This is a genomic window from Ralstonia sp. 22111 (assembly GCF_052045895.1).
Classification (GTDB): domain Bacteria; phylum Pseudomonadota; class Gammaproteobacteria; order Burkholderiales; family Burkholderiaceae; genus Ralstonia; species Ralstonia wenshanensis.
On sequence record NZ_JBQEPR010000005.1, the window covers coordinates 278,594 to 391,940 of the forward strand.

Here is a 113,347-nt window from a genome sequence, read left to right on the forward strand (position 1 = left end):
TTCTTTGCTTACTTTCTTTGGCAAGACAAAGAAAGTGAGTCAGCCCCGGCAGGGGATGAAACAAGGGATGCACCACCAACAAAAAACCGCCGCCAGGCAAGGCTCCCCACACACGCCACCACAAAACCCAACCCCGAAATCCCTGACAGCCCCAAACCGCGCCACGACTCCAAAACGCTCAAGTCCCACCCGAAAACCCTCAAGCTCCACCGTCCAAGACTCGAACTTCACCCGAAAACCCTCAAGCTCCACCGTCCAAGACTCGAACTTCACCCGAAAACTCTCAAGCTCCACCGTCCAAGGCTTGAATTCCACCCAAAACCCCCGGAGTCCCGCTGTCCAAGGCCCAAGCTCGGCTCTCCAACACCCAAAGCCCAGGGTTTGACCCTCAAGCACCACGCTCACCCGCCCAAAGCCCTTTGCCCCGCATCCGCGCAGCCCCAATCCGCGCCTTTATGCAAAAACCAATGAACATTCCCTGAAACCATTCGTTCCCCGTACAAGACCCGCTCGGTAGTCTTGCTCCTATTCCAAATCCATCAGAGATCAGAAACGGAGCTGCAAGATGATTCGCAAGTTTGTTTTCAACACGCTTGTACGTGCTACGGCGGCTGCCATCGTGGCGGGGGGAACCGTGGGTGCGCATGCGGCAACGACACTGCTGAATGTGTCGTACGACCCGACGCGCGAGCTGTACAAGGAAATCAACACCGAATTCGCCAAGAAGTGGAAGGCCGAAACGGGTGAGGACATCACCCTGCGCGCTTCGCATGGCGGTTCGGGCAAGCAGGCCCGCTCCGTGATCGACGGGCTGGATGCCGATGTGGTGACGCTGGCGCTGGGCTATGACATCGACGCGATCGCCGAGCGCGGCCTGACGGCCAAGGACTGGCAGAAGCGCCTGCCGCACAACGCCTCGCCGTACACGTCGACCATCGTTTTCCTTGTTCGCAAGGGCAACCCGAAGGGCATCAAGGACTGGAATGACCTGGTCAAGCCCGGCATCGCCGTCATCACGCCGAACCCGAAGACCTCCGGCGGCGCACGCTGGAATTACCTGGCCGCCTGGGCCTACGCACTGAAGCAGCCGGGCGGTTCGGACGCCACCGCCAAAGACTTCGTGCAGAAGCTCTACAAGAACGTGCCGGTGCTCGATTCGGGCGCGCGCGGTGCGACCACCACCTTTACCGAGCGCGGTATCGGCGATGTGCTGATCGCGTGGGAAGACGAGGCGCTGCTGGCCTCGCGCGTGGAAGGCAAGGACAAGTTTGATGTGGTGGTGCCGTCGATTTCCATCCTGGCTGAGCCGCCGGTGGCGGTGGTGGACAAGGTGGCCGACAAGAAGGGCACGCGCAAGGCCGCGGAGGCGTATCTCAAGTTCCTGTACACGCCGCAAGGGCAGGAGATCGGTGCGAAGAACTTCTATCGCCCGACCGACCCGGCCGTGGCCAAGAAGCACGAGAGCGAATTCCCGAAGGTGAAGCTCGTGACCATCGACGACACGTTCGGCGGCTGGCAGAAGGCGCAGAAGACGCACTTTGCCGATGGCGGGCAGTTTGATCAGCTCTATCAACCGGGCAAGTAAGCCCACACGACGTAACGACATCGGGTGATCCGCATCATGCAAATCCTGACGATTTCCGGCAGCCCTTCGGCGCAATCGCGATCTGCGCGCCTGCTGGGCCATGTGCGTGCGCAGCTCCAACGCGCCGGCGAGCAGGCGGACCACCTGGACCTGCGCAGCCTGCCGGCCGATGCGCTGCTCGGTGCGCAGGTGTCCGACCCCGCCATCGCCGATGCGGTGGCGCGGGTGGAAGCGGCGGGCGTGGTGATTCTTGCCACGCCGGTCTACAAGGCGGCCTACAGCGGGCTGCTCAAGACGTTTCTCGATCTGCTGCCGCAGAGCGGGCTGCGCGACAAGGTCGTGCTGCCGATTGCCACCGGCGGCAGCCTCGCCCACACGCTGGCGATCGACTACGCGCTGCGCCCGGTGCTGACGGCGCTGGCGGCGCGCTCGATCCTGCCGGGCATCTTTGCAGTCGACTCGCAGATCGTCGTGGCCGATGACGGCGTGAGCGTCGACCCATCGCTGCAGCAGCGCCTGGATGACGGCGTGGAGCGCGTGCATCAGGCGCTGGCGCTCGCAAGGCATCCGGCCGTGGCGCAGGTCATCGTTTCAAGCCGCAGCGCGGTGCGTGCCGCAACGCTCGCGCATACGCAGGCCAACACGCAGGCCATCACGCAGGCCATCACGCAGGCCAACACGCAGGCCAACACGCACGCCGACATCGAGCGAATGCGATGTCTGGCGTGATGCGCTGACTGCGCCGCCTTACACACAGGCTCACTGCTTTCCCGTTGTTGTCACGTCGCGCAGCCGCTGCGCGCGGATCGTGCCGTCCCTACACCCCGCATCGACCGAACTTGCCATGAAAACCCACTCGCCCCTGCGCAGGACTTTGACCATTGCCGCCACGCTGCTTGCCACGCTCGGCGCCCCCGCCGCATTTGCCAACAGCGATGCGCCGCCCCCGACCGCTGCCAAGCAACTGCGCATCGGCTATCAGAAATACGGCACGCTGACGGTGCTCAAAGCACGCGGCACGCTGGAAAAGCGCCTTGCCGCGCAGGGCATCGAAGTGAAGTGGACGGAGTTTCCGGCGGGCCCGCAGCTGCTGGAAGGCCTGAACGTGGGCGCCATCGATTTCGGCACCACGGGTGAAGCGCCAACGATCTTCGCGTTGGCTGCTGGCGCGCACCTCGTCTATGTCGGCAACCAGCCGCCCGCGCCGGGCGGCGAGGCGATCATCGTGCCGAAAGCTTCGCCGCTCAAGAGCGTGGCCGATCTCAAAGGCAAGCGCGTCGCCTTCAACAAGGGCTCGAACGTGCATTACTTGCTGGTGAAGCTGCTGGAAAAAGCCAACGTGCCTTACAGCGATATCCAGCCTGTGTACCTCACGCCTGCCGACGCACGTGCCGCCTTTGAACGCGGCGCCATCGACGCCTGGGTGATCTGGGATCCGTTCTTTGCCGCAGCCGAACAACAACTGGGCGCGCGCGTGCTGGCCGACGGCACCGGCGTGGTCAATAACTCGCAGTACTTCCTGGCGTCGAAGGGCTATGCGGGCGCGCGGCCCGATGTGCTGAACATCGTGCTGGATGAACTGAAGAAGACCGACACCTGGGCCGCGGCCAATCCGAGGGACGTGACGAACATCCTCGGCCCGCAGCTCGGCCTGGAGCCGGCGGTGGTGGCGCGTTCGGTGTCGCGCATTGCCTATGGCATCCAGCCCGTCGGCGCAGAAGCCCTGGCGGACCAGCAGCGCATTGCCGACACGTTCCACGCACTGAAGCTGATTCCGCGTCCGGTGAAGGTGGCCGACGCTGCGTGGCAGCCGACGACGCAACAGGCTGCGCGCTGATTGCCATGACGATCGATACCCAAGCCGCACGGCCCGCGACGCCCGCGGAACCGGCAATCGCCTAACGCTGAATACGATTCGAGGAGCTGTCATGCAAGTTTTCTGGTTCATCCCGACGCACGGCGACAGCCGTTATCTCGGCACTGCCGAGGGCGCGCGCCAGGTCGATCACACCTATCTGCAGCAGGTGGCCGTGGCCGCCGATACGCTCGGTTACGAGGGCGTGCTGATTCCCACCGGCCGCTCGTGCGAAGACCCGTGGATCGTGGCCGCGAGCCTCATTCCGGTGACGAAGCGCCTGCGCTTCCTGGTGGCGGTGCGCCCGGGGCTGATGGCACCGACGCTGGCCGCCCGCATGGCCGCCACGTACGACCGTTTGTCGAATGGCCGCTTGCTGGTGAACCTCGTCACGGGAGGTGACCCGTCGGAGCTGGCAGGCGATGGTCTGTTCCTGGACCACGCGCAACGCTACGAAGCCTCGGAAGAATTCATCCGCATCTGGCGTGAAACGCTGGCCGCGAGCCATGAAGGCGCTGCGCTGGATTACACCGGCAAGCACCTCAGCGTGAAGGGCGCGAAGGTGCTGTATCCGCCCGTGCAGCGGCCGCATCCGCCGGTGTATTTCGGTGGGTCGTCGGAAGCGGCGCATGAGCTGGCGGCCGAGCAGGTCGACACGTATCTCACCTGGGGCGAACCGCCTGCCGCCGTGGCCGAGAAGCTGGCCGACGTGCGGGCGCGTGCTGCCAAGCATGGCCGCACCGTGCGCTTCGGTATCCGCCTGCACGTGATCGTGCGCGAGACGGACGATGAAGCCTGGGCTGCCGCAGACAAGCTCATCAGCAAGCTCGACGACGATACCGTTGCGCGCGCGCAAGAGGCCTTCCGCAAGATGGATTCGGCCGGCCAGCAACGCATGGCTGCGCTGCATGCCGGCGGCGTCAAACGCACGCGCGCCGATCTGGAGATCAGCCCGAACCTGTGGGCGGGTGTGGGGCTGGTGCGCGGTGGTGCCGGCACGGCGCTGGTGGGCGATCCGCAAACCGTGGCCGCGCGCATGAAGGAATACGCCGAGTTGGGCATCGATACGTTCGTGCTGTCCGGTTATCCGCATCTGGAAGAGGCCTACCGCTTTGCCGAACTGGTGTTCCCGCTGTTGCCGCGCTCGGTGCGCGACAAGCTGCCGGGCAACGTGCTGAACGGGCCGTTTGGCGAAGTGATTGCCACCGGCATCGTGCCGCGCGTGGCGGCAAGCTGAGCCGAGAGGAGCAGGGCAATGGCATCCAAGTCGAAACCGAAGGCAAACACCTTCCTGCGTTCCGCCCAGCAACGACTGGCGCCGTGGATCGTGCCGCTTGTGCTGCTGGTGCTGTGGCAGGCATCGGCCCAATGGGGCTGGTTGTCGAACCGCATCCTGCCGGCACCGCTGGACGTGGCGAAATCCGCCGTCGCGCTGGCACGCTCCGGCGAGCTGTGGACGCACGTGGCTGTGAGCACGTGGCGCGCGCTGCTGGGCTTTGCGATCGGTGGTTCGCTGGGGCTGGCGCTGGGCTTGCTGACTGGCACCTTCCGCACCGCCGAGACGCTGCTCGACACCACGCTGCAGATGGTCCGCAACATCCCGGTGCTGGCGCTGATTCCGCTGGTGATCCTGTGGTTCGGCATCGACGAATGGGCCAAGCTGTTTCTTGTCTCGCTGGGCGTGTTCTTCCCGATCTACCTGAACACGTATCACGGCATCCGCTCGGTCGATCCGGCCCTGGTGGAGATGGCCCGCAGCTACGGCCTGTCGCGTGCGCAGTTGTATCGCGAGGTGATCCTGCCAGGCGCGCTGCCGCAGATCCTGGTGGGCGTGCGCTTCTCGCTCGGCCTGATGTGGGTGACGCTGATCGTGGCGGAGACGGTGTCTGCGCAGGCCGGCATCGGCTACATGACGATGAATGCGCGCGAGTTCCTGCAGACCGACGTGGTGCTGCTGGGCATCCTGCTGTACGCGCTGCTCGGCAAGCTGGCGGATTGGCTATCGCGTGGGCTGGAGCGGTACTGGCTGCGCTGGCACCCCGGTTATCAAGCCGCGGCCTGAGGCTGAATTGGAGAGACGCATGCAAAGCAACGCTACCGAACACGCCGCGCTGGCCGGCACCGCCCTGCACATCGAGCACGTCGTCAAACGCTATGGCGACCGTGAAGTGCTGCACGGTATCGATCTGGACATCACCCCGGGCGAGTTTGTCGTCATCGTCGGGCGCAGCGGCTGCGGCAAGAGCACGCTGCTGCGGTTGATTGCCGGGTTGGAAGGCATCGACGATGGCCACCTGCGTCGCGATGGCGACGCCGAAGACGGCCTGCACGACGATGCCCGCGTGATGTTCCAGGATGCCCGCCTGCTGCCGTGGAAGAAGGTGCTCGACAACGTCGCGCTCGGCCTGCCGAAAACACGACGCGCGCAGGCCGCTGAAGTGCTCGCGCAAGTCGGTCTGGCCGAGCGGGCAGGGGAATGGCCGGCTCGCCTGTCGGGCGGGCAGCGCCAGCGCGTGGCATTGGCGCGGGCGCTGGTGCATCGGCCGCGCCTGCTGCTGCTGGACGAGCCGCTGGGCGCGCTCGACGCGCTCACCCGCATCGACATGCAGAACCTCATTGAAGGCCTGTGGCAACGGCTTGGCTTTACGGCCGTGCTGGTCACGCACGATGTGGCCGAAGCGGTGGCGCTGGCCGACCGCGTGGTGCTGATCGAAGACGGCCGCATCGCGCTGGATGAACGCATCGACCTGCCGCGTCCGCGCCATCGTGGTTCGCCCGCGTTTGCTCGGCTGGAAGAAGCGATCCTCAATCGCGTGATGCAGCGCAAGATCGATCCGAACGAAGTGACCGATGTGCACCCGCACACGGCGTGGGCATCACCCTTTGACGTGTCCGCCACCGCCGTACGCTGGGCCGTGTAAGGCGCTGCAAACCTTCCTCCTGAAAACATTCATTGGCACGTAGTGCCGTTGTCACCTAAGAAGGAACATCATGAGCATTCAAGCGATTAACGTACGCAACCAGTTTCGCGGGCAGATCAAGGAGATCATCCGGGGCGACGTGCTCTCGGAGATCGACGTGGAGACCCCGGCCGGCATCGTGACCTCGGTCATCACCACGCGCTCGGTCGACAGCCTTGGCCTGAAGATCGGCAGCGAAGTCGTTGCGCTGGTGAAGGCGACTGAAGTCTCGATCGCCAAACTGTAAGGACGGGGAGGAGACGGCGACCCAACAAGGAGCCTCACCCATGAGCCTGATGCACACCACCGCACTCGCACAATTTCTCGGCACGCTGCCCAGCGCCCCGACGCCGGACCGCCACTTGTGGCGCGACGCCGCCGGCCGCGTGCAGGGCCAGTTCTTCCACTGCGCGCTGACCAGCCTGTTTGAACCGGTCTGGCAGCTGGCTGCGGACGGCTCAATGGCCCCCGCCGGCCACGAAGCGCTGATGCGCACATGGACCCGCGACGGCGAGCTGGGCCTGAACCCGTGGAAGGTGTTCTCGCTGGCGTCGGATGACGGCACGCTGGTCGAGCTGGACCGCCTGTGCCGGCTGGTGCACACGCTCAACTATTTTTCGCGCACCGATGCGCGGCGGCTGGTCGTCAATGTGCATGGCCGGTTGCTGGCGGCGGTGGCGGCCGACCATGGCAAGGCGTTCCATCGCGCGGTGACGGCGCTGGGGCTGCATCCGGAGCAATTCGTCATCCAGGTGCCGTCTACGGCCAATGACGATCTGGGGCTGCTGCTGTTCGTGGTGGACAACTACCGGCGCAACGGTTTTGCCGTGGCCGTGCAGGCATCGGACCCGGCGGAAGCTGGCGCGCTGCTCGTGCATGCCAAGCCGGCGTACCTGAAGCTCGATGCGCGGCGCGATTGGCGTACGCGGAACGTGGTGTCGCTGGCCGATTCCGCGCGTGAGTTGGGCGTGACGCTGGCATTGCGGCGTTGCGAACGCCCGAGCGATCTGGAGCTGGCACGGGCGGCCGGTATCGCCTATGTGCAGGGCAGCATCCTGCCCGGCGCGGAACCTGAGCCGGACGCTGTACCCACGCCACTGGTGATACCGATGGCGCAGGCGCCGCTGGTGCAACAGCAGCAGTGCGCGGCGGGCATTTCTCTGACGCAATGAGCACGATATGGCACGCAGCGCACTCGCAACCGCATCGGACGCATCCGCCTGGCAGTGGCCGGCAGACGCCGTCATCCTGACCGTTCCCGGCTTGCATGGCAGCGGCCCCGGCCACTGGCAGACGCGCTGGGAGCAGCGGTTTCCAAACTGGCGCCGCGTGGAGCAGACCGACTGGTCAACGCCTGACCTGCCGCGCTGGTCTGCCCGCGTGGGCGAAGCGGTACATGCGGCACTGGCCGAGCGTCCGCCGATACGCGCGCGGCGCCCCGTGATCTTGGTGGCGCATAGCTTCGGCTGCCTGGCGGCGCTGCACTGGGCGGTTCAGACAAAAGAGGCCGTGGCCGCGGCGCTGCTGGTTGCGCCGGCCGATCCGGACAAATTCGGTGTGCGCGATCTGCTTCCGGACCACGCGTTGCCGTTTCCCATCACGCTTGTTGCCAGCCGCAATGACCCGTGGATGCGGCAAGGCAGTGCCATCGACTGGGGCGCGCGTTGGGGCGCCGAGTTTATTGACGCCGGCGAGGCTGGCCATATCAACGCTGACTCCAACCTTGGCGACTGGGACGCTGGCTTGACGGTGCTTGATCGCCTGATCGGTCGCGCAAGTGCAGAAGACACCACCCGCGATGGCGCCGACTGGCAAGCCCAGTGGGATGTCTTACCGAGCACTCCTTATATCTAAAACGATGATGCACATGCGCAAATATTCGTTTTCGTCATAAGAACGTTTCGCCACAATCGGTTCATCTGCATATCGGCCGCAGTGTTTTTTGCCCTGCGGCCATCTTTATCGGTGCGCTGATGAGCCTGTTTTCTGCGTTTTCTTTGTCCAAGCGGCGTAAGCCCGCCAATGTGCTGCCCGGTTTCGGGCTGGCGCTGGGCTTTTCGCTTCTGTACCTCGCGCTGATCGTCCTGATTCCGCTGTCGGCGACCGTCCTCAAGACGTTCACCATGACGTGGGATGCGTTCTGGACAACCGTCACCGCACCGCGCGTGGTGGCGTCGTACAAGCTGACGTTCGGCGCCTCGCTAATCGCGGCAGTGATCAACCTCGTGTTCGGGCTGATCGTGGCGTGGGTGCTGGTGCGCTATCGCTTTCCGGGCAAGCGGTTGATCGATGCGCTGGTGGATCTGCCATTTGCGCTGCCGACTGCGGTGGCCGGCATTGCGCTCACCGCGTTGTACGCGCCGAATGGCTGGATCGGCTCGCGGCTGGAACCGCTGGGGCTGAAGGTCGCATTCACGCCGCTGGGCATCGTGGTGGCGCTGACGTTCATCGGCCTGCCGTTTGTCGTGCGCACGGTGCAGCCGGTGCTCGAAGACCTGGAGGCCGAACTGGAAGAAGCGGCCGCCAGCCTGGGCGCCACGCGCTGGCAGACCTTCGCTCGCGTGATCCTGCCGACCTTGCTGCCCGCATTGCTGACCGGTTTTGCGCTGGCATTTGCGCGTGCCACCGGCGAGTACGGCTCGGTCATCTTCATCGCCGGCAACATGCCGATGGTTTCCGAGATCACGCCGCTGATGATTTATTCCAAGCTGGAGCAATTCGATTACGCGGGCGCCACGGCCATTGCCGTTGTCATGCTCGGCATCTCGTTCACGCTGCTGCTGGTGATCAACCTGCTGCAAGCCTGGACGCGCCGCCGTGGCAATCGCAATGACGTCATCGAGCGTGCCCCTGAACCCCCGACCGCCCATGCGGCAGCAGGAGCCTGACATGGCCGGTACTGTCTCCCGTCAACTCGGTCAGGCGCCCGCTGTGGGCCGCCGTGGCGCCACCGCAGAATCTGCGTGGGTGCGCGCAACGCTGATCCTCGTGTCGTTCGTGTTCCTGGCGCTGTTCCTGTTCGTGCCGCTGGCGAGCGTGTTTGTCGAGGCATCCAAGAAGGGCGTCGACGTGTATCTCGAAGCGCTCGTGGAGCCGGATGCGCTCTCGGCAATCGGCCTCACGCTCGCGATTGCGGCGATTGCCGTGCCGCTGAACGTGGTGTTTGGCGTGGCGGCGGCGTGGGCAATCGCCAAGTTCGAGTTTCGCGGCAAGAACCCGCTGCTGACGTTGATCGACTTGCCGTTCTCGGTGTCGCCCGTCATTGCTGGGTTGATCTACGTGCTGCTGTTTGGCGCGCAGGGCTGGTTCGGGCCGTATCTGTCGGAGCACGATTTCAAGGTCATCTTTGCTGTACCGGGCATTGTGCTCGCGACCGTGTTCGTCACGTTTCCGTTTGTGGCCCGCGAGCTGATTCCGCTCATGCAGGCGCAGGGCAGCGAAGAGGAAGAGGCCGCCATCGTGCTCGGCGCATCGGGCTGGCAGACGTTCTTTCGCGTGACGCTGCCGAACATCAAGTGGGGCCTGCTGTACGGCGTGATCCTCTGCAACGCGCGGGCGATGGGCGAATTTGGCGCAGTGTCGGTGGTGTCGGGCCACATTCGCGGGCTGACCAACACGATGCCGCTGCACGTGGAAATTCTCTACAACGAATACAACTTTGCGGCCGCATTTGCCGTGGCGTCGCTGCTGACATTGCTGGCGCTCGTCACGCTGGCGCTGAAGACGCTGGTCGAATGGCGCAGCCGCCGCGAGCTGGCTGATGCAGATGCCGGCGTGGGCGAAGGCCCTGGGCAGCGCGTAGCACAACAGGCATCCAAGTCGAATTCGCACGTCTCCGTGCAATCTCCGCTCGAAGGGGCAGCATGAACAGTAAGCAGGGGCCCCGCGCAGCGGGGGATGCGCACGACCGTGAATGTTGCCGGTCACCGACACCGCGACGGGCGAGTTATCGATATGTGTAAGGAGGTGAACGCAGCATGAGCATCCAGGTTCAACACATCACCAAGCGCTTTGGCAACTTCGTGGCCCTCAACGACGTCTCGCTCGACTTCAAGCAGGGCGAACTGACTGCGCTGCTGGGCCCGTCAGGCTGCGGCAAGACCACGCTGCTGCGCATCATCGCGGGGCTGGAGCATGCGGATTCGGGCAGCATCCATCTGAACGGCGAAGACGCATCGGACCAGCATGTGCGCGAGCGCCAGGTCGGCTTCGTATTCCAGCATTACGCGCTGTTCAAGCACATGACGGTGTTCGAGAACGTGGCCTTTGGCCTCCGTGTGAAACCGCGTGCGCAGCGGCCGAGTGAAGCGCAGATCCGCGCCAAGGTGAAGGAACTGCTGGAACTCGTGCAGCTGGATTGGCTGGCCGATCGTTACCCGCCGCAGTTGTCTGGCGGACAGCGCCAGCGGATTGCCCTGGCACGCGCGCTGGCGGTGGAGCCGCGCGTGCTGCTGCTCGACGAGCCTTTCGGCGCGCTCGACGCCAAGGTGCGCAAGGAACTGCGCCGCTGGCTGCGCCGCCTGCATGACGATCTGCATGTCACGAGCCTGTTCGTGACGCACGACCAGGAAGAGGCGCTGGAAGTGGCCGACAACGTGGTGCTGATGAACCGCGGCCAGGTGGAGCAGGTCGGCAGCCCTGATGCGGTCTACAACACGCCGGCCACGCCGTTTGTCTACGGCTTCCTCGGCAACGTGAACCTGTTCCACGGCCGCCTGGAAGAAGGCGAGGGCGGCAGCGTGCTGCACGTGGGTGATTCGGCCATCGCCGTGCCGTCGGGCGGCGTGGATTCGTCCCGCGCCGATCAGGCCGTGGCGTTTGTACGCCCGCACGAGATCGACCTGGAGCGCTATGCGCCGGGCGCCGAGGGCATTCCCGTGACGCTGCGCCGCGTGCTGACGCTGGGCGCCATCGCGCAGCTGGAGCTGGAGCGCGAAGACACCGACGACATCATCGAAGTCTCCCTGCCCATCGAGCGCTTCCGCATCGAGGGCTTCCGTGAAGGCGAAACGCTGGTGGTGCGCCCGCGCGCGATCCGTGTGTTCGCGCAAGGCAATGCACGGCCCGTCGCGCAGGCCGCCGCGTAACACGACGCTCCGACGACAACCCATACGAGAGGACACGAGCCATGAACTTCCAGCAACTGCGTTCCATCCGCGAGGCGGTGCGCCGCCAGTTCAACCTGACCGAAGTCGCCAACGCGCTGTACACGTCGCAGCCCGGTGTGTCGCGGCAGATTCGCGAGCTGGAGGATGAGCTTGGCGTGGAGATTTTCGAGCGCTACGGCAAGCGGCTGACGGGCCTGACAGAGCCGGGCCGCGAGATCGTCCGCATTGTCGAGCGCCTGCTGCTCGAAGCCGAAAACCTGCGCCAGGCCGGCGAGGAATTCTCCGGCCGACAATCCGGCCGCCTGACCGTGGCGACCACGCACACGCAGGCCCGCTATGCGCTGCCGAAGGTGGTGCAGTCGTTCCGCAAGGAATACCCGCACGTCACGCTGGCGCTGCAGGAGGCATCGCCCTCGCACATCGTCGAGCTGCTGCTGACGGGGCAGGCCGATATCGGTATCGCCACCGAGGCCGTGGCCAACGAGCCGGGGCTGACGTCGTTCGAGGCGTACCGTTGGCGTCACGTGCTGGTGGTCAGCCCGGACCATCCGCTGACGAAGAACCCGCTCCCAACGTTGGAAGACGTGGCGCAATACCCGCTCATCACGTACGACGCGGGTTTCACGGGCCGACGCAACATCGACGCGGCATTTGCCGGCGCCGGCCTGCACCCCGAGATCGTGCTGACCGCCATGGACGCCGACGTGATCAAGACCTACGTGGCGCTGGATGTGGGTGTGGGCATCATCGCGTCGATGGCGTATGACGGGCGCAAGGACGACAACCTCGTCTGCATCGGGGCAGATCACTTGTTCGAGCCGAACACGACGCGTGTGGCGGTGCGCCGCGGGGCGTATCTGCGGGGCTACGCGCACGACTTCATCGGCATGTTCGCGCCACACCTCTCCCGCGAGACAGTGGCGGAGGCAGTGGCTTCCACGGTGGTGGCGCAATCCGCGCGGGAGGCACTGGCGGCGTAAACGTCCCGCGGGCGGCGGGCTGCGAACCGTTCATCCGTCCAATCCCGCCGTTCGTCGCATCCGCATGGCGCCTGCCCAGGCGCCATTCCTATACTGCGGGCATCCTCGGTTCCACCAGAGACCGCCATGTCCGCCGTGCCTTACACCCCAAATTCCCCGTCCGTTGAATCCGACGACGCGCTGCTGCGCCGCGCTCGCCACCGCGCCGGTGCTCGCCTGGGGTTCCGCATTCACCTGCTGTCGTTCCTGGCCGTGAACGCCGGGTTGGCGGCGATCGCGCTATCGCACGGGCAGTTCTGGTTTGTGTGGCCGCTGCTGGGCTGGGGGTTGGGCCTGGCTGCGCACGGCCTGAGCTTGGCCTGGAGCCAGGGCAACGGCTACCAGCGCATGGTCGATCAGGAACTCGCCCGGTTGCGCGAGCAGGCCGGCCGCCGGTAATGCGGGAAACCCCAAGCTTCAACCCCGGAGAACCGTCCGGTAAGATCGCCCGCATGTTCGCCAATGTGTCGCTCCCTTCCCTTGCAGACTGCCTGCACCTTGCCCGGCGCTGGGTGATCCGCTATGCGGTCATCATCGTCATCAATACGCTGATTGCGGCCGTGCTTGCGTTCGGTATCCGGCCAGAAGAGACCTTCTGGAAAGACTTCGTATTCAGCCAGGCGATCGGGTTATCGATGTTCTCGTTGATCGGCATACCGCGCCACGTGCTCTGGGGCGACGGGCCGCCCAACAAGAAGGTGTTCCCGTGGATCATCTTGGGCGCGGTGCTGATCGGCGTGCCGTTTGGCCAGTGGATCGCGCGGACGATCCTGTGCCTGCACAACCCGAACCCGGAACCCTGGCGCGCCGACAGCCTGCGCATGAGCTTCATCATCGCCATGCTGGCTGCGCTTGGCGCCACGTATTACTACTGGTCGCGCGGCAAGCTGGCCGCATTGCAGCGCCAGGCCGCGCTGGATGCGCTGGAGCGTGAAGAGGCCGAGAAGCAGGTCGTGCGCGCACAGTTGATGGCGCTGCAGGCGCAGATCGAGCCGCACTTCCTGTTCAATTCACTCGCCCACGTCGATGTGCTGATCGCACGGGACCCGGCCGCTGCGCGGCGTCTGCTGCAGCACCTGATCGGCTTTCTGCGCAGCTCGCTCTCGCACGCACGCGCCGAGCAGTGCACGCTGGCGCAAGAGTTTGCGCTGCTGCGCGCGTATCTCGACATCCAGGCGTTGCGCTTTGGCAATCGCCTGCGATTCTCCTTGGCGCTGGACGATGCCATCGCCAACATCGTCATCCCGCCGATGCTGATCCAGCCGCTGGTGGAAAACGCCGTGGTGCACGGCATCGAACCTGCGCGCGAGGGCGGGGAGATCGCCCTGTCTGCTCGCCTGGCTGCAGGCAGCGAGGGCGAGCGACTCGTGCTGGAAGTGCGCGACACGGGCGTCGGTTTCGGCAACGACGGCGCCACGGGCTCGGGGCTGGGCCTTACGCACGTGCGCGAACGCCTGTCGCGCCTGTTTGACGGCGATGCGCGCCTGACCATCACCGAGACCGTGCCGCACGGCGTGACGATCATCGTCGAGCTACCGCTGGCGCACGAAACGTCGCCTGCACCGTCTCAACCCGACGCGCCGGAATGGCGCTGCCGCTTCTCTCGCTCAACCGCCAACGCCACCGGCGCGCTCTCATCGCGCGCATCCGCCGGAACCTGATCGATGCCTGCTTCCCCACGCGTGCTCATTGCCGACGACGAACCGGCACTGGCTGAAAACCTCGTCGCAGAACTGGCGGCGCTCTGGCCCGATGCCACGCTGCTGCCGGCCGTGCACGACGGCCAATCCGTGCTCGATGTAATTGACGATGCGGCCGACGGGCAGGCGCCCGATGTGGTCTTTCTCGACATCCGCATGCCGGGGTTGTCGGGCATTGACGTAGCGCGCGAGCTGTCGCAGCGGGAAATGCGTCCGCTGGTGGCGTTCGTGACCGCATATGACCAGTTCGCGCTCGACGCCTTTGAGCAAGCCGCGGTCGACTACGTGCTCAAGCCCGTTCAGACCGAGCGCCTGGCCGAGACCCTCAAGCGGCTGAAGGACCGGCTCGGCGCGCGCCCGAACGGCAACGCCGGCGCCACTGCCGCCACGGACCCAGCGCAGACGCTGGCTGAACTCGTCGAGCGCCTTGCCGGGCTGCAGGGCGCTGCCCAAACGCGTGCCACCCCGCAGGGCGGCTATCTGCGCTTCATCAAGGCGCTCGTCGGCCAGGAAGTGCGCTTCATCCCCGTGGATGACGTGATCTACTTGGAAGCGACCGACAAGTACGTCAACGTGGTGGCCGGCAGTGGCGAATCCCTTATTCGTACCAGCCTGCGCGATTTGCTGACCCAGCTGGACCCCGAGCACTTCTGGCAGGTGCATCGCGGCACGGTGGTGAACGTGGCGCATGTGTCGAGTGCCGTGCATCTGTCGCTGGGCCGCCTGGGGCTGAAGATACGCGGGCGCGCGGAGACGCTGCCGGTGGCGCGGCAATACGCGCATTTGTTCCGGCAGATGTAGTCGCCGCAGGGGCGGGTCCGCTATGATCCTTCGTGTCGTCAACGGATCGAGAGAGCGAGAGCACCCGCCATGGAGACACCAGCCGCACGCCCCGCCAGCCACGTTGCCGAGCCACGCCACGGCGGCCAGATTCTTGTTGATGCACTGGTGGCCCACGGCGTCGATGTGGCCTTCGGCGTGCCCGGCGAGAGCTACCTCTCGGTGCTCGAAGGCTTCTACCAGCGCCGCGACCGCACGCGCTTCATCGTCTGCCGGCAAGAGGGCGGCGCCGCCAACATGGCGGATGCCTACGGCAAGCTCACCGGCCGGCCCGGCATTGTCTTCTGCACACGCGGGCCGGGCGCCGCCAACGCCAGCATTGGCGTCCACACAGCGTTTCAAGACTCCACGCCGCTGATCCTATTCATCGGACAGGTCGGCCGCGATTTCGTCGATCGCGAAGCGTTCCAGGAAATCGACTACCGCCGGATGTTCGGGCAGATGACCAAGTGGGTCGCGCAGATCGATAGCGTCGAGCGCATCCCCGAATACATCGCACGCGCCTTCCAGACTGCCACCGCCGGCCGCCCCGGCCCTGTGGTGCTGGCGCTGCCGGAAGACATGCTGACCGAAGTTGCCACCGTGGCCGATGTGCCGCCAATGCCCCGCGCGATGGCGTGGCCCGGCCCGCATGACCTTGCCCAACTGAAGACGCTGTTGCAGAACGCCGAGCGGCCGATGCTGCTGCTGGGCGGTTCCGGCTGGACGCCGCAAGCAGCCGCGCGCATGCAAGCCTTTGCCGAGCGCTGGAATCTGCCCGCAGGCTGCGTGTTCCGCCGGCAAGACCTGTTCGACAACCGCCACCCGAATTACGCCGGCGATGTCGGTATCGCCATCAACCCGAAGCTCGCAGCGCGTGTGAAAGACGCCGATGTGGTGCTCGCCATCGGCCCGCGCCTGGGCGAGATGACGACCTCGGGCTACACGCTCTTCGATGTGCCGCGCCCAAAGCAGACCTTGGTGCATGTGCATGCCGGCGCAGAAGAGTTGGGGCGCGTCTACCAGGCCGACCTGATGATTCACGCGTCGATGCCCGCGATCGCCGAAGCGCTGGATAGTATGTCGCCTGATGCGCCGCCGCGGTGGTCCGACTGGACAGAAGCCGCCAACGCCGACTACCGCGCCAACATCGCGCCGCCGCCGTTCGGTGGCAAGGGCATCGATATGGCCCGTGCCATGCAATGGCTGCGCGAGCGCCTTCCGCACAACAGCATCCTGACCAACGGCGCCGGCAACTACGCCACGTGGCTGCATCGCTTCTATCAGTATGGTGCGCTGGCGTCGGGCTCGCGCACGCAGCTCGCACCGACCAGCGGGGCGATGGGCTATGGAGCGCCCGCCGCAGTGGCGGCCAAGATCATCTGCCCTGAAACGCCCGTCATCTGCATGGCTGGCGACGGTTGCTTCCTGATGAACGGCCAGGAGCTGGCGACCGCCATGCAGTACAACGCGCCGGTGATCTTTATCGTGGTCAACAACGGCATGTACGGGACGATCCGCATGCATCAGGAGCGCGAGTACCCCGAGCACGTGAGCGGGACCGAGCTGCGCAACCCCGACTTTGCCGCGCTCGCCAGAGCCTACGGCGCCGAGGGGCATACGGTACGTTCGCTCGAAGGGTTTCAGTCGGCGGTGGAAACTGCGCTGGCGGCAAGCGTTGCGTCCGTCATTGAGGTGCAGACCGATCCGAACATCATCAGCCCGCGCGCGACGATCGATTCGTTGCGTGCACAGTCGCGCAGTTGATTCCGCTTTCGCTTTTCGTTTTTCTGTTTTTGCTAACGCCAAACCATCCATTGCCATGACGATGATTCCCGTGACTGATTTGTGCGACATGCACGAAGACAAGCTGGTGTACGGCAGCCTGCGTGTGCTTACGCCGGTGTTCCGCAGCTTTGGCAAGCGCGCCGCGTTTGCCGGCCCGGCTTCCACGCTCAAGGTGTTTGAAGACAACGGTCTGGTACGCGCCGCGTTGGAAGAGCAGGGCGCAGGCCGCGTGCTGGTGATTGATGGCGGCGGCTCGCTGCGCTGCGCGCTGGTGGGCGGCAACCTCGGCAAGCTGGCCGAAGAGAACGGCTGGGAGGGCATTCTGCTCAACGGCTGCGTGCGGGACACGCGCGAGCTGGCCGAATGCAACGTCGGCATCCACGCACTGGCGGTGCACCCACGCAAGAGCATCAAAAAGAACGCCGGGCAGCGCGAAGTGGGCGTGCAGATGCCGGGCGCGTACATCCAGTCTGGCGAGTGGGTCTATGCCGACGAAGACGGCGTGCTGGTCTCGCAGGACATGCTGGAATGATCCGCGCCAACGCCATCCACGTGTTCGTCTACGGCACGCTGCGTGCCGGCGAGGCGAACGATCTGCGGGTTGCCGCGGCCAAGCGCGGCATTCCTGAGCCGGAGCTGCTCGGTACTGCCATGTTGCATGGCCGACTGTATGACTTTGGTGCGTACCCCGGACTCGTGCTCGATCCGACTGGCACCGCCGTGCGCGGCGATGTGTATCGCATCGATGCGGCGCTCGTCCCCGTGCTGGACGAGATCGAAGAGGTCTACCCCGGCGGCGATGCGCTGTTCCTGCGCGAGAACCACGCCGTCATGCTGGGTAGCGAACCGGTCGATTGCATTGTCTATCCGGTTAGCCCACAGCACATTGCCGGGCGGCCCGCCATCACCGGTGGAGACTGGGTGGCACATCGCCTGTCTCGAGGCTGATTCCGATTTGGAGGGGGAGGGGCGCACGATATAATCCGCGCGCTGTTCGTTCGAGCAGCCGGGTTTAGCAGCCCACATGATGTGCCATCTAGACGGACAATGTCCGGTGCTTGTGCACGCCTATCCTTTATGGCGGGCCGGGCGGTGAGACCTTCGGGTCTGCCGGTTTCTAGATGGCCGGTCTGCTAACGCCGTCGTCAGGCCCGCCACCCTCGTTTAGCAGCGAGCGTCTGGCCTCTTCATCTAGGAGACGTCATGTCTTTCGCAGCAAGCGGGCATCGCCCCGCGTCTTACCCCTCGCCACCGCCCTGCATCTCCCGGCATCCGTTTTCCGGAGGTGCACATTGAGCGCGCTACGCCATTACCAATCGGGTGCACTGGCAGCCAAGGATTTCCTCTGTCGCACGCACATCGAAGCGCGTGCCGGCAGGCCCTTCGTGGCCATGCGGTTGCGCTCGAAGATCGACGGCATCACGCACGCGCTGCCCCGCGAGTTCCGCGCCGGTTTCATCGATGCGATCTATCTGTTCGTAGCCGCGGCCCTGCAGGGCAAGGCGCCAGATGTTCTGCAGTGGGACGTTTTGGCCGAAATAGAGCGGGCGTCCTGAGTCCACACACCTAATCATCGCCATTCTGAACGCCGCATCTGCGGCGTTTTTTGTGCCCCGGTGATGTGACGGACAGATGCCCCCGATTTTTCACAATGCGGAAAGGGGTTTTGGTCCGCAAAAATTCTGCATCGCACAGCACCATCACGTTCTTTCATGATAGAAAAAATCTTTCCGCATCATGAAACACGGTGAGTAAGTCATTGAAAGATATGAGGTAAAAACTTCAATTCCTGCGCATGTTCTCCTTGTTGCGCTGCACCGGCCATTTCTACACTCTTATATAAGACATATGACATGAGCCACCTGGCTGCGCCCCAAGAAGGTGCGAGCGGCTCAAGGCGCAGAGTGAGTTACCCGGTTTTTATTTGATGGATGCGATCAAACAGGAGAGTGCGATGTCACGCGAACTCGAAGTGCAAAAGCTGCAGAAGGAATGGGATACCAACCCGCGTTGGAAGGGCATCAAGCGTGGTTACACCGCTGAAGATGTCGTGCGCCTGCGCGGTTCGCTGCAGATCGAACACACGCTGGCCAAGCGTGGTGCCGAAAAGCTGTGGAACCTGATCAACAATGAGCCCTTCGTCAACGCGCTGGGCGCGCTCACGGGCAACCAGGCCATGCAGCAGGTCAAGGCTGGCCTGAAGGCGATCTATCTGTCGGGCTGGCAGGTGGCGGGCGATGCCAACAGCAACGGCGAGATGTATCCGGACCAGTCGCTGTACTCGGTGGATTCGGTGCCCAAGGTCGTCAAAAAGATCAACAACACGTTCCAGCGCGCTGACCAGATCCAGTGGTCCGAAGGCAAGGACGACATCGACTTCTTCGCCCCGATCGTGGCGGATGCGGAAGCTGGTTTCGGCGGCGTGCTGAACGCGTTCGAACTGATGAAGGCCATGATCGAGGCCGGTGCCGCAGGCGTGCACTTTGAGGACCAACTGGCCGCCGTGAAGAAGTGCGGCCACATGGGCGGCAAGGTGCTGGTGCCGACGCGTGAGGCCGTGAGCAAGCTCGTGGCCGCGCGTCTGGCTGCCGACGTGATGGGCGTGCCGACTGTGCTGATCGCCCGCACCGACGCAGAAGCTGCCGACCTGCTGACCACCGATGTGGACGAGAACGACAAGCCGTTCTGCACCGGCGAGCGCACCGTCGAAGGTTTCTACCGCACCAAGCCGGGTCTGCAGCAGGCCATTTCGCGCGGTCTGGCGTATGCGGAAGTGGCCGACCTCGTGTGGTGCGAAACCGGTAAGCCCGATCTGGAATACGCCAAGAAGTTTGCCGAGGCCATCCACGCCAAGTTCCCTGGCAAGATGCTGGCCTACAACTGCTCGCCGTCGTTCAACTGGAAGAAGAACCTGGACGACGTGACGATCGCCCGATTCCAGAAGGAACTCGGCGCAATGGGCTACAAGTTCCAGTTCATCACGCTGGCGGGTTTCCATGCCCTGAACTACTCGATGTTCAACCTGGCCTACGGCTATGCCCGCAACCAGATGAGCGCGTTCGTGGAGCTGCAAGAGGCCGAGTTCAAGGCGGCGGAAAAGGGCTTCACGGCGGTGAAGCACCAGCGCGAAGTCGGCACGGGCTACTTCGATGCCGTGACGCAGACCATCGAGCGCGAGGCGTCGACCACGGCGCTGAAGGGCTCGACGGAAGACGAACAATTCTTCGAAGAAACGGCGCAAGCCAAGAAGGTGGCCTGAGGTTGCCGACGCATCCGGCATCCAGGCTCCCGGGCCGGCCGTGCTGACCACACACCGGCCTCTCGAACCGCGCTTCCTCGACGGCGCGGTTTTTTTTCGTCTGTGCGATTGCGGCTTAGTGCGGTGCGGTGCGGTGCGGTGCGTTGCGGCGTGGCCGATCAGGCGCGCTTGAAAATCGATTCCAGATCCAGCGCCGATGTGGGAGTCGCGTGCAGGTCGAGCGAGTGCTCGATGTGCTCCAGATGCTCGCGCATCAGGTCGTGCGCGCGCGCGGCATCGCCGGTGGCAATCGCTTCGGTCAGGGTGTCGTGCTCGTGCTCGGGGCAGGCGGGCAGGCCGGGGCGGTCATAGAGCGTGATGATCAGGCACGTGCGCGACACCGCTTCGCGCGTCAGCCGTTCCAGCACATGGTTGCCGGCCATCTCGGCAATCAGGACGTGATATTCGCCGGATAGACGGATGGTGGCCGCGCGGTCGCCGCGTTCGCGTGCCGCGTGTTCCGCCGCAATGTGTTCGCGTAGGCGTTTGGCTTTTGCCGGCGTGCATGCGTTTGCGAGCATGCTGGCCAGTTCGGGTTCGATGATGCGGCGGGTCTGGAAAACGTCTCGCGCCTCTTTTACGGAAGGCTGCGCGACGAACGCGCCCTTGTTGGGCACGAGGGTCACCAGATGCTCATGCGCCAGCCGGGCCAGCACCTGGCGGATGCGCGGCCGGCCCGCGCCGGTGGCTTCGCACAGCCGCTCTTCGACCAGCTTGGTGCCGGCCGGCAGTCGGTGCTCCATGATGGCCGTCAGCAGGCCCTGGTAGATCGGTTCGGCAGCCGGTTGGCTGTCGGCAGGTTCCCGTGCGGGTGCGGGCATGGCAGGTGGCGGTGCAGAAGAAAAAGCGGAATGGTGCATGGTAGCAAATGCGCCACCCCGCTTTGCACTACGCCAGTGCAAACGGAGCAAGCATTCCGGTATAGGGCTTCGGAAGCGGCCGCGCCCAGTCGCCGCGCTTGCTGGTGGAAAGCCGCATGCCGACCAGCGCCTCGACCAGCTTTACCGCAGCCACCACGCCGTCGATGACAGGCACGCGCAGCTCGGCGCTCAGGTCTTCGCAGAGGTCGGCCATGCCGGCACAGCCGAGAACGATGCAGTCGCTGCGGTCTTGCGCAAGCGCGCTGCGGCAGGCGTCGAGGATGATCTGGCGTGCGTTGGAGCCGGGCTTCTCCAGGTCCAGCACGGGCAGGTCGCTTGCGTGGACGTTGCGGCACGCATGCCGCATGCCGTAGCGCTCGGCCAGGTGCCACGCCATGCCGACGGTGCGCTCCAGCGTCGTCACGACGCTGAAGCTGTTGCCGATCAGGCTGGCCATGTGCATGGCGGCTTCAGCAATGCCGATCACGGGGCCGTGTGCGAGTTCACGTGCGGCGTAGAGGCCCGGGTCGCCGAAGCAGGCGATGACGTAGGCGTCGGCGCCATCGCATTCGCCGTGGCGGATTTCCTCCAGGATGCCGGGCACCGAGAGCGCCTCGTCGTAATGGCTTTCAATGGAAGCCGGGCCCATCTTCGGGCTCACCGCCGTGATGCGCGTGCCCGATGCGGCCGCGGCTTGCGCGCAGCGGCCGATGAGCGCGGTCATGCTCGTCGTGGTGTTGGGGTTGATGATGCGGATGTCCATGTTCTTGACGCGTGGATGATTCGGATTAGCGGGTGAGGGTGCCTTGCTTGCGGCTGAGCACGGTGTAGAGCACCAGCGCGATGCCCACGCCGATGAACCAGCTGTAGTTGGCCAGCGCGTGCAGCCGTTCGAAGACCACGCAGGCCATCGGGATCAGCGCGGACGGGATCAGCGTCAAAACGGCAGCCGGGTTGTAGCCGTTGCGGTACCAGTAGCGGCCGGTGGGGCGCAGCGTGTAGAGATCGTCGACATGCACCTGCTGCCGGTGCACGAAGTAGTAGTCCGCGATCAGGATGCCGAACAGCGGGCCGATGAACGCGCCCAGCACGTCGATCGTGTAGTGGATCACCTCGGGGTTGTTGTAGAGGTTCCAGGGCGTGATGAAGATCGACGCGACCGCCGCAATCATGCCGCCCGTGCGCCAGCTGATGTGTTGCGGCGCCACGTTGGAAAAGTCGAATGCCGGCGACACGAAGTTGGCGACGATGTTGATGCCGATGGTCGCGATCATGAACGTGAGCGCACCGAGCACCACGGCCGTGATGTTGTCGATGCGGGCAACGACGGCGACCGGGTCGGAGATCATCTCGCCAAACACCGGCAGCGTGGCCGACGTGGTGATGACAGTCAGCAGCGCGAAGCCGAGGAAGTTGACCGGCAGCCCCCAGAAGTTGCCGCGTTTGACGGAGGTGAAATCCTTGCCGTAGCGTGAGAAGTCACCGAAGTTCAGCATCGGGCCAGAGAAGTACGACACCACCAGCGCGATCCCGCCCAGCACCACTGGCACCGCATCCCAGCCCTCGTATTTGAGGAAGGAAAGCGTGAGGTTGATGTTGTTCCAGCCGGCCTTGTGCACGAGCCATGCGGCCAGCGCGATCATCACCACGTACACCGCCGGGCCCGCCCAGTCGATGAACTTGCGGATCGATTCCATGCCGTGCCAGAACACGAACGCCTGCAGTACCCACAGCAGCATGAACGCCGCCCAACCGAGCGTCGACAGGCCCACAAAGCCATGCTGCGCCACGTCGGCATACGGTGCGAGTTGCGGCATGAACTTCAGCGCCAGCACCAGGAACGCGCTCGATGCCAGATAGGTCTGGATGCCGTACCACGCCACCGCGATCAACCCGCGGATGATGGCCGGAATGTTTGCGCCCAGCACCCCGAACGACGCGCGGCAGATCACCGGATACGGCGTGCCGGTCGCCTGGCTGGGTTTGGCGACGAGGTTGCAGAACACCTGCACGATCACGATGCCCACCAGCAGCGCGAACAGCACCTGCAGGCTCGACAGGCCCAGCGAGAACAGGCTCGCTGCCGTCAGATACCCGCCCACGCTGTGCACGTCGGACATCCAGAACGCGAAGATGTTGTAGGTGCCCCAGGTCTGCTTGCGTAGCGGGGCGAGGTCTTCGTTGGTAAGCCGCGGGTCGTAATGCGGTTTGATGACGACGTTGGGATGCGCGTGTGGCGAATCAACCGCCTGCGCCGCCGAAGCGGTGGTGCTGGTCATGCTGTCTCCTTTGGTTTTTGCCGGTTTCCAAGCCGTGCAGGCGTTGTGCGCAAAAATGTACACAACATGTTTTTGTTTTGTGTACAAATTTGTATGCGTCAGCAAGACAAGAGTCAAGGAGAAAAAAAGCCGCCTCAAAAGGCGGCTATTTATCGTGCGGGCAGGGTGAGACTTCAGCGATAGACGATCACTGGAATCTCGGTGTGCGTGAGCACCTTCTGCGTTTCGCTGCCGAGCAGCAGCCCGGCCAGCCCGCGCCGGCCGTGGGATGCCATGAAGATGACGTCGCAGCCATGGCGCTCGGCCGCGTCGATGATGCCCATGTAAGGCACGGCAAAGCAGCTCATGTCGGTGTCGCAGTTGATGCCGGCGCTGCGGGCGGCATCTTCAACGTCCTTGAGCACCACGCGCGCCTGTGCTTCGACGCGCTCCTTGAACGCCTGGGGCGTCTCCACGACGATCTCGGAGAACGGTGTGTATGGATATTCCTCAAGGCAGGTGTAGGCCGTCAGACGCGCGCCCAGCGTCTTGGCAAAGTCGAGCGCGCCCGCCACCGCCTTGCGCGACAGCTCGGAACCATCGGTGGGGATGAGGATGTGCTGGAACATGCGGCCTCCTGAGTGGGATGCGGAAGACGTTCTTGTCTTGATTGTAGGCCGCACGCGGTGTTTCACCCACTCGGGGTGATTGCTAATCCATTCCGATGATGGCGTCTGCCCGGCGCCAATAGGCCGGGTTGCCATACGTGTTCTTGAGGAAATCGATAAAGAGGCGCACGCGCAGCGGCAGATGCTTGCGCTGCGGAAACACCGCGTGGATGCCGATCGGCGGCGCTTCAAAGGCATCGAGCACCGTCACCAGCTTGCCCGTGGCAATGTCGTGCCCGACCTCCCACCAGGAGCGCCACGCCAGGCCATAGCCTTGCAGGCACCACTCGCGCAGCACGGCGCCGTCCGTGCATTCCATCGTGCCGGACACCTTGACGGTGACGGCCTTGCCGCCTTGCTGGAAGACCCAGCCGCGCTGCACGTTGGCGCTGGCGCCGAAGGCCAGGCAGTTGTGCGTCGAAAGCTGCTCAACCTGCGTCGGAACGCCGCGGCGCTCCAGATATGACGGTGCGGCCACCACCACGCGGCGGTTTTCCCACAGGCGGATCGACACGAGGCTCGAATCGGGCAGATCGCCCAGGCGGATCGCGCAATCGAAGCCTTCGTTGACGAGGTCGACCACCCGGTCGCCCAGGTCCAGCGTCATCGAGACATCCGGGTGGGCCTCGATAAAGTCCGGCACCATGGGCGCGACATGGCGGCGGCCAAAACCGGCGGGGGCGGTCACACGCAGGTGCCCGCTGGCTTTTACGCCACCGGCCGAGACGCTTGCCTCGGCGTTGTGCAGGTCGTTGAGAATCCGCTGGCAATCCTCCAGGAACGCCGAACCCTCGAACGTGAGGGTGATGCGTCGCGTGGTGCGCACCAGGAGCTTGACGCCCAGGCGTTCTTCCAGCGCGTCGATGCGGCGCCCGATGATGGCAGGCGCCACGCCCTCAGCGGCGGCGGCGGCGGATAGGCTGCCGCGTGTTGCGACGGCGACAAAGGTTTCGAGCTGCTTGAAATGATCCATGCCTGATGTATACCGTGGCAACCGAGGTCTGCGGGATTGTGACGAATATAAAGGTTATCACTCGTCATTCCATCAGTAAAAGTCAAAGATCAAGTGACCATTGGCGTCTTTGTGCGGTGCGTCAGCTTTTCTACAATGGCCCTCGTTGCGAAGGTCGGCAAGGCGTTCTGCGTGATGGAACGCCCAATTGCGGGGCCTTCGGGTCCGTGGAGCTTCAGATGCGTTCGATTCGCGCGGTGGTCTTCGATGCCTATGGCACGTTGTTTGACGTGTACTCCGTGGCCGCGCGTGCCGAGCAACTGTTTGCCGGCAAGGGCGAGGCGCTGTCGGTGCTCTGGCGCGACAAGCAGATCGATTACACGCGCATCCGCTCGCTGGCCGGCCCCTCGGGCGAACACTACAAGCCGTTCTGGGACATCACCGTCGATGCGCTGCGCTATGCCGCGGCACGCCTGGGCGTCGAGCTTTCCGCCCACGACGAGGCCACGCTGATGCGCGAATATGCGTGCCTGTCTGCGTTTCCCGAGAACGTGCCCGCGCTGCGCCGCCTGCGTGAGATGGGCTTGCCGCTGGGCATCCTCTCCAACGGCAACCCGCAGATGCTCGACATTGCCGTGAAGAGTGCGGGGATGTCCGGGCTGTTCGATCACGTGCTGTCGGTCGATGCGGTCAAGCTCTACAAGACTGCGCCCCAAGCCTATGCGCTGGCGCCACAAGCGTTTGGCGTGCCGGCGGAACAGATTCTGTTTGTCTCGTCCAATGGCTGGGATGCCTGCGGCGCGACGTGGTACGGCTTCACAACGTTCTGGATCAACCGCCTGGGGCATCCGCCCGAGGCACTCGACGTGGCGCCCACCGCGGCCGGCCACGACATGCGCGATCTGCTGCAGTTCGTGCAGGCAACACAAGCGACTTAAGGCATTGCATTCAATCGGTCCAGCCATAGGACCAAATTAAGACCAAAACGCGTTCAACCCTCACATCATCTTCTGGAGAACAACCATGGCGCTCACGCTGCCCCAAGGCATGGAGATCAAGGCCGAGATTCTGCCGGCCTACGAAGACATTCTGACCCCCGAAGCGCTGGCGCTGGTTGCCAAGCTGCATCGTGCCTTCCAGCCGCGTCGTAAAGAGCTGCTGGCTGCCCGTGTCGAGCGCGCCAAGCGCCTGGACGCCGGCGAGCGCCCGGATTTCCTGCCGGAAACGAAGGCCGTGCGTGAAGGCGACTGGAAGGTCGCCCCGATCCCGCCAGCACTGCACTGCCGCCGTGTGGAAATCACTGGCCCGGTCGATGCCAAGATGGTCATCAACGCGTTCAATTCGGGCGCGGACAGCTACATGACCGACTTCGAAGATTCGAATTCGCCGAGCTGGCATAACCAGATCCAGGGCCAGGTCAACCTGAAGGCCGCCATCCGCCGCACGCTCACGCTGGAGCAGAACGGCAAGACCTACAAGCTCAACGACAAGATCGCCACGCTGCAAGTGCGTCCGCGCGGCTGGCACCTGGACGAGAAGCATGTGCTGATCGATGGCGAGCGCGTGTCCGGCGGCATCTTCGACTTTGCGCTGTTCCTGTTCCATAACGCCAAGGAACAGATCGCTCGTGGCGCCGGCCCGTTCTTCTATCTGCCGAAGATGGAAAGCCATCTGGAAGCGCGCCTGTGGAACGACATCTTCGTGATGGCGCAGAACGAGATCGGTCTGCCGCAAGGCACGATCAAGGCCACCGTGCTGATCGAAACCATCCTCGCCGCGTTCGAGATGGAAGAAATCCTGTACGAACTGCGCGAGCACAGCGCTGGCCTGAACGCTGGCCGTTGGGACTACATCTTCTCGTGCATCAAGAAGTTCAAGGTCGACAAGAACTTCTGCCTGGCCGACCGCGCCAAGGTGACGATGACCTCGCCGTTCATGCGCGCCTACGCGCTGCTGCTGCTCAAGACCTGCCACAAGCGTGGTGCGCCCGCCATCGGCGGCATGAGCGCGCTGATCCCGATCAAGAACGATCCGGAGAAGAACGCCATCGCTATGGCCGGCATCATCGGCGACAAGAAGCGCGACGCGACCGACGGCTACGACGGTGGCTGGGTGGCGCACCCGGGCCTGGTCGAGCCGGCCATGAAGGAATTCGTGGCAGTGCTGGGCGACAAGCTGAACCAGTTCGAGAAGCAACGCCCGGACGTGGAAGTGAAGGCTGCCGACCTGCTGGACTTCCAGCCGGAAACGCCGATCACCGAAGGCGGCCTGCGCATGAACATCAACGTTGGCATCCACTACCTGGGCGCCTGGCTGGCCGGCAACGGTTGCGTGCCGATCCACAACCTGATGGAAGATGCCGCCACGGCCGAGATCTCGCGCTCGCAGGTGTGGCAATGGATCCGCTCGCCGAAGGGCAAGCTGGAAGACGGCACCAAGGTCACGGCTGAACTGGTGCGCAAGCTGATCCCGGAAGAATTGGCCAAGGTGAAGGAGACGGGCGCGGTGGGCCACTTTGACCGCGCTGCAGAAATCTTCGAACAGATGTCGACGTCGGAAGACTTTGCAGAATTCCTGACGCTGCCGTTGTACGAAGAAATCTGAAGGTAAGCGACGCTTAAAGCGCGCAGAGGAAACGCCGGCCGGGGCAACCCGCCGGCGTTTTTCTTTTGCCGCAAGGCCGGTCAAGCCGCGCGATAATGTCACGAAATCTTTCGGAGGCCGCTTTGCGCTTTGAACACCTGGTGGAAGTCAATGATCCACTGAACCCCCTCATCGACACGCTGACCCTGAACCAGATCTGGCAAGGCCTGGTATTGCGCGTGCGCGAGCAAACCGAATTTGTTGAAAGCCTGGACGAATGCATCATCACCGCTGAGGGCGACGGCTGGGTCGAACGCGAGCTCGTTTTCGGCAAGGCGCGCATCCAGGATCGCGTGACGCTCGAGCCGCACAAGCGCGTGACCTACACCACCGCGGCCACCGGCGAACACGCCGGCGGGTCGCTGACCATGACGATCGAGAGCAACGAGGCCAACGCCGCGTTCATCCGTTTCGTCTACGACACCACGCTGCCCAACGCCGACGAAACTGGCGACACGCGCTACGCCGAGATCGTCAAATCCGCCTATCGCGAATCCGACATCGACACCGTGCGCCGTATCCGCGAGATTGCCGCCACCGGCCGCCTCGGCTGACGTGTCCCGCCCAGCCGGCGCTGGAGGAGGCGCTGGCCGGGTTGCTTTGCTTGCCTTTGGTCGTCTCACACATCACAACAACGAGACCATGACGACATTCACGCCCACCCTGGAGGCCCTGCGCGCGCGTTACGGCGAGCGCTTCAAGTGGCTCGTTCTCTTCACGCTGATGGTGGGGGCGGTGTCCTCCGTCATCTCGGCCACCATCGTCAACGTGGCGATTCCCGATCTGAGCCGGCATTTCGTGCTCGGGCAGGAACGCGCGCAATGGGTGTCGGCCAGCTTCATGGTGGCGATGACCTTGTCGATGCTGCTGACGCCCTGGCTGCTGCTGCGCTTCGGGCTGCGTCGCACGTTCATCGGTGCGTTGCTGCTGCTGGGTGTGGGCGGGCTGGCGGGCGGTCTGTCGCCGAATTACGAAGTGATGATCGCCATGCGTGTCGTGGAAGGCATTGCGGCAGGCATCATGCAGCCGCTGCCCAACATCCTGATCCTGCGCGTGTTTCCCGAACGGGAGCAAGGCAAGGCGTTCGGCCTGTTCGGTTTTGGCGTCGTGCTGGCCCCTGCCGTGGGCCCGAGCGTAGGCGGTTTCCTGGTTGAGTTGTTCGGCTGGCGCTCGATCTTCTTCGTGGTGATGCCGTTTACGTTGATTGGGTGGGCGATGGCGCGGCGCTTCATGGCCGTCAACTCGTCGATGGCCGGTGAGCCCAAACCGCTTGATTGGCGCGGCCTGCTGCTCATCGGCGGCGCGACGGTCACGCTGCTCAATGGGCTCGTCGCCCTGCATGGCGATGCCGCGCACGGCATCGTGCTGATGCTCGTGTCGGCCGTGTGTGTGGCGGGCTTCGTATTCTGGCAGCGGCGGGTGGAGTCGCCGTTGTTGAACCTGCGGCTCTTCAGCTATCGGCAGTTTGCGATGGGGGCGGTGGTGGCCTTCATCTACGGGGCGGGGCTGTACGGTTCGACGTACCTGGTGCCGGTGTATATGCAGGTGGCGCTGGCCTATGCGCCGTCGCGCGCCGGGTTGGTGCTGCTGCCCGCAGGCCTGGTGTTGGCCGTGACGATCATGCTGGCCGGACGGCTGACCAATCGAATCGAGCCATTCCGGCTGGTGTCGTTTGGGCTGGCAGCGCTGGCGCTTTCGTTCTTCCTGATGGCAACCAACACGCGGGCAACAAGCTATCTGCTGCTGATCGCCATCGCCATCATTGGGCGGATCGGGCTTGGCTTCGTGCTGCCATCGCTGAGCCTTGGCGCCATGCGTGGTGTCGATTTCACGTTGATTGCGCAAGGCTCCAGCGCTGTCAATTTCCTGCGCCAGTTGGGTGGGGCGATCGGCGTGTCGGCCACGGGGATTTTTCTGCAATGGCGGCTCGCCGTGCGCGGCATCGAAACCGTGCACGGTGCAGCGGTCGACCCCGAGGCGCGCATCCTGGCCTTCGACGAGACATTCATCTTTCTCGGCACGCTGTGCGCACTTGCCGTGCTGGCCGCGTGGCGCATGCGCCGCCGAGAGCTGCCATCCGCCATTCCTGCGGCGCAATAAAAAACCGGGCGCGGGCCCGGTTCTTCGTTTGGCGATTCGACGCTCAGGTCGTTGCGCCACTCTTCAGTTCTTCGACAAGGTCGATGTACTTTTGCTTGGCTTCGTCCTGCGACGTGCCCTTCAGGCCTTCCCAGGCCTCGAACTTGTAGCGGCCGACGATGTCGGTAAAGCCCGGCTTGTCGCCGTGTGCGTCACCTTCGGCGCCTTGCTTGTACAGCGCATACAGGCGCAGCAGCGTCATGTTGGCGGGGCGTTCGGAGAGGCCCTTGACGTCGATTTGGGCTTGGTCGAAACGGGCTTGCAAGTCGCTCATGATGATTCCCGGCTGAAAACAATGGTCTGGCGATGATAGCGCCGGGGTTGTATGGCTGGGCCGTTTGAATTCGAGGACGGCTTCGGTTTTTTGCGCAACTTTTGGCCCGGTTTCCCGAGGCGCAGCCACGGGTTTGCGCATTCAGGCGCCACACCAGCCGGTACAATGCCGCCATGCCCTGGATTCTTGCTTTCGATACCTCCACCGAGTTCTGTTCCGTCGCCCTTGGTGACGGCACGCGCACGCTGTTCCGTCATGAACACACCGGTCCGCGCTCCAGTAGCCGGGTGCTGCCGGCGGCATCCGAGTTGCTGGCCGAGGCGGGCATCGCCCTGGCCGATTGTGCGGCGATTGCCTTTGGCGCCGGCCCTGGTTCGTTCACCGGTTTGCGCACGGCATGCGGCGTCGCGCAGGGTTTGGCGTTTGGTGCGGACTTGCCCGTCGTGCCGGTCAATTCCCTCGTCGCTTGCGCAGAACAGACGCGCGCAACGCTGCCGGCCGGCACGGCCGTGACCATCGCCCTCGATGCGCGCATGGAAGAGTGCTACTGGGCCAGCTTCGTACCCGCCGATGCGGCCCAGGACGCCTCGGGCTGGCATGCACTTTCGCCCATCCAGGTAAGCGGGCCGCACAGCGTTGCCGCGCCGCCGCAAGCGTACTGGCTGGCGGGCAATGCCGCAGCAGTGTTCGGCGAACAGTTGAGCATTGCGGCAGGCGCTGCCGCTGTGTTGCCGGAAGTCGCGCCGCACGCCCGCGAGATCATCGCCGTGGGTCTGCGCCTTTTGGCTGCCGGCCATACGGTGCGGCCCGAAGATGCGGCGCCGCTGTATGTGCGTGACAAGGTCGCGCTCACCATTGAAGAGCGGCAGGCTGTGCAACAGGCTAAGGCTGCCGCAGCGGGTGCACAGCCATGAGCCTGATCGAGAACGCGCTGGCCGGCGTTATCGCGCAAGCGCCGTTGCCTGCGGGCTGGCGTGCGGAGCGCATGACCGCACGCGATCTGGCTGGCGTCGCTGCGGTCGAGCAGGCGGCGTTCACGTTTCCCTGGTCCCGCGGCAACTTTGAGGATTCGCTCAAGTCCGGTCACCTCGGCATTGTCCTGCGGGATGGCGGCAACGAGGTCGCGGGCTATTTGATTCTCATGCCGGTGGTCGACGAGATGCACCTGCTCAACGTGACCGTGGCGCCGGCGTGGCAGCGGCAAGGGCTGGGCCGTTGGCTGCTGCGTCTGGCAACGGCGCTCACGTTGGTGCATGGTTTCGGCAGCTTGCTGCTGGAGGTACGCCCCTCCAACATCGGCGCGATTGCGCTGTATCACCGTGTCGGGTTTGCCGAGATCGGTCGGCGCAAGCGCTATTACCCGGCTGAAAACAACACGCGCGAAGATGCGCTCGTCATGCGCATGGTGTGTGAAGCGAGCGGGGTGGAGGCTGCATGAATCGTCGATCCCGAATGCTGGAAGCGCTGGGCGTTTCGACCGAATGGACATTGCGCGGGGCTGAGCCGGCTGCGGACGAGGCCGTCGAGGTGGCCGTTGCAGAGCCGGTTGCCGCGGAGGCTGAAGCCCCCGTGTTTGCGGCTGCAGAGCCTGCGGCTGCGCGAGTCGAGCCGCCTGTCATCGAGGCGCCGCCGGATTCGGCTGCCCCGCGCGCTCAGCGCATCGCCGCATTCGATTGGGCGCAGCTCGAAGCCGCCGTTTCCAACTGCACGTCGTGCAAGCTATGCGAGCGCCGCACAAACACCGTATTCGGCGTTGGTGACCGTCAGGCCGAATGGATGCTGATCGGTGAAGCGCCGGGCGAGCAGGAAGACAAGCAGGGCGAACCGTTCGTCGGCCAGGCCGGCAAGCTGCTCGACAGCATGCTGCGATCGATCGGCCTGTCGCGCGAAAAAGGCGTGTTCATCGCCAACGTGCTCAAGTGCCGCCCACCCGGCAATCGGGATCCGGAGCCGGACGAAGCAGCGATGTGCGATCCGTATCTCAAACGTCAGATTGCGCTGGTCAAGCCGCGCATCATCGTCGTGCTGGGTCGCATTGCTGCGCAGAACCTGCTGCAGACGCAAACGCCTGTCGGCAAACTGCGCGGCAAGGTGCACGAAGTGGAAGGCGTGCCCGTGGTGGTGACCTATCACCCGGCCTATCTGCTGCGGACGCTGACAGACAAGGCGCGTGCATGGGAAGACCTGTGTCTGGCGCGCAAGATCTACGCGGAGCGCGGGGGCCAGTAAGCCCCGTCCGGCGGGGCGGGCACTGCGTCAGTGGTGCTTGTCTTCGCCGATGAGCGCGGCGGTGTGGAACAGCTTCTCGTTGACGCGATGCCGGCGCATGACTAGCGCCATCGTCAGGCAGACGAAGATGCCGAACGATACGATCACCACGCCCACCGACACGTTCAGCTTGATGAGCAGCGCGTACAGGCACAGCATCAGCAGCACAGACACGTTCTCGTTGAAGTTCTGCACCGCGATCGAGTGCCCGGCAGAGAGCAACACATGCCCGCGATGCTGCAGCAGCGCGTTCATCGGCACCACGAAAAAGCCAGACATGGCGCCCACCAGCATCAGGAACAGGTAGGCAATCATCATGTACAACGGCAGCTTCATCCCGCCGATGTGGAACGTGATCTCGGGAATCGTGTGCTTGGTGTAGAACGCCATCAGCATGACCACCGCGCCCATCGCCACACCCACCGGCAGCACGTCAAGCGAGCGGCGCAGCGGGATTTTGACGGCGGCAGCCATCGCCCCCGCGGCCACGCCCACAGCCACCACGGCCTGGAGGATGGCGCCCTGCGAGAGGTTCAGTTCCAGCGATTGCTCGGCCCACTTCAGCACGATGAACTGCAGCGTGGCGCCTGCGCCCCAGAACAGCGTCGTCACGGCCAGGGATATCTGGCCCAGCTTGTCGTGCCACAGGGCGTTGAAGCAGTCGGCAAACTCTGAAACCAGGCGTACCGGGTTCTTTTCCTGCTGCGGATAGCGTGCGCCGGTATCGGGAATGCGCGTGTTGAACAGTGCCGCGATCAGGTAGATCACCATGATCACCAGCATGGCCGCTTCGGCCGGGGTGTTGATGCGCTCCAGCCCAGGAATGTCGAACGACAGCAGCCACGCCGATACATGGTTCGAGATCAGCGCCCCGCCTAGCACGGTGCCCAGGATGATCGAGCCGACGGTCAGGCCTTCGATCCACCCATTGGCGGCAACAAGTTTTTCAGGGGGGAGCAGTTCGGTCAGGATGCCGTACTTGGCCGGCGAATACGCCGCCGCACCGAAGCCGACCACACCGTAGGCGAGCAACGGGTGCAGGCCGGAAAGCATCACGCCACAACCAATCAGCTTGATGGCATTGGTGATGAGCATCACCTTGCCCTTGGGCCGGGAATCTGCAAACGCGCCCACGAAAGCGGCAAGTAGAACGTAAGAGAGCACGAAGAACAACTTGAGCAGCGGGGTCATCCACTGCGGCGCATGCATCTCGGTCAGAAGGGCGATGGCGGCAATCAGCAGCGCATTGTCGGCGAGCGACGAAAAAAATTGCGCCGCCATGATGGTGTAAAAACCCTTCTTCATACCTTCGAATTTGTCCCCGTAGACCGCGGTGCCATGTTCGTCTTCACGTCGTGCCGGCAGCGTGCCGGTACTCGGAAGCGCCCCCTCGAGGTGCCGGCCAGGCGATGCATCGGCTGACCCGCCGCGCAGCGCACAGGTGCGCGGTGGAGGCCTTGAAGCCAGCGCCCGCGCGGGCTCCCCGGATTGTGGTTCCCTTGGGCGGGGCCCGTCCGGTGCTGCAAGACATGCATCGCCGGGCAACCGCGGGAATCTTCACTGACAGGCGTTGGGGCCATGCGTTCCGCCCGCAGCTTGTTTTGGTCTCGCCTGTTTGCATGGTCAAATCGGATGTGACGCCATCGCGCAAAAAGAAGTGGCTGGTGCCCAACTTTCTCCATGCCGGCAGCGCATCTCGACGGTTTTCCCATGCCTGAATTGAACGGCTTTATATCACGAAACTTGTGCGCTCCCGGTGACGGCGGCGCACTTTCTTTTTTGGCAGGCTCATGACAGGCGCGAACCAGTTGGCGTCCTGTGGTCAAATAGAACGCTCAGCGCGTGAGGCCGGGCGCACGGCCCGCTCACAGCCTATTTGCCCGTTGCATTGCAGCACCGACGCCGCGCCACGAGCGCGCCATCGCATTCACGTTTTGCAGGTTTGCCGTCATGCCAAGACCCATCCAGGCCGTCATCCACGGCCCAGCACTTGCCAATAATCTCCAGGTTGCCCGCCGCCATGCGCCCAATTCGCGCGTGTGGGCTGTCGTTAAAGCCAACGCGTACGGCCACGGCATCGAACGCGCGTATGAAGGTCTGCGCCAGACCGATGGTTTCGGTCTGCTCGATCTGGACGAGGCCGTCCGCCTGCGCCAGCTCGGGTGGCAGGGTCCGGTTCTCTTGCTCGAAGGTTTTTTCAAGCCGGAAGATCTGGCCATCGTCGAGCAATACCGCCTGACCACCACCGTTCACTGCGAAGAGCAACTGCGCATGCTGGAACTGGCGCGCCTGAAGGGCCCCATCAGCGTGCAACTCAAGATCAATACGGGCATGAGCCGCCTGGGCTTCGCGCCCGCCGCCTACCGCGCTGCATGGGAACGCGCCCGCGCCATTTCGGGCGTTGGCACGATCGTCCACATGACGCATTTTTCCGATGCCGACGGCCCGCGAGGCATCGAGCATCAACTTGTCGCGTTTGAGCAGGCTACGCAAGGTTTGCCGGGCGAGGCGTCGCTTTCCAACTCCGCGGCCACGCTGTGGCATCCGAAGGCGCATCGCGACTGGGTGCGCCCGGGCGTGATCATGTACGGCGCATCGCCGACGGGCGTGGCGGCGGACATTGACGGCACGGGCCTGATGCCCGCCATGTCGCTCAAGAGCGAACTGATCGCCATTCAGGATCTGCAGCCGGGTGCGACGATTGGTTACGGCTCGCGCTTTACCGTGGAGCACCCGATGCGCATCGGCATTGTTGCGTGCGGTTATGCCGACGGCTACCCGCGCCATGCGCCGGGCTGGGACGGCAACCATACGCCGGTGCTGGTCGATGGCGTGCGCACGCACATCGTCGGCCGCGTGTCGATGGACATGATTACCGTTGACCTGGCCGGCGTGCCCGAGGCGCGTGTCGGCACACCCGTCACGCTGTGGGGCGAAGGCTTGCCGATCGACGACGTCGCACACGCTTCCGGCACGGTCGGTTATGAGCTGATGTGCGCACTGGCGCCGCGCGTGCCCGTGTCGGTCGAACCGGTCAGCACGGCAGACGCCGGCGACCTGGGTAAGGCTGCCTGAGCGCGGCACCACCAATACAAAGACAAAGATCAAGCGGCCGCCGCCCAGGCGCGGTGCCGCAAGCAGGGGGTTGTTTGGCCAAGAGCAAGACGGTCTATACGTGCACTGAATGTGGCGGTACGGCGCCGAAATGGGCGGGGCAGTGCCCGAATTGCCAGCAGTGGAACACGCTGGTGGAAACCGTCGCGCAGCCGACGTCCGGTGCCGGTGCGCGCTTCCAGTCGCTCGCATCCAGCGCGACGGTGCGCAAGCTGTCGGACATCGACGCGGTGGATGTGCCGCGCTTCTCCAGCGGCATCGACGAATTTGACCGCGTACTGGGCGGTGGCCTGGTCAGCGGCGGCGTGGTGCTGATCGGCGGCGATCCGGGGATCGGCAAATCGACGCTGTTGCTGCAGGCGTTGTCCAACCTGTCGGCCGATCGGCGGGTGCTGTATGTGAGCGGCGAAGAGTCCGGCTCGCAGATCGCGCTGCGTGCGCGCCGCCTGGGCATCGAAAGCCCGAACCTTGCGCTGCTGGCGGAGATCCAGCTTGAGCGCATCCAGGCGACCATCGAGGTGGAAAAGCCCGAGGTTGTCGTCATCGATTCGATCCAGACGCTGTATTCGGAGGCGCTGACCTCGGCGCCGGGCTCCGTGGCCCAGGTGCGCGAGTGCGCGGCGCAACTGACGCGCATTGCCAAGCGGCTGGATGTGACCACCATTCTGGTCGGCCATGTAACCAAGGAGGGCGCGCTGGCGGGCCCGCGAGTCCTCGAACACATCGTCGATACGGTGTTGTATTTCGAGGGCGACACGCATTCCGCCTACCGGCTGGTGCGGGCGTTCAAGAACCGTTTCGGCGCCGTCAACGAGCTGGGCGTGTTTGCGATGACGGAGCGCGGCCTGCGCGGCGTGGCCAATCCGTCGGCGCTGTTCCTCTCGCAGCACGAGCAGGTGGTGCCGGGTTCATGCGTGCTCGTCACGCAGGAAGGCACGCGGCCGCTGCTGGTGGAAATCCAGGCGCTGGTGGATACGGCCAACGTGCCGAACCCGCGCCGCTTGGCGGTGGGCCTGGAGCAGAACCGCTTGGCGATGTTGCTGGCGGTGTTGCACCGTCATGCCGGCATTGCGTGCTTTGACCAAGACGTGTTCCTGAACGCGGTGGGCGGCGTGAAGATTACCGAACCGGCGGCGGACTTGGCGGTGCTGCTGGCGATTCATTCGTCGATGCGCAACAAGGCGCTGCCGCGTGGGCTGGTGGTGTTTGGCGAGATCGGCCTGGCCGGGGAAATCCGCCCGACGCCGCGCGGTCAGGAGCGGTTGAAGGAAGCGGCCAAGCTGGGCTTCTCAATTGCCGTGATCCCGAAATCCAACGCCCCGAAGCAGGCGATCGACGGGCTGGAGGTCATTGCCGTTGAACGTATCGAGCAGGCCATCGACCGCGTGCGGGCGCTGGAGGCTTGATCGTTCAAAATTTCGCAACGGTATCGCTGATGCCATTTGAAAATGCGCGTGCCGTTGCGGTGCGATAATCCGCCAACTTTTCTCCACGACTCCCTCTGAACTGACGCCGCCATGCAAGCCAACTCGCGCGCCTTTTTCCTGCTGATTGCCGTGATCTCCTTCGGGTTGGTCGGCTATGCGCTGTACCTGCAGCACGTTGAGGGGCTGCAGCCGTGCCCGCTGTGCATCCTCCAGCGGTTTGCGTTCCTGGGCATTGGCGTGTTCTCGCTGCTGGCGGCGCTGTCGTCGGCCACGCGGCTGTTGTGGCACGGGCTCGGGATGCTCTCGGGCTTGGCGGGACTGTGCGTGGCGGGGTACCACGTCTCGCTGCTGCTGAATCCGAAGGCAACGTGCGGGATCGACCCGATCGAAAACTGGGTCAACGCGCTGCCGACTGCCAAATGGTTGCCGCAGGTGTTCGAAGCCGATGGCTTGTGCGTCGGGCCGATGCCGCCGGTGCTGGGCCTGTCGGTGCCGGTGTGGTCGTTGATCTGGCTGGTGATTCTGTCGCTGACGCTGGTGGTGGGGATGATCCGCCGCGAGCGCCGCTGAGCCGGGGCCGCCGATCATGCAACGCGTGCTGGTGAGTGCCTGCCTGCTGGGCCAGCCGGTGCGCTATGACGGCGGCACGGTCGTCACCGAGGGCGGCATCCTGGCGCGCTGGCAGATGGAAGGGCGCATCGTGTCGATGTGCCCCGAGATGGCCGGCGGTTTGCCGGTGCCGCGTCTGCCCGCGGAAATTCACGGCGAAGGCGGTGGTGCGGCGGTGCTGCGCGGCGCAGCCCGTGTCGTCGAACACCACGGTCATGACGTCACCGAAGCGTTTGTACGGGGCGCGCAACGCGCCCTGGAGGCGGCGCAGGCTGCCGGCGTGCAAGTCGCCGTGCTCACCGAGCGCAGCCCGTCTTGCGGTTCTGCATTCCTCTACGACGGCACGTTTTCCAGCCAGTTGCAGCATGGCGAGGGCGTCACCGCTGCGCTGCTCCGCCAGCACGGCATCCGCGTGTTCAGCCAGCACCAGCTGGAAGACGCCGCTCGCCTGCTCGATACGCTGGATCGCGCGGATTCGTCAGTCCGCAAACCGTAGCGGCAGGGCGAGCTGCACGGGCTCGCCGTTCTCCTTCACGACGCTGTTGCGCTCGGCAAAGAGCGGATGCTGCAGTGCTTCTTCCATGCGCAGCACGGGCGTGACACAGCAATCGGCATCGGCAAAACGTTCGGTCCATTCGGCTTGCGTGGCGGTTAGGAACAGCGCAGCAAGTTCGTCGCGAACGGCCCGTGCCTCGTCGCCGCCGACGCGCTGGCCGAGCGCCCAGTGCTTGTCTTTCCATGCAGGCTTGCCGATGACGTCGCACATCACCTGCCAGAACTTCAATTCGAGTGCGCCGACGGCCATGAAGCGATCGTCCGCCGTGCGATACACGCCGTAGCACGGCACGCCGCCGTTGAGCAGATCGCTGCCGGCGGGGCTGGCCTTGCCGCGCGTGCCGACAGCAAAGAACGCCATCAGGTTATGCGCGAATACCGAGTCCGTCATGGAAACGTCGACATAGCGGCCGCGGCCGGTGGCGCGCGCGTCGACCAGCGCGGCCAGGATGCCGACCACCGCCGTGAGCGCACCGCCCAGCAGGTCGCCGATCTGCACGTTGGGGACGATGGGCGTGCCGTCCGCGCTGGCGAGCTGGTCGAGCATGCCCGCATAGCCGACGTAGTTGATGTCGTGGCCGGCGGCTTGTGCGAGCGGTCCGTCCTGGCCGTAGCCGCTGATGGAACACATGACGAGCGCCGGGTTGGCCGCACGCAGGGTGTCCCAGCCGACACCGAGGCGCGCCATGACGCCAGGGCGGAAGCTTTCGATCAGCACATCGGCGTGGCGTACGAGTTCGATGAGCGCGTCGCGGTCTTCGGCGCGTTTCAGGTCGAGCCGCATTTCGGTCTTGCCGCGATTGAGCGAGCGGAAGAACAGGCTCGGGCGTTCAGCCGTGCGGTCAGCGGAGGTGCGCATCATGTCGCGCGCGTAGTCGCCGGGGCTGGGGTCTTCGATCTTGATGACTTCTGCGCCAAGGTCAACCAAGTGGCGCGTGGCGGCCGGGCCAGGCAGCAAGCGCGTAAGGTCGAGCACGCGCACGCCGGCCAGTGGCTGGTGCGTGGCGGTGTCCGGCGAGGGCGATGTCATCAACAGGTCTCCTTGGCCGGGCACGCCAGCCTTAATTGATTTGTTCGAGTTGTTCGTGCAGTTCGAGCCAGCGCTCTTCCAGCTCGTCGAGTTCGGCGTTCAGCTCGGCCTGCCGGCGCAGGCTTTCCATCATGCGCGCCTTGTTGGCCTCTTCATACGCAGCGCCGTCGGCGAGGAAGGCTTCGAGTTCGGCCTTTTCCTTCTGCAGCGGCGCCATGCGCTTTTCGATGGTGTCGACGTTCTTTTGCAGCGGCTTGCGTAGCGCATTCAGGCGCTGACGTTCAGCGGCTTCTTCGCGCTTCTGATCGCGGCGGTTTGTGGCCGGTGCGCCATCTGCATCGGCCGGAGCAGCCTGTGCGCTGGCCGCTGCGCGCTTGGCCGCGGCCTGCTTGAGCAGCCAGTCACGGTAGTCGTCCAGATCGCCATCGAACGGGGCGACGGTGCCCTGGCCAACGAGCAGGAACTGGTCGGTCGTGGCGCGCAGCAGATGCCGGTCGTGCGAGACGAGGATCAGCGTGCCGTCGAACTGGGCGAGTGCCATCGTCAACGCTTCGCGCGTGTCGAGATCCAGGTGGTTGGTCGGTTCATCGAGCAGCAGCAGGTTGGGGCGCTGCCAGACGATCAGGGCGAGTGCCAGGCGCGCCTTCTCGCCGCCAGAAAACGGCTCGATGGGCGAGGTCGCCATATCGCCGCGAAAGTTGAAGCTGCCGAGAAAGTCACGCAGTTCCTGCTCGCGCACGTCGGGCGCCAGGCGCGCCAGATGCAGCAGCGGCGAGGCATGGTCGTCCAGCGTTTCGAGCTGGTGCTGGGCGAAGTAGCCGATCTGCAGGCCCTTTCCGCGCCGGATCGTGCCGGACAGCGGCGCCAGCGTCTCGGCCAGCGTTTTCACCAGCGTCGACTTGCCCTGGCCGTTGGCACCCAGCAGGCCAATGCGCTGGCCCGTCTGGATCGAGAACGTCAGGTGTTTGAGGATGGTGATGGGCTCATCAGCGCTCGGGCCCGGATAGCCGCAATCGACGCCTTCAAATGTGAGCATCGGGTTGGGGGCCGCCTCAGGCTCGCGAAATTCGAACGAGAAGCCCGCCGCCGCATGCACGGGCGCGAGACGCTCCATGCGCTCCAGCGCCTTGACGCGGCTCTGCGCCTGCTTGGCCTTGCTGGCCTTGGCCTTGAAGCGCGTGATGAACGATTCGAGATGCGCAATCTGCTTCTGCTGCCGCGCGTACGACGCTTCCTGCAGCGCCATCTGCTGCAGGCGTTGCGTCTCGAACTGCGTGTAGTTGCCGCCGTAGCGTTTGAGCTTCTGGTTTTCGATATGCAGCGTGACGTTGCACACGCCGTCGAGGAATTCGCGGTCGTGCGAAATCATGACCAGCGTGCCGGCGTAGCGCGACAGCCAGTCTTCCAGCCAGACCACGGCGTCCAAATCCAGGTGGTTGGTCGGCTCATCGAGCAGCAGCAGGTCGGACGGGCACATCAGTGCCTGGGCCAGATTCAGACGCATGCGCCAGCCGCCCGAGAAGCTCGCCACGGGTTGCGTGGTCTGCGCCATCGTGAAACCGAGGCCGAGCAGCAACGCCTGGGCGCGTGCCGGGGCGGTGTAGCCATCGGCATCGGCGAAAGCGGTGTGGGCTTCAGCTTGCGCGTGGCCGTCGTGCGCAGCTTCTGCTGCGGCGAGACGGCGTTCGATGTCACGCAGGCGGGTATCGCCGTCGAGCGTGTAGTCGAGCGCGCTGCGGTCGACTGCGGGGGTTTCCTGCGCCACGTGGGCGACCTGCCAGGTGGGCGGGATGGCGACTTCGCCGCCGTCGGCGTGCAGCTCGCCGCGCAGCATGGAAAACAGCGTGGATTTGCCGCTGCCGTTCACGCCGACAAGGCCGACCCGTTCACCGGGGTTGAGGGTGGCGGTGGCGTGGTCGAACAGCACCTTGGTGCCGCGCTGGAGGACGAGGTCGTCGAATCGGATCACGAAAAACTGCGCTTGAAGGCAAATCGGAGAAGGGTGCGATTGTAGCGTGCTGCGTCGCACGATCCTGGCGCACCGCCGGCGTTTGGACTGGTGCATTGCACCGTGGCGAGGCCGCGCTCGCCCGCAATCTGTGCGGCGGTATTGGACCTAGGGAAAACCATAGGCCTTCATGAAAGTTTTTTTCTTTACACGGTTGATTCGTGAAAATACATTTACACAAAATTTTTACGGCCCAGGAACATGGCGAAATCCACCAGCAAGCGCACGGATGTGTCGAAAGGCGCATTCGCTGCCGATGCGACGGTCTCCGAGCGCATTGGGGCGGCCCTGGCCACGCTCACGCCGGCGCACCAGCGCATGGCGGAATACGTGCTGGCGAACCCGTTCCGCGCGGCCACCATGCGCATCGACGAGTTTGCCGCCGCGGTGGACATGTCGATTGCCACGGCCAACCGCTTTGCGCTGGCGCTGGGCTTTGATGGCTATCCGCAGTTCCGTGCCGGGCTGCTGCGCGGCTTCGAGGCGACGCTCGCGCCGGTGGAAAAACTGCGCCACGAGCTGGCACGCCCGGCCACCAGCGCGGAGATCTTCGCCGCCTCACTCAACGAAGATATCGCCAACCTCGACGCTACGCGCCGCATGCTCGACCCCGCAGCGTGCGAACGCGCGGTCGATGCCATCCTGGGCGCGCAACGCATCTACGTGATGGGCTTTGGCGCCAGCGGCTATCTGGCGGGTCTGCTGCGCCATGGGCTCGATCTGTACTGCGACACGGTGATCTCCGTTTCGCAGCCGGGCGGCGCATCGGATGCGGCGCGCCAACTGCGCAAGATCGGGCCAAAGGATCTGCTGATCGCCATCGCATTCCCGCGCTATGCGGCCGACACCATCACGCTGGCCAAGCAGGCCGGCAAGCAAGGCTGCCAGCTGCTGGCCCTGACCGACAGCCCCACATCGCCGCTCGCGCCGCTGGCCGACATTGCGTTGTATGCGCGGCCGGAGCGGCAGTTCTCAGCCACATCTGACACGGCTGCCGTGGCGCTGTTCGAAGCACTGTGCGGCGCGGTGGCCCATCGCTCGGCGCATTCGCTGGAATCGGCCGAGCGACTCACTGAATTCGTGCTGCCGTGGCTGCATACCGCCCCAGCGCCCCGCGCCAACGATGCCGCAGGCACCCCCGGCACCCCGACGACCACCCGACGCGGCCGCAAACGCACCGCTGAAAACTGATTGACATCGAGCCACGCATGACTACGCCCATCCTCGCCATCCACGGCGGCGCCGGCACCATCACCCGCACGGCCATGAGTGCCGACAAGGAAGCCGCCTACCAGCAGGCGCTGAACGACATCCTGGCCGCTGGGCAACGCATCCTCGTCGATGGCGGCAGCGCGCTGGATGCCGTGACCGAAGCCGTGCGCCTGCTCGAAGAGTGCCCGCTGTTCAACGCCGGCAAGGGCGCGGTGCTCACCAGCGCCGGCACGTACGAACTCGATGCGTCGATCATGGATGGCGCCACGCTGGCTGCCGGCGCGGTCACCTGCGTCAAGCGCCTGCGCAACCCGATCCTCGCCGCCCGCGCGGTGATGGAGCGCAGCGAACACGTGTTGTTCACCTCCGAAGGCGCCGAGGCCTTCGCACAGGCGCAGGGCCTGGAGTTTGTCGAGCCCGATTACTACTACACCGAAGCGCGCTACGCCCAATGGCAGCGCGCCCGCCAGCAGGACGGCATGGCGCTGCTCGATCACGATGCCGCGTCGCTCGTGGCCAAGGAAGCCGCACCCATCGACCCCGACAGCAAGTTCGGCACCGTGGGCGCCGTGGCATGCGACGCGCAAGGGCGCCTTGCGGCGGCCACTTCCACGGGCGGCGTCACCAACAAGAAGGTCGGCCGCGTGGGCGATACGCCCATCGTTGGCGCGGGCTGCTTTGCCAACAACGTGGCGGCGGTGTCGTGCACGGGCACGGGCGAGATGTTCATGCGCGCCGTAGCTGCCTACGACGTTGCCGCACAGATGGAATACGCCGGCAAGTCACTGGCTGATGCAACCGACGACGTGGTCATGCGCAAGCTGATGGCCATCAATGGCCGCGGTGGCCTGATCGCCGTGGATGCGCTGGGCAACGTTGCGTTGCCGTTCAACACTGAAGGGATGTACCGCGGGTTCGCACGCGGCGCGCAAGTGCCCGTTGTGTCGATCTATCGGTAAGAAATCGAACCCGCCAAGCCGGACAGCAGGAGATTTGTCGTGACAGCAACCAAACAGCCCAGTGCCAGCAGCGTCATTGCGATGCCCGATCAGCGCATCGTGCAGGTGCAAGACCTGAGCGTGCGCTTTGCCACGTCCGAGCGCGTGGTCGACGCGGTGCGCAACCTGTCGTTCCACGTCGACCGGGGCGAGACGCTGGCCGTGGTGGGCGAATCGGGCTCGGGCAAGTCGGTGACGTCGCTGGCGCTGATGCGGCTGGTGGAGCACGGTGGCGGCAAGATCGTCGGCGGGCAGATGCACCTGCGCCGCCGCAACGGCGAAGTGCTGGATCTGGCCAACGCTAGCCCAGCCGCCATGCGCGGTGTGCGCGGCGCCGACATCGCGATGATCTTCCAGGAGCCGATGACCTCGCTCAACCCCGTGTTTACCGTGGGCGAGCAGATTGCCGAATCGATTCGTCTGCACCAGGGCAAGACGCATAGCCAGGCAAAGGCCGAGGCCCTGCGCATGTTGGAGCTGGTGCGCATTCCCGAAGCGCGCAACGTGCTGGGGCGCTATCCGCACCAACTGTCGGGCGGCATGCGCCAGCGCGTGATGATTGCGATGGCGCTGTCGTGCAAGCCGTCGCTGCTGATTGCGGATGAGCCGACCACCGCGCTGGACGTGACCATCCAGGCCGAAATCCTGCAACTGATCCGCGCGCTGCAGCAGGAGCTGCACATGGCGGTGGTGTTCATCACGCACGACATGGGCGTGGTGGCGGAAGTGGCCGACCGCGTGCTCGTCATGTACAAGGGCGACCGCGTGGAAGAGGGGCCATCTGCCACCGTTTTTGCACAGCCTGCGCATCCGTATACGCGTGCGCTGCTCTCAGCCGTGCCGCGTTTGGGCTCGATGCAAGGCACCGATGGCCCAGCGCGTTTTCCGCTGCTGCGTGTGGATGGCACGGCCGCTGCGGTCGACACGACACCGCAACCGGCGGCGTCGCACGATGTGCAACCCATTTTGCGTGTGCGGGATCTCGTCACGCGCTTTGACGTGCCCACGGGCATCTTTGGCCGCGTCACGCGCCGGGTGCATGCCGTGGAGCAGGTCAGTTTTGATCTCTACCCTGGTGAGACGCTGGCGCTGGTCGGCGAATCGGGCTGCGGCAAGTCGACGACGGGACGGTCGCTCTTGCGTCTGGTGGATAGCCAGAGCGGCAGCATCGAATTTGCCGGCCAGAACATCGGCGAGTTGAAGGGGCCTGCGCTCCAGACGCTGCGCCGAAACATCCAGTTCATCTTCCAGGACCCATTCGCCTCGCTGGACCCGCGCGTGCCGGTCGGCTACTCCATCATGGAGCCGCTGCTGGTGCACAAGGTGGCCTCCGGCAAAGAGGCGCAGCAACGGGTGGAGTGGCTGCTCGACAAGGTGGGCCTGCAGGCCGCGCATGCGTCGCGCTATCCGCATGAGTTCTCGGGTGGGCAGCGCCAGCGCATCTGCATTGCGCGTGCGTTGGCACTGAACCCGAAGGTGGTGATTGCCGATGAGTCTGTGTCCGCGCTGGACGTGTCGATCCAGGCGCAGATCGTCAACCTGATGCTCGACCTGCAGAAGGAATTTGGCGTTGCGTTCCTGTTCATCTCGCATGACATGGCGGTGGTGGAGCGCATCAGCCATCGCGTGGCGGTGATGTACCTCGGCCAGATCGTCGAGATCGGCCCGCGCCGCGCCATCTTCGAAAACCCGCAGCACGCCTATACGAAGAAGCTGATGTCAGCCGTGCCGATTGCGGACCCGGCGCGCCGCCACCTGAAGCGTGAACTCTCCACGCACGAAATTCCCAGCCCGATCCGTGCCATTGGCGACCTGCCGGTGGTGCAGCCGTTGGTGCAAGTGGCGCCAGACCACTTTGTTGCCCGCCATTCGATTGGCGGCGCTTATTGAATGCAGTGAGACGTCATCTTTGATGAGGAGGAAGGAAATGTTCAATCGCTTTGCCCACCGAGTCGCATTCGGCCCGCGTGCAGCCATGGTTGCCAGCGGCCTGGCCCTGGCGGCATTCACCATGCCGGCCTTTGCCGCCAAGGACGCCGTGATGGCGGTCTACTCGACCTTCACCACGATGGACCCGTACGACGCGAACGACACGCTGTCGTTCAGCGCCGCCAAGTCGTTCTATCAAGGCCTGTTCGGCTTCGACAAGGACATGAAGCTCGTCAACGTGCTGTGCGACAGCTACGAGGTCAGCAAGGACGGCCTGGTCTACACGTTCAAGCTGCACAAGGGCGTGAAGTTCCACGACGGCACCACGTTTGATGCCAACGCCGTCAAGGCCAACCTGGACCGCGTGACGGACCCGGCCAACAAGCTCAAGCGCTACACCCTGTTCAACCGTGTCGCCAAGACCGAAGTGGTGGACCCGTACACCGCGCGCGTGACGCTCAAGGAGCCGTTCTCGCCGTTCATCAACGTGCTGGCGCACCCGTCGGCCGCGATGATTTCGCCCACGGCACTCAAGAAGTACGGCAAGGACATTGCTTTCCACCCGGTCGGCACCGGCCCGTTCGAGTTTGTCGAGTGGAAGCAGACCGATGATCTGAAGGGCAAGAAATTCGCCGGCTACTGGAAGCACGGGCTGCCCAAGATCGACACCATCACGTGGAAGCCGGTGGTGGACAACAACACGCGCGCCACCGTCATGCAGACGGGCGAGGCGGATTTCGCGTTCAGCATTCCGTTCGAGCAGGCGGCCGTACTCAAGAACAGCCCGAAGGTGGATCTGATCGCCGCGCCTTCCATCATCCAGCGTTACGTGTCGTTCAACACGCGCGTCAAGCCGTTCGACAATCCGAAGGTGCGTCAGGCCATCAACTACGCCATCAACAAGGATGCGCTGACCAAGGTGGCGTTCTCGGGTTATGCCGTGCCAGCCGACGGCGTGGTGCCGCAGGGCGTGGATTACGCGGTCAAGCTGGGCCCGTGGCCGTACAACCCGGCTAAGGCGAAAGAGCTGCTGAAGGAAGCGGGCTACCCGAACGGCTTCGAGACGCAACTGTGGTCGGCCTACAACCACACGACGGCGCAGAAGATCATCCAGTTCGTGCAGCAGCAACTGGCCCAGGTCGGCATCAAGGCTCAGGTGCAGGCGCTGGAAGCCGGCCAGCGCGTCGAGCGCGTGGAAAGCGTGCCCAAGCCGGAAGACGCCGGCGTGCGCATGTACTACGCAGGCTGGTCGTCATCGACGGGTGAATCGGATTGGGCACTCCGTCCGCTGCTGGCTTCGGAGTCGATGCCGCCCAAATCGTTGAACACGGCGTACTACAAGAACGACCAGGTCGATGCCGACATTGCCGGCGCACTGCGCACCACCGATCGTGCTGAAAAGTCGAAGCTCTACACCGACGCCCAGAAGCGTATCTGGGAAGACGCACCGTGGGCCTTCCTGGTGACCGAGAAGATCATCTACGCGCGTTCGAAGCGTCTCTCGGGTGCCTACGTGGCACCGGACGGCTCGTTCAGCTTCGACGATATCGACATCAAGCAGTAAGTCTCATTGCCGTACCGGCCCGCGCAGCCGTTGCGCGGGCCGTTGAATTGCCGCCTGCGGTGGATTTGCCATGCTGAACTACTTCATTAAACGTGTGCTGGGCGTGATCCCGACACTGCTGATCGTGGCAGTGCTGGTGTTCCTGTTCGTGCACCTGCTGCCGGGTGATCCGGCCCGGCTCGCGGCCGGCCCCGAGGCCGATGACGTGACCGTTGGCTTGGTGCGCAAAGACCTGGGCCTGGACAAGCCGATGCACGAGCAGTTCGTGCGCTTCTTCGCCAACGCCGTGCGCGGCGAGTTCGGCAACTCGATCCGTACCAAGCGTCCGGTGAGCGAAGAGATCGGAGATCGCTTCATGCCGACGCTGAACCTGACGATTGCGAGCATGGTGTGGGCGGTGATCTTCGGGATGGCCATCGGCATTGCTTCGGCCGTGTGGCGCAACAAGTGGCCGGATCGCCTGGGCATGACGCTGGCTGTGTCGGGGATTTCGTTTCCGGCTTTCGCGCTGGGCATGCTGCTGATGGAAGTGTTCTCGGTGCAGCTCGGTTGGCTGCCGTCCATCGGCGCCGAGAGCTGGAAACACTACATCCTGCCTTCGCTCACGCTGGGTGCTGCGGTGGCTGCCGTGATGGCGCGCTTCACTCGCGCTTCGTTTGTCGAAGTGCTGCAGGAAGATTTTGTGCGCACCGCCCGGGCCAAGGGCGTGCGCGAAACGGTGGTCGTCATCAAGCATTGCCTGCGCAACGCGATGATTCCCGTGGTGACCATGATGGGGCTGCAGTTCGGCTTCCTGCTGGGCGGCTCGATCGTGGTGGAGAAGGTGTTCAACTGGCCGGGCCTTGGTCGGCTGCTGGTGGATTCAGTGGAGATGCGCGATTACCCCGTCATTCAGGCCGAGGTGCTGCTGTTCTCACTGGAATTCATCCTGATCAACCTGGTGGTGGACGTGCTCTACACGATCATCAATCCGACCATCCGCTACAAGAAGTAAGGAGACCGCCATGACACAGGCAACAAGCGTGGCGGTCGCGCCGCAAACCGCTGCAGAGCCCGTCCGCACGCCGTGGACCGAGTTCTGGCGCAAGTTCCGCAAGCAGCATCTGGCGATGGGCGCCGGTGTGTTCGTGATCGCGCTGGTGGTGATCGCCATCCTCGCGCCGCACATCGTGCCGTTCGATCCGGAAAACTATTTCGACTACGACGCGCTCAACGCGGGGCCGTCGGCGCAGCATTGGTTCGGCGTCGATTCGCTGGGCCGCGACATCTTCAGCCGCATCCTGATGGGCACGCGCATCTCGCTGGAAGCGGGCTTCGTGTCGGTCATTATCGGCGCCATCGTGGGCACCGTGCTCGGCCTGCTGGCCGGCTACTACGAAGGCTGGTGGGACCGCATCGTCATGCGCATCTCCGACGTGCTGTTCGCCTTCCCGGGCATCCTGCTGGCGATCGGCATTGTGGCCATCCTGGGCAACGGCATGATGAACGTCGTTTTTGCCGTGGCGGTGTTCAGCATCCCGGCATTTGCGCGGCTGGTGCGCGGCAACACGCTCATGCTCAAGCACCTGACGTATGTGGAAGCTGCGCGCAGCATCGGCGCGTCGGACTGGACCATCATCATGCGGCACATCCTGCCGGGTACGATCTCGTCCATCGTCGTGTACTTCTCGATGCGGATCGGCACCTCGATCATCACCGCAGCCAGCCTCTCGTTCCTGGGCCTGGGCGCACAACCGCCCACGCCAGAGTGGGGCGCGATGCTCAACGAGGCGCGCGCCGACATGGTGACGGCGCCGCACGTGGCGATCTTCCCGAGTTTGGCGATCTTCCTGACCGTGCTGGCATTCAACCTGCTGGGCGACGGACTGCGCGACGCGCTGGATCCGAAGATCGACCGTCGCTGAGATGACGCGCCTCACCATTCCACACATCGGCGCGCTGTCTGCTGGTGCGCGCAACAGCATCACCGACGTGGCGGGCGTCGCCGTTGGCCATGCCACCATTGCTGGCGGCGACATCCAGACCGGCGTGACGGTGGTGCGCCCGCATGCGGGTGACCCGTTCCGCGACAAAGTGCCCGCGGCCAGCGTGGTGCTCAACGGCTTCGGCAAGAGCATCGGCCTAGTGCAGGTGGATGAGCTGGGCGTGCTGGAAACACCGATCGCGCTGACCAACACGTTTGCCGTGGGCGCTGTGGCGCAGGCGCAGATCCTCCAGGCCGTTGCAGCCAACCCGCAGATCGGCCGCACATGGTCGACTGTCAACCCGCTCGTCTTCGAATGCAATGACGGCTATCTGAACGACCTGCAGGCGTTTGCCGTGCAGGACGTGCACTACGACGCGGCCCACGCTGCGGCAGCCGAAGTGTTCGAGCAGGGCGCGGTCGGGGCAGGGCGTGGGATGTCGTCGTTTGGTGTGAAGGGCGGCATCGGTTCTGCGTCACGCGTGGTGACGCTTGCCGACGGCGCCAAACGTACGGTCGGTGCGCTGGTGCTGTCCAACTTTGGTGTGACGCAGAACCTGACACTTGCGGGACGCAGTGTCGGAGAGGAACTGGCGAAAGCGCTGGCCGCCGTTGCCCCAGAGCCCGAGAAAGGTTCGATCATCATGCTGCTCGCCACCGATGCGCCGCTGGACGCGCGTCAGTTGCGCCGCCTCGCCTTGCGCGCGGGCGCAGGTCTGGCGCGTACCGGCTCCGTCTTCGGCCATGGCAGCGGCGACATCGCGCTCGCGTTCTCCACCGCCTACACCGTGCCGCACGAAGGCACACGCGCCATGCCGGCCGTCGCCATGACCCACGAATCGCACCTCGACCCGCTGTTCCAGGCCGCCGCCGACAGCGTCGAACAAGCCATCGTGCACGCGCTGTTCCACGCGACCGCCGTCACCGGCCGAGACGGCAACACGCGCCGCGCCCTGACCGAATTGCTCTGACCTGACTCCATGCGCATCCTGATTTCCGCCGACATTGAAGGCGTGGCCAACGTGTTCCACCCCGAGCAAACGCGTGCCGGTAACGCTGAGTACGAACGCGCCCGCCGCTGGATGACTGCCGAAGCCGATGCAGCTGTTCGCGGCGCCTTCGATGGTGGCGCCACTGACGTACTCGTCAACGATTCGCACGGCGGCTTCCGTAACCTCATCCCCGATTCCATCGACCGCCGCGCACGCTTCGTCCTCGGCAAACCGCGTTACCTCAGCATGATGGCCGGCGTGGACGGCTGCGATGCAGTCTGCATGATCGGCTACCACGCGCGCGCGGGCAGCCGCGGCGTGTTGGCACACACCATCAACAGCTTCGCGTTTGCGCGCGTCTGGTTCAACGAGCAGGAGCTGGGCGAAGCCGGCCTCTACGGCGCCCTCGCCGGCGAGCGCGGTGTGCCGGTGGCCGTGGCCAGCGGCGACGACGTGTTCATCAAGGAAACCAAGCCGCTGCTGCCGCACACCGCGTTTGTCGAGACCAAGCAGGCCGAAGGCCAGAACGCCGGCACGTCGCTCTCGCCTGAGCAATCGTGCGACGCCATCTACGCGGCGGTGAAGGCAACGGTACAGCGCGGGCACTTCAGCATGCCGCTGCGCCTGCAGGCACCGATCGTGTGCCGGCTGCAAACGCAAACGCCCGCACAGGCCGACCTGTTCTGCCAATGGCCCGCCTTGGAACGCGTCGACGGCACGATGCTGCGCTTCGCGGCCGATTCGGTCGAGCACGCCGTGCGCATGCTCAACAGCCTCTCTGCCATGTCCGCGATGCTCCGCTGAGCGCCTCAATCGACGCCAACCCTAGGACCAGACGGTTTGGCCGTTGACGTTCCTGCCCTAGATGGCGCCTTGAGTTTCTGTAAGCCGGCGGAAAAAAGACGGGGAACTGTCTGAGCGCAGCGAGTTTTCCCCGTCTTCGCCCGGTTACAGAAATTCAAGGGGAAGTCGCCATCTCGGGCGCGCCTTTCTTTGCCTACCTTTCTTTGGCAAGACAAAGAAAGTAGGTCGGCCCCGGCAGGGGACGAAACAGGGATAGACCAAAAACGCACATCGCAGCGTAAACTTCAGGACACCCAACCCCGAAGGAGCCCCCCATGACCCGCGCACTCACACTCGGCATGCTGCTGTGTGCGCTAGCACTAACGGCCTGCGACCGCCGCCCGTCCCCGGCCAATCCGCCCACGCCGCAGACGTCGAAGGCCGAAAAGGCTGCCGCCGCACTGGCCAAGGCCGCCGCAGAATTCAAATGCCCCGCGCCATCGGGCCGTTTCATGATCGACGACGGTACCAACCGCGGTCCCAAGCAACCCGTGCGCACCAACTGCACCACCGCCTACGCGACCTGCGACGCCCAGTCGCAAGCCGTCTTCGACCACTGCCCGAGCGGTCAGGTGTTCGATAAGCGCTTTTCCATCTGCGTCGTGAAAGACGCATGTGATGAGGTGAAGTCCTGACGGCTGCCATGCGCGGTATCCGGACAATCCGCATTGCCGGCCGCACGGGATCAAACCAGCAGCGTGGCACCTGCCCAGGCAATCAGCACGGCGCCCAGCACGCGGCCGACGTGTTCGCCGCGGGGCAGGATCTTCTCCACAAAGACGACGAGCGACAGAGCGGCAATCCAGACGAGATTCATGACGCCGCCCACAAAGAGCAAGGCCATCAGCACCCAGCAGCAGCCTACGCAATACGCGCCGTGGCGCATGCCCAGCAAGAAGCTGCCTGCCGCGCCAGGGCGCCAATGCGCGGTCAGGAAGCCCACCGGCGAGCGGCACTGCGCCAGGCATGCGCGCTTGAGCGCAGAGAACTGATACGCCCCCGCTGCTGCCAGCACCGCTGCGGAGAGCCCCGCGCTCTTTGACCACAGCATCATTTCTGAAATGAGGCCCGTCGGTTGCAGCGCCATCTGCAGGGATGCCGCACCTAGGGAAAAAGCCAGCCACGCAACCAGGTAACCGGCCAGAAGACTTACCGAAAGGATTGCCGACCTGGCCTCGCCCGTGCCGTGGTGCCGCAGAACACGCAGATACAGCAAGATGAGCGGTGCCGCGCTGGGCGTCATCATCGCGGTCATCATCACCCACCACATCAGGGTCACGGTGGGCAACGATGCATCCATGCCGCCGATGCCGCTAGGCAATCGATGCGGAAACAGCGTGAACGCCGTCATGTCGAGTGCGGACATACCCATGCCTGCACCCGTCCACAGATACCACCAAGACAGCGTGACTACGGCAACGATGCCGAGTCCCGTGATGACGCGCTCGCGTTGGAGGACGCTTTCGAGGCCGCTCATGCAGCGGTGCGATGCCGAATCGGTCCCTTGTTGTTCAGGTGCAGTCGCGCGAATTGCCCGTAAGAATTTTTGAGATCCAGCGCGATGTTGCCCTGTGAGTGGCTGGTGGCGGAGCCAACCTCGGCCAGTTCGTATTCGAAGCCGTGCGGCAGATCGATGCGGGCACGGTGTTCGGCGCCCGTCACCGGATTACGGATCGGTTCGCCAACGGTATCGAATATGCCATCGACATGAATCCGGCCGCGTCGGGCATCGACATCGACGTCGTAGTCGATCTGCGTAAAGATCGGATCGAATACCTGCTCAAACGTCGACGCGAATACCGAGAACATCGTCGCGAACGGTTCGGTATCTTGCCCTGCCATGATTTTCAGGATGGCTTCGCGTTGTGCCGGGGTGGCGCGCTCGTCGACGATCGGCTGACATCTGCCTTTGCCTTCGTGGATGGGGCCGGGCCAATGGAACAAGAGCGCGATCTTCACGCCGTCGAGTTGCACATCGCCGTGGTAGCCGCTGTCGATCGAGATCGCGCCCATCGCTTCGCAGATACCTTTGGTTGGCAGCGCGTTGAACTGACACGGGCAACCGTATGAGCAATTGCAGTTGATGAGCTCAGTCCCTTGGATTTCCCACGGAGTCATGGTGGTTCTCCTGCCTCTTCCAGGCGCGTGCGCGCCTGACGCGCGTCGTCGTAGGACGACGGATTGCGTGGGCTGAAACTGGGGCGGCTGGCTTAAGGCGTGCGCACCTTCCACGCATAATCAGACCCTAGTGCACGGCGAGGGGAAGTCAAGACGGGGATTGGACCGCATGGACGATGGGCCGGGGATGCATCTTGCGGCGCAACGCTCGATGTCCCGCGATGCCGAAGCGCAAAACCGTTGCGGCTGTTCTGGCTGCGGATGCTGCCTTGCCAGCGATACGGAACGCGCCTGCTGCAATGGCAGGAGGCGCGCTTGGCTCAGCGTCTTACAGCGCCTCGCGCGTGACCAGGAATACCTGGTCTTCGCCTGCGCTGGTCGGCAGCCAGACCAGATCAAGATCGGGGAACGCCGCTTCAACGTTTTCGCGCTCGTTGCCGATCTCGACAACCAGCACGCCGTGCGGCTTCAGATGGCGTGGCGCATCGGCCAGAATGCGACGCACGATGTCCATACCGTCGGTGCCGCCGGCCAGGGCCATGCGTGGCTCGGCGCGGTATTCGGGTGGCAGCGCCTGCATCGACGCCTCGTTCACGTACGGCGGGTTCGTCAGGATCACGTCGTAATGCACGCCCGGCGGCAGCGGCGCATACAGGTCGCCTTCGTGCAGGCGGATGCGCTCTTCCAGGTGGTAATCGGCGACGTTGCGATTGGCCACAACCAGTGCGTCCGGCGACAGGTCCACCGCGTCGATGGTCGCATTGGGCCATTGCAGCGCCGCCAGGATCGACAGGCAGCCCGAGCCGGTGCACAGCTCCAGCACATCGGTCGGGCCGTCCTCCTGGTCAATCCACGGTTCCAGCCCGTCTTCGAGGAATTCTCCGATGAAGCTGCGCGGCACGATCACGCGCTCGTCCACGTAGAAGCGCATGCCGTGCATGAACGCCTCGTGCGTGATGTACGCGGCGGGCACCCGGTCGACGGCACGGCGCTCGATCACCTTCAGCACGGCGGCCACTTCTTCGGGCAGCAAGCGCGCGTCCATGAAGGGCTCCAGCGTGTCGATCGGCAGGTGCAGCGTGTGCAGGATCAGGTAAGCGGCTTCGTCGTAGGCGTTTTCGCTGCCATGGCCGAAAACAAGGCCGGCGGCGGTGAAGCGCGATACGGCGTAGCGCAGCAGATCGCGGACGGTGGTGAACGGGTGGGAGGCGGGGAGGGTAGGCGTGGTCATGGTTGACGGGTATGGCTCAGCGTTGGGTGGCAGCGAGCAGGTCGACGTAGGCCACGTCGAGCAGGTCGGATTCGGCAATGCCGAGGGCGTGCATCAGTTGGTGGGCGATCTTCACGCCGTCGTCTTCGGACTGCGTATCGCGCAGCACGACTTCGAGTTCGGCGAAATCGCCGAGGTCTTTCACTGCATCGACATGAATGCGCGTCTGGCCGGCGAGATACAGCTGGCGCACCTTGACGACACGGCCGGCCGTGCCGATGGCGGCGGCCAGCGTGTCGCGCAGCGCGTCGGGCGCGCTGGTCGGAACGATGTGGTAGTCCGACACGCGCGGGCCGGCGCTGTTGGCGCGGAAGTAGTGGATCAGCTCACCGCGCTCGGGCGAGAACTGCCGCAGCTTCAGGCGCCCGTTCGCACAGGCGAAGAACGTGTCGTCCTGCTCGATGCGTTCGGGGCCGGAATCCGCGATGGCAGCCGCGCGCTCGATGAGTGCCGCCACATCGCGCACACGCGCCTTGATCTCGACGTTGCGCGCCATCGGGGCAACCTCAGGCGATCAACGTTTCCAAGACGCGGCGATACACGTTTTTCAGCGGCTCGATAAACGCCACTTCGACGTGTTCGTCGATCTTGTGGATGCTCGCGTTCGGCGGGCCGAACTCGATCACCTGCGGGCAGATCTTGGCGATGAAGCGGCCGTCCGACGTGCCGCCCGTGGTCGACAGTTCGGTCGTCACGCCGCACTCGGCCTGGATGGCGGAGGACAGGGCTTCGGAGAGGTCGCCTCGCTCGGTCAGGAAGGGCTCGCCGCCCAGCGTCCAATCGAGCGTGTAGTCGAGGCCATGCGCATCGAGAATGCTGTGCACGCGCGCCTTGAGGCCGTCCGGTGTGCTCGCGGTCGAGAAGCGGAAATTGAAGTCGATCGTGACGTGGCCGGGAATGATGTTCGTCGCGCCCGTACCGCCGTGGATATTCGACATCTGCCATGTGGTCGGCGGGAAGTACGCGTTGCCGTCGTCCCACTTGGCAGCGGCCAGTTCCGCCAGCGCCGGCGCGGCCAGGTGGATCGGGTTCTTGGCCAGATGCGGATAGGCGATGTGGCCTTGCACGCCATTGACCGTGAGCTTGCCCGACAGCGAACCGCGTCGCCCGTTCTTCACCATATCGCCGAGTGTCGACACCGACGTCGGTTCACCGACCACGCAGTAGTCAAGGCGCTCGCCGCGTGCACGCAGCAGGTCGCACACCTTGACGGTGCCGTCGTGCGCGGGGCCTTCTTCGTCGCTGGTGATCAGGAAGCCGATCGAGCCGGCGTGGTCCGGATGTTTGGCAACGAATTCTTCCGATGCCACCACGAAGCCTGCAATCGATGTCTTCATGTCGGCTGCGCCACGGGCGTAGAGCTTGCCGTCGCGGTGCGTGGGCTCGAACGGGTCGGAGTGCCATTGCTCGACGGGGCCGGTCGGCACCACATCGGTGTGGCCCGCGAAAACGAGCAGCTTGCCGTCGGTGCCGGCCCGGCCGCGCTTGACGGCCCACAGGTTGGTCACCCGAAAGTGGTCCGGGCCGCTGATCACGGTTTCGCATTCGAAGCCGGCTGCGGTCAGGCGTTCGATCAGCACGTCCTGGCAACCCTTGTCTTCGGGCGTGACGGAGCGGCGGCGGATCAGGTCTTCAGTGAGGGCAAGCGTGGGCTGCATGTTCGACATGACGACAGTCACGGTGATGTTGTTGTGGTTAGAACAGGGCGGCGTACTGATCCGCCGAGAAGCCGACGTTGACGCTCTTTTCGTGCACGAGCACTGGCCGCTTGATCAGCGACGGGTTGGCCTGCATCAGCGCGATGGCGCCGGCTTCGTCTTCCGCGCGGGCCTTGTCGGCGTCAGACAGCGCGCGCCACGTGGTGCCCTTGCGGTTGAGCAGCGTGGTGAGCGGCACATGCTTGAGCCAGCCGGCCAGCATGTCGGCGCTCACGCCTTGCTTCTTGAAATCGTGAAAGGTGTAGGCAATGCCGTTCGATTCGAGCCACGTGCGGGCTTTCTTCACGGTGTCGCAATTGGGGATGCCGTGCAGGGTCGTCATGGTGGGATTCGCAATCAGTGTCGAGAGGCTTGCAGGGCAAACGAGAGGGCAACAACGGCCAAGGCAAAGCCGATGGACGCCATCCACGTCATGCGCTTGAGGCGGCGCTCCAGCCGCGCGGCTTCGTCGCGCAACGCGTCGATGGTGATGGCGTGCTGTTCGGCCAGCAGCTTGACGGACTCGGCCTGCTGCAGGATCGCCGCTTCCAGCTCGGCAATCCGTGTATTCGGGTCAGGCGCGGCGCCTTCTCCGCGGGCAGGCTCAGTCCCGGTTTTCTTGCGGTTCTTGAACTTGTCGATGGTCTTGTTCGCTTGCTCCAGGATGGTGGGCAGCAGCGACAGGACAGTCCCGATGGTGTTTGGATCAAGACCCATGATGCGTTGGCGCAGCGTGCCGAAGCGGGTGCCGGTGGCATTGCGTTCGGACATGGCTGGGCTTCAAGTGGTTGGCATGCCCGCAAGACTAGCAGGCATGCCTTGCGCCGATGCTTAATCGCCGCGCAGCAGCTCGTTCAGGCCCACCTTGGCGCGCGTCTTGGCGTCGACCTTCTTGACGATCACGGCGCAGTACAGGCTGTGCGTGCCATCCTTCGACGGCAGGTTGCCCGCCACCACCACCGAGCCCGCCGGGATGCGGCCATAGCTGACTTCACCGGTTTCGCGGTCGTAGATCTTGGTCGACTGGCCCAGGTACACGCCCATCGAGATCACCGAGTTTTCTTCAACGATCACGCCTTCCACCACTTCCGAGCGGGCGCCGATGAAGCAGTTGTCTTCGATGATGACGGGGTTGGCCTGCAGCGGCTCCAGCACGCCGCCGATGCCCACGCCGCCCGACAGGTGAACGTTTTTGCCGATCTGTGCGCACGAACCGACGGTGGCCCACGTGTCGACCATCGTGCCTTCGTCAACGTAAGCGCCGATGTTCACGTACGACGGCATCAGCACCGCGTTCTTGGCGATGAACGAGCCACGGCGCGCCACGGCTGGCGGCACCACGCGGAAGCCGCCAGCGGCAAAGTCTTCTGCCGTGTAGTTGGCGAACTTGCTCGGCACCTTGTCGTAGAACTGCGTGAAGCCGCCGGCAGCCATCGGGGCGTTGTCTTCCAGGCGGAACGACAGCAGCACGGCTTTCTTGATCCACTGATTGACGATCCACTCGCCGTCCTTCTTCTCGGCCACGCGCAGCGCGCCACGATCGAGCTGGCCGATCACGTTGGCGACGGCTTCACGGACATCGGCCGGAGCGGCCTTGGGCGACAGGTTGGCGCGGTCTTCCCACGCTTGATCGATCAGGGATTGCAGTTGTTGCGTCATGGCTGTGTTCGCTCTAGGAGAAATTCGGGAAAATGGGGTAAGGGGTCAGCGTTGCTGGCGGGACTCGACGCAGAATTCGACAATCCGGCGCGCGCCTTCCAGGCATTCGTCCACGCCGGCCACCAGCGCGATGCGCACGTAGTCCTGGCCAGGATTCGTGCCGTGCGCCTCGCGCGCGAGGTAGCTGCCTGGCAGCACGGCGACGTTTTTAGCGGCCAGCAGCTGGCGTGCGAATTCAGTGTCCGACAGGCCCGTGCGTTTGACGTTGGCCCACAGGTAGAAGGCTGCGTCGGGCAAGGCCACGTCCAGCACTTCGGCTAGCATCGGCGTGACCTGCTGGAACTTCTTGACGTACTGCGCGCGGTTGTCGCGCACGTGGGCCTCGTCGTTCCACGCAGCGATGCTAGCGGATTGCACCGACGGGCTCATCGCGCTGCCGTGATACGTGCGATACAGCAGGTAGGCCTTGAGCAGCTTGGCGTCGCCGGCCACGAAACCGGAGCGCATGCCCGGCACGTTGGAGCGCTTGGACAGGCTCGAGAACATCACCAGGCGGTCAAAGCCGCGGCCCAGCTTGTGGGCGGCTTGCAGCGCGCCCAGCGGCGGGTTGGCCTCGTCGAAATAGATCTCGGAATAGCACTCGTCCGAGGCGATGATGAAGCCATATTCGTCCGACAGCGCGAAGAGTTGCTTCCAGTCTTCTAGCGTGAGCACGGCGCCGGTCGGGTTGCCCGGGCTGCATACGAAGACGAGCTGCACGTTGCGCCATTCTTCGGGCGTGATCGCGGCGAAGTCGGGCGCGTAGTTGCGCGCCGGGTTGCTGTTGGCGAATAGCGGCGTGGCGCCGGCCAGCAGCGCCGAGCCTTCGTAGATTTGGTAGAACGGGTTCGGGCACAGCACGCGGGCGCCGGGCTTGCTGCCGTCGATCACGGTTTGCGCGAACGAGAACAGCGCCTCGCGCGAGCCGTTGACCGGGATGACCTCGGTGGCCGGATCGACCTTCGGCAAGCCGTAGCGGCGCTCCAGCCATGCGGCGATGCACTGTCGCAGTGCATCGGAGCCGAGCGTCGTGGGATAATTCGCCAGCCCGCCAAGCGCCGCCGTCAGCGCGTCTTTCACCAGGGCCGGCGTCGGATGCTTGGGCTCGCCGATGCCGAAGCTGATCGGTGTATGGACGGCGCTGGGCGAGACGTCCTTCACAAGCGCTTTCAGTTTCTCGAACGGATACGGCTGGAGGGCGGACAGACGCGGATTCACGGTGTTGGGCGGCGGTGTTGGGCTGGTCAGCGGGCAAGCTTGGCGCTTGCCGGGAAGCCCGAAATTATACGGCCAACGTGTGCTGGCCGCCCCAAGACAATGCTGCATGCGGCGGATTTCCGCCGTTTTTTTATTGCTTAGATGACATCGATAGCCTCCTCGGCGGACGCGTCCGCTCACCACGAGCCGCAATGGGCGGCGGCACTCTTCATTCTCCTGGGCGCTTCGGTCTGGGGCATTTCCTGGTATCCGTACCGGCTGCTGGCCGGCTGGGGGCTCGGCAGCATGCTGGCCTCGTCGATGACGGGTGCCGCTGCGGCCGTGCTGGCCGCCGTAGTGCTGCGTCGTCACTTTTCGACGTTCCATTGGTCGTGGCTGATCCCGGCGCTCGGGATCGCGGCGGGCATCACCAACGCGGGCTTCGTCTGGGGCACGGTGCACGGCACGGTCATGCGGGTGCTGCTGCTGTTCTATCTGACGCCCGTGTGGACGGCGCTGCTCGCGCGCCTGTGGCTGCACGAGCGGCTGGGCTGGCGTGGCGGCGTGCTGCTCGCGCTGGCGCTGTCGGGGGCGGTGATGATGCTGTGGTCGGGCGAGGCCGGCACGCCGTGGCCCGGTTCAGCGGCGGAATGGGCGGGGCTGATTGCAGGGCTGGCATTTGCGTGCAACAACGTGCTGTCACGCCTGGCGGGGCAGCGTCATCCGACCATGCGCCCGGAGATGCGGACCGTGGTCGTCTTCACCGGCTGCGCGTTGGTGGGTTTTCCGGCTGCGCTGATGCTCGATGGCGTGCGCACGGTGCCGGCGGCTTTTTCCCAGGGCAATACGTGGCTGCTGCTGGCGGGCATGGCCTGCGTACTGGTCGGCGGCAATGCGCTGGTGCAGCGCGGCCTGCAACGCTTGCCGGCCAATCGCGCGGCGCTGCTGATGCTGTTTGAAATCGTGGTGGCAGCCGTGTCGTCGGCGCTGCTGACAGCGGAGCGCCTGTCTCCCCAAGAAATGCTGGGTGGCGCTTGCATCATCCTGGCGGGCGCGCTGTCGGGGCTGTTGCGGCGCAAGTAGGCTGCAGGTGTTTCGCAAATCAACCGAGGGGTTGCCGATGTTGCTTCGTTCGATTGCCATCGCGCTGACGTTTGCGCTGTCGACAGCCGCTGCGGCCGTCGGCGCCGCTCCTGCAAAGACCGGCCCCGCGTATGGCCCGCGCCTGGAAGGCTTCGATTACCCGGCACCGGTCAAACTCTTCAAGTTCGAGTCGCAGGGCAATGCGTTGGAGATGGCGTATCTGGACGTCGCGCCCAAGCAGCCCAACGGTCAGGTGGCGGTGCTGCTGCACGGCAAGAATTTCTGCGCGGCCACCTGGGAAGGCACGATCGCTGCGCTCACAGGTGCCGGCTACCGCGTGATCGCCCCCGATCAGATCGGTTTCTGCAAATCGAGCAAGCCACGCGCGTATCAGTACACGTTCCAGCAACTGGCGAACAATACGCATGCGCTGCTGGCGTCGCTTGGAATCGAGCAAGCCATCCTGATCGGACATTCGACGGGCGGCATGCTGGCGACGCGCTACGCGCTGATGTATCCGAATGCGGTGTCGCGGCTGGTGATGATCAACCCGATCGGCCTGGAAGACTGGAAGGCCAAAGGCGTGCCGTCCCTGACCGTCGACCAGTGGTTCGCGCGTGAAAAGCAGACCACCGCCGAGCGCATCCGCGCCTACGAGCAATCCACGTACTACGCCGGGCAATGGCGCACGCAATACGAACCGTGGGTGCAGATGCTGGCCGGCATGTACCGCGGCCCGGGGCGCGATCTGGTGGCGTGGAATTCCGCGCTGCTGTACGACATGATCTACACGCAGCCCGTCGTCTATGAGTTCGGCCAGTTGCGCCCCCCGACGCTGCTACTCGTCGGCCAGAAAGACACCACCGCCATCGGCAAGGACGCCGCGCCGCCGGAAGTGCGCGCACAGCTGGGCCATTACCCCGAGCTTGGCCGGGCGGCCGCCAAGGCCATCCCCCGCGCGACGCTGGTGGAATTGCCGGATGCGGGCCATGCGCCACAAATCCAGGATCCTGACGCGCTGCACAATGCGCTGCTCGCTTGGCTCGCCGCCCCGGAACGCTCGCGCACGCGCCGTCCGGACTGACGCTATTTGTCAAGAAGGTGAAACTGCTTACAAATCCGCAGCAATTTGCCTTCCTGCGCTGCAAATTTCGTCCATTTTTGTAGCGATTTGATTGGCGGGGGGCAGGGGTGCGAATGGTATGATGGCGCCATCCGCGCCCTTGGGGCGTGCCTTGCCACTTCACGTTTTACGGTGAAGATGTGACGATAAAGGCGCGTTCCTTGGGCGCCCGCTTTATCCCCTTTTCTGATCCCTTCGAGACGAACACAACGTGCGCCTCTCTTCGATCAAGCTCGCAGGCTTCAAGTCTTTCGTCGATCCGACCAATTTCCATGTTCCGGGCCAGCTTGTCGGCATCGTCGGCCCGAACGGTTGCGGTAAATCCAACATCATCGATGCCGTGCGCTGGGTGCTCGGCGAATCACGCGCCGCGGAACTCCGTGGCGAGTCGATGCAGGACGTCATCTTCAACGGCTCGACCCAGCGCAAGCCGGCTGGCCGCGCCAGCGTCGAACTCGTCTTCGACAACGCGGAAGGCCGCGCCGCCGGCCAGTGGAGCCAATACGCCGAAGTGGCGGTCAAGCGCGTGCTCAGCCGCGACGGTACCTCCTCGTACTTCATCAACAACCAGGCGGTGCGCCGTCGCGACATCCAGGACATCTTCCTCGGCACGGGCCTCGGGCCGCGCGCCTACGCCATCATCGGGCAGGGGATGATCTCTCGCATCATTGAGGCCAAGCCCGATGACATGCGCATCTTCCTGGAAGAGGCCGCGGGGGTGTCGAAGTACAAGGAACGTCGCCGCGAAACCGAAAACCGTCTCTCCGATACGCGCGAAAACCTCACGCGTGTGGAAGACATCCTGCGCGAACTGGGCACCAACCTCGAAAAGCTCGAGGGCCAGGCCGAAGTCGCGCAGCGCTTCCAGGCGCTGCAGGCCGACGGCGAAGAGAAGCAGCACTTGCTGTGGCTGCTGCGCAAGCGTGAAGCGCAAGCCGAGCAGGAACGGCATCAGCGCGCCATCGAACAGGCGCAGATCGACCTGGAAGCGCAGACCGCGCAGTTGCGCCATATCGAGGCCGAACTCGAAACGATGCGCGTTGCGCATTACGCGTCGTCCGATGCGATGCATGCGGCGCAGGGCGCGCTCTACGAAGCCAACTCCGAAGTCAGCCGCCTGGAAGCCGAGATCCGCTACGTGGTGGAATCGCGCAACCGCATCCAGCAGCAAATCGCCACGCTGACCGCGCAGCAGGAACAGTGGCATACGCAGGGCGAGCAGGCGCAGGAAGACCTGGCCGCGGCCGAGGAAGAGCTGGCCATGGCCGAGGAGCGTGCCGCGCAGGCCGCCGAGGACGTCGCGCGCAAAGCCGACGAACTGCCCGCCATGGAAGCGCAATGGCGTGATGCGCAGACTGCGCTGAACGACCAGCGCGCTGCGATCCTGCAATCGGAACAGGCGCTCAAGCTCGAAGCCGCGCACCAGCGCAATGCCGATCAGGCCGTGCTGCAGCTCGAGCAGCGCCGCGAACGTCTGACGCAGGAGTCCTCGGGCCTCGACAAGCCGGACGACGTGCAGCTCGAAACGCTGCGTGCCGAACTGGCGGAGCAGGAAGAGGTGCTGGCCGAAGCGCAAGCCGGGCTGGAAGACGCCGAGACGCAGGTGCCGCAGCTCGACGAGGCACGCCGTGCCGCGCAAGACCGTGTGCAATCCGAAGCCGCCGCCATCGCCAGCTTGGAAGCCCGCCTCGCCGCGCTCAAGCAGCTGCAGGAGAACGTACAGACCGACGGCAAGGTCCAGCCGTGGCTGGCCAAGCATGAACTGAGCGAGCTGCCGCGCTTCTGGAAGAAGCTGCAGATCGAGCAGGGTTGGGAACCCGCACTCGAAGCGGTGCTGCGGGAAAAGCTTGGCGCGCTCGAAGTCTCCAACCTGGATTGGATCAAGGCGTTTGCGGCCGACGCGCCGCCCGCCAAGCTCGCCTTCTATGCGCCGCCGCCCGCAGCGCGTCCGGTGGAAACGCCGGCCGGGTTGCGGCCGCTGATGTCGCTGGTGCAAGTGACGGAGCCGGGCATGCGTGCCGTGCTGCAAGACTGGCTGGCCGACGTCTATGTCGCCGACGATATGCAGGCTGCGCTCGCCGCGCGCCAGACGCTGCCGGAAGGCGGCACGTTTGTCGTCAAGGCCGGGCACTTGATCGGCCGGTCGTCGGTGCAGCTGTACGCGCCCGATTCCGAACAGGCCGGCATGCTGGCGCGCGCGCAGGAAATCGAAAACCTGAACAAGCAGGTGCGTGCGCAGATGCTGCTGGCAGACGAAGCCAAGAGCGCTGCCGTGCGCGCTGAAGCGGCGTACAGCCAGGCCAGCCAAAACCTCACGCAGGTGCGCGCCCGTGCCGAGCAGGCCACGCGCCGCGTCCACGTGTTGCAGATGGATGTGCTCAAACTGTCGCAGGCGATGGAGCGCTACAACGCGCGCAGCGGCCAGATCGACAGTGAGCTGGAAGAGATTCGCGCGCAGATCGAAGAGCAGCGTGCCATCCGTGCCGAGTCCGAAGCGACGTTCGAGCAGCACGATGCGGCGCTCGCCGACATGCAGGCGCGGTTTGAAGACAACCAACAGGCGTTCGAAGCGCTTGAAGTTCGCCTGAGCGACGCGCGCAACGCCTTGCGCGATCAGGAGCGCGGCGCACAAGAGGCGCACTTTGCCGAGCGCAATCTGCAGAACCGCATTGCCGAACTGAAGCGCAACATCCAGGTGGCGAGCGATCAGGCGCAGCAGATCGTGCTGACGCTGGAGAACGCACGCGCCGAGCTGGAAACCATCAACGAGCAGACCGCGCATACCGGGCTGCAGGAAGCGCTGGAGCGCCGCGCCGAGAAGGAAGAAAAACTTGGGCAGGCGCGCATGGAGCTGGATGCGCTGACCGCGCAACTGCGCACGCACGACGAGCAACGCCTGACTGCCGAACGCGCCCAGCAACCGCTGCGCGATCGCATCACCGAACTGCAACTGAAGGAGCAGGCCGCGCGCCTGAACCAGGAGCAGTTCACCGAGCAGCTCACCGCTGCCAATGTGGACGAAGCCGCGCTGGCTGAACGCCTGACGGGCGACCTGAAACCTTCGTACCTGCAAGGTGAAGTCACGCGCATCAACAACGCCATCAACGCGCTCGGCCCGGTCAACATGGCCGCGCTCGACGAGCTGGCTGCGGCGCGCGAGCGCAAGGGCTTCCTTGATGCCCAATCGGCCGATTTGACCGACGCCATCACCACGCTCGAAGACGCCATCCGGAAGATCGATCAGGAAACGCGTGCGCTGCTCCAAGGCACGTTCGACCAGGTCAACTATCACTTTGGCGAACTGTTCCCGACGCTGTTCGGCGGCGGCCAGGCCAAGCTGATGATGACCGGCGAAGAGATTCTCGACGCGGGCGTGCAGGTGATGGCGCAGCCGCCGGGCAAGAAGAACTCGACGATTCACCTGCTGTCGGGCGGCGAGAAAGCGCTGACCGCCATAGCGCTGGTGTTTGCGATGTTCCAGTTGAACCCGGCCCCGTTCTGCTTGCTCGATGAGGTGGACGCGCCGCTGGACGACGCCAATACCGAGCGCTACGCCAACATGGTCAAGCGCATGTCCGACAAGACTCAATTCGTTTTTATTTCTCACAACAAGATTGCGATGGAAATGGCGCAACAGCTCATCGGTGTGACCATGCAGGAACAAGGTGTGTCCCGGATCGTGGCGGTGGATATGGATGCCGCACTGACCATGGCGGAGGCAGCATAAATGCAGGACAACAACCTGGTGATGGCCCTGCTGGGCGCCGGCGTGGTGTTTGTGCTGGTGATCGTTGTGTACAACCAGTGGCAGATCCGCAAGGCGCGCCGCCCCGAAGCGTACAACCCGCCCGTCGACGAGATCCCGCGCGGCGAGGGTTGGACCGAGCGCGCCGAACCCGCCCTGGGTGGCGAGCGTGATGACGCCAACCGCGTTGAACCGCGTCTCGAGCCTGGTTTCTCGGCGAAGGCGCACACGCCCGCCACGGGCAGCGCCGAAACCGAAGCGGGGGTAATCGGCGCTGAACTCACGCCCTCGGGCGACGAGGCTGCGCTCGAGGCCGCCGAGACGGAAGAGATCGCCGAACCAGCCCCGGGTTCGCTGGAGCCTGCAAACGGCGTGATCGATCCGCTGATCGATTGCATCGTGCCGCTGCATCCGGAACGCGAAGTGTCGGGCGACCGGCTGCTGCCGGCGCTGACCAAGCTGCGACGCGCGGGCACCAAGCAGATCCACGTGGAAGGTTTGAACCCCGCCGCCAATGCGTGGGAAGCCATCCGCGCCGGTCAGCGCTACCTTGACGTGCAAGTGGCCGTGCAGCTGGCCAACCGCACGGGCCCGCTGAATGCGCTGGAGTTCTCGGAATTCATCAACGCGATTGATCCGCTGTCGGAAGCGGCTGATGCCGTGCCCGAGCTTCCGGATATGAGCGAGACGATTTCCAATGCGCGCGAACTCGACGCCTTTGCCGCCGAGTGTGATGTGCAACTGGGCGTGAGTGTGATCTCCGATGGGGCGCCCTGGTCGGCGGCATACGTGCAGACGGTGGCCACGCAAGACGGCCTCGTGCTTTCGCGCGACGGCACGCGTTTCACACGCTTCCACGCGGGCGCTGACGGTGTGCAGCGCGCACTGTTCACGCTGCAGTTCGGTGATACCAATTTCCTGCGCGATGACCTGACCGTCAAGGCCGGCCGCCAGATCACGCTGTTGCTTGATGTGCCGGTGGCGGAAGAGGCAAGCAAGCCGTTCAAGCTGGTGTGCGAATACGCTTACACGCTGTCGCAGCGCATGGGTGCGCAGGTGGTGGATGACAACCTGCGTCCGCTGACGGAGCAATCGTTCGTCGCCATCCAGAAGCATCTGCGGGTGCTGTACGACAAGCTCGAATCGCGCGGCATCCCGGCCGGTTCCAGCACCGCGGTGCGCTTGTTCAGCCACTGACGGACGCACGATGAGTAAGACTGCGAAACCCGCGTCCGGCGCCACGCCCGAGGCGCGGGCAGCGTGGCTGCGCGCCGAGCTGAACCGCTACGCCCACGAGTACTACGTGCTCGACCAGCCCAGCGTGCCCGACGCTGAATATGACCGGCTCTATCGCGAGCTGGAAGCGCTGGAAGCCAATCATCCTGAGCTGAAGACGCCGGACTCTCCCACGCTGCGGGTCGGCGGGGCTGTCTTGCCCGAATTTGCGGCGGTCAGGCATGTCATTCCCATGCTGTCGATCCGCACCGAGACCGACACCACCGCCAACGGCGCGCGCGCATTCGACGCCAGCGTACGCCGCGAACTGGGCCTCGACGACACCGACCCGCCCGTCGAATATGCCGCTGAGCTGAAGTTCGATGGCCTGGCGATCAACCTGCGCTACGAGCGCGGTTATCTCGTGCAGGCCGCCACGCGCGGCGACGGCACCACCGGCGAAGACGTCACGCAGAACATCCGCACGATCCGCCAGATTCCACTCGGGCTGTCGCCTGTTGGCGGCCATGTGCCCGACGTGCTGGAAGTGCGCGGCGAGGTCTACATGCGCCGCGACGATTTCGAAAAGCTCAACGCCCGCCAGCGCGAGCGCGGCGACAAGACGTTCGTCAATCCGCGCAACACCGCGGCCGGCGCCGTCCGCCAGCTCGATCCGAAAATGGCGGCCGAGCGCCCGCTATCTTTCTTCGCCTATGGCCTGGGCGAGGTGGTCGGCTGGCAGGGCATGCCCGACACGCATTCCGGCATGCTCGACGCGTTGCAGGCGTTTGGTTTTCCGGTCAGCACGGAGCGCGCTGCGGTAAAGGGCGGAGACGGGCTGGTTACGTTTCATGAGGCTATCGGCGCCAAGCGCGACAGCTTGCCGTTCGATATCGACGGCGTGGTCTACAAGGTCAATTCACTCGCATTGCAGCGCGAACTCGGCTTTCGCACGCGTGAGCCGCGCTGGGCAGTCGCGCACAAATATCCGGCGCAGGAAGCGCTGACCACCGTCGAATCGATTGGCGTGCAGGTCGGTCGCACGGGCGCCATCACACCGGTGGCGCGGCTTGTGCCGGTGTTCGTTGGCGGCGTGACGGTCACCAACGCGACGCTGCACAACGAAGACGAAGTGCGCCGCAAGGATGTGCGCGTTGGCGACACCGTGATCGTCCGGCGCGCCGGTGACGTGATCCCCGAGGTGGTGGGTGTGGTGCTTGATCGCCGGCCAATGGATGACGTGCCGGGCAGCGATTTGTTCAGTCCGCAGCAGCGGCCGAAGTACCCGCCGTTCGAACTGCCGAAGACGTGCCCGGTGTGCGGTTCGCACGTCGTGCGCGAAGAGGGCGAGGCGGTGGCCCGCTGCTCAGGCGGGCTGTTCTGCTCGGCACAGCGTAAAGAGGCGATCCGCCACTTTGCCGGCCGCCGCATGATGGACATCGAAGGCCTGGGCGAGCGATACATCGACAACCTGGTCGAGCTGGACTACGTACACGGCATCGCGGACCTGTACAAACTCAAGCTCGAAGATTTCCTGGAAATGAAGCGCCGCGCAGATGAGCGCGATGGCGCGACACCGGAAACCGTCGCTGCCGGCAAGATCGCCACCAAGTGGGCTGAGAATCTGCTGGAAGGCATCCAGGCCAGCAAGACGCCGCCGCTGGCGCGTTTCCTGTTTGCGCTCGGCATTCGCCACGTGGGCGAGTCGACCGCCAAGACGCTCGCGGACTGGCTCGGCAGTCTGGCCGTCATCCGGCGCGCGCCGGCGCCGCTGCTGCTGGCGCTGCCCGACGTGGGTGCCACGGTGGCCGAAGCCATCGCCGATTTCTTTGCCGAACAGAAGAACCAGCAGGCGCTCGATGCGCTGCTGGAAGCCGGTGTTGCACCGCAGGGCGAGCACGCGCCAAACGCGAAGCTGCGCGAGAAACTGGAGCCAGCCGAGCTGTACGCCACGCTTGGCGTGCCCAAGCTGACAGCCGCGCGTGCCAGGCAATTGGCTGTGGCAGCGCCAACGCTTGCCCGGTTGGCCAGCGTGGAGTCCGATCAGTTGGCCGGGCTGCCGGCGGATGTGTCTGCATCGCTGCTCGAATGGCTGGGCTCGCACGACCATCGCACGCAGTTGGAGCGGCTCGACGCACTGCGCGACGAACTGCTTGCCGCCATGCCGGCTGAAGCCGCCGAAGAAGGCGTGCTGGCCGGCAAGACTGTCGTGTTGACCGGCACATTGCCGAACCTCACGCGCGATGAAGCCAAGGCCATGCTGGAAGCGGCGGGCGCCAAGGTATCGGGTTCGGTGTCGAAGAAGACCGACTATGTGGTCGCCGGAGAAGAAGCCGGCAGCAAGCTCGCCAAAGCCGAAGAATTGAACGTGAAGGTTCTGGACGAAGCGGGTATGCTCGCGCTGTTAAAAAAACCGGCGGGAGACCAGGCATGATCCGAAACATCCTCAAGATGGGCGACAGCCGTCTGCTGCGCGTCGCCAAGCCGGTCGAGCGTTTCCATACGCCCGAACTGACTGCCTTGATTGAAGACATGTTCGACACCATGGATGCGGCGCGGGGTGCTGGCCTGGCGGCGCCGCAGATCGGCGTGGATCTGCAAGTCGTCATCTTCGGGTTCGATCGCAATGACCGGTATCCGGACGCACCGGCGGTGCCGAAGACGGTGTTGATCAACCCCACCATCGAGCCGCTATCGGACGAGATGGAAGACGGCTGGGAGGGCTGCCTCTCTGTGCCGGGCCTGCGTGGCGTCGTGCCGCGCCATACGCGCCTGCGCTACACCGGCTTCGATCAGCACGGTCACGCCATCGACCGCATAGCCGAGGGTTTCCACGCCCGTGTCGTACAGCACGAATGCGATCACCTGCAGGGCGTGTTGTACCCGATGCGCGTGAAGGATTTCACGCGATTCGGCTTTACCGAAGTGCTGTTCCCGGAATTGCCCGCCAATTACGACGACTGATCGAGACTGCGGGAGCGTCGCACCTGCGGGGGCGGGTGGGCGCATGTTTCATCCACAACGGAGACGATATGAAGCGCGATGGTTTGAGGGGCTGGCGCGGGCTGGCGCTTGGGGTCGCCATGACGGCGATGCTGGGGTTGGCAGCGTGCGCGGGGCCGCAGGCACCTGAAACGACGGCGGCCGCACCGGTTGACCAGAAGCCTCAGGGCCCGGTCTGGCAACGCGTGCATCTGGGCACGGATGCCGGGGCCTATGATTTTCCCGTCTACGCCAACCATCCGCTCGATGGTGATCTGAGCAGCATCCGCGAAGTCGTATTCGTGCAGCACGGTCTGCAGCGCAACGGCAACGATTACTACACCGCGGGCGCCGATCTGCTTCAGGCCAGCGGCCGCAACCCCGACGAAGTCCTTTTGATTGCCCCGAACTTTCCTGGCACGCCCGATGAGGGCAAGGGTTTCGACGGCATGCCGGTCTGGTCGGTGGATGGCTGGATCGGCGGCTTCAACGCCACCAATGCACCGTACACCGATCTGAGCTCGCTCAAGGTGCTTGATGACCTGATCGGGTACGTGACTGACCCGGCGCGTGCACCTAACGTCAAGCGTGTTACGGTGGCAGGTCACTCGGGCGGCGGCCAGATCGTGCAGCGCTACGCCGTGCTCAACAACGTGGACGAAGCCATTCGCAAGCGCGGCATCGATCTGCAATACGTGGTCGCCAATCCGTCGTCGTATCTGTATTTCACTCCGGAGCGTCCGCGTGGCAAGGGCTTCGCGCGTTACAGCACCCGCGTCTGCCCGGACTACGATCACTACAAGTACGGCATGGTCGATATGGTCCCGTATGCAGCCGGCAAGACTGGCCGGCAGCTGTTCAACCGATATGCACAGCGCCACGTGACCTACCTCGCCGGCACCAGCGACAACGACCCGAACCACCGCGTGCTCGACAAGCTCTGCGGTGCCGAGGCGGAGGGCCCGACACGCCTGGATCGCGCACGCAACTACTGGCGCTACGAGCGGCATATGGCGGGGCGCAGGCGCATCAACCACCAAGCGCACGAAGTGGTTGGCGTGGGCCACGACCAGGCGAAGATGTTCGGCTCGCGTTGCGGTGCGCAAGCGGTGTTTGGCATGCCCGCATCGGCCAACACCACGGGGGCAGCCTGCCAGGCTCCGCGTCTGTGACCTAGACGGCAGGCATAAAAAAACCGGTCAGCGCATTGCGCGCTGGCCGGTTTTTTCTTTGTGGCAGAGGCAGCCTCAGAACTTCTCGAACGGCCCCAGGAAGCGCCACTGACCGACCGGCAGGTCGCCCAGCACAATGCTGCCCATGCGGATGCGCTTGAGGCCCACCACCTCCAGTCCCACCTGTTCGCACATGCGGCGGATCTGGCGTTTCTTGCCTTCGCGCAGCACGAAACGCAACTGCTCTTCGTTCTGCCAGCTCACCTTCGCGGGCTTCAGTTCTTCGCCGTCGAGCGACAGGCCAAAGCGCAGCTTCTCCATCAACTCTTCCGGGAAAACCTTGGAGATATCGCGCTCAACCAGGCCGTTCGGCGAATCCCACACCACGCGCACCAGGTATTCCTTCTCGACCGTCGAATCCTCGCCGATCAGGTGGCGTGCCACGCGGCCGTCCTGCGTCAACACCAGCAAGCCGGTGGAATCGATATCCAGTCGGCCAGCCGGCGCCAACGCCCGACGCTGCCAGGGCGCGAAGCGCTTGCGCGTGGGGTCGCCTTCCCACTGGTTTTCCGGCACGAATAGCGAAACGGCAGGCTGATAGCCGTCTTCTGCCTGGCCCGACACGTAGCCGACCGGCTTGTGCATCAGCACGGTCACGCGCTCGCCTTGCTCGGAGCGCGCCGACTGATGGATCTCGATCATCGCATCCGGCTTGACGCGCGACCCCAGTTCGGTGACGGGCTCGCCGTCCACCAGAACCCAGCCGCGCGGAATCCATTCATCAGCCTCGCGGCGCGAGCACAGACCCAGTTCGGACATGCGCTTGGACAGGCGGACCAACCCGCTCGATTCGGTTTGCTGCGCCGGGCGCGGTGCCTGCTCCTCGGCGTGACGCGGAGCGCGTTCCTCACGCTCGCGCTCGGGCCGTTGCGGACGGGCCGGACGATCTTCGAAGCGGCGCGGCGGACGATCATTGTCAAAACGACGCGGCGGGCGTTCGTCATCGAAACGACGCGGCGGGCGTTGGTCGCCATCACGACGAGGCGCGCGCTGATCGTCGCCATAGCGCCGCGGTGACCGTTGTTCATCGTCGAATCGGCGCGGCGGGCGTTGGTCGTCACCGTACCGGCGGGGCGGGCGCTCGTCGTCAAAGCGTCGCGGAGGACGTTGGTCACCATCACGGCGAGGCGCGCGTTGATCGTCGCCGTAGCGACGCGGACGTTCGTCATCGAAGCGACGGGGCGGACGTTGGTCGTCGCTGAACCGGCGCGGCGGCCGCTCGTCATCGAACCGGCGCGGGGGCCGGTCCTCGTCAAAGCGACGCGGCGGGCGATCCTCAAACCGGCGTGGAGGACGCTCGTCGTCGAACCGACGCGGTGGACGCTGTTCGTCATTGAACCGGCGTGGCGGGCGCTCATCGTCAAAGCGTCGTGGAGGACGTTGATCGCCGTCACGGCGCGGCGCGCGGTGATCGTCGCCATAGCGGCGCGGGCGTTCTTCATCGAAACGACGGGGCGGGCGCTGATCGTCGTTGAACCGGCGCGGCGGACGGTCATCGTCGAAACGTCGGGGAGGGCGGTCGTTGTCGAAACGACGCGGCGGACGTTCGTCGTCGAAGCGGCGAGGCGGCCGATCTTCGAAGCGGCGCGGAGGTCGCTCATCGTCAGCGCGACGGGGCGGGCGTTGCTCGTCATTGAATCGACGCGGAGGACGCTCGTCATCAAAGCGTCGCGGTGGGCGATCGCCTTGCGCGCGGCGCGGCTTGGCGTCGCGCGTCTGGCCGTCGTCGTCGCGGCGCGGAGGACGTGCGGGGCGCGGCGGCTTACCGGCGCCTTCTTCCGGCTTGGGGCGGCGCTGCGATGGACGCAGCGGCTGGCGCTCGCGGTTCAGGTCAGACGAGCGCAGCGGCTTGCCCGTGGAACGTACGGCATTGCCTTCGTCGTCGCGGCGCACGCCGAGCGTGGCGCGCTTGCCCGGGCGGGTAGCGCGCTGAGTCGGGTCGCTGGCGCCGCGCTTGTCGTCGTCGCCGGGGAAATCATCGGAATCGGTAGTCATGAATCTAGACCGGTAAGGCTGGCGCTCAGATGGCGAGCGCATCAAGCAGCTCGCTTTCAAGCTCGAGCTGCAGTTTGTTGTCCTGGGTCAGGCGAGTGCCATCGACCAGGAAGATGTCTTCCACGCGCTCGCCGAGCGTGTTGATACGCGCGGTGTGCACCGACACGCGACGGTGCGCGAGCACGCGGGCAATGGCGTAGAGCAGACCGGTGCGGTCCGTGGCAGAAATGGAGAGCAGGTAATACTGGCCGCGCTCGTCCGCACGCAGGTCGACGCGCGGCTTGATCGGGAAGCTGCGCGACTGGCGCGAGATGCGCCCACGCGGCGGCTCGGGCAGGGCGGTTTCGCGCGAGATCTGCTCGGCCAGCTCGTGCTCGACCAGCGTGATGATGTCGCGGTAATGCCCGGGTTCTACCAGGCCGCTGCTGGGGTCGGCCACCTGGAAGGTGTCGAGCGCGTAGCCGTGTTTGGTAGTGTGGATCTTCGCGTCCAGAATCGTCAGGCTCTTGCGCTCGAAGTAGCCGCAGATGCGTGCGAAAAGATCGGGCCGGTCCGGCGAATACACCGCCACCTGCAGGCCGACGCCCGCCGGTGAAGTGCGTGCACGCACGATCGGGATCGTCGTGTCGACGCGGTTGTAGAAGTGCCGCGTGAACCAGGCAATGTCGCGCGCGTCGTGACGCAGGAACACGCCCACGTCGAGCTGCTTCCACAGGGCTTCGTGCGCAGTGTCGTCCAGCGCGGCCAGACGCAGCAGTGCGCGCGCTTCTTCCTTGCGGCCTTCGAGCACGGCGTGCGGGTCCGTGGTGGCGCCGCCCAGCACGCGCAGCGTCATGCGATACAGATCTTCCAGCAGCTTGCCCTTCCAAGCGTTCCACACCTTCGGGCTGGTGCCACGGATGTCGGCAACGGTCAGCAGATACAGCGCGGTCAAACGACGCTCAGTGCAGACCAGATCGGCAAATTGACGGATGACGTCCGGGTCGCCCAGGTCCTGCTTCTGCGCGACCTGGCTCATGGTCAGATGGTGTTCGACCAGCCAGACGATCAGGTCGGCGTCTTCCTTGGCGATGCCATGTTCCTTGCAAAAGCGCCGCGCGTCGGACATGCCGAGCACGGAGTGGTCACCGCCGCGTCCTTTCGCAATGTCATGGAAGAGCGCCGCCACGGTCAACACCCACGGCTTGTCGAAGTTCGCCATCAACTGGCTGCAGAACGGGAACTCGTGCGTGTGCTCGACGATGGCGAAGCGGCGGATGTTGCGCACCACCATCAGGATGTGCTGATCGACCGTGTAGACGTGAAACAGGTCGTGCTGCATCTGCCCGACGATGCGGCGGAAGTTGACCAGGTAGCGGCCGAGCACGCTGGTCTGGTTCATCAGGCGCAGCGCGTGTGTGATGCCCTGCGGCTGTTGCAGGATCGACAGGAACAGCGCGCGATTGGCCGGATCCTTGCGCCACTTGGCATCCATCAACGTCCGCGCGTTGTAGAGCGCGCGCATCGTGCTGGCTGCCAATCCCTTGATACCTCGCGTCTGCTCGTACAGCAGGAACGTTTCAAGAATGGCCGTCGGCTCGCGCTGGTAGAGATCGGCGTCGGCAATTTCGAGCATGCCTTGCCGCTCGACAAAACGATCGTTGATCTTGCGCGTGATACCCAGCTCGCTCGGGAACAGCTTCGCTTCGATGTTCTGCAGCACCACGGTATTGAGCTGCGTAACGGCCTTGGCGACCCAGTAATAGCGGCGCATGAGTTGTTCGCTCGCGCGCTTGGCGGTGGTCGGGCGGTAGCCGAACGATTCGGCCAGTTGTGTCTGCAGGTCGAACACCAACACGTCCTGCCGACGCCCGGCAAGCAGGTGCAGGCGCGCCCGTACGGTTTTGAGCAGGCGCTCATTGCTGACCAGTTCCTGCGCTTCACGGCGCGTGAGCAGACCGTTAGCCAGCAGCTCGTTCCAGCTCGAACCGAAGCCGGCTGCGCGCGTCATCCACAGAATCACCTGCAGATCGCGCAGGCCGCCGGGGCTTTCCTTGCAGTTCGGTTCAAGCGAATAGGGCGTGTCCTGGTACTTGGCATGCCGCTGGCGCATTTCCAGCAGTTTCGACTGGAAGAAATCTGCCGCGTCGAGGTGGCCTTGATAGTGCGTCTCAAACGTGCGGTACAAGCCTTCGTCGCCGGTCAGCAGGCGCGCTTCCAGCAAGGACGTGCGTACCGTTACGTCTTGTGCGGCCTCACTGATGCATTCGTCGACCGTGCGCACCGACGAGCCGATGTCCAATCCCATGTCCCAACAACGGCCGATGAAGGCCTCCAGCCGGGCCTCCAATGCCTTGTCTGCGGTGCCCGGCAGCAACAGGAGGATGTCCACATCGGAATGCGGAAACAGCTCGCCGCGCCCGTAGCCGCCCACGGCAATCAGCGCACAGTCGCCAGGCATCTGCTCTTCCTGCCAGAGCCGTACGAGCGCACGGTCGACCGCGCGCGCCAGCTTGGTCACGAGCTGCTGAACATTGGCGTGCTGGTCGAACTGCGCGAACAGGTGCGCGCGCTCAGCTTTCAGGGCGTCGCGCGGATGGGCGTCTTCGGCAGGGGCGGCGGCAGCGGAGGGCATGAGCGGAGCGTGAATGAAACAGCGACCGGAACGAGCCGGTCGCTGCAAGAGTTGAGCCGGTGCGAGGCGAGATCAGCGTGACGGTGCTGCCGCTGACGGTGCGGCTCGCCCGCGAGGATCAGGCCGTGGCCGGCGCGCCTTCGTGTACGAATTCCGGTGCCGGGGGCGTCAATGCCGACACGGTCAGCACTTCGTGGCCGGTTTCCGTCACCAGAAGCGTATGTTCCCACTGCGCCGACAGGCTGCGGTCGCGCGTCTTGACGGTCCACTGGTCAGGCATCGTGCGGATGTCGCGCTTGCCCGCGTTAATCATCGGTTCGATCGTGAAGATCATGCCCGCCTTCAGCTCCATCCCCGTGCCAGGGCGGCCGTAGTGCAGGATCTGCGGATCTTCGTGGAATTTCTTGCCGATGCCGTGGCCGCAATATTCGCGCACCACGCTATAGCCGGCGGCTTCAGCATGTTGCTGGATCACGTGGCCGATGTCGCCCAAGCGTGCGCCCGGGCGCACCGCGGCGATGCCCTTCCACATGCATTCGAACGTCACCTGCGTCAGGCGTTTGGCCAGAATCGATCCTTCGCCAACAACGAAGGTGCGGCTCGTATCGCCGTAATAGCCTTCCTTGGTGATGACCGTGATGTCGAGGTTGACGATGTCGCCGCTCTTGAGCACCTTGTCGCCCGGAATGCCGTGGCAAATCACATCGTTGACCGACGTGCAGATCGATGCCGGGAATGGCGGATAGCCCGGCGGCGCATAGTTCAGCGGTGCCGGCACGGTGCCTTGCACGTCACGCATGTAGGCATGGCAAAGTTGGTCCAGCTTGCCCGTGGTCACGCCGGGCACGACGAACGGGGTGATGTAGTCCAAAACTTCGGACGCAAGCCGGCAGGCTACGCGCATGTGCGCAATGTCTTCGGCGGTGTGAATGGTAACGGCCATGCTGTGACTCTTTCTGCACGCAGGCGCGCGAAGCGCCGCGTCGTGGCTAAAGTGTGAATTATCGCACCAAAGCGCCCCGGCCGGTGTTTTCGGGCGCTGGGCGCCGCCCTCAGCCTGTTCGTTGCGAATGCTTGGAAGGTCTTGAGTCGATTGGGTTTTTGCCGCTATAATCGCTGGCTAAGCAGTCACTGGCCGTGTGGCCGGTGGCGCTTGAAATCGCGAGCCGCTTCACCGCGGGTGTTTTTCGTATCGCATGCGAAAGATGTCTGAGGCGGCTTTAGACCTAACCCGACTGGAGAATTTCATGTCCGTGACCATGCGCGAAATGCTGGAAGCCGGTGTCCACTTTGGCCACCAGACCCGCTTCTGGAACCCCAAGATGGCCCCCTTCATCTTCGGCCATCGCAACAAGATTCACATCATCAACCTGGAAAAGACGCTGCCGATGTACCAGGACGCACTGAAGTACGTGCGCCAACTGGCAGCCAACCGGGGCACCATCCTGTTCGTCGGCACGAAGCGTCAATCGCGCGAGATCCTGGCTGAGGAAGCTGCTCGCGCAGGTATGCCGTTTGTCGACAGCCGCTGGCTCGGCGGCATGCTGACCAACTTCAAGACGGTCAAGACCTCGATCAAGCGCCTGAAGGACATGGAAGTCGCCAAGGAAGCCGGCGCGACCGAAACCATGAGCAAGAAGGAAGCGCTGATGTTCGAGCGCGAAATGGACAAGCTGGTGAAGTCCATTGGCGGCATCAAGGACATGGGCGGCATTCCGGACGCCATCTTCGTGGTGGACGTTGGTTATCACAAGATTGCCGTGACCGAAGCTGCGAAGCTGGGTATTCCGGTGATCGGCGTGGTGGACACGAACCACTCGCCGGAAGGCATCGACTACGTCATCCCGGGTAACGACGACTCGAGCAAGGCTGTTGCACTGTACGTGCGCGGCGTGGCCGACGCGATCCTGGAAGGCCGTGCCAACGCGGTCCAGGAAGTGGTTGAAGCCGCTCGCGGTGGTGACGACTTCGTCGAAGTCCAAGAAGGCTAAAGACAAGAAGGCGTGCGCCCGCGGCTTGATTGCGCGGGACGCGTGCCAGGCCGCACCCGGTGCAAAGCATCGGGCCTAAGGCCAGACAGGGGCGCGTAACAAACGCCCCTTTTTTTTGAAATTTGTCATTCGGATGCCCCGCGCGCGTCGTATTTCGTGGGGGCGGCCGGATGGAAACCGGACGACAGGCCGGCGCGAAGCGAAGAATCCGCTTGCGACCGGACGACGATCTGAAACAAGGAGCATGAGAATGGCGGCAATTACCGCAAGCATGGTTGCAGAGCTGCGCGCGAAGACCGACGCGCCGATGATGGAGTGCAAGAAGGCCCTGACCGAAGCCGAAGGCAACCTGGAGAAGGCCGAAGAGATCCTGCGCGTGAAGCTGGGCAACAAGGCCGGCAAGGCTTCGAGCCGCGTCACCGCTGAAGGCGTGGTCGCCGCGTTCGTCGAGGGCACTACGGGCGCCCTGGTCGAAGTGAACTGCGAAACCGATTTCGTCTCGAAGAACGACGATTTCCTGGCCTTCACCAACGATGTTGCCAAGCTGATCGCTCAGAAGAACCCGGCTGACGTGGCGGCCCTGTCGGCCCTGTCGATCGGCGACGAGACGGTTGAAGCCGTGCGTACCCGCCTGATCGGCAAGATCGGCGAAAACATGACGATCCGCCGCTTCCAGCGTTTCGAAGGAACCCAGCTGACTTCGTATCTGCACGGCACCCGCATTGGCGTGATGGTGGCATTCGAGGGTAACGAAGTGGCGGCCAAGGACGCAGCAATGCAGGCTGCCGCCATGAAGCCCGTGTCGCTGTCTGCTGACGACGTGCCGGCCGAGCTGGTCGCCAAGGAGCGCAGCGTTGCTGAGCAGAAGGCGGCGGAATCGGGCAAGCCGGCGGAAATCGTTGCCAAGATGGTGGAAGGCAGCGTGCAGAAGTACCTGAAGGAAGTCTCGCTGCTGAACCAGCCGTTCGTGAAGAACGACAAGCAAACCGTTGAGCAGATGCTCAAGGCAGCCAACACGACCGTGAAGGCTTTCACGCTGTACGTGGTGGGCGAGGGTATCGAGAAGAAGCAGGACGACTTCGCTGCTGAAGTGGCTGCCCAGGTGGCCGCTGCCAAGCAACAGGCGTAATGCTGCGACGGCCGTCTCCAATGGTGCGGCGATTCGCCGTCCGGCGCAGGCCGGGAGGCGTCGTTTCCACCATCGGCGCAGCCGTATAATGCCGAACAAACAGGGCACCGAAAGGTGCCCTGTTTGCAGGTGCAGCCTGCTTGCGCGGGCATCGTTGGGGGATTTCCTGACGGCTTCCGCGCAAGAAGGTTGCGGGATGTGCGAAGTCCCCGCTTTGCCCATCGTTGTCATATCCGCAGCGTCATTTCCCCTTTCCTGTTTCCCGTACCAGGAATCGTCACGAGGATCTCCATGCCTGCCTATAAGCGCGTTCTACTCAAACTTTCCGGCGAAGCCCTGATGGGCGACGATGCCTTTGGCATCAACCGCAGCACCATCGAGGGGATGGTCAACGACATCGCTGAAATCGTGAAGCTGGGCGTGCAAGTGGCAGTGGTGATCGGCGGTGGCAACATTTTCCGCGGTGTTGCGGGCGGAGCTGCCGGCATGGACCGCGCCACGGCCGACTACATGGGCATGCTGGCCACCATGATGAACGCGCTGGCCCTGCAGGACGCCATGCGCCACGCCAACCTCGAAGGTCGCGTGCAATCGGCGCTGCGCCTGGACCAAGTAGTCGAGCCGTACATCCGTCCCCGGGCGATCCGCCAGTTGGAGGAGGGGAAGATCGTGATTTTCGCGGCCGGCACCGGCAATCCGTTCTTCACGACCGACACCGCGGCCGCGCTGCGCGGCTCGGAAATCGGCGCCGAGATTGTCCTCAAGGCCACCAAGGTGGACGGCGTCTACACCGCTGATCCGAAGAAGGATCCGAGCGCTACCCGCTACACCACCATCACGTTCGACGAGGCTATCTCGCGCAACCTGCAGGTGATGGATGCGACCGCTTTTGCGCTGTGCCGCGACCAGAAGCTGCCGATCAAAGTGTTCTCGATTCAGAAGCCGGGCGCGCTCAAGCGTGTGATCCTGGGTGAAGACGAAGGCACGCTGGTGCACGTCTAAAGCTGGCGGCAAGCCTGGTTGCGGGCACCTTTTTTACCGTTCGCTGACCCAGCGTAAATGGCGTTGGCGAGCGGCTTCCATGTAAAATCGCCTATTGTCTTTTTGGTCTTGCCGGTGCCCTGTGTCGTTTTCCGGGGCACAAGTTCGGCAGACCGCCGTTATCGTTCGGAGGAAGTATGAGCGTCGCCGATGTCAAAAAGAATGCCGAGCAGAAGATGCAGAAGTCGATCGAGGCTCTGAAGACGGATCTGGCCAAGATCCGTACTGGCCGTGCCCACACCGGTCTGCTCGATCACGTGCAGGTCGACTACTACGGCTCGATGGTGCCGATCAGCCAGGTTGCCAACGTGACGCTGGTGGACGCACGCACGATCGGCGTGCAGCCGTGGGAAAAGAAGATGGTGCAAGCCGTCGAAAAGGCCATCCGTGAAGCGGACCTTGGCCTGAACCCCGCCACCATGGGTGACATCATTCGCGTGCCGACCCCCGCACTGACCGAAGAGCGCCGCAAGGAGCTGACCAAGGTTGTGAAGGGCGAGGGCGAAGATGCCAAGGTCGCCGTGCGCAACCTGCGTCGCGATGCCAACGAACAGCTCAAGAAGCTGGTGAAGGACAAGGCCATCTCCGAAGATGACGAGCGTCGCGGCGGAGACGACGTTCAGAAGCTGACCGACAAGTTCGTCGCCGAGATCGACAAGCTGGTCGCCGAGAAAGACAAGGAAATCATGACGGTGTAAGGCCGTCTCCCGCCGCCGGCGCATTGGGCGCATGCGGTGGGAAGCCCGATTCATGCATATCAGTTCCACACTGGCGGTGCCCGACACCGCCGATACGCCGCGTCACGTTGCCGTCATCATGGATGGTAACGGCCGCTGGGCCACCGAACGGCGCCTGCCGCGCGTGGCCGGGCATAGCCGCGGCCTCGACGCCGTCCGAGCAACCGTTGAAGCGGCGGCACGCCGTGGTGTCGGTTACCTGACGCTGTTTGCCTTCAGCTCCGAAAACTGGCGTCGTCCTGCCGAGGAAGTCACCTTCCTCATGAAGCTGTTCATGACGGCGCTGCGCCGCGAAGTGAGCAAGCTGCACGACAACGGCATCCGCCTGCGCGTGGTGGGCGATCTGTCTGCGTTCAGCCCGCGCATCCAGCTTTTGATTCGCGAAGCTGAGGCCAAGACGGCTGCCAACCCCGGTTTGACCGTCACGATCCTCGCCAACTACGGCGGGCGCTGGGACATCCTGCAGGCCATGCGCGCCTTGCTGGCGGCGCAGCCCGGCATTGCGCCCGATGCCATCACGGAAGAGATGCTTGCGCCGTACATGGCGCTGTCTTACGCGCCGGAGCCGGATCTCTTCATCCGTACCGGTGGCGAGCAGCGCATCAGCAACTTCCTGTTGTGGCAGCTTGCCTATTCCGAGCTGTATTTCACCGATCGCTACTGGCCCGACTTCGATGCCGCAGAACTCGATCGCGCCTTTGCGTGGTATCGCAACCGTGAGCGCCGCTTCGGCCGTACCAGCGCGCAGCTCGAGCCCGATGTTCCCCCCGCGCTATCTGCCGGAGCCTGACACATGCTGCTGACTCGCGTCATTACCGCTGTCTGCCTGCTGATTGTCATCCTGCCCATTCTGTTTTTCGCGCCGCCCGCCGGACTGGCCGGGCTCGTGACGGTGTTTGCAGCCCTCGCCGCGTGGGAGTGGGGGCGTCTCGTGCGCCTGCCGGGCTGGTGGGGGCCGGTTCTCTATGCGGTCCTTGTCGTCATGCTGACGATCGCCTGGCATGACATTCCGGTTCGGGGTGATGTGCAGCCGCTGTTCCATGGTGCGGTGATCGCGTGGGTGATCGCCTGGGGGCTGCTCGCGGGCGGCGTGCGCGAATTGCATGGCACGCGTCGCGTCGTGTTCACGCTATTGGGCTTGGTGATGCTGCCGGCGTTCGTGCATGGCGCCGTTGAATTGCGCACGCACGGTGTCGCCTTTTTGCTCTCGGTGGCGTTGCTCGTGTGGGCGGCCGATGTGGGGGCCTATTTTGTCGGCAAGGCCATTGGTCGCCGCAAGCTTGCTCCGACCATCAGCCCCGGCAAATCGTGGGAAGGTGCAATCGGCGGTGCCGTGCTGGTTGTGGTGATTGCCGCCGTGGCTGGCATTACGCATTGGTTTGCCCCGACGTGGTTCTCTCACGAGTTCGACCAGCGCGGCGCGGTCGCCGCCCTTGGACTGACCATCTTGCTGGTAGCCGCGAGCGTCGGTGGTGATTTGTTTGAGTCCCTGCTCAAGCGTCAAGTCGGCATGAAAGACAGCAGCCGTCTGTTACCCGGCCACGGCGGCGTGCTCGATCGTATCGACGCGTTGCTGCCGGTGTTTCCGCTGGCTGCGCTGCTGATTTCCTGAGGCGTCCGAACATGATGCGTTTGACCGTTCTTGGCGCCACTGGCTCCATTGGCGACAGCACGCTCGACGTGGTGCGCCGTCATCCCGACAAGTACAGCGTTTTTGCGCTGACCGCCAATGCGCAGGCCGACAAGCTCGCGGTGCTCTGCCGCGAGTTCCGCCCGAAGATGGCGGTGCTCGGTTCGGCAGCAGCAGTGGATGCATTGCGAGACCAACTGGGCGCAGATGCTGCCGGCATCGAAATCCGTTCTGGCACTGAAGCGTTGGAAGAGGCGGCCGCCCACCCCGACTGCGATGCCGTGATGGCGGCCATCGTTGGCGCGGCAGGTTTGCGCCCGACGCTTGCCGCCGTGCACGCCGGCAAGCGCGTGCTGCTTGCCAACAAGGAGGCGCTGGTGATGTCCGGCGCGCTCTTCATGGATGCCGTGCGTCAGCATGGCGCCACCGTGCTCCCGATCGACAGCGAGCACAACGCCATCTTCCAATGCTTGCCGCAGCAAGTTCCGCAGTTCGCGCGTGGTGTGTCGCGCATCGTGCTGACAGCATCGGGTGGTCCGTTCCGCACGCGCGCGGTGGATTCTCTTGCGGATGTCACGCCAGACCAGGCTTGCGCGCATCCGAACTGGGTGATGGGCCGCAAGATCTCTGTCGATTCCGCCACCATGATGAACAAGGGGCTGGAGGTGATCGAGGCGCACTGGCTGTTTGGTGTGCCGGTCGAGCATCTCGAAGTCCTGATCCATCCGCAGAGTGTCATCCATTCGATGGTCGGCTACGACGATGGCTCGGTGCTGGCACAGCTCGGCAATCCCGACATGCGCACGCCGATTGCCTACGGGTTGGCGTATCCCGAGCGCATCGAAGCCGGTGTTCCGCTGCTCGATCTCGTCACCACGGGCGCGCTGACGTTCGAGGCGCCGGACCTGCGTCGTTTCCCGTGCCTGGCGCTGGCTTTTGACGCATTGCGCGCCGGTGGTACGGCGCCTGCTGCACTGAACGCGGCCAACGAGGTGGCTGTTGAAGCATTCTTGCAGCGCCGCATCCGGTTCACAGAGATTGCTGCCGTGGTAGACGATACGCTCGCGCGCACTTCCATCGTGCCCGCCGACTCGCTCGACACCGTTTTTGCGGCCGACGCCGAAGCACGTCAGCAAGCCGCACGCTATATCGCGACCGTATGCGCGCAACTGCCGGCCGCGTGAAAGCGCCCCGTCAGAGCAAGCGGGTAACATAGCGGCTTCGCGCGGGGCCAGCCCCGCACGTGCCCTTCAGTGCATCCGGAGAAGGTTTTGCAGACCGTTTTAGCGTTTGTCTTTGCGATCGCGGTACTGATCGTCATTCACGAGCTGGGCCACTACAGCGTCGCGCGTATGTGCGGCGTGAAAGTGCTCCGGTTTTCCGTTGGCTTTGGCAAGGTGCTGTTCCGCCGTGTCGGCCGTGGGCCCGACCACACCGAATGGACGATCTGCGCCATTCCGCTGGGCGGCTACGTCAAGATGCTGGGCGAGGGTTCCCGGGATGCGGAGAAAGACCCGCCCATCCTCCCCGAAGATCTCCCGCGTACCTTCGATCATCAGCCGGTCTACAAGCGATTCGCCATCGTTGCGGCTGGCCCGATCGCCAATTTCTTGCTGGCAATTGCGCTCTATGCGGTGCTGGCATGGGTCGGAGCAATCGAGCCGTTGCCTATCCTCGGCGCGCCGCCGCCGGGCAGCATTGCCGCTCAGGCCGACCTGCGTGCCAGGGACCGGGTGATCGCCATCGGTACGGACGATGAAACACCTGCGCCCGTGCGCAGCTGGAGCGATGTCCGCATGCGCTTGTATTCGGCTGGCATCGCAGGGCGCGACGCGCTTGTGCAAGTGCGCGGCACTGACGGAGTCGAGCGTACCGTCCGCCTGCAGGGCTTGCCGAGTGCCGCCCGTACGCCGCAGGCCGACGTGATTGACCAGATTGGTTTGCGCCTGCTTGGCGGTCCCGTCACCATCGTCGACGTACTGCCCGGCAGTGCCGCGGCGCGCGCCGGGTTGCGGGCGGGTGACCAGATAGTTCGCTTCGCAGGCCAGCCGGCCGATCAGGCGATGGACCTCATCCGCCAGATCCGCGCCATGCCGGAGCAGAACGCGTCGATCGATATCCTGCGCAACGATCAGCCCATGACGTTGCCGGTTCGGCCCGATGCAGACACCGATCCCAAGAACCCCACTGGCCCGAAGATCGGCAAGCTCGGCGCGCAGCTCAACCAGAAGGTGGAAACGGCGATGATCCGGGATGAGCCGGTCGCCGCCCTGGGCCATGCCGTGAGCGAGGTCTGGCGGACTTCGGTGCTGTCGCTGCAGGTGCTGGGCAAGATGATCGTTGGCCAGGCGTCGCTGCAAAACCTGAGTGGACCGATCACGGTGGCTGACTTTGCGGGCAAGGCGGCAAGCCTTGGCTGGCAGACGTTTGTGAGCTTTCTCGCGTTGATCAGCGTGAGTCTCGGCGTACTGAACTTATTGCCCGTTCCGGTATTGGATGGGGGGCATTTGCTGTATTATTGCGTGGAATTTTTGACTGGCCGACCCGTGCCGGAATCCTGGCAAACAGTCCTTCAGAAGATCGGCGTCGCCTGCATCCTGCTTCTCACTTCGCTCGCCCTGTACAACGATTTGAGTCGGTTGTTTCTGACTCGAGGCTAGACCGTATTCAAGTGGGTTCGGTAAGCCGCATCGTTGCCACCGGCGTGAGCGGGCAACTCAGGGTTTTGAAAACACTCAGAAGTGGATTCCGATTGAATCCAACTAGGGGATTAGATTGATCAGACAACATCGCTTCCCGCTCAGCGTGCTGGCGGCTTCCGTGCTGACCGTTACTGCCGGTCAGGCTCATGCAGTGGAGCCGTTCGTCGTCAAGGACATTCGCGTGGAGGGGGTGCAGCGCGTCGAGCCGGGCACCGTGTTCGGCTATCTGCCCGTGAAGGTGGGTGAGACCTTCACCGACGAGAAGGGCGCCGAATCGATTCGCGCGCTCTACAACACCGGCTTCTTCAAGGACGTCCAAATCCGCTCCGAAGGCAACGTGCTGGTGGTGCGCGTGGAAGAGCGTCCGGCGATCTCGCAGCTCGAGTTCATCGGCTTCAAGGAGTTCGACAAGGAAGCGCTGCGTCGTACGCTACGCGGCGTGGGCGTGGCTGAGGCCCGTTATTACGACAAGTCGCTCATCGACCGCGCCGAGCAGGAAATCAAGCGCCAGTATGTTTCGCGCGGCTACTATGCGGCCGAGGTGACGACCACCGTCACGCCGGTCGATGCCAACCGTGTGTCGATCACGTTCACGGTGGATGAAGGCCCGACCGCCAAGATTCGCCAGATCAATATCGTCGGCAACAAGGCCTTCAAGGAAGGCGATCTGCGCGACGAGATGCAGCTGTCCACGCCGAACTGGCTGTCGTGGTACACCAAGAACGATCTGTATTCCAAGCAGAAGCTCACGGCTGACCTGGAGGCGCTGCGCTCGTTCTATCTGGACCGCGGCTACCTGGAATTCGCCATCGAGTCGACCCAGGTGTCGATTACGCCCGACAAGAAGGACATCTACCTGACGCTGAACATCCACGAGGGTGAGCAGTACAAGGTATCGGACATCAAGCTGACCGGCGAGCTGCTGGGCAAGCAGGCCGAGATGGAGAAGCTCATCAAGCTCAAGCAGGGCGATGTGTTTTCTTCGGCCAAACTGTCGTCGACCACCAAGTCGATTACCGATCTGCTGGGCACGTACGGCTACGCTTTTGCCACCATCAACCCGCAGCCGCAGATCAACCAGAAAGACCGCACGGTTGCGCTCACGCTGGTGGTCGATCCGGGCCGCCGCGTGTACGTGCGTCGCGTGAACGTTGTCGGCAACAGCAAGACCCGCGACGAAGTCGTGCGCCGCGAAATGCGCCAGATGGAAGCCTCGTGGTTCGACGGCGAGAAGCTGCAGCTTTCGCAGAACCGCGTGAACCGCACAGGCTATTTCACCGATGCGAACATCACGACGGAAGACGTGCCGGGTACGACCGACCAGGTCGATGTGAACGTCAATGTGACCGAAAAGCCGACCGGCCAGATCAACCTGGGCGTGGGCTTCTCGTCGACCGACAAGCTGGTGCTGTCGGCGGGTATCCGTCAGGACAACGTGTTCGGCTCGGGCACGAGCCTGGGCCTGGATGTGAACACGTCCAAGTCGAACCGCACCATTGCCGTGACGCAGTTCGATCCGTACTTCACGGTGGATGGCATCAGCCGTTCAACCGAGCTGTACTACCGCACGTACCGCCCGCTGTACTACACGGGTGACCAGGACTATCGTGTCGTGCAACAGGGTGGCAACGTCAAGTTCGGCGTGCCGTTCTCGGAAACCGACACCGTATTCTTCGGCATCGGCTACGAGCGCACGACCATCGACGTGACGGCCAACACGCCGCTGGCCTACCAGAACTACGTCGCGAAGAACGGCCGTATCACCAACAACTTCCCGATCACCATCGGCTGGTCGAAGGATCAGCGTGACAGCGCTCTGGTGCCGACGCGTGGTCGCTATCAGCAGGCCAACCTGGAGTTCGGTATTCCGGGCGGCGATCTGCAGTACTTCCGCGCGTACTATCAGCACCAGTATTTCTATCCGCTGTCGAAGTCGTTCACGATGGCGTTCAACAACGAAATTGGGTACGGCCACGGTTACGGCGGCAAGGACTTCCCAGTCTTCAAGAACTACTACGCCGGCGGTATCGGTTCGGTGCGCGGTTACGAAACCAGTACGCTGGGCCCGCGCGACGCCAATGGCGTGGCCATCGGCGGTGCCAGCAAGTTCGTTGGCAATGTGGAATTCATTTTCCCGCTGCCGGGTTCGGGCGTGGACCGCACGGTTCGCCTGTTCACGTTCTTTGACTACGGTAACGTGTTCGCCGAAGGCCAGCCGTACAAGCTGGGCGACATGCGCTACTCGACTGGTTTCGGTCTGTCGTGGCTGTCGCCGATCGGCCCGCTCAAGATCAGCATGGGCTTCCCGATCAAGCGCAAGACCGAAGATCAAACGCAACGCTTCCAGTTCCAGATCGGGACTGCATTCTAATGACCGCATTCATCATGAAATCCACGCGCCTCACGTTGTCCCGCATGGGCGTGTCCGCTGCTTTCGCCGCACTTGCCGCAGCCAGCTTCGCGCTGCCGGCCACGGCGCAGGAAGCGCGCATCGCTGCTGTCAATTCCGAGCGCATCTTGCGCGATTCCCAGCCCGCCAAGGCCGCACAGGCCAAGCTGGAAACCGAGTTCGCCAAGCGCGACCGCGAACTGCAGGACATGGCCGCCAAGCTCAAGGGCATGTCCGACAAGCTGGACAAGGAATCGGCCGTGCTGGCCGATTCCGACCGCACCCGCCGTCAGCGTGAACTGTCGGATCTGGATCGTGACTTCCAGCGCAAGCAACGCGAATTCCGCGAAGACCTGAACCAGCGCCGCAATGAAGAGCTGGCCCAGGTGCTCGAGCGCGCCAACCGCGTGATCCGCTCGATTGCTGAACAGCGCAAGTACGACCTGATCGTGCAGGAAGCCGTGTACGTGAACCCGCGCATCGACATCACGGACGAAGTGCTCAAGGCGCTGAATTCGCAATCGGCCAAATGAGGTTGTTCGCATGTCGTTTTCGCTTGGTGAACTTGCTGCGTCGCTCGGCGCGACCGTCCAGGGTGACGCAGGCCTGATCGTCAAGTCGATCGCGCCGCTGGATCAAGCGGGCGCCGATCAGCTCGCTTTTCTTTCCAATCCGCTGTACCTCAATCAGGCTGTGAGTTCCGGTGCGGGGGCGATCATCGTGTCGCCCCGTGATCTGGAAACGCTCGAAAGCCAGGGCCACGCTGCTGGCCGGAACTGGCTCATCGCTGCCAACCCCTATGCTGCGTTTGCTCGTGTCGCCCAGCGCTTTGTTGCGCTGGCGGCGCGCCCCGTTGTGCCCGGCATTCACCGGACGGCCAGCGTGGAAGAGGGCGCAACGGTGCCGGCGTCGTGCTCCATTGGCCCGAACGTGACCATCGAAGCTGGCGCGGTGCTCGGCGAGCGTGTGCGCATCGCCGGCAACAGTTTCGTTGGCGCCGGTGCCCGCATTGGCGATGACACGTTGCTCTACGCAAACGTGTCGATCTACCACGGCTGCGTGGTCGGTGCGCGCTGCATTGTGCATAGCGGCGTCGTGATCGGCGCGGATGGCTTCGGTTTTGCACCCGACTTCGGTCCGCAGGGCGGCGAATGGGTGAAGATTCCGCAGGTCGGCCGGGCCGTGATTGGCGACGACGTGGAGATCGGCGCGAACACCGCCATCGACCGCGGTGCGATGGCCGATACGGTGGTCGAGCAAGGCTGCAAGATCGACAACCAGGTGCAGATCGCGCACAACGTGCACGTGGGTGCCTATACCGTGATCGCCGGCTGCGCTGCCATTTCGGGCAGCACGAAGATCGGGCGCTACTGCATCATCGGCGGCGCGGCCAATTTTGCCGGCCACCTGACCATTGCTGATCGTGTGACCGTCTCGGGCGGCACCTCCATTACCAAATCCATCACCAAGCCCGGTGGCCATTTCACCAGCGTTTTCCCATTTATGCCACATGGCGACTGGGAGCGTAACGCGGCCATCGTCCGAGGCCTGACGCGCATGCGCGAACGGTTGCAACAACTCGAACAGCGGGTCAAAGACCTGCAGCAACAATCATGACCGAAGCAACGAATGCGACGAGCGCGACCCCCGGCGTCGTCAGCGATTTCAATATCAAAAAGATTCTCGACCTGCTGCCGCATCGCTACCCGATGCTGCTGGTTGACCGCGTGATCTCGCTGGAGCCGCGCAAGTCGATTACGGCGATCAAGAACGTGACGTTCAACGAGCCGTTCTTCAACGGGCACTTCCCTGGCCACCCCGTGATGCCAGGCGTGTTGATGCTTGAGGCGCTGGCGCAAACCGCTGCGCTGCTGACCTTCGGCGAGGCCGATCACGAGCGCAAGGAAAATCAGCTCTACCTGTTCGTGAGCATTGATGGTGCGCGCTTCAAGCGGCAGGTGATCCCGGGCGACCAGCTTGTGATGACGGCAGAACTGCTGCGCTCGAAGAGCGGTATGTGGAAGTTCAAGGTGTACGGCAAGGTTGACGGCGAAGTCGCCGTGGAAGCCGAAATCATGTGTGCCGTGCGCGAAGACAAGTCCAAGGGCGAGGCATGACGCAAGCACAGAAGATCCACCCGACCGCGCAGATCGATCCGAAGGCCGAACTCGATTCGAGCGTCGAGATCGGAGCGTTTACGGTCGTGGGCCCGAACGTGCGGATGGGTGCAGGCACGCGCGTCGGCCACCACACGGTGATCGAGGGCTACACGACGCTGGGCCGTGACAACAGCATCGGCCACTTCGCATCGGTGGGCGGCCGGCCACAGGATATGAAGTATCGCGATGAGCCGACGCAGCTGATCGTCGGCGATCGCAATACCATCCGCGAGTTCACCACGATCCATACCGGCACTGCGCAGGATGCCGGTATCACTTCCATCGGCGACGACAACTGGATCATGGCCTACGTGCATATCGCGCACGATTGCCGCGTGGGCAACCACACGGTGTTCTCGAGCAATGCGCAGATCGCGGGGCACGTGGAAGTGGGCGACTGGGCGATCCTCGGCGGCATGTCGGGCGTGCACCAGTTCGTGCGCATCGGCGCGCATGCCATGCTGGGCGGCGCATCCGCGCTGGTGCAAGATGTACCGCCGTTCGTGATTGCCGCCAGCGACAAGGGCGGCAACAAGGCCGCACCTCACGGCATCAATGTGGAAGGCCTGCGCCGCCGCGGCTTTACTGCCGAGCAGATCACCGGTCTGCGCCAGGCGTACAAGCTGCTCTACAAGAGCGATCTGAGCTTTGATCAGGCCAAGACGGAAATCGCCGCGCAGATCGCTCAGACGGATGACGCCCCCACACGCGAGGTGTTGACCGCATTTGCTGATTTCATTGCCGCCACCAAGCGCGGCATCGTGCGTTGAGCGAGCAGCCTCAGAACACCACGCCGGTGCGCCGCATCGGCATGGTGGCCGGCGAGGCTTCCGGCGATTTGCTGGCCTCGCTGCTGCTCAAGGGGTTGCACGCACAACTGCCTGCCGACATTGCCTACAACGGCATCGGCGGGGCCCGCATGACGGAGCAGGGTTTCCAGTCGAACTGGCCGATGCACAAGCTGTCGGTCAACGGCTATGTTGAGGTGCTCGGCCAACTGCGTGAGATTCTCTCGATCCGCAAGGAGCTGAAGCAAGATCTGCTGGAGAAGCCGCCGCTGGCTTTCATCGGGGTCGATGCGCCCGACTTCAACTTCAACGTCGAGATCGCCATGCGGCAGGCGGGTGTGCCCGTGGTGCATTTCGTGAGCCCGTCGATCTGGGCGTGGCGTGCCGGCCGTATCAAGACGATCGCCCGCGCGGTCGACCATATCCTCTGCCTGTTCCCGTTCGAGCCCGAGATTTACGCCAAGGCCGGCATTCCGGCCACGTACGTCGGGCATCCGCTGGCGGACGAGATTCCGCTGGTGCCGGACATCGAAGGCGCACGTACGCGCCTCGGCCTGCCGTTGGGCCGTAAAGTCATTGCAGTGCTGCCGGGCAGCCGCAATTCTGAAGTGAAGCATCTCGGGCCGACGCTGTTTGCGGCGATGTCGCGCATGCAGGCGGTCGAACCGGATCTGGCGTTCGTGCTGCCGGCGGCCAATGCGACGCTGCGCGAGCGCATTGATGCCATGCGCGCGGAGCACCCAGGCCTGCATCTGTGGGTCGTCGATGGCCAGTCGCACGCCGCCATGGAAGCGGCTGACGTCATCCTGCTTGCCAGCGGTACGGCCACGCTGGAAGCAGCGTTGTACAAGAAGCCGATGGTCATCACCTACAAGGTGCCCTGGCTGACGGCGCAGATCATGAAGCGCAAGGGCTATCTGCCGTACGTGGGGCTGCCGAACATCCTGTCCGGCCGCTTTGTCGTGCCGGAGCTGCTGCAAGATGACGCGACGCCTGAGGCACTCGCACGCGAGACGCTGCTGCAACTGAGCGACCATGGCAACGCCATGTTCCTGCGTGAACACTTCACGCAGATGCACCTGACGCTCAAGCAGAACATGGCGGAGATCGGCGCGAAAGTCGTGGTCGATCTGCTGCGCAGTCGCGGTAAGCTTTGAGTCCATGGCTTCCCGCAAACCCAATCCCGACCAGCTTGGCCTGGCGCTCTCGCAAGAGCCAGCGGCCAAGCGTGCGCGTCGCATCCTCTGTGGTGTGGACGAGGCTGGTCGCGGGCCTTTGGCCGGACCAGTGACGGCTGCGGCGGTCGTTCTCAATCCGCGCAAGCCAATTAAAGGCTTGGCCGACTCGAAGATCCTAACCGCCAAGAAGCGTGAAGCGCTCTACGAGGAAATCGTCGAAAAGGCGCTCGCCTGGCATGTCGCGGAAGCTACCGTCGAGGAAATTGACCGCATCAACATCCTGCACGCGACCATGCTCGCCATGCAGCGTGCGGTGCACGGCGTGGCCGCATTGGGCACGCTGCCTGATCTCGTGCAGGTGGACGGCAATCGGTGCCCCCAGGTGGCGTTTGCGGTGGAGGCCATCGTCAAGGGCGATGCGCTGGTGCCGGCTATTTCGGCGGCATCCATCCTGGCGAAGGTGACGCGTGACCGCCAATTGGCGGCGCTGCATGTCGAGTTTCCGCTCTATGGTTTTGACGTCCATGCCGGTTATGGCACGCCGCAGCATCTTGCGGCGATCGACCTGCATGGCGTGACGCCGCATCATCGCCGTTCGTTCGCGCCCGTGCGTCGTGCGCTGGAGGGGATGAGCGCGATCAGCGCCGACACCACCGCTGCAGGCAGCGCCTGGGACGACTGACCTTTTTCTGCTGGGCCCATTCGTGAAGCACATCACTTCCCGCGACAACGCGGTGTTCAAGCATCTCAAGGCGCTTTCGGGCTCAACCCAGCATCGTCGGCGTGCAGGGCAGTCCGTGCTCGACGGCGTGCATCTGGTTGTGGCGTATCTGGATGCAGGCCACACGCCAGCGCAATGCCTGGTGTCGGAGCGCCATATCCGGCACCCGGAAGTGGCTGCGGTGCTGGATCGCGTCGATCCGGACACCGTCATCCTGCTGGCCGACAACCTGTTTGGCCAACTGACCACCGTCGTCAACGGCATTGATCTGATGGCCCTGGTTGAAACGCCGGAAGGCAAGTTGCCGCAAACCATTGATGCGGACTGCGTGATTCTTGATGGCATTCAGGATGCTGGCAACGTCGGGTCTATCCTTCGCTGTGCGGCTGCTGCCGGCGTGCGTGATGTGTTCATGACGCCGGGCTGCGCGTTCGCGTGGTCGGCCAAGACGTTGCGCGCCGCCATGGGCGCGCATTTCCACCTGAACATCGTTGAACACTGCACGTTCGAGAGCGTGCATTCGCGTCTTCAGGTGCCGCTGTTGGCGACGTCGTCGCACGCCAAGCAGGCTGTATTTGACGTGCCGCTCAAGGCGCCCGTCGGCTGGGTGTTCGGAAACGAGGGTGCGGGCGTGTCAGAAGAATGGCTTTCTGCCGTGACGACGCCTGTGACGATTCCGCAACCGGGCGGCATGGAATCGCTCAATGTGGCTGCCGCAGCAGCCATCTGTCTGTTTGAGGCCGTGCGACAACGCCGCGCGGGCTAAACCTCTCCGTTTGCTGTCGATTACCGGTCACATGGTGTTTTCAAACGCCAGAAAAGTCCCGCATTGACTTTGCCATTGAGTAATGGAACATTGGGCGCGGTGCCATTGAGCACCCTCGAATACCCACACTCAAGGAGACCGGCATGCCGAACCCCACCCTGGCGCGCGTCCATGTCGACGAACTCGCCCAGTTTCGCGAAATCCAGCAACTCGCCTACGCGTGCGTCGAAGCCGTCGGCGGCATGCTTCGCCCGGGTATGACCGAGAAGGACGCAGCCAAGCTGCTCTCTGAGTGGCTCGGCGATCGTGGCGTGCACGACTGGCTGCACAAGCCGTTCGCCTGGTTTGGCGATCGCACGGCATTCCAGGGCTTTTCAGGCCTCACGCACATGGCCGGCTTCAACCTGGCGTTCTTTCCGTCGTCGCGGCGGCTGGAGGAGAACATGCCGGTCATCCTCGACGTGGCGCCCGTGCGCAATGGCGTGATCGCCGATGTGGGCTATGCCATGTGCCTCGGCGAAAACGCCATCCTCGACCAGCTGCAGGACGACCTGATGGCGCATCGTGAGCTGATCGTGCGCCTGATCCGCGAGCGTCGGTCGATGGCGGATGTGGCCCGTGCGGTGGACCAGCTTTGCATGAAGCAGGGCGTGGAGCCACGCCACAAGGCGTATCCATTCAAAGTACTGGCGCATCGTGTGGCCAAGCTCGACAGCCCATCCAAGCCGCGTTTCGTTGCGCGGTTCGGGTTGAATGCCACGCGCAATCTGATCCTCGACCAGGTGCGTAGCGGCAAGCAGGAAGGATGGTCGCCACTGTGGTCGATCGATCGTCGATCGGAACACGCACCGGTGCCGGGCCTGTGGGCCGTTGAGCCGCACCTGGGTTTCCATGGCGTCGGTGCCAAGTTCGAAGAGCTGCTCGTCATCACCGAAGACGACGCCTACTGGCTCGACGACGATCTGCCGCACGTGCGCCGCTGGCAGCAACGCCAGCTTGCGCAGCAGCGCCAGCTTGCGCAGCAGCGCGCCGCCTGATGCGCGAGGAGGCTCACATGAAGACGCTTCTTGAAGAGGCTCCGCTGGCATTGTTCGAGCCGGCTGCAGCGTTTCCGACCAAGGAATACGCCGAGCGCACCGTGCAATCCGGCAGCGTCTCACTCGCCGCCAAGACCTGGGGCGACCCGGCGCATCCGACCGTCGTACTCGTGCACGGCTACCCCGACAACAGCGAGGTCTGGCACGAGATGGCACCGCTGCTCGCGCGCGATTACTACGTCATTGCCTACGACGTGCGCGGTGCCGGCAAGTCGAGTTCGCCCAAGGGAATGCGCAACTACACCTTCGCGCGATTGACCGACGACTTCATCGCCGTGATCGATGCGCTGAGCCCAGGCAAACCCGTGCACCTGATCGCGCACGACTGGGGTTCGATCCAGTCGTGGGAGTTCGTGACGGAAGCGCGCCTGCGTGGACGCATCGCGTCATACACGTCGTGCTCGGGCCCATGCCTGGACCACGTCGGGCACTGGATGCGCGCGCGGCTGTTGCGGCCGACACCGTCGTCGCTGGGCAAGATGCTGGGGCAGCTCGTGCGCTCATGGTACGTGCTGCTGTTCCATTTGCCGATCGTGCCGGAGCTCAGTTGGCGCCTGTGGCTCGGGCGCGCGTGGCCGCGTGTGCTGCGCCGTGTTGAGAAGACCGCCATCGTGCCGCGCGCCACGCAGACGGCCGATGGCGTGCGCGGTGTCTCGCTGTATCGTGCCAATTTCATCCGCAGCCTGTTCACGCCGCGCAACCGTGTCGCACACGCGCCCGTGCAGGTCATCGTGCCGACGCTGGACAAATACGTCAGTCCGGCATTGTCGGAAGATCTCTCGCGCTGGGTGCCGCAGTATTGGCGCCGTGAAGTGGTAGCGCGGCACTGGCTGCCCGTCACGCATGCCGCACGCATGGCGGAAATGGCGCGCGAACTGATCGAGCATGCCGAGGGCAAGCCGGAATCCGAAGCACTGCAACGCGCGCGTCAGCAGGGCGGTCGCAAGCCGTTCTCCGGCAAGCTGGCCGTCATCACGGGGGCTGGCAGCGGCATTGGCCGTTGCGCGGCGTTGGAATTCGCGGAGCAGGGTGCGGCGATCGTGGCTGTCGATATCTGCGCCGAAGATGCCGAACGCACGGCCACACTCATCCGCCTCACCGGCGGCAAGGCGTGGGCGCGTACCGTCGACGTCGGCAACGGCGAGCAGATGGAAACGCTGGTCGATTGGGTCGGCAAGGAGTTGGGTGGCGCCGACATCGTCGTCAACAACGCGGGCATCGGCATGGCGGGTGGCATTGTCGACACGTCCGAGCGCGATTGGCAACGCATCCTGCACGTGAACGTGTGGGGCGTGATCCATGGCGCCCGGCTGTTTGCCAAGCAGATGGGGGCGCGCGGGCAGGGCGGGCACATCCTGAACACTGCATCGGCGGCGGCCTTTGCACCATCGCGCGATCTTGCCGCCTATGCAACGACAAAGGCCGCGGTGCTGATGCTGTCCGAATGCATGCGTGGCGAGCTTGCCGGGCAGGGCATCGGCGTGTCGGCCATCTGCCCCGGTTTTGCCGAGACCGGCATCATGGCTTCCACCGTCTACACCGGCACGACCGAGGCGCAACAGGCCCAACTGCGCGCCCGCGCGACCAAGCTCTACCAACTGCGCGGCCTCAAGCCCGAGACCGTCGCGAAAGCCATGTTCAGGGCGGTTCAGCGCAACAAGCCTGTTGTCACGATCGGCATCGAGGCGCATTCGTCGCGCTTCATCTCGCGCTATGCGCAGTGGCTCAGCCGGTTGATCGCGCGCGTGAGCATGGCGGGGCATTGATCCCGCAGACAAGAACATCAGGAGACCACCATGACCGCGCCCGATTACTTCATCAAGGCCCGCCACGTCCGTTTCGATTGGAAGGACACGCCCATCCAATGGATTCCCGGCGATCCGTCCAGCACGCACATCATCAACATCCTGAACCTGCTGTTTCCCGCCGGCGAACTGTGGTTCTGCCGCGTTTACAACAAGGCGCTGCCGCTGATTACCGACGCGAAGCTGCGCGCCGACGCGGAGGGCTTTCTGCGCCAGGAGGCGGTCCATTCGCGCTCGCATGGCGGCGTGCTGACGCATTACTACAAAGACCACGGTATCGACACCCAGGCCTTCACCAAGCGCCTCGATTGGCTCTTCTCCAAGGTGCTCGGCGAACAGCCGCTGGGCCTGAAGATTGGCCACACGCGCTTCTGGCTGCGGCAGCAACTGGGCATCATCGCCGCGCTTGAGCACTTTTTCGGCTATCTGGGCAACTGGGTGCTCAACGCAAAGGGGCTGGATGCCGCCCGCGCCGATCCCGTCATGCTCGACCTGCTGCGCTGGCACGGCGCAGAAGAGGTCGAGCACCGCACCGTCGCGTTCGACATCTTCCGGCACATGGGCGGCACGTATCTCGAACGTTGCTTCCACATGCTGACCACGATCCTGTTGCTGCTGTACTTCCTGGTGACGGGCTTTCGCTTCATGTACAAGCGGGATCCGGGCGCGGGCAAGTTCCCTGGCTTTGTCCGTGGGTGGTGGCACGGCTCGCGGCGCAACTGCCTGCCATCGTTCTGGAAAATGCTGGGGGCCGCATTGCGCTATTTCCGGCCCAGTTATACGCCGCATCACGAGGGATCGACCGAGCAGGCGCTGGCCTACCTGGAAACATCGCCGGCTGCGCAAGCCGCGGCGCATGGCGGTAACTGGGTGCGCGATCGCGCCTGACTGGGCCGCAGAAAAGCAAAACGGCCGGTGCAAGGCCGGCCGTTGTGTCTGAGGTCTGAGCGTGCTCGCTCAGTAGTTGTTGTGATCCATCTTGATGTCCTGCAGGATCGTCGTGGCAATTTCCTCGATCGACTTGTGCGTCGACGACAGCCACTTGACGCCCTCGCGCCGCATCATCGATTCGGCTTCGTTGACTTCATACCGGCAATTTTCCAGCGCGGCATATTTGCTGCCTGGGCGACGTTCATTGCGGATTTCCGACAGGCGCTGTGGATCGATCGACAAGCCGAAAATCTTGTTCTTGTAGTCGTACAGCACCGTGGGCAGCTTGCCGCGCTCGAAATCGTCCGGAATGAGCGGGTAATTGGCCGATTTCACGCCGTATTGCATTGCCAGGTACAGGCTGGTCGGCGTCTTGCCGCTGCGCGATACCCCCACCAGGATCACATCCGCCTCGGCCAGGTTCTTGTGTGACTGGCCGTCATCGTGGGCAAGTGAAAAATTGATCGCTTCAATGCGGTTCTTGTACGCCTCGGTGTCGGCGTTCTGGTGAAACCGGCCGATGGCGTGGGTGGACTTGAGGTTCAGCTCCCTCTCGAGCGGCTCGATGAAGGTCTGGAACATGTCCAGGATGGTGGCCTTGGCCCGATGGACGATCTCGTTTGCCTCGGCATCCACCAACGTGGTGAAGACGATCGGCCTCACCCCTTCGACGTGAAAGGCCTCGTTGATCTTTGCGACTGCAACGTGCGCCTTGTCGATCGTGTCGACAAACGGGATCCGCACCTGGCGGAATTTCATCTCAAACTGCGCCAGGATCGAGTGGCTGAAGGTCTCTGCGGTGATCCCGGTGCCATCCGACACGATGAAAACGGTGCGGAACGGTGTGCGGTTGGGAGATGCGGTGGCGAGGTCGGTCATCGAAAACGAGGGGTTTTTCCAGCACGCCGGCAGGAAATCGTGCTGCGGCACGGTAGAATAGCGGCGATCGTTTAGCTAAGCAATTCGGGCCAATCGCCCGCCAGGCAATGCCATCGCGGCAGTCCTGGCAGGGCTTCCGGATGATTTAGCCAAGCGATTCGCGCGGCCAGACGACAAGAAGAAAGCCCCGTGCGCATCCGACCGGTTTTTCACTTAGTTTAGGGGCTTGTATGACTAACCTGTCGCAAGACGGCGCCTATGTGCTGCCGTTCGAGCAATTGCGGATGACCGATGTCGAGGTTGTCGGCGGTAAAAACGCTTCGCTGGGCGAGATGATCTCCCAGCTGGATGGCGCCGGCGTGCGCGTTCCGGGCGGTTTTGCCACCACGGCACTGGCATTCCGCGATTTCCTTGCACACAACAATCTGACCGAACGCATCTCGCAGCGTCTGGCCAGCCTCGACGTCGACGACGTCAAGGCGCTGGCTGCCGCCGGCAAGGAGATCCGCGAGTGGGTCGCCACCGCACCGTTCCAGCCGCGTCTGGAGCAGGAGATTCGCGAGTCGTACGCTCGCGTGGCCGCCCGCGAAGGCGCCGAGGCATCGTTCGCGGTCCGTTCTTCGGCCACGGCAGAAGACCTCCCGGACGCTTCGTTCGCCGGTCAGCAAGAGAGCTATCTCAACGTGCTCGGCATCGACGACGTGCTCGATAAGATCAAGCACGTGTTTGCCTCCCTGTACAACGACCGCGCGATTTCGTACCGCGTGCACAAGGGCTTCGCCCATGACGTGGTGGCCCTGTCGGCCGGCATCCAGCGCATGGTGCGCTCGGACTGCGGCGCCTCGGGCGTGATGTTCACGATTGACACCGAATCGGGCTTCCAGGATGTCGTCTTCATCACCTCCAGCTACGGCCTGGGCGAAACGGTGGTGCAGGGCGCTGTGAACCCGGACGAGTTCTACGTCTTCAAGCCGACGCTGGCCGCCGGCAAGTACCCGATCATCCGCCGCTCGATCGGTTCCAAGCTGATCAAGATGGAATTCACCGCGCCGGGCGAAGAAGGCCGCGTGAAGACCGTCGACGTGCCGGGCGAACTCCGCAACCGCTACTCCATCAACGATGCCGACGTGGCAGAGCTGGCGAAGTACGCCGTCATCATTGAAAAGCACTACGGCCGCCCAATGGACATCGAATGGGGCAAGGATGGCAAGGACGGCAAGATCTACATCCTGCAGGCCCGCCCGGAGACGGTGAAGAGCCAGGCGCACGGCAAGGTCGAGCAGCGCTTCCGCCTGAAGGGTTCGGCGCCGGTGCTGACCACCGGTCGCGCTATCGGCCAGAAGATCGGTACGGGCCCGGTGCGTGTCATCAACGACCCGGCTGAAATGGAGCGCGTGCAGCCAGGCGACGTGCTGGTTGCCGACATGACCGACCCGAACTGGGAACCGGTGATGAAGCGTGCCTCGGCCATCGTCACCAATCGTGGCGGCCGTACCTGCCACGCAGCCATCATCGCGCGTGAACTGGGTGTGCCGGCGGTCGTTGGCTGCGGCGATGCGACCGACCTGCTGAAGGACGGGACGCTGGTGACGGTCTCGTGTGCCGAAGGCGACGAAGGCAAGATCTACGATGGCCTGCTGGAAACCGAAATCACAGAAGTCCAGCGTGGCGAAATGCCGACGATCAGCACCAAGATCATGATGAACGTCGGTAATCCGCAACTGGCGTTCGACTTCTGCCAGATCCCGAACGGCGGCGTGGGCTTGGCCCGCCTTGAATTCATCATCAACAACAACATCGGTGTTCATCCGAAGGCGATCCTCGACTACCCGCAGGTCGACAGCGACCTGAAGAAGGCCGTGGAAAGCGTGGCCCGCGGCCATGCCAGCCCGCGTGCTTTCTACGTTGACAAGCTGGCCGAGGGCATTGCCACCATCGCGGCGGCGTTCTATCCGAAGCCCGTGATCGTGCGCCTGTCGGACTTCAAGTCCAACGAGTACAAGAAGCTAATCGGCGGTTCGCGCTACGAGCCGGACGAAGAAAACCCGATGCTGGGCTTCCGTGGCGCCTCGCGCTACATCGCTGAAGACTTTGCCGAAGCCTTCGAGATGGAGTGCCGCGCCATGAAGCGCGTGCGCGACGAGATGGGCCTGACCAACGTCGAAGTGATGGTGCCGTTCGTGCGTACGCTCGGCCAGGCCGAGAAGGTTGTCGAGCTGCTGGCCAAGTACGGCCTGAAGCGCGGTGAGAACGGCCTGCGTCTGATCATGATGTGCGAAGTGCCGTCCAACGCGATCCTGGCCGAGCAGTTCCTGCAGCATTTCGACGGTTTCTCGATCGGTTCGAACGACCTGACGCAGCTCACGCTGGGTCTGGACCGCGACTCCGGCATGGAGCTGCTGGCCAAGGACTTCGACGAGCGCGATCCGGCGGTCAAGTTCATGCTGCAGCGTGCCATTTCCACGGCCCTGTCGATGAACAAGTACGTCGGTATCTGCGGTCAAGGCCCGTCCGATCACCCGGATTTTGCCGAATGGCTGGCCAAGGAAGGCATCTCGTCGATCTCGCTGAACCCGGATTCGGTGATCGACACGTGGCAGAAGCTCGGTTCGGTTTAATGCCGGCCTAGAGTGTCGTAAGACACGGCGCGTATCCTGACGGGTATGCGCCAACAAGAACGCGAAGTGCCCGGTGGCGTCCAACGCTGGCGGGGGCCGAGCGACATGCCCCCGCGGACGTGCAGCGTCGCGGGGGTTTTTTTATGGGATTTCGGGAGAGGGAGTATGTCGGCTCAGACCGTCTGGTTTTCTCTGGCCGTGCTGCTCGTCATCGGCGAGCTAATGACGGGGACGTTCTATCTGCTGATGGTGGTCATCGGCTTGGTCGCCGGCGGACTTGGCGCGCTGATCGGCCTTACGTTTCCCGCCCAGGCCATCGTGGCCGCGATTGTGGCGGTGTTCGGCATCGTCGGGCTGCGGCGCACGCGCTACGGGCGGACCACGCGCGAGAATGCCGCCCGCAATCGCAACGTCAATCTGGATATCGGCGAGACTTTGCGTGTCGATGCCTGGTCGCCAGAGCGCCGCGCGCGCGTGCAGTATCGCGGCGCCGCGTGGGATGTCGAACTGGCACCGCATGCGCCGGCCACCGCTGGCGAATTCCGCATCGTCGAAGTGCGCGGCAACGTGCTCGTCGTCGCACCCAAATAGCACGCAAATAGCATCCAAAACAACCAACAAGCTCAACCACGGAGGTTCTATGTTCGAGCTGGGGACTCTCGCGATCATCGTCCTGTTTGCCGCCATTGTGCTGATCGCACAAGGCATCAAGATCGTGCCGCAACAGCACGCCTGGATTCTGGAGCGGCTGGGCAAGTATCACGCGACGCTTTCGCCCGGGCTCAATATCGTGCTGCCCTTTGTCGATCGGGTGGCCTACAAGCACGTGCTCAAGGAAATCCCGCTTGATGTGCCGAGCCAGATCTGCATCACCAAGGACAACACGCAGCTGCAGGTGGACGGCATTCTGTACTTCCAGGTGACCGACCCGATGCGGGCCTCGTATGGCTCGAGCAATTTCGTGATCGCTATTACCCAGTTGGCGCAGACGACGCTGCGCTCGGTGGTCGGCAAACTGGAACTGGACAAGACGTTTGAAGAGCGCGACTTCATCAACCACAGCGTGGTCAATGCGTTGGATGAGGCGGCATCGAACTGGGGCGTGAAGGTGCTGCGCTACGAGATCAAGGATTTGACGCCCCCGAAGGAAATCCTGCACGCCATGCAGGCGCAGATCACGGCAGAGCGCGAAAAGCGTGCGCTGATCGCCGCATCCGAAGGCAAGCGCCAAGAGCAGATCAACCTGGCATCCGGTGCGCGCGAGGCGGCCATCCAGAAATCGGAAGGGGAAAAGCAGGCCGCCATCAACAAGGCGCAGGGCGAAGCGGCGGCGATTCTGGCGGTGGCCGAAGCCAACGCCCAGGCGATCCAGAAGATCGGTCAGGCCATTCGCACCGAGGGCGGTGTCGATGCCGTCAACCTGAAAGTGGCGGAAGAGTATGTGAGTGCGTTCGGCAACCTGGCCAAGCAGGGCAACACGCTCATCGTGCCGGGCAACATGGGCGACCTGAGCACGATGATTGCGTCAGCGTTGACGATTGTGAAGCAGCAGCGGCCGAGCGCGTAAAAGCTCGGCGAGCGAAAGGGCTCAAGCCTTCTCGCGCATGAGGCGGGCTTTTTCGCGCTGCCAGTCGCGGTTCTTTTCGGTTTCGCGCTTGTCGAACTGCTTCTTGCCTTTGGCGAGACCGATTTCGCACTTCACTCGGCCGCGCGTGTAGTGCAGGTTGAGCGGCACGAGCGTGTAGCCGCGCTGCTCCACCTTGCCGATGAGCTTCTTGATCTCTTCGGCGTGCAGCAGCAGCTTGCGGGTGCGCACGGGGTCTGGATGGACATGCGTGGAGGCCGATTGCAGCGGGCTGATATGGGCCCCGATCAGGAACAGCTCGGCGTTACGGATGACGACGTAGCCTTCCTTGATCTGCGCACGGTTGGCCCGGATGGCTTTCACCTCCCAGCCCTCGAGAGCCATGCCTGCCTCGTAGCGCTCTTCGATGAAGTAATCGAAAAAGGCCTTCTTGTTGTCGGCGATGGTCATACGTTGGAATATGCGGTGCGCGCCTTGGGGTGACGATCCCTGCATGCGCTGCGATAAAATGGCGAGTTTAACAAATCCGCCGCAATCCAAACCGGGACGCGGCGCGCAAAGCTTTCGGATGACGCATGGCAGACGTTGAAAAAACCGTGTTGATTGGCTACTCGGCCGAACAGATGTTCGACCTGGTCACCGACGTCAAGGACTATCCGAACTTCCTGCCGTGGTGCGGCGGCGTGGAAATCTACGAGCAGACCGAAACGTCACTCGACGCGCGCGTGGATATTGCCTTCAAGGGCATCCACCAGTTCTTTCGCACGCGTAACGTGCAAACGCGACCCACCCGCATTGATATGACGTTCGCAGACGGGCCTTTCAAGTCGTTTACCGGTTTCTGGGTCTTCACGCCGCTGCGCGCGGACGCCTGCAAGATCAACTTCCACCTGCATTACGAATTTTCCAGCGTGATTCTGGAAAAGCTGATCGGGCCGGTGTTCAGCATGATTGCCAACACCTTCGTCGATTCGTTCGTCAAACGCGCTGAGACGGTGTATGGCGAATCCTGAGTCCGACAACGTGATCGACGTGATGGTCTGCCTGGCGACGGTCACGCCGCCGCGGCTTGTCAACGTGCAGGTGGCGGCGCAGGCGACGGTGGCTGACGCTGTGCGTGCCTCTGGCCTGCTCGATGGCTTGGAGCTGACGATCGATACCTGCCGCCTGGGCATCTACGGCAAGCGCAAGACGCCCGATGCACCGTTGCACGCACGTGACCGGATAGAAATACTGGGACCGCTGATCGCCGATCCAAAAACCGCACGCCGGCGGCGCGTGCAGAAGGTGCGGGCCACTGGCACGCGCGAGGGGCTGAAGTGGCTGCGCAACGAGGCGCCGCCCAAAGACGACGTCCTCGAGTAACGGGCAATCAGTTGCAGTTGGCGCTCAGGGCAGCCTGGTTGCGCTGGACGGCTGCGGCGCGCTGGTTGTCATCCATATAGGCGATCGAGCCGTCGGCCTGCACTGAGCCGACGCGGCGGCCATCCTGCATATACGTGGTTTCGTTGCGCAGGCGTGCGCATTCGGCTTGTTTGCGCTGGGCAGCCTCTGCCTGCCTGGCTTCGTCCTGTTCTTTCTTGGCGCGATCGGACAGACGTTTGCGCAGCTCTTCATCGGGGTTGGATGCCGCGACGCCCGAGGCTGGCTGGCCGGGTTTGGCTGCCCCGTTCGCGTCCACCGCTTTAACGCCAGAGGCCGGCGCAGAAAGGGCTTCATACGCAGTAGCCGTACGGCTGTTCGGGTTGCGGATGATGCGGCTGGGCGGCACTGACGGCGGCGGTGCGGCGTCGCTGTAGACCATGTGGCCCTTGTCATCGCGCCATTGCCAGGCCCATTGCGCCTGGGCAACCGGGCAGGCAAGGGCGATCAGGGCAGCGGTGGCAGGTAACAGGACGTGCAGTCGTTTCATGAAGTTCTCGTTCGTGGACTGCCGACGGCGCGCTGGCCGACCCGACGACGGCCCCTCGACGCGCACGGGAGCCCGGTGGCGTGATCGCCACTCGCCAATTTAGGCCGACGGCCTGGCTTGGCCTGTCGACTCGCCCCCCGGCAAGGCGCCCAGTTTATGCAGACTTGTCGTTGGCGTGCAAGCGGACCGACCAGCCGACACCCGCAATCAGCAAGGCGATTGCGGCGATCTCAAGCGGACGCGGCCAGCGGCCGTCGTACACGAAGCCATATGCCAGCGCGAACAGCGTCTCGAACACGATCATCTGGCCCGACAGCGTGAGCGGTAGCCGTCGGGAGGCGATGTTCCACAGGTTGTTGCCGATCAGCGACGCGCCGAGTGCCACGGCGGCATTGACCGCCCAGAACGTGCCCCAGACGCGCCCGCCGGCATGCATCCAGCTCGTACCAACCGCGAGCAGGGCCACCAAGGTCAAGGCCGCCGACAGAATGCCGCTGGAAATGCCGTACAACGCAGACCATTCGTTGCTGGAGAAATGCGGATTGCGCTGCAGGTAGCGGGCATTGTCCACGGCGTACCAAGTCCAGCTGCAAAGCGCGCCCACGGCACAAGCGATGCCGGCAATGCGTTGCCAGACCGGCCGGGCGTTGGTGGCTGCCGTTGCCGATTCATGGCCGAACAGGTCGACGTTGATGCAGGCGATGCCCGCAGCGACAACCAGTAGCGGCCAGATCAGCCGGGAGAGCGGCACGGCGCCGTGATCGCGCCGGCCAAGCATCGTCACTGTGATGGGCAGGATGCCGACGATGAGGGAGGTGGGTGCAACGCCAGCCAGTTGCACGCCAAACGCCACGAAAACGAAGTAAACCAGATTGCCGCTGCAGGATTGCATGACCAGCGCCAGGCAATCGGCGCGGGTAATCTTGCGGGCAATGCGGGGAAGGATCGGGGCAGCGGCAACGGCTGCGATGACGCCGTAGGCGAGATAGCGGCCGAGGGTCAGTTCCCACGGTGAAAACGCGGGCAGCGCGCGGGGCGCAATAAACACCATGCCCCACATCGCCCCGGCCAGCAAGGCGCACAATACGCCAATTCCCATTCGAACACTCGCGAGGCTGATTCTGCGCGGCTGCTGGCGGCGCAGGGCGCTGGAGGTGCGTGCGCGAAGAAAAATTTATCGAGCATAGCACGGGTCTCTACAACCGTGGGGCGAATTCCCGTATAATCCGATTTTGCGCCTAGAGGAAATTGCTATGCGTCTTGTCCAGAAAGCACTCACGTTCGATGATGTGCTGCTCGTCCCGGCCTATTCGGCCGTCCTGCCCCGCGATACGTCCCTTCGCACCAAGCTCACCCGTTCGATCGAACTCGCCATTCCGCTCGTCTCCGCCGCCATGGATACGGTTACGGAAGCGCGGCTCGCCATCGCCATGGCGCAGCAAGGTGGCATCGGTATCGTCCACAAGAACCTGAAGCCCGAAGAACAGGCGCGCGAAGTCGCCAAGGTCAAGCGCTTTGAATCGGGCGTGCTGCGCGACCCGATCACCATTGGTCCGGACATGAAGGTCCGCGACGTGATGGCGCTGTCGGCACAGCATGGCATCTCGGGTTTCCCGGTGCTGGAAGGCAAGAAGGTGGTGGGCATCATCACCAACCGCGACCTGCGTTTCGAAGAAGAACTGGACGCCCCGGTGCGCGCCAAGATGACGCCGCGTGAGAAGCTCGTCACCGTCAAGGAAGGCGCCACGCTGGAAGAGGCCAAGCGCCTGATGAACAAGCACCGCCTGGAGCGTGTGCTGGTGGTGGGCGAGGCCTTCGAGCTGCGCGGCCTGATCACCGTCAAGGATATTCAGAAGGCTACCGAATACCCGCTGGCCTCGAAGGACGAACGCGGTTCGCTGCGCGTGGGTGCGGCGGTGGGCGTGGGCCCGGACAACGATCTGCGTATCGATCTGCTGGTCAAGGCCGGCGTGGACGTGATCGTGGTCGACACCGCGCACGGCCACAGCCAGGGCGTGCTCAGCCGTGTGCGCTGGATCAAGGACAACTACCCGCAAGTGCAGGTGATTGGCGGCAACATCGCCACCGGCGACGCAGCCAGGGCGCTGGTCGACCACGGCGCGGACGGCGTCAAGGTTGGCATTGGCCCGGGCTCGATCTGCACGACGCGGATCGTGGCAGGCGTGGGCGTGCCGCAAATCTTTGCCGTGTCGAATGTGGCCGAGGCCCTGAAGGGCACCGGCGTTCCGCTCATCGCTGACGGCGGTATCCGTTACTCGGGCGATGTCGCCAAGGCCCTGGCTGCCGGCGCACACACCGTGATGATGGGCGGCATGTTTGCCGGTACGGACGAATCCCCGGGTGAGGTGTTCCTGTTCCAGGGTCGCTCGTACAAGAGCTACCGCGGCATGGGCTCGGTGGGCGCGATGAAGGACGGCGCTGCCGACCGTTACTTCCAGGAAGACAACACCGCCAACGTCGACAAGCTGGTGCCGGAAGGTATCGAGGGCCGCGTGCCGTACAAGGGCTCAGCGTTGCCGATCGTGCATCAGCTCACGGGCGGCGTCCGCTCGTCGATGGGCTACTGCGGTTGCGCCTCGATTGCCGAATGGCACGAGAAGGCGCAGTTCGTCGAGATCACCGCCGCTGGCATGAACGAATCGCACGTGCACGACGTGCAGATCACGAAGGAAGCGCCGAACTATCACCGCGACTGATCGGTTGTTGATCAGCACAAACAAGATAGAAGGCAAGCAGTACTGCCGCCGGGGTGCGCGGGCGCTCCGGCTGAATCAACCGGCGGTCGAAGCACGGGCGGCCGCCCGCAACTGGAGACGATGATGAAAGCGCTTTTGCGACTCGTTCTGTTTCTGGATGCGGCTGTCGCACTGTGCGTCGGTCTCGTCCTGCTGGCTTCACCGATGACGTCCATCTTTGGCGCGCTGCAATTGCCGCAGCCGGAGCCGGCGATGTACGGCCAACTGCTCGGCGTCACGCTGATTGGCGTGGCCTGGCTGCTGTGGCACGCCACCGTCAACGGCCAACTGACCACCGCCGTGGCACAGGTGGTCGGTCATGTGAACCTGGCTGTCGCCGTGCTGGTGATTGCCTGGCTGCTGTTTTTCCACTTGCCGGTGGATGGCGCCGGCCGCATCTGGCTGCCGACGTTTGCTGCGGTGCTGGCGGCGTTTTCTGCCGTGCAGATTCCCGCCTCGCGCCGCGTGCGCACCAATGAGCGCGTGCGCGCACAGAAGGCCCGTGAAGACGCCGCGGCCGCGCGCGAACGCGAACGCGCAGAAAAGGTGCAACGCAAAGAACCTGGCTACATGCCGCCCCCGGGCTACGGCCCTGGCACTGAAGTCGACACGATTGCCGATTCCATTCCTCCACAACATGCACGACAAAGTCCTCATCCTTGATTTCGGCTCGCAGGTCACGCAACTGATTGCGCGGCGCGTGCGTGAAGCACACGTCTACTGCGAGATTCACCCGAACGACGTGTCCGACGCCTTCGTGCGCGAGTTCGCGCCCAAGGCGATCATCCTGTCCGGCAGCCACGCCAGCACGTACGAAGACCACCAGCTGCGCGCCCCGCAGGCCGTGTGGGACCTGGGTGTGCCGGTGCTCGGCATCTGCTACGGCATGCAGACCATGGCCGTGCAATTGGGCGGCAAGGTGGAGTGGAGCGACCACCGCGAATTCGGTTACGCCGAAGTGCGCGCGCATGGTCACACCCGCCTGCTCAAGGACATCCAGGACTTCGCCACGCCGGAAGGCCACGGCATGCTCAAGGTCTGGATGAGCCACGGCGACAAGGTCACGGAACTGCCGCCCGGCTTCAAGCTGATGGCGTCGACGCCGAGCTGCCCGGTTGCCGGCATGGCCGATGAGGCGCGCGGCTATTACGCCGTGCAGTTCCACCCGGAAGTCACGCATACCGTGCAGGGCCGCGCCCTGCTCGAGCGCTTTGTGCTGGAAATTGCCGGTGCCAAGGCCGACTGGGTCATGCGCGACCACATCGACGAAGCCGTCAAGGCCATCCGCGAGCAGGTGGGCGATGAGGAGGTGATCCTCGGCCTGTCGGGCGGTGTTGATTCGTCGGTGGCAGCGGCGCTGATCCACCGCGCCATTGGCGACCAGCTCACCTGCGTGTTTGTCGACCACGGCCTGCTGCGCCTGGACGAAGGCAAGATGGTCATGGACATGTTCGCCGGCCGCCTGCACGCCAAGGTCGTGCACGTGGATGCGTCGGAGCAGTTCCTCGGCCATCTGGCTGGCGTGACGGACCCGGAGGCCAAGCGCAAGATCATCGGCCGCGAGTTCGTTGAGGTGTTCCAGGCCGAAGCCAAGAAGCTCAGCAATGCCAAGTGGTTGGCGCAGGGCACGATCTACCCGGACGTGGTGGAATCGGGCGGCACCAAGACCAAGAAGGCAACCACGATCAAGAGCCACCACAACGTGGGCGGCCTGCCGGAGACGCTGGGGCTGAAGTTGCTCGAGCCGCTGCGCGACTTGTTCAAGGATGAAGTCCGTGAGCTGGGCGTGGCGCTGGGCCTGCCGCACGAAATGGTGTATCGCCATCCGTTCCCGGGCCCGGGTCTGGGCGTGCGTATCCTGGGCGAGGTCAAGCGAGAATACGCAGACCTGCTGCGCCGTGCCGATGCGATCTTCATTGAGGAATTGCGCGGCACCAAGGCCACGGCACAGGACGCCGCTGCCGGCCTTTGCGTCGAGGGCGACGTTGGCAAGAGCTGGTACGACCTGACCAGCCAGGCGTTTGCGGTGTTTCTGCCGATCAAGTCCGTCGGCGTGATGGGCGATGGCCGTACGTATGACTACGTGACGGCGCTGCGTGCAGTGCAGACCACTGACTTCATGACCGCGCACTGGGCGCATCTGCCGTACACGCTGCTCGGCCGCGTGTCGAACCGCATCATCAACGAGGTGCGTGGTTTGAGCCGAGTCGTGTATGACGTGTCGGGCAAGCCGCCTGCGACGATCGAATGGGAGTGAAAACTCCGATAAATCAATGGGTTAAGCCACCTGTCTAGCCCAACATTCAGTGGTGCCCAAATCGCCCGGCACAGGGTTTTTGGTTCAGTTCGTCCTCTGTCCAAGCTCAAATTTGGACAAGATTTGGACAAGAACGGCTTGGTGATTGCCAAGCCGTTTTTGCATTCTAAGGCTTTTGCCAACGCTGGTGGATCGGCGAAGGGCGTAAGCAGGCGAGGGCGATGCTTCAACCAGCACTTCCATCGATCGCCGTTTGGGATATTGCCCCATCCTCACCAATCGAACGCCGCCCTCTCATTCCAGCCCCATGCTGTACCAATGGGCTGAGTGGTAACGAGATGGCTCTACGCAACAGATTTCATGGATATGAGCACTTCGCCAGTCGAGCAGAGGCCGTTTGAATGGCTGGACCTCGAAATGTTGGACCGTGACCCGCTGGCGGCGGTCGGAGCTTTGGGGCTCCCACCTTTGCCCGCACTGGTATTGCCTCTTCAGCGAGCGCTTCAGATATTGATTGGGCGGAACCTTCCCCCTGTAGACGCGATGAAGCGGGACCGATTCAGCCGTACGCTGCTCGCAGATCCCACTGCACTTGCAACGGCCATTGCTTCAATCATTCTCAAAGCGGTGCAAGCAACTGCCGCCGCTCCGAGTGAAGCTACGCTATCCGATGTACTTGGTGTTCTTCGAGGCCTCCCCGAACTGGTCGCTGCCGATGCCGTCCCGCTCAGTCCTTTGCTTGACGGCGTGGCCTCCGGCATTGGTTCTAGCTCCCCAATAGGAAAAGCCCTCGCCGAGGTGCCAGGTGAGGATCGGTCCCGGTATCGGCTGAAATTCCTTGATGAACTGTCATTTAGTCTGGATGCCTGGGATCTAGCTGCCATTGTGGTGTTGCTCGTGATGGATTGCTCCGTCCGGCTATACCAGCAGGGAAACCACGATAAGGCACTGCTCGCTTACAGCGCTGCTGCCAGCTTGAGCTATGCCCTGGAACATCTGCAGGCTGTCCCTAGGGAGACTCTCGAAAGGTGCATTGGCGCCATGATAGATGCCATGAACTTTGCTCGGCAACGCGTCCACTCCAAACTTGGTGCAAAGGTCAAGACTCAGCAGAAGATCGCCCGATGGGCACAAATCAAACAGCACGCCATCTCAATGCTGGAGAGGCGGGCTAGTCGTTGGCAAAGTGCGAACCACGCTTTGGAAACTTTGGAAGAGGTGGCCTCAAAGGTGCCGGGCGGGCTTGGCGAGAGCACGTACAAGAAAATTCTCCGAGAGATCCATCAGGAGCGCCCCGACCTATTTGTACCAAGCCGACGCTCTTCCTCGTCTTGACTGCTACATGACCCGGGAAATCGCACGACGATTTTTAGGCAAGATCCAAGGATTGTGCCGGCAAGATCCTTAGGGTGTGTGATCGACTGAGGTGCACCTTGCAAATAGATTGATTTCAGTGCCACGAGAAACGTGCACGGCAAACGAGATCTACTTAGCAAGGAGCAGAAAAATGTTGGAGCAACATCAAAGCCGGCTTTTCACCAGTCAGGAAGCCGCCGCCTACATGGGCGTTCAGTCGAACACCTTGGCAACCTGGGATTGCACCCAGCGCAAACTGCATGGGGCTCTTGCCTACGAAGGAGGGCACCATGACCAATAATGCTGGCCCGAATCCATTTCAGAAGTTCTGCGCTACGCTCCCACCGGTTCCGAGCAGGGCGGTGTATCGGGCAAATGTGCTCCTGAGATCAGATGACATCTTTCCGAAAGATGCCGATGAGGAGGTGCTCTACATTGCGCTTGCCTTGACTCCTGCAAGGGAGGCGCTCGATTGGCTGGAGAGGCTCTACCACGAACGATCGGCAAACTATGCTCGGGCGGCGTTTGGCCGGTTAAGCAATACCAACAAGGGCTTGGTGTTTGAAGGTCAGGAGCGAAGCGGGCAGCATGAAGAATGCGGCCGAGTTCCTGCCGGCTTACTCGACGCTCCCTTGGCTTGCTGTTCGATGGCTTGCGGATTTCCCTCATTGGGTTCGTGTTGACTAGCAGCCATTCTCTGCAGCAAGCGGTGAGCACGGCTGAGAGGCAATCGAGGTATCGGCGTACGCTGGCGGGCTTGAGGGCGGACTCCTGAAGCTCGTCTCGGGCCGTAACCAGATCCTGTCTACAAATCTCGCTTACCAGACGCCCCCCAAGAGATGAGTTTCGCCAGTACCGCAACAGGTACTGCTCCGACCGACACCCCCGTTTCTCGGGGAGAACCTCAATGCTGTACCGATCGATAGCATCGGCCAGCGAGATCTTGACCGTTGGCGCTACGGGCTTGCTTCGCCCAGCTACACCATGCTCGAGCAGGATCTTCTGGTGCGCTTCCCAGCGCTGCGCTTCAGCTAGGGTGTCGAAGCTTTGTGCGGCTGTATGACCATTAACAGTGACACGGACCTGAAATCGGCTCCCACGTAGACGGATACTCATTTGCTCTGACCCTTTTGGACAGAGCTTGGACAGGGACGGGCTAAAACCGCAAGAACCCGCACCGGACAAGGCTTTCACACGCGTGTCGAACCGCATCATCAACGAGGTGCGTGGTTTGAGCCGTGTCGTGTATGACGTGTCGGGCAAGCCGCCTGCGACGATCGAGTGGGAGTGAGGTTTTCTCTCAAGATGGACAGAAGCCCGCGTTATGCGGGCTTTTTTCTTTCCAGTGCCTGCACAAGGAGGTGGAGGGTGGCACGCTATGTGATATTTGTTGACACATGAACGGAACACCTGTAGAAACCATCCTCGCAGGATCTTCAAGCAGTTACTCCGATGTTCTGGGTTGTCACACCAAGCGGTGCTTCCTTTGCTCCATGTTTCTTCCTTGATTGTCGTGCCTGATGAGCACAGGCTCATGCAGAACTTTTTAGGATATCCAACATGGAAACCGGCACAGTAAAGTGGTTCAACGACTCCAAGGGCTTCGGCTTCATCACCCCGGACGCAGGCGGCAACGATCTCTTCGCTCACTTCTCTGAAGTTCAGGGCAGCGGGTTCAAGTCCCTCCAAGAGGGCCAGAAGGTTCGCTACGTTGCAGGCGTTGGCCAAAAGGGTCCGGCTGCTACGAAGATTGAAGCGATCTGATCGGTCGCATCTGCCAAGAAAAAACCCCGCACTGCGGGGTTTTTTTTCGCGGCCAAACGCACGCGCTGTCGAGTGCTCCGCAGAGCGCCTATGCCGCCTGCTTGCGGGGCCGCCGTACCGCGCGAATCTTTCCGGTGGTGCCGCCGCCGCAGAAGAACTGATCGGCACCGTTCGATTCCAGCCCCGACACAGTGATGCCCGCCGGCATATCAAGTTGCTCCAGCACTTCGCCGGTTTGCGGATCGATATGCCGCAACTCGCTCGTATCGCCTTCCCAGGTGGCGTGCCAGAGTTCACCGTCGACCCAGGTGACGCCCGTGACGAACCGGTTGGATTCGATGGTGCGCAACACCTTGCCGGTGTCCGGATCGATCTGGCGGATCTTGCGCTCCCGGTAGTGACCAACCCACAGCGTCCCTTCGGCCCAGGCGAGGCCTGAATCTCCGCCCGCGCCTGGCGCGGGAATCGTGGCGAGCACGGTGCCCGTTTGCGGGTCGATCTTCTGGATGCGGTCTTCGGCAATCTGGAACAGGTGCCGCCCGTCGAATGCGGTGCCGGCATGGGCGGGCACGTCGATGGAGCGCTGCGTCTTGCCGCTGTCGGGGTCGAGTTCCTTCAACTGGCCGCCGGCAGCAAACCAGACGTGTTGACCATCGTAGGTCACGCCGCCGACGTTCTCTGCGCCAGGGAAGGGGCCGTATTCGCGCACGACTTCGGCGGTGGATCGTTTCATGTTGGGCTCGCTGGAATCGGTTGTGGAGTCTTCATCCTAGTCACTTGGCAGCGGTGCGGGGAGTAACAAGGTGGTCGCGAATCCAGGTACCGGAGGCGTCACCCATCGGCGCGCGCGGCCGCGTCCGAAAAACTGCACCTTGCCGGCGGCTGCCAATGCGTCGAGCGCGCGCTGTACGGTGCGCTGGCTGGCCCCAAGCGCCAGCGCCAATGCGGAGCTGGACCACGATTCCCCATCGGCCAGACAGGCCAACACGGCGGCGTATTGCTCATCGACGGGTTGCGCGAGCACGACCACGCGCTGTGTCGCGTGCGTTTGCAGTGCAAATCCGTGCCGGGTTGCTTTGATCGTGCCCAACGCACCCAGCGCGGTGCGCAAGCGTCCGATCTCTACGCGCAGGCGCACGCGGTGCGATTCGTCCGGATGCCGGGTGCGGAATGCTCGGGCGATGAGGGTGTCTCTGGGCATGTCTTCCGGCCACGCTTCGGCCAGTGCACGTACCAACGTGAACAGCACCGGCCGCTTGGCGAGCGAGACAACCGTATCGGCCTGCCGGATGGCGAGCCGGCACGCATCTACAACGAGTGCGTCTGATGCAAAGAGGGCTTCGACATCTTCAAGGCGCAGAACGCGCTCCTCGCCGCGTGAGACCAGCCGCGCGGCCGGTGCGCTCAGTGCAAGGGCGGCGCGTTCGACTTCGGCGGTGAGCGTCGGGATACCGGCCTGGCGCGCCGCGAGATCGGCGTCGGCCAGAGCGGCGCGCGCGGATGTCGTCTGCAAGCGCCGGATCGCAATGCCAGCGACGACAAGCGCGTGAGCTGCCCGCAATACCGGCGGAAGATGCACCGGGTTGAGCGTCGCAAGGGCGGCCTCTGCATCGTCCAGGCGCCCGATTAGCAGAAGACGGCGGATGCTGAGATACCGCGCGTGCGCAGCGTTGACGTGATCGCCATGGGCTTCAAGCGTGGCGCGTGCCGTGTCGAGGGTTTTTTCGGGCCAGCCCAGATCGCGCGAGGCGAGGGCGACTTCGGCTTCAGCGACGATGCAGCGAGCGCGTGCCACGGCCTCGCGTGAGCCGAACGCACGGGCTGCGCGACGCAGCAACAGCTTGGCCCGTGCCAGGTCACCGAGCTGTGCCATGGCGATGCCGCGCAGTGCGAGTGCCGGCGCGTCGTCACGCAAGGCGACGCGGTTCAGCGCTCCGAATGGGTCACCGGCAGCGAGTGCGCGCGCTGCAGCCGTGATCAATGAATCCATTCGAATCCCGCCACACTTGTCACTCCCACCGTTTGAGGTCGGCGCCTAATCTAGCACACGACCACTCACCCAAAAACGGAGGCAAGCATGAGTGCAACACACCCCACAGCAACCCGCGCAACCTGGCTGGCAGAGCGCATTGAACTGCTCAAGGCCGAGAAGGAACTGACGCGCCGCAGCGATGAACTCGCGCGCCGCCGGCAGGCTCTGCCATGGGTCCGCATCGACAAGGACTACCGCTTTGAAACCGAGAAAGGCAGGGCCTCGCTGGCCGATCTGTTTGGCGGGCGGTCGCAACTGCTCGTCTATCACTTCATGTTTGGGCCCGACTACAAGGCGGGCTGCCCCTCGTGCTCGATGATTGCCGATGGCTTTGACGGCTTCGTCACGCATCTGGCGAATCACGACGTGACGCTGATGGCGGTGTCGCGCGGGCCGCTGGCCAAGCTGATCGAGTATCGCGAGCGGATGGGTTGGACCTTTCCGTGGGTGTCGTCGGTGGGCAGCAATTTCAACTACGACTTCAACGTCTCGATCACAGAAGACCAGCAGCGCGCAGGCAGCGCCGATTACAACTACGTGCGCGGCAGCCACGTGATGGATGCATCCGACTTGCCTGAGCCTGTGCAGCAGTTCGCCAGCATGTGCGGCACCGACGCGCCCACCTACGTGCGCGACCGGCCTGGCATGAGCGCGTTCGTGCTGGAAGACGGTGTCGTGTACCACACGTATTCCACCTACGCGCGCGGCCTCGACGGCT

General features: G+C 63.9%; 107 protein-coding genes (1 of these 107 only partly in view). 80 read left to right on the forward strand and 27 right to left on the reverse strand.

The window, feature by feature from the left end:
• Window positions 1-565: 565 nt before the first annotated feature.
• From ACTJK4_RS15355 to aceA, 21 genes are all read left to right on the forward strand, one after another.
• Window positions 566-1,585 carry a sulfate ABC transporter substrate-binding protein gene (locus ACTJK4_RS15355; protein ID WP_260802585.1) on the forward strand — a complete coding sequence of 340 codons (1,020 nt, stop codon included), beginning with the start codon at window positions 566-568 and terminating at the stop codon, window positions 1,583-1,585.
• 36 nt (window positions 1,586-1,621) lie between these two features.
• Complete coding sequence (ssuE, locus tag ACTJK4_RS15360) at window positions 1,622-2,314, forward strand: NADPH-dependent FMN reductase (protein WP_440818300.1); 693 nt, start codon at window positions 1,622-1,624, stop codon at window positions 2,312-2,314.
• A gap of 115 nt (window positions 2,315-2,429) precedes the next feature.
• Entirely contained in the window at window positions 2,430-3,422 is a 993-nt protein-coding gene (locus ACTJK4_RS15365; protein ID WP_440818301.1) for a sulfonate ABC transporter substrate-binding protein, read from the forward strand.
• Between the two features lie 91 nt (window positions 3,423-3,513).
• The gene (ssuD, locus tag ACTJK4_RS15370; RefSeq protein WP_252692652.1) at window positions 3,514-4,677 is read left to right on the forward strand and encodes an FMNH2-dependent alkanesulfonate monooxygenase; all 1,164 of its coding nucleotides are present in this window, start codon (window positions 3,514-3,516) and stop codon (window positions 4,675-4,677) included.
• An 18-nt stretch (window positions 4,678-4,695) separates the two neighbouring features.
• Window positions 4,696-5,502, forward strand: coding sequence for an aliphatic sulfonate ABC transporter permease SsuC (gene ssuC, locus ACTJK4_RS15375; RefSeq protein WP_440818302.1), 807 nt, complete (start codon window positions 4,696-4,698; stop codon window positions 5,500-5,502).
• Between the two features lie 19 nt (window positions 5,503-5,521).
• On the forward strand, window positions 5,522-6,361 hold the full coding sequence (locus ACTJK4_RS15380) for an ATP-binding cassette domain-containing protein (protein WP_440818303.1): 840 nt from the start codon (window positions 5,522-5,524) through the stop codon (window positions 6,359-6,361).
• A 70-nt stretch (window positions 6,362-6,431) separates the two neighbouring features.
• Window positions 6,432-6,647 (forward strand): TOBE domain-containing protein, encoded by a 216-nt coding sequence (locus ACTJK4_RS15385; RefSeq protein ID WP_004626558.1) that lies wholly within the window; start codon window positions 6,432-6,434, stop codon window positions 6,645-6,647.
• A 40-nt stretch (window positions 6,648-6,687) separates the two neighbouring features.
• Complete coding sequence (locus tag ACTJK4_RS15390) at window positions 6,688-7,572, forward strand: EAL domain-containing protein (RefSeq protein WP_440818304.1); 885 nt, start codon at window positions 6,688-6,690, stop codon at window positions 7,570-7,572.
• A gap of 7 nt (window positions 7,573-7,579) precedes the next feature.
• Complete coding sequence (locus ACTJK4_RS15395) at window positions 7,580-8,254, forward strand: RBBP9/YdeN family alpha/beta hydrolase (RefSeq protein ID WP_440818305.1); 675 nt, start codon at window positions 7,580-7,582, stop codon at window positions 8,252-8,254.
• A gap of 119 nt (window positions 8,255-8,373) precedes the next feature.
• Window positions 8,374-9,288 carry a sulfate ABC transporter permease subunit CysT gene (gene cysT, locus ACTJK4_RS15400; protein ID WP_440818306.1) on the forward strand — a complete coding sequence of 305 codons (915 nt, stop codon included), beginning with the start codon at window positions 8,374-8,376 and terminating at the stop codon, window positions 9,286-9,288.
• 1 nt (window position 9,289) lies between these two features.
• On the forward strand, window positions 9,290-10,267 hold the full coding sequence (gene cysW / locus ACTJK4_RS15405) for a sulfate ABC transporter permease subunit CysW (protein ID WP_440818307.1): 978 nt from the start codon (window positions 9,290-9,292) through the stop codon (window positions 10,265-10,267).
• Between the two features lie 110 nt (window positions 10,268-10,377).
• Window positions 10,378-11,487, forward strand: a complete 1,110-nt coding sequence (locus ACTJK4_RS15410; RefSeq protein ID WP_440818308.1) for a sulfate/molybdate ABC transporter ATP-binding protein — start codon at window positions 10,378-10,380, stop codon at window positions 11,485-11,487.
• Between the two features lie 41 nt (window positions 11,488-11,528).
• Entirely contained in the window at window positions 11,529-12,488 is a 960-nt protein-coding gene (locus tag ACTJK4_RS15415) for a CysB family HTH-type transcriptional regulator (RefSeq protein ID WP_232042669.1), read from the forward strand.
• A gap of 126 nt (window positions 12,489-12,614) precedes the next feature.
• Window positions 12,615-12,926, forward strand: coding sequence for a 2TM domain-containing protein (locus ACTJK4_RS15420; RefSeq protein WP_440476698.1), 312 nt, complete (start codon window positions 12,615-12,617; stop codon window positions 12,924-12,926).
• Window positions 12,926-14,188: a sensor histidine kinase gene (locus ACTJK4_RS15425; protein ID WP_440818309.1), complete on the forward strand. Its 1,263-nt coding sequence runs from the start codon at window positions 12,926-12,928 to the stop codon at window positions 14,186-14,188. Before ACTJK4_RS15420 ends, ACTJK4_RS15425 begins: the two co-directional genes overlap by 1 nt.
• Before the next feature lie 3 nt (window positions 14,189-14,191).
• Window positions 14,192-15,028, forward strand: coding sequence for a LytR/AlgR family response regulator transcription factor (locus ACTJK4_RS15430; RefSeq protein WP_440818310.1), 837 nt, complete (start codon window positions 14,192-14,194; stop codon window positions 15,026-15,028).
• A 69-nt stretch (window positions 15,029-15,097) separates the two neighbouring features.
• Window positions 15,098-16,813 carry a thiamine pyrophosphate-binding protein gene (locus ACTJK4_RS15435; RefSeq protein WP_440818311.1) on the forward strand — a complete coding sequence of 572 codons (1,716 nt, stop codon included), beginning with the start codon at window positions 15,098-15,100 and terminating at the stop codon, window positions 16,811-16,813.
• 55 nt (window positions 16,814-16,868) lie between these two features.
• Complete coding sequence (gene rraA, locus ACTJK4_RS15440; RefSeq protein WP_027677514.1) at window positions 16,869-17,366, forward strand: ribonuclease E activity regulator RraA; 498 nt, start codon at window positions 16,869-16,871, stop codon at window positions 17,364-17,366.
• The gene (locus tag ACTJK4_RS15445; protein ID WP_316881254.1) at window positions 17,363-17,782 is read left to right on the forward strand and encodes a gamma-glutamylcyclotransferase family protein; all 420 of its coding nucleotides are present in this window, start codon (window positions 17,363-17,365) and stop codon (window positions 17,780-17,782) included. Before rraA ends, ACTJK4_RS15445 begins: the two co-directional genes overlap by 4 nt.
• Window positions 17,783-18,126: 344 nt before the next feature.
• Entirely contained in the window at window positions 18,127-18,390 is a 264-nt protein-coding gene (locus ACTJK4_RS15450) for a hypothetical protein (protein WP_440818312.1), read from the forward strand.
• A 398-nt stretch (window positions 18,391-18,788) separates the two neighbouring features.
• Window positions 18,789-20,093, forward strand: a complete 1,305-nt coding sequence (gene aceA / locus ACTJK4_RS15455) for an isocitrate lyase (RefSeq protein WP_004626576.1) — start codon at window positions 18,789-18,791, stop codon at window positions 20,091-20,093.
• Between the two features lie 158 nt (window positions 20,094-20,251).
• Here aceA and ACTJK4_RS15460 read toward each other — a convergent pair whose 3' ends face one another.
• The 5 genes from ACTJK4_RS15460 to ACTJK4_RS15480 form a co-directional block, all read right to left on the reverse strand.
• On the reverse strand, window positions 20,252-20,953 hold the full coding sequence (locus tag ACTJK4_RS15460) for a GntR family transcriptional regulator (protein ID WP_012761856.1): 702 nt from the start codon (window positions 20,951-20,953) through the stop codon (window positions 20,252-20,254).
• Window positions 20,954-21,020: 67 nt separating this feature from the next.
• Window positions 21,021-21,755, reverse strand: a complete 735-nt coding sequence (locus tag ACTJK4_RS15465; protein ID WP_260802565.1) for an aspartate/glutamate racemase family protein — start codon at window positions 21,753-21,755, stop codon at window positions 21,021-21,023.
• A gap of 25 nt (window positions 21,756-21,780) precedes the next feature.
• Entirely contained in the window at window positions 21,781-23,271 is a 1,491-nt protein-coding gene (locus tag ACTJK4_RS15470) for an NCS1 family nucleobase:cation symporter-1 (RefSeq protein WP_232042678.1), read from the reverse strand.
• A gap of 173 nt (window positions 23,272-23,444) precedes the next feature.
• A complete protein-coding gene (locus ACTJK4_RS15475) occupies window positions 23,445-23,879 on the reverse strand; it encodes a universal stress protein (protein ID WP_048932252.1) in 435 nt (144 codons plus the stop codon).
• An 82-nt stretch (window positions 23,880-23,961) separates the two neighbouring features.
• Window positions 23,962-24,891, reverse strand: a complete 930-nt coding sequence (locus tag ACTJK4_RS15480) for a LysR family transcriptional regulator (RefSeq protein ID WP_232042679.1) — start codon at window positions 24,889-24,891, stop codon at window positions 23,962-23,964.
• Window positions 24,892-25,109: 218 nt separating this feature from the next.
• Between ACTJK4_RS15480 and ACTJK4_RS15485 the strand changes: the two genes are divergently transcribed.
• The 4 genes from ACTJK4_RS15485 to ACTJK4_RS15500 all read left to right on the forward strand — a co-directional run bounded on the left by ACTJK4_RS15485 (window position 25,110) and on the right by ACTJK4_RS15500 (window position 29,613).
• On the forward strand, window positions 25,110-25,808 hold the full coding sequence (locus ACTJK4_RS15485; RefSeq protein WP_004626582.1) for a haloacid dehalogenase type II: 699 nt from the start codon (window positions 25,110-25,112) through the stop codon (window positions 25,806-25,808).
• A gap of 85 nt (window positions 25,809-25,893) precedes the next feature.
• Window positions 25,894-27,474 carry a malate synthase A gene (aceB, locus tag ACTJK4_RS15490; protein ID WP_232042680.1) on the forward strand — a complete coding sequence of 527 codons (1,581 nt, stop codon included), beginning with the start codon at window positions 25,894-25,896 and terminating at the stop codon, window positions 27,472-27,474.
• A gap of 122 nt (window positions 27,475-27,596) precedes the next feature.
• Window positions 27,597-28,067: an SRPBCC family protein gene (locus ACTJK4_RS15495; protein WP_232042998.1), complete on the forward strand. Its 471-nt coding sequence runs from the start codon at window positions 27,597-27,599 to the stop codon at window positions 28,065-28,067.
• Window positions 28,068-28,155: 88 nt separating this feature from the next.
• Window positions 28,156-29,613, forward strand: coding sequence for a DHA2 family efflux MFS transporter permease subunit (locus ACTJK4_RS15500; RefSeq protein ID WP_343621330.1), 1,458 nt, complete (start codon window positions 28,156-28,158; stop codon window positions 29,611-29,613).
• 43 nt (window positions 29,614-29,656) lie between these two features.
• Here ACTJK4_RS15500 and ACTJK4_RS15505 read toward each other — a convergent pair whose 3' ends face one another.
• The gene (locus tag ACTJK4_RS15505; protein WP_004626591.1) at window positions 29,657-29,926 is read right to left on the reverse strand and encodes an acyl-CoA-binding protein; all 270 of its coding nucleotides are present in this window, start codon (window positions 29,924-29,926) and stop codon (window positions 29,657-29,659) included.
• A 173-nt stretch (window positions 29,927-30,099) separates the two neighbouring features.
• On the opposite strand from ACTJK4_RS15505, the gene tsaB reads away from it, so the two are divergent.
• Genes tsaB through ACTJK4_RS15520 form a run of 3 tightly spaced genes read left to right on the forward strand, consistent with a single transcriptional unit; the run spans window position 30,100 to window position 32,155 of the window.
• Complete coding sequence (tsaB, locus tag ACTJK4_RS15510) at window positions 30,100-30,840, forward strand: tRNA (adenosine(37)-N6)-threonylcarbamoyltransferase complex dimerization subunit type 1 TsaB (RefSeq protein ID WP_232042682.1); 741 nt, start codon at window positions 30,100-30,102, stop codon at window positions 30,838-30,840.
• Entirely contained in the window at window positions 30,837-31,364 is a 528-nt protein-coding gene (rimI, locus tag ACTJK4_RS15515) for a ribosomal protein S18-alanine N-acetyltransferase (protein ID WP_343621327.1), read from the forward strand. Before tsaB ends, rimI begins: the two co-directional genes overlap by 4 nt.
• The gene (locus ACTJK4_RS15520; protein ID WP_440818313.1) at window positions 31,361-32,155 is read left to right on the forward strand and encodes a uracil-DNA glycosylase; all 795 of its coding nucleotides are present in this window, start codon (window positions 31,361-31,363) and stop codon (window positions 32,153-32,155) included. Before rimI ends, ACTJK4_RS15520 begins: the two co-directional genes overlap by 4 nt.
• 27 nt (window positions 32,156-32,182) lie before the next feature.
• On the opposite strand, the gene lplT is transcribed toward ACTJK4_RS15520, so the two are convergent.
• Complete coding sequence (lplT, locus tag ACTJK4_RS15525; RefSeq protein ID WP_440476702.1) at window positions 32,183-33,499, reverse strand: lysophospholipid transporter LplT; 1,317 nt, start codon at window positions 33,497-33,499, stop codon at window positions 32,183-32,185.
• A 645-nt stretch (window positions 33,500-34,144) separates the two neighbouring features.
• Between lplT and alr the strand changes: the two genes are divergently transcribed.
• The 4 genes from alr (at window position 34,145) to ACTJK4_RS15545 (ending at window position 37,840) form a co-directional block, all read left to right on the forward strand.
• Window positions 34,145-35,269, forward strand: a complete 1,125-nt coding sequence (alr, locus tag ACTJK4_RS15530; RefSeq protein WP_433867208.1) for an alanine racemase — start codon at window positions 34,145-34,147, stop codon at window positions 35,267-35,269.
• 74 nt (window positions 35,270-35,343) lie between these two features.
• Window positions 35,344-36,714 carry a DNA repair protein RadA gene (gene radA, locus ACTJK4_RS15535; protein ID WP_024975828.1) on the forward strand — a complete coding sequence of 457 codons (1,371 nt, stop codon included), beginning with the start codon at window positions 35,344-35,346 and terminating at the stop codon, window positions 36,712-36,714.
• A 111-nt stretch (window positions 36,715-36,825) separates the two neighbouring features.
• Window positions 36,826-37,305 carry a disulfide bond formation protein B gene (locus tag ACTJK4_RS15540; RefSeq protein WP_232042687.1) on the forward strand — a complete coding sequence of 160 codons (480 nt, stop codon included), beginning with the start codon at window positions 36,826-36,828 and terminating at the stop codon, window positions 37,303-37,305.
• 16 nt (window positions 37,306-37,321) lie between these two features.
• Window positions 37,322-37,840 (forward strand): DUF523 domain-containing protein, encoded by a 519-nt coding sequence (locus ACTJK4_RS15545; RefSeq protein WP_440818314.1) that lies wholly within the window; start codon window positions 37,322-37,324, stop codon window positions 37,838-37,840.
• Here ACTJK4_RS15545 and ACTJK4_RS15550 read toward each other — a convergent pair.
• The gene (locus ACTJK4_RS15550; RefSeq protein ID WP_440818315.1) at window positions 37,823-38,929 is read right to left on the reverse strand and encodes a CaiB/BaiF CoA transferase family protein; all 1,107 of its coding nucleotides are present in this window, start codon (window positions 38,927-38,929) and stop codon (window positions 37,823-37,825) included. The two genes, ACTJK4_RS15545 and ACTJK4_RS15550, sit on opposite strands and share 18 nt — an antisense overlap.
• 31 nt (window positions 38,930-38,960) lie before the next feature.
• Window positions 38,961-40,898 carry an ATP-binding cassette domain-containing protein gene (locus ACTJK4_RS15555; RefSeq protein WP_433867213.1) on the reverse strand — a complete coding sequence of 646 codons (1,938 nt, stop codon included), beginning with the start codon at window positions 40,896-40,898 and terminating at the stop codon, window positions 38,961-38,963.
• Window positions 40,899-41,138: 240 nt separating this feature from the next.
• Here ACTJK4_RS15555 and ACTJK4_RS15560 point away from each other — a divergent pair, with 240 nt between their 5' ends.
• The 9 genes from ACTJK4_RS15560 (at window position 41,139) to ACTJK4_RS15600 (ending at window position 51,073) form a co-directional block, all read left to right on the forward strand.
• The gene (locus ACTJK4_RS15560) at window positions 41,139-42,128 is read left to right on the forward strand and encodes a MurR/RpiR family transcriptional regulator (protein WP_322016625.1); all 990 of its coding nucleotides are present in this window, start codon (window positions 41,139-41,141) and stop codon (window positions 42,126-42,128) included.
• 17 nt (window positions 42,129-42,145) lie between these two features.
• Window positions 42,146-43,108, forward strand: a complete 963-nt coding sequence (locus tag ACTJK4_RS15565; protein WP_440818316.1) for an isoaspartyl peptidase/L-asparaginase family protein — start codon at window positions 42,146-42,148, stop codon at window positions 43,106-43,108.
• An 81-nt stretch (window positions 43,109-43,189) separates the two neighbouring features.
• Window positions 43,190-45,037 carry a dipeptide ABC transporter ATP-binding protein gene (locus ACTJK4_RS15570; protein ID WP_392397759.1) on the forward strand — a complete coding sequence of 616 codons (1,848 nt, stop codon included), beginning with the start codon at window positions 43,190-43,192 and terminating at the stop codon, window positions 45,035-45,037.
• A gap of 37 nt (window positions 45,038-45,074) precedes the next feature.
• Window positions 45,075-46,640, forward strand: a complete 1,566-nt coding sequence (gsiB, locus tag ACTJK4_RS15575; RefSeq protein ID WP_260802555.1) for a glutathione ABC transporter substrate-binding protein GsiB — start codon at window positions 45,075-45,077, stop codon at window positions 46,638-46,640.
• A 70-nt stretch (window positions 46,641-46,710) separates the two neighbouring features.
• Entirely contained in the window at window positions 46,711-47,634 is a 924-nt protein-coding gene (gsiC, locus tag ACTJK4_RS15580; RefSeq protein WP_232042695.1) for a glutathione ABC transporter permease GsiC, read from the forward strand.
• A 10-nt stretch (window positions 47,635-47,644) separates the two neighbouring features.
• Window positions 47,645-48,544, forward strand: coding sequence for a glutathione ABC transporter permease GsiD (gene gsiD, locus ACTJK4_RS15585; protein WP_414560583.1), 900 nt, complete (start codon window positions 47,645-47,647; stop codon window positions 48,542-48,544).
• Window position 48,545: 1 nt separating this feature from the next.
• The gene (locus tag ACTJK4_RS15590) at window positions 48,546-49,574 is read left to right on the forward strand and encodes a DmpA family aminopeptidase (protein ID WP_440818317.1); all 1,029 of its coding nucleotides are present in this window, start codon (window positions 48,546-48,548) and stop codon (window positions 49,572-49,574) included.
• 9 nt (window positions 49,575-49,583) lie between these two features.
• The gene (locus ACTJK4_RS15595) at window positions 49,584-50,399 is read left to right on the forward strand and encodes a M55 family metallopeptidase (protein WP_232042698.1); all 816 of its coding nucleotides are present in this window, start codon (window positions 49,584-49,586) and stop codon (window positions 50,397-50,399) included.
• Window positions 50,400-50,713: 314 nt separating this feature from the next.
• Complete coding sequence (locus ACTJK4_RS15600; protein WP_232042699.1) at window positions 50,714-51,073, forward strand: chitin-binding domain-containing protein; 360 nt, start codon at window positions 50,714-50,716, stop codon at window positions 51,071-51,073.
• 50 nt (window positions 51,074-51,123) lie between these two features.
• On the opposite strand, the gene ACTJK4_RS15605 is transcribed toward ACTJK4_RS15600, so the two are convergent.
• The 9 genes from ACTJK4_RS15605 to dapC form a co-directional block, all read right to left on the reverse strand.
• Entirely contained in the window at window positions 51,124-51,915 is a 792-nt protein-coding gene (locus tag ACTJK4_RS15605; RefSeq protein ID WP_440818318.1) for a DUF2182 domain-containing protein, read from the reverse strand.
• Window positions 51,912-52,556 (reverse strand): DUF1326 domain-containing protein, encoded by a 645-nt coding sequence (locus tag ACTJK4_RS15610; protein WP_232042701.1) that lies wholly within the window; start codon window positions 52,554-52,556, stop codon window positions 51,912-51,914. Before ACTJK4_RS15610 ends, ACTJK4_RS15605 begins: the two co-directional genes overlap by 4 nt.
• A gap of 328 nt (window positions 52,557-52,884) precedes the next feature.
• Window positions 52,885-53,787, reverse strand: a complete 903-nt coding sequence (gene prmB / locus ACTJK4_RS15615; RefSeq protein WP_440818319.1) for a 50S ribosomal protein L3 N(5)-glutamine methyltransferase — start codon at window positions 53,785-53,787, stop codon at window positions 52,885-52,887.
• A gap of 16 nt (window positions 53,788-53,803) precedes the next feature.
• Window positions 53,804-54,322, reverse strand: a complete 519-nt coding sequence (locus tag ACTJK4_RS15620) for a class IV adenylate cyclase (protein ID WP_440818320.1) — start codon at window positions 54,320-54,322, stop codon at window positions 53,804-53,806.
• 10 nt (window positions 54,323-54,332) lie between these two features.
• On the reverse strand, window positions 54,333-55,484 hold the full coding sequence (gene dapE, locus ACTJK4_RS15625) for a succinyl-diaminopimelate desuccinylase (RefSeq protein ID WP_433867573.1): 1,152 nt from the start codon (window positions 55,482-55,484) through the stop codon (window positions 54,333-54,335).
• A gap of 37 nt (window positions 55,485-55,521) precedes the next feature.
• Window positions 55,522-55,866 (reverse strand): ArsC family reductase, encoded by a 345-nt coding sequence (locus tag ACTJK4_RS15630; protein ID WP_316656073.1) that lies wholly within the window; start codon window positions 55,864-55,866, stop codon window positions 55,522-55,524.
• A 14-nt stretch (window positions 55,867-55,880) separates the two neighbouring features.
• On the reverse strand, window positions 55,881-56,294 hold the full coding sequence (locus ACTJK4_RS15635; protein WP_440818321.1) for a hypothetical protein: 414 nt from the start codon (window positions 56,292-56,294) through the stop codon (window positions 55,881-55,883).
• 60 nt (window positions 56,295-56,354) lie between these two features.
• Complete coding sequence (gene dapD / locus ACTJK4_RS15640; RefSeq protein WP_024975807.1) at window positions 56,355-57,182, reverse strand: 2,3,4,5-tetrahydropyridine-2,6-dicarboxylate N-succinyltransferase; 828 nt, start codon at window positions 57,180-57,182, stop codon at window positions 56,355-56,357.
• Between the two features lie 45 nt (window positions 57,183-57,227).
• Window positions 57,228-58,439 carry a succinyldiaminopimelate transaminase gene (gene dapC, locus ACTJK4_RS15645; RefSeq protein WP_440818322.1) on the reverse strand — a complete coding sequence of 404 codons (1,212 nt, stop codon included), beginning with the start codon at window positions 58,437-58,439 and terminating at the stop codon, window positions 57,228-57,230.
• A gap of 141 nt (window positions 58,440-58,580) precedes the next feature.
• On the opposite strand from dapC, the gene ACTJK4_RS15650 reads away from it, so the two are divergent.
• The 7 genes from ACTJK4_RS15650 (at window position 58,581) to ACTJK4_RS15680 (ending at window position 69,738) form a co-directional block, all read left to right on the forward strand.
• Window positions 58,581-59,501, forward strand: coding sequence for a DMT family transporter (locus ACTJK4_RS15650; protein ID WP_440077026.1), 921 nt, complete (start codon window positions 58,581-58,583; stop codon window positions 59,499-59,501).
• 37 nt (window positions 59,502-59,538) lie between these two features.
• The gene (locus ACTJK4_RS15655; RefSeq protein WP_440818323.1) at window positions 59,539-60,585 is read left to right on the forward strand and encodes an alpha/beta fold hydrolase; all 1,047 of its coding nucleotides are present in this window, start codon (window positions 59,539-59,541) and stop codon (window positions 60,583-60,585) included.
• A gap of 250 nt (window positions 60,586-60,835) precedes the next feature.
• The gene (smc, locus tag ACTJK4_RS15660; protein ID WP_440818324.1) at window positions 60,836-64,351 is read left to right on the forward strand and encodes a chromosome segregation protein SMC; all 3,516 of its coding nucleotides are present in this window, start codon (window positions 60,836-60,838) and stop codon (window positions 64,349-64,351) included.
• Entirely contained in the window at window positions 64,352-65,566 is a 1,215-nt protein-coding gene (locus ACTJK4_RS15665) for a cell division protein ZipA C-terminal FtsZ-binding domain-containing protein (protein WP_440818325.1), read from the forward strand.
• 10 nt (window positions 65,567-65,576) lie between these two features.
• The gene (gene ligA / locus ACTJK4_RS15670; protein ID WP_440818326.1) at window positions 65,577-68,018 is read left to right on the forward strand and encodes an NAD-dependent DNA ligase LigA; all 2,442 of its coding nucleotides are present in this window, start codon (window positions 65,577-65,579) and stop codon (window positions 68,016-68,018) included.
• On the forward strand, window positions 68,015-68,548 hold the full coding sequence (gene def / locus ACTJK4_RS15675) for a peptide deformylase (RefSeq protein WP_045204116.1): 534 nt from the start codon (window positions 68,015-68,017) through the stop codon (window positions 68,546-68,548). The genes ligA and def overlap by 4 nt, the downstream gene beginning before the upstream one ends.
• Window positions 68,549-68,616: 68 nt before the next feature.
• Window positions 68,617-69,738 (forward strand): alpha/beta fold hydrolase, encoded by a 1,122-nt coding sequence (locus ACTJK4_RS15680; protein WP_232042712.1) that lies wholly within the window; start codon window positions 68,617-68,619, stop codon window positions 69,736-69,738.
• 75 nt (window positions 69,739-69,813) lie between these two features.
• On the opposite strand, the gene ACTJK4_RS15685 is transcribed toward ACTJK4_RS15680, so the two are convergent.
• The 3 genes from ACTJK4_RS15685 to map all read right to left on the reverse strand — a co-directional run bounded on the left by ACTJK4_RS15685 (window position 69,814) and on the right by map (window position 75,350).
• Window positions 69,814-71,835 carry a pseudouridine synthase gene (locus tag ACTJK4_RS15685; RefSeq protein WP_440818327.1) on the reverse strand — a complete coding sequence of 674 codons (2,022 nt, stop codon included), beginning with the start codon at window positions 71,833-71,835 and terminating at the stop codon, window positions 69,814-69,816.
• Window positions 71,819-74,407, reverse strand: a complete 2,589-nt coding sequence (locus ACTJK4_RS15690) for a [protein-PII] uridylyltransferase (RefSeq protein WP_440818329.1) — start codon at window positions 74,405-74,407, stop codon at window positions 71,819-71,821. The genes ACTJK4_RS15685 and ACTJK4_RS15690 overlap by 17 nt, the downstream gene beginning before the upstream one ends.
• A 118-nt stretch (window positions 74,408-74,525) precedes the next feature.
• On the reverse strand, window positions 74,526-75,350 hold the full coding sequence (map, locus tag ACTJK4_RS15695; RefSeq protein WP_260802539.1) for a type I methionyl aminopeptidase: 825 nt from the start codon (window positions 75,348-75,350) through the stop codon (window positions 74,526-74,528).
• A 304-nt stretch (window positions 75,351-75,654) separates the two neighbouring features.
• Here map and rpsB point away from each other — a divergent pair, with 304 nt between their 5' ends.
• The 19 genes from rpsB to ACTJK4_RS15790 all read left to right on the forward strand — a co-directional run bounded on the left by rpsB (window position 75,655) and on the right by ACTJK4_RS15790 (window position 95,428).
• Entirely contained in the window at window positions 75,655-76,398 is a 744-nt protein-coding gene (gene rpsB, locus ACTJK4_RS15700) for a 30S ribosomal protein S2 (RefSeq protein ID WP_004626667.1), read from the forward strand.
• A 250-nt stretch (window positions 76,399-76,648) separates the two neighbouring features.
• On the forward strand, window positions 76,649-77,527 hold the full coding sequence (tsf, locus tag ACTJK4_RS15705; protein WP_024975795.1) for a translation elongation factor Ts: 879 nt from the start codon (window positions 76,649-76,651) through the stop codon (window positions 77,525-77,527).
• Between the two features lie 291 nt (window positions 77,528-77,818).
• Complete coding sequence (gene pyrH / locus ACTJK4_RS15710) at window positions 77,819-78,529, forward strand: UMP kinase (protein ID WP_009238238.1); 711 nt, start codon at window positions 77,819-77,821, stop codon at window positions 78,527-78,529.
• A 176-nt stretch (window positions 78,530-78,705) separates the two neighbouring features.
• Window positions 78,706-79,266, forward strand: a complete 561-nt coding sequence (frr, locus tag ACTJK4_RS15715) for a ribosome recycling factor (RefSeq protein WP_092970556.1) — start codon at window positions 78,706-78,708, stop codon at window positions 79,264-79,266.
• Window positions 79,267-79,318: 52 nt separating this feature from the next.
• On the forward strand, window positions 79,319-80,095 hold the full coding sequence (gene uppS / locus ACTJK4_RS15720; RefSeq protein ID WP_316881217.1) for a polyprenyl diphosphate synthase: 777 nt from the start codon (window positions 79,319-79,321) through the stop codon (window positions 80,093-80,095).
• A 3-nt stretch (window positions 80,096-80,098) separates the two neighbouring features.
• A complete protein-coding gene (locus ACTJK4_RS15725; RefSeq protein ID WP_440818330.1) occupies window positions 80,099-80,917 on the forward strand; it encodes a phosphatidate cytidylyltransferase in 819 nt (272 codons plus the stop codon).
• Window positions 80,918-80,928: 11 nt separating this feature from the next.
• Entirely contained in the window at window positions 80,929-82,119 is a 1,191-nt protein-coding gene (gene ispC, locus ACTJK4_RS15730; protein ID WP_232042718.1) for a 1-deoxy-D-xylulose-5-phosphate reductoisomerase, read from the forward strand.
• An 87-nt stretch (window positions 82,120-82,206) separates the two neighbouring features.
• Complete coding sequence (gene rseP / locus ACTJK4_RS15735) at window positions 82,207-83,595, forward strand: RIP metalloprotease RseP (RefSeq protein WP_232043000.1); 1,389 nt, start codon at window positions 82,207-82,209, stop codon at window positions 83,593-83,595.
• 115 nt (window positions 83,596-83,710) lie between these two features.
• Window positions 83,711-86,008, forward strand: a complete 2,298-nt coding sequence (gene bamA / locus ACTJK4_RS15740; protein WP_232042719.1) for an outer membrane protein assembly factor BamA — start codon at window positions 83,711-83,713, stop codon at window positions 86,006-86,008.
• On the forward strand, window positions 86,008-86,559 hold the full coding sequence (locus ACTJK4_RS15745; RefSeq protein WP_440818331.1) for an OmpH family outer membrane protein: 552 nt from the start codon (window positions 86,008-86,010) through the stop codon (window positions 86,557-86,559). Before bamA ends, ACTJK4_RS15745 begins: the two co-directional genes overlap by 1 nt.
• 10 nt (window positions 86,560-86,569) lie before the next feature.
• Window positions 86,570-87,643, forward strand: coding sequence for a UDP-3-O-(3-hydroxymyristoyl)glucosamine N-acyltransferase (gene lpxD / locus ACTJK4_RS15750; protein WP_322016644.1), 1,074 nt, complete (start codon window positions 86,570-86,572; stop codon window positions 87,641-87,643).
• Window positions 87,640-88,143, forward strand: a complete 504-nt coding sequence (fabZ, locus tag ACTJK4_RS15755) for a 3-hydroxyacyl-ACP dehydratase FabZ (protein ID WP_232042722.1) — start codon at window positions 87,640-87,642, stop codon at window positions 88,141-88,143. Before lpxD ends, fabZ begins: the two co-directional genes overlap by 4 nt.
• Window positions 88,140-88,955 carry an acyl-ACP--UDP-N-acetylglucosamine O-acyltransferase gene (gene lpxA / locus ACTJK4_RS15760; protein ID WP_232042723.1) on the forward strand — a complete coding sequence of 272 codons (816 nt, stop codon included), beginning with the start codon at window positions 88,140-88,142 and terminating at the stop codon, window positions 88,953-88,955. The genes fabZ and lpxA overlap by 4 nt, the downstream gene beginning before the upstream one ends.
• Window positions 88,956-88,996: 41 nt before the next feature.
• Entirely contained in the window at window positions 88,997-90,130 is a 1,134-nt protein-coding gene (lpxB, locus tag ACTJK4_RS15765) for a lipid-A-disaccharide synthase (protein ID WP_440475966.1), read from the forward strand.
• Window positions 90,131-90,134: 4 nt separating this feature from the next.
• On the forward strand, window positions 90,135-90,833 hold the full coding sequence (rnhB, locus tag ACTJK4_RS15770; RefSeq protein WP_440818332.1) for a ribonuclease HII: 699 nt from the start codon (window positions 90,135-90,137) through the stop codon (window positions 90,831-90,833).
• 22 nt (window positions 90,834-90,855) lie between these two features.
• Window positions 90,856-91,638, forward strand: a complete 783-nt coding sequence (locus ACTJK4_RS15775) for a TrmH family RNA methyltransferase (protein WP_414560597.1) — start codon at window positions 90,856-90,858, stop codon at window positions 91,636-91,638.
• A 143-nt stretch (window positions 91,639-91,781) separates the two neighbouring features.
• Window positions 91,782-92,675 (forward strand): M24 family metallopeptidase, encoded by an 894-nt coding sequence (locus tag ACTJK4_RS15780; protein WP_440818334.1) that lies wholly within the window; start codon window positions 91,782-91,784, stop codon window positions 92,673-92,675.
• Window positions 92,676-92,692: 17 nt separating this feature from the next.
• Entirely contained in the window at window positions 92,693-94,501 is a 1,809-nt protein-coding gene (locus ACTJK4_RS15785; protein ID WP_440818335.1) for an SDR family oxidoreductase, read from the forward strand.
• 30 nt (window positions 94,502-94,531) lie between these two features.
• Window positions 94,532-95,428, forward strand: coding sequence for a metal-dependent hydrolase (locus tag ACTJK4_RS15790; RefSeq protein WP_260802532.1), 897 nt, complete (start codon window positions 94,532-94,534; stop codon window positions 95,426-95,428).
• 69 nt (window positions 95,429-95,497) lie between these two features.
• On the opposite strand, the gene ppsR is transcribed toward ACTJK4_RS15790, so the two are convergent.
• Window positions 95,498-96,349 carry a posphoenolpyruvate synthetase regulatory kinase/phosphorylase PpsR gene (gene ppsR, locus ACTJK4_RS15795; protein WP_232043002.1) on the reverse strand — a complete coding sequence of 284 codons (852 nt, stop codon included), beginning with the start codon at window positions 96,347-96,349 and terminating at the stop codon, window positions 95,498-95,500.
• A 230-nt stretch (window positions 96,350-96,579) separates the two neighbouring features.
• Between ppsR and ppsA the strand changes: the two genes are divergently transcribed.
• The 3 genes from ppsA to ACTJK4_RS15810 all read left to right on the forward strand — a co-directional run bounded on the left by ppsA (window position 96,580) and on the right by ACTJK4_RS15810 (window position 100,534).
• A complete protein-coding gene (gene ppsA, locus ACTJK4_RS15800) occupies window positions 96,580-98,967 on the forward strand; it encodes a phosphoenolpyruvate synthase (protein WP_316868936.1) in 2,388 nt (795 codons plus the stop codon).
• 165 nt (window positions 98,968-99,132) lie between these two features.
• The gene (locus ACTJK4_RS15805) at window positions 99,133-99,558 is read left to right on the forward strand and encodes an NfeD family protein (protein WP_440818336.1); all 426 of its coding nucleotides are present in this window, start codon (window positions 99,133-99,135) and stop codon (window positions 99,556-99,558) included.
• Window positions 99,559-99,607: 49 nt separating this feature from the next.
• Window positions 99,608-100,534 (forward strand): SPFH domain-containing protein, encoded by a 927-nt coding sequence (locus tag ACTJK4_RS15810; protein WP_102067135.1) that lies wholly within the window; start codon window positions 99,608-99,610, stop codon window positions 100,532-100,534.
• Between the two features lie 21 nt (window positions 100,535-100,555).
• Here the strand turns inward: ACTJK4_RS15810 and smpB are convergent, their stop codons facing one another.
• A complete protein-coding gene (gene smpB, locus ACTJK4_RS15815) occupies window positions 100,556-101,002 on the reverse strand; it encodes an SsrA-binding protein SmpB (protein WP_232042732.1) in 447 nt (148 codons plus the stop codon).
• A 125-nt stretch (window positions 101,003-101,127) separates the two neighbouring features.
• On the opposite strand from smpB, the gene ACTJK4_RS15820 reads away from it, so the two are divergent.
• Together ACTJK4_RS15820 and ACTJK4_RS15825 are read left to right on the forward strand one after the other, a co-directional pair.
• Window positions 101,128-101,565, forward strand: a complete 438-nt coding sequence (locus tag ACTJK4_RS15820; RefSeq protein ID WP_232042733.1) for a type II toxin-antitoxin system RatA family toxin — start codon at window positions 101,128-101,130, stop codon at window positions 101,563-101,565.
• Complete coding sequence (locus ACTJK4_RS15825; RefSeq protein WP_260802530.1) at window positions 101,552-101,917, forward strand: RnfH family protein; 366 nt, start codon at window positions 101,552-101,554, stop codon at window positions 101,915-101,917. The genes ACTJK4_RS15820 and ACTJK4_RS15825 overlap by 14 nt, the downstream gene beginning before the upstream one ends.
• A gap of 7 nt (window positions 101,918-101,924) precedes the next feature.
• Here the strand turns inward: ACTJK4_RS15825 and ACTJK4_RS15830 are convergent, their stop codons facing one another.
• Both ACTJK4_RS15830 and ACTJK4_RS15835 read right to left on the reverse strand, forming a co-directional pair.
• Window positions 101,925-102,464, reverse strand: coding sequence for a DUF4124 domain-containing protein (locus ACTJK4_RS15830; protein WP_232042735.1), 540 nt, complete (start codon window positions 102,462-102,464; stop codon window positions 101,925-101,927).
• Between the two features lie 154 nt (window positions 102,465-102,618).
• On the reverse strand, window positions 102,619-103,563 hold the full coding sequence (locus ACTJK4_RS15835) for a DMT family transporter (protein ID WP_440818337.1): 945 nt from the start codon (window positions 103,561-103,563) through the stop codon (window positions 102,619-102,621).
• A 154-nt stretch (window positions 103,564-103,717) separates the two neighbouring features.
• On the opposite strand from ACTJK4_RS15835, the gene guaB reads away from it, so the two are divergent.
• From guaB to ACTJK4_RS15870, 7 genes are all read left to right on the forward strand, one after another.
• The gene (guaB, locus tag ACTJK4_RS15840; RefSeq protein ID WP_232042737.1) at window positions 103,718-105,181 is read left to right on the forward strand and encodes an IMP dehydrogenase; all 1,464 of its coding nucleotides are present in this window, start codon (window positions 103,718-103,720) and stop codon (window positions 105,179-105,181) included.
• A gap of 123 nt (window positions 105,182-105,304) precedes the next feature.
• Window positions 105,305-105,883 carry a hypothetical protein gene (locus ACTJK4_RS15845; RefSeq protein ID WP_232043003.1) on the forward strand — a complete coding sequence of 193 codons (579 nt, stop codon included), beginning with the start codon at window positions 105,305-105,307 and terminating at the stop codon, window positions 105,881-105,883.
• Window positions 105,858-107,477: a glutamine-hydrolyzing GMP synthase gene (guaA, locus tag ACTJK4_RS15850; protein WP_322016650.1), complete on the forward strand. Its 1,620-nt coding sequence runs from the start codon at window positions 105,858-105,860 to the stop codon at window positions 107,475-107,477. The genes ACTJK4_RS15845 and guaA overlap by 26 nt, the downstream gene beginning before the upstream one ends.
• Window positions 107,478-107,837: 360 nt before the next feature.
• Window positions 107,838-108,812 (forward strand): hypothetical protein, encoded by a 975-nt coding sequence (locus ACTJK4_RS15855; RefSeq protein WP_316866651.1) that lies wholly within the window; start codon window positions 107,838-107,840, stop codon window positions 108,810-108,812.
• A gap of 311 nt (window positions 108,813-109,123) precedes the next feature.
• Complete coding sequence (locus ACTJK4_RS15860) at window positions 109,124-109,516, forward strand: hypothetical protein (protein WP_440818339.1); 393 nt, start codon at window positions 109,124-109,126, stop codon at window positions 109,514-109,516.
• A 431-nt stretch (window positions 109,517-109,947) separates the two neighbouring features.
• Complete coding sequence (locus tag ACTJK4_RS15865) at window positions 109,948-110,124, forward strand: GMP synthase (glutamine-hydrolyzing) (protein WP_440818357.1); 177 nt, start codon at window positions 109,948-109,950, stop codon at window positions 110,122-110,124.
• A gap of 269 nt (window positions 110,125-110,393) precedes the next feature.
• On the forward strand, window positions 110,394-110,597 hold the full coding sequence (locus ACTJK4_RS15870) for a cold-shock protein (RefSeq protein WP_027677448.1): 204 nt from the start codon (window positions 110,394-110,396) through the stop codon (window positions 110,595-110,597).
• An 88-nt stretch (window positions 110,598-110,685) separates the two neighbouring features.
• Here ACTJK4_RS15870 and ACTJK4_RS15875 read toward each other — a convergent pair whose 3' ends face one another.
• Window positions 110,686-111,330 carry a Vgb family protein gene (locus tag ACTJK4_RS15875; protein WP_232042743.1) on the reverse strand — a complete coding sequence of 215 codons (645 nt, stop codon included), beginning with the start codon at window positions 111,328-111,330 and terminating at the stop codon, window positions 110,686-110,688.
• 36 nt (window positions 111,331-111,366) lie between these two features.
• Window positions 111,367-112,587 carry a helix-turn-helix domain-containing protein gene (locus ACTJK4_RS15880; RefSeq protein WP_440818340.1) on the reverse strand — a complete coding sequence of 407 codons (1,221 nt, stop codon included), beginning with the start codon at window positions 112,585-112,587 and terminating at the stop codon, window positions 111,367-111,369.
• Between the two features lie 87 nt (window positions 112,588-112,674).
• On the opposite strand from ACTJK4_RS15880, the gene ACTJK4_RS15885 reads away from it, so the two are divergent.
• A protein-coding gene (locus tag ACTJK4_RS15885) for a DUF899 domain-containing protein (RefSeq protein WP_440818341.1) crosses the window boundary here: on the forward strand, window positions 112,675-113,347 show its 5' portion. The gene runs 98 nt beyond the window's last position; 673 of the gene's 771 nt are visible here — the first part of the coding sequence; its start codon is at window positions 112,675-112,677; its stop codon lies beyond the right edge, outside the window.

Bases quoted from the DNA above. Each gene is read 5' to 3' on its own strand.
- ACTJK4_RS15355 (WP_260802585.1), top strand. From the start codon at position 566: ATGATTCGCAAGTTTGTTTTCAACACGCTTGTACGTGCTACGGCGGCT.
- ssuE (WP_440818300.1), top strand. From the start codon at position 1,622: ATGCAAATCCTGACGATTTCCGGCAGCCCTTCGGCGCAATCGCGATCT.
- ACTJK4_RS15365 (WP_440818301.1), top strand. From the start codon at position 2,430: ATGAAAACCCACTCGCCCCTGCGCAGGACTTTGACCATTGCCGCCACG.
- ssuD (WP_252692652.1), top strand. From the start codon at position 3,514: ATGCAAGTTTTCTGGTTCATCCCGACGCACGGCGACAGCCGTTATCTC.
- ssuC (WP_440818302.1), top strand. From the start codon at position 4,696: ATGGCATCCAAGTCGAAACCGAAGGCAAACACCTTCCTGCGTTCCGCC.
- ACTJK4_RS15380 (WP_440818303.1), top strand. From the start codon at position 5,522: ATGCAAAGCAACGCTACCGAACACGCCGCGCTGGCCGGCACCGCCCTG.
- ACTJK4_RS15385 (WP_004626558.1), top strand. From the start codon at position 6,432: ATGAGCATTCAAGCGATTAACGTACGCAACCAGTTTCGCGGGCAGATC.
- ACTJK4_RS15390 (WP_440818304.1), top strand. From the start codon at position 6,688: ATGAGCCTGATGCACACCACCGCACTCGCACAATTTCTCGGCACGCTG.
- ACTJK4_RS15395 (WP_440818305.1), top strand. From the start codon at position 7,580: ATGGCACGCAGCGCACTCGCAACCGCATCGGACGCATCCGCCTGGCAG.
- cysT (WP_440818306.1), top strand. From the start codon at position 8,374: ATGAGCCTGTTTTCTGCGTTTTCTTTGTCCAAGCGGCGTAAGCCCGCC.
- cysW (WP_440818307.1), top strand. From the start codon at position 9,290: ATGGCCGGTACTGTCTCCCGTCAACTCGGTCAGGCGCCCGCTGTGGGC.
- ACTJK4_RS15410 (WP_440818308.1), top strand. From the start codon at position 10,378: ATGAGCATCCAGGTTCAACACATCACCAAGCGCTTTGGCAACTTCGTG.
- ACTJK4_RS15415 (WP_232042669.1), top strand. From the start codon at position 11,529: ATGAACTTCCAGCAACTGCGTTCCATCCGCGAGGCGGTGCGCCGCCAG.
- ACTJK4_RS15420 (WP_440476698.1), top strand. From the start codon at position 12,615: ATGTCCGCCGTGCCTTACACCCCAAATTCCCCGTCCGTTGAATCCGAC.
- ACTJK4_RS15425 (WP_440818309.1), top strand. From the start codon at position 12,926: ATGCGGGAAACCCCAAGCTTCAACCCCGGAGAACCGTCCGGTAAGATC.
- ACTJK4_RS15430 (WP_440818310.1), top strand. From the start codon at position 14,192: ATGCCTGCTTCCCCACGCGTGCTCATTGCCGACGACGAACCGGCACTG.
- ACTJK4_RS15435 (WP_440818311.1), top strand. From the start codon at position 15,098: ATGGAGACACCAGCCGCACGCCCCGCCAGCCACGTTGCCGAGCCACGC.
- rraA (WP_027677514.1), top strand. From the start codon at position 16,869: ATGACGATGATTCCCGTGACTGATTTGTGCGACATGCACGAAGACAAG.
- ACTJK4_RS15445 (WP_316881254.1), top strand. From the start codon at position 17,363: ATGATCCGCGCCAACGCCATCCACGTGTTCGTCTACGGCACGCTGCGT.
- aceA (WP_004626576.1), top strand. From the start codon at position 18,789: ATGTCACGCGAACTCGAAGTGCAAAAGCTGCAGAAGGAATGGGATACC.
- ACTJK4_RS15460 (WP_012761856.1), bottom strand. From the start codon at position 20,953: ATGCCCGCACCCGCACGGGAACCTGCCGACAGCCAACCGGCTGCCGAA.
- ACTJK4_RS15465 (WP_260802565.1), bottom strand. From the start codon at position 21,755: ATGGACATCCGCATCATCAACCCCAACACCACGACGAGCATGACCGCG.
- ACTJK4_RS15470 (WP_232042678.1), bottom strand. From the start codon at position 23,271: ATGACCAGCACCACCGCTTCGGCGGCGCAGGCGGTTGATTCGCCACAC.
- ACTJK4_RS15475 (WP_048932252.1), bottom strand. From the start codon at position 23,879: ATGTTCCAGCACATCCTCATCCCCACCGATGGTTCCGAGCTGTCGCGC.
- ACTJK4_RS15480 (WP_232042679.1), bottom strand. From the start codon at position 24,891: ATGGATCATTTCAAGCAGCTCGAAACCTTTGTCGCCGTCGCAACACGC.
- ACTJK4_RS15485 (WP_004626582.1), top strand. From the start codon at position 25,110: ATGCGTTCGATTCGCGCGGTGGTCTTCGATGCCTATGGCACGTTGTTT.
- aceB (WP_232042680.1), top strand. From the start codon at position 25,894: ATGGCGCTCACGCTGCCCCAAGGCATGGAGATCAAGGCCGAGATTCTG.
- ACTJK4_RS15500 (WP_343621330.1), top strand. From the start codon at position 28,156: ATGACGACATTCACGCCCACCCTGGAGGCCCTGCGCGCGCGTTACGGC.
- ACTJK4_RS15505 (WP_004626591.1), bottom strand. From the start codon at position 29,926: ATGAGCGACTTGCAAGCCCGTTTCGACCAAGCCCAAATCGACGTCAAG.
- tsaB (WP_232042682.1), top strand. From the start codon at position 30,100: ATGCCCTGGATTCTTGCTTTCGATACCTCCACCGAGTTCTGTTCCGTC.
- rimI (WP_343621327.1), top strand. From the start codon at position 30,837: ATGAGCCTGATCGAGAACGCGCTGGCCGGCGTTATCGCGCAAGCGCCG.
- ACTJK4_RS15520 (WP_440818313.1), top strand. From the start codon at position 31,361: ATGAATCGTCGATCCCGAATGCTGGAAGCGCTGGGCGTTTCGACCGAA.
- lplT (WP_440476702.1), bottom strand. From the start codon at position 33,499: ATGAAGAAGGGTTTTTACACCATCATGGCGGCGCAATTTTTTTCGTCG.
- alr (WP_433867208.1), top strand. From the start codon at position 34,145: ATGCCAAGACCCATCCAGGCCGTCATCCACGGCCCAGCACTTGCCAAT.
- ACTJK4_RS15540 (WP_232042687.1), top strand. From the start codon at position 36,826: ATGCAAGCCAACTCGCGCGCCTTTTTCCTGCTGATTGCCGTGATCTCC.
- ACTJK4_RS15545 (WP_440818314.1), top strand. From the start codon at position 37,322: ATGCAACGCGTGCTGGTGAGTGCCTGCCTGCTGGGCCAGCCGGTGCGC.
- ACTJK4_RS15550 (WP_440818315.1), bottom strand. From the start codon at position 38,929: ATGACATCGCCCTCGCCGGACACCGCCACGCACCAGCCACTGGCCGGC.
- ACTJK4_RS15560 (WP_322016625.1), top strand. From the start codon at position 41,139: ATGGCGAAATCCACCAGCAAGCGCACGGATGTGTCGAAAGGCGCATTC.
- ACTJK4_RS15565 (WP_440818316.1), top strand. From the start codon at position 42,146: ATGACTACGCCCATCCTCGCCATCCACGGCGGCGCCGGCACCATCACC.
- ACTJK4_RS15570 (WP_392397759.1), top strand. From the start codon at position 43,190: ATGCCCGATCAGCGCATCGTGCAGGTGCAAGACCTGAGCGTGCGCTTT.
- gsiB (WP_260802555.1), top strand. From the start codon at position 45,075: ATGTTCAATCGCTTTGCCCACCGAGTCGCATTCGGCCCGCGTGCAGCC.
- gsiC (WP_232042695.1), top strand. From the start codon at position 46,711: ATGCTGAACTACTTCATTAAACGTGTGCTGGGCGTGATCCCGACACTG.
- gsiD (WP_414560583.1), top strand. From the start codon at position 47,645: ATGACACAGGCAACAAGCGTGGCGGTCGCGCCGCAAACCGCTGCAGAG.
- ACTJK4_RS15590 (WP_440818317.1), top strand. From the start codon at position 48,546: ATGACGCGCCTCACCATTCCACACATCGGCGCGCTGTCTGCTGGTGCG.
- ACTJK4_RS15595 (WP_232042698.1), top strand. From the start codon at position 49,584: ATGCGCATCCTGATTTCCGCCGACATTGAAGGCGTGGCCAACGTGTTC.
- ACTJK4_RS15600 (WP_232042699.1), top strand. From the start codon at position 50,714: ATGACCCGCGCACTCACACTCGGCATGCTGCTGTGTGCGCTAGCACTA.
- ACTJK4_RS15605 (WP_440818318.1), bottom strand. From the start codon at position 51,915: ATGAGCGGCCTCGAAAGCGTCCTCCAACGCGAGCGCGTCATCACGGGA.
- ACTJK4_RS15610 (WP_232042701.1), bottom strand. From the start codon at position 52,556: ATGACTCCGTGGGAAATCCAAGGGACTGAGCTCATCAACTGCAATTGC.
- prmB (WP_440818319.1), bottom strand. From the start codon at position 53,787: ATGACCACGCCTACCCTCCCCGCCTCCCACCCGTTCACCACCGTCCGC.
- ACTJK4_RS15620 (WP_440818320.1), bottom strand. From the start codon at position 54,322: ATGGCGCGCAACGTCGAGATCAAGGCGCGTGTGCGCGATGTGGCGGCA.
- dapE (WP_433867573.1), bottom strand. From the start codon at position 55,484: ATGCAGCCCACGCTTGCCCTCACTGAAGACCTGATCCGCCGCCGCTCC.
- ACTJK4_RS15630 (WP_316656073.1), bottom strand. From the start codon at position 55,866: ATGACGACCCTGCACGGCATCCCCAATTGCGACACCGTGAAGAAAGCC.
- ACTJK4_RS15635 (WP_440818321.1), bottom strand. From the start codon at position 56,294: ATGTCCGAACGCAATGCCACCGGCACCCGCTTCGGCACGCTGCGCCAA.
- dapD (WP_024975807.1), bottom strand. From the start codon at position 57,182: ATGACGCAACAACTGCAATCCCTGATCGATCAAGCGTGGGAAGACCGC.
- ACTJK4_RS15650 (WP_440077026.1), top strand. From the start codon at position 58,581: ATGACATCGATAGCCTCCTCGGCGGACGCGTCCGCTCACCACGAGCCG.
- ACTJK4_RS15655 (WP_440818323.1), top strand. From the start codon at position 59,539: ATGTTGCTTCGTTCGATTGCCATCGCGCTGACGTTTGCGCTGTCGACA.
- ACTJK4_RS15665 (WP_440818325.1), top strand. From the start codon at position 64,352: ATGCAGGACAACAACCTGGTGATGGCCCTGCTGGGCGCCGGCGTGGTG.
- ligA (WP_440818326.1), top strand. From the start codon at position 65,577: ATGAGTAAGACTGCGAAACCCGCGTCCGGCGCCACGCCCGAGGCGCGG.
- def (WP_045204116.1), top strand. From the start codon at position 68,015: ATGATCCGAAACATCCTCAAGATGGGCGACAGCCGTCTGCTGCGCGTC.
- ACTJK4_RS15680 (WP_232042712.1), top strand. From the start codon at position 68,617: ATGAAGCGCGATGGTTTGAGGGGCTGGCGCGGGCTGGCGCTTGGGGTC.
- ACTJK4_RS15685 (WP_440818327.1), bottom strand. From the start codon at position 71,835: ATGCGCTCGCCATCTGAGCGCCAGCCTTACCGGTCTAGATTCATGACT.
- ACTJK4_RS15690 (WP_440818329.1), bottom strand. From the start codon at position 74,407: ATGCCCTCCGCTGCCGCCGCCCCTGCCGAAGACGCCCATCCGCGCGAC.
- map (WP_260802539.1), bottom strand. From the start codon at position 75,350: ATGGCCGTTACCATTCACACCGCCGAAGACATTGCGCACATGCGCGTA.
- rpsB (WP_004626667.1), top strand. From the start codon at position 75,655: ATGTCCGTGACCATGCGCGAAATGCTGGAAGCCGGTGTCCACTTTGGC.
- tsf (WP_024975795.1), top strand. From the start codon at position 76,649: ATGGCGGCAATTACCGCAAGCATGGTTGCAGAGCTGCGCGCGAAGACC.
- pyrH (WP_009238238.1), top strand. From the start codon at position 77,819: ATGCCTGCCTATAAGCGCGTTCTACTCAAACTTTCCGGCGAAGCCCTG.
- frr (WP_092970556.1), top strand. From the start codon at position 78,706: ATGAGCGTCGCCGATGTCAAAAAGAATGCCGAGCAGAAGATGCAGAAG.
- uppS (WP_316881217.1), top strand. From the start codon at position 79,319: ATGCATATCAGTTCCACACTGGCGGTGCCCGACACCGCCGATACGCCG.
- ACTJK4_RS15725 (WP_440818330.1), top strand. From the start codon at position 80,099: ATGCTGCTGACTCGCGTCATTACCGCTGTCTGCCTGCTGATTGTCATC.
- ispC (WP_232042718.1), top strand. From the start codon at position 80,929: ATGATGCGTTTGACCGTTCTTGGCGCCACTGGCTCCATTGGCGACAGC.
- ACTJK4_RS15745 (WP_440818331.1), top strand. From the start codon at position 86,008: ATGACCGCATTCATCATGAAATCCACGCGCCTCACGTTGTCCCGCATG.
- lpxD (WP_322016644.1), top strand. From the start codon at position 86,570: ATGTCGTTTTCGCTTGGTGAACTTGCTGCGTCGCTCGGCGCGACCGTC.
- fabZ (WP_232042722.1), top strand. From the start codon at position 87,640: ATGACCGAAGCAACGAATGCGACGAGCGCGACCCCCGGCGTCGTCAGC.
- lpxA (WP_232042723.1), top strand. From the start codon at position 88,140: ATGACGCAAGCACAGAAGATCCACCCGACCGCGCAGATCGATCCGAAG.
- lpxB (WP_440475966.1), top strand. From the start codon at position 88,997: ATGGTGGCCGGCGAGGCTTCCGGCGATTTGCTGGCCTCGCTGCTGCTC.
- rnhB (WP_440818332.1), top strand. From the start codon at position 90,135: ATGGCTTCCCGCAAACCCAATCCCGACCAGCTTGGCCTGGCGCTCTCG.
- ACTJK4_RS15780 (WP_440818334.1), top strand. From the start codon at position 91,782: ATGCCGAACCCCACCCTGGCGCGCGTCCATGTCGACGAACTCGCCCAG.
- ACTJK4_RS15785 (WP_440818335.1), top strand. From the start codon at position 92,693: ATGAAGACGCTTCTTGAAGAGGCTCCGCTGGCATTGTTCGAGCCGGCT.
- ACTJK4_RS15790 (WP_260802532.1), top strand. From the start codon at position 94,532: ATGACCGCGCCCGATTACTTCATCAAGGCCCGCCACGTCCGTTTCGAT.
- ppsR (WP_232043002.1), bottom strand. From the start codon at position 96,349: ATGACCGACCTCGCCACCGCATCTCCCAACCGCACACCGTTCCGCACC.
- ppsA (WP_316868936.1), top strand. From the start codon at position 96,580: ATGACTAACCTGTCGCAAGACGGCGCCTATGTGCTGCCGTTCGAGCAA.
- ACTJK4_RS15805 (WP_440818336.1), top strand. From the start codon at position 99,133: ATGTCGGCTCAGACCGTCTGGTTTTCTCTGGCCGTGCTGCTCGTCATC.
- ACTJK4_RS15810 (WP_102067135.1), top strand. From the start codon at position 99,608: ATGTTCGAGCTGGGGACTCTCGCGATCATCGTCCTGTTTGCCGCCATT.
- smpB (WP_232042732.1), bottom strand. From the start codon at position 101,002: ATGACCATCGCCGACAACAAGAAGGCCTTTTTCGATTACTTCATCGAA.
- ACTJK4_RS15820 (WP_232042733.1), top strand. From the start codon at position 101,128: ATGGCAGACGTTGAAAAAACCGTGTTGATTGGCTACTCGGCCGAACAG.
- ACTJK4_RS15825 (WP_260802530.1), top strand. From the start codon at position 101,552: ATGGCGAATCCTGAGTCCGACAACGTGATCGACGTGATGGTCTGCCTG.
- ACTJK4_RS15830 (WP_232042735.1), bottom strand. From the start codon at position 102,464: ATGAAACGACTGCACGTCCTGTTACCTGCCACCGCTGCCCTGATCGCC.
- ACTJK4_RS15835 (WP_440818337.1), bottom strand. From the start codon at position 103,563: ATGGGAATTGGCGTATTGTGCGCCTTGCTGGCCGGGGCGATGTGGGGC.
- guaB (WP_232042737.1), top strand. From the start codon at position 103,718: ATGCGTCTTGTCCAGAAAGCACTCACGTTCGATGATGTGCTGCTCGTC.
- ACTJK4_RS15845 (WP_232043003.1), top strand. From the start codon at position 105,305: ATGAAAGCGCTTTTGCGACTCGTTCTGTTTCTGGATGCGGCTGTCGCA.
- guaA (WP_322016650.1), top strand. From the start codon at position 105,858: ATGCACGACAAAGTCCTCATCCTTGATTTCGGCTCGCAGGTCACGCAA.
- ACTJK4_RS15855 (WP_316866651.1), top strand. From the start codon at position 107,838: ATGGATATGAGCACTTCGCCAGTCGAGCAGAGGCCGTTTGAATGGCTG.
- ACTJK4_RS15860 (WP_440818339.1), top strand. From the start codon at position 109,124: ATGACCAATAATGCTGGCCCGAATCCATTTCAGAAGTTCTGCGCTACG.
- ACTJK4_RS15870 (WP_027677448.1), top strand. From the start codon at position 110,394: ATGGAAACCGGCACAGTAAAGTGGTTCAACGACTCCAAGGGCTTCGGC.
- ACTJK4_RS15875 (WP_232042743.1), bottom strand. From the start codon at position 111,330: ATGAAACGATCCACCGCCGAAGTCGTGCGCGAATACGGCCCCTTCCCT.
- ACTJK4_RS15880 (WP_440818340.1), bottom strand. From the start codon at position 112,587: ATGGATTCATTGATCACGGCTGCAGCGCGCGCACTCGCTGCCGGTGAC.